At 53.0% G+C, this 112,320-nt stretch carries 130 protein-coding genes and 4 pseudogenes (2 of these 134 running past the window's edge); 40 read left to right on the top strand and 94 right to left on the bottom strand.

Annotated elements, in window-relative coordinates; all coding sequences use genetic code 11:
• The 8 genes from ORD20_RS08810 to ORD20_RS08775 form a co-directional block, all read right to left on the bottom strand.
• On the bottom strand, positions 1-190 hold the 5' portion of the coding sequence (locus tag ORD20_RS08810; RefSeq protein WP_242968166.1) for a transposase. The gene continues 545 nt to the left of window position 1, outside the view; 190 of the gene's 735 nt are visible here — the first part of the coding sequence; the start codon lies at positions 188-190; the stop codon falls past the left edge of the window.
• A 109-nt stretch (positions 191-299) separates the two neighbouring features.
• Positions 300-602, bottom strand: a complete 303-nt coding sequence (locus tag ORD20_RS08805) for an NAD(P)/FAD-dependent oxidoreductase (protein WP_430626700.1) — start codon at positions 600-602, stop codon at positions 300-302.
• An 85-nt stretch (positions 603-687) separates the two neighbouring features.
• Positions 688-1,398, bottom strand: coding sequence for an alpha/beta fold hydrolase (locus ORD20_RS08800; RefSeq protein WP_430626699.1), 711 nt, complete (start codon positions 1,396-1,398; stop codon positions 688-690).
• Positions 1,399-1,726: 328 nt separating this feature from the next.
• A complete protein-coding gene (locus tag ORD20_RS08795) occupies positions 1,727-2,665 on the bottom strand; it encodes an MFS transporter (RefSeq protein WP_430626104.1) in 939 nt (312 codons plus the stop codon).
• Positions 2,666-2,727: 62 nt separating this feature from the next.
• Complete coding sequence (locus ORD20_RS08790) at positions 2,728-2,859, bottom strand: hypothetical protein (RefSeq protein ID WP_255398080.1); 132 nt, start codon at positions 2,857-2,859, stop codon at positions 2,728-2,730.
• An 86-nt stretch (positions 2,860-2,945) separates the two neighbouring features.
• Positions 2,946-3,599 (bottom strand): ThiF family adenylyltransferase, encoded by a 654-nt coding sequence (locus ORD20_RS08785; protein WP_369825221.1) that lies wholly within the window; start codon positions 3,597-3,599, stop codon positions 2,946-2,948.
• A 292-nt stretch (positions 3,600-3,891) separates the two neighbouring features.
• Positions 3,892-4,971: an aKG-HExxH-type peptide beta-hydroxylase gene (locus ORD20_RS08780; protein WP_103373955.1), complete on the bottom strand. Its 1,080-nt coding sequence runs from the start codon at positions 4,969-4,971 to the stop codon at positions 3,892-3,894.
• 108 nt (positions 4,972-5,079) lie between these two features.
• Positions 5,080-5,238, bottom strand: a complete 159-nt coding sequence (locus ORD20_RS08775) for a hypothetical protein (protein ID WP_430626103.1) — start codon at positions 5,236-5,238, stop codon at positions 5,080-5,082.
• A 110-nt stretch (positions 5,239-5,348) separates the two neighbouring features.
• Between ORD20_RS08775 and ORD20_RS08770 the strand changes: the two genes are divergently transcribed.
• Positions 5,349-6,299, top strand: coding sequence for a helix-turn-helix domain-containing protein (locus ORD20_RS08770; RefSeq protein WP_158246106.1), 951 nt, complete (start codon positions 5,349-5,351; stop codon positions 6,297-6,299).
• Positions 6,300-6,745: 446 nt separating this feature from the next.
• On the opposite strand, the gene ORD20_RS08765 is transcribed toward ORD20_RS08770, so the two are convergent.
• From ORD20_RS08765 to ORD20_RS08750, 4 genes are all read right to left on the bottom strand, one after another.
• Complete coding sequence (locus tag ORD20_RS08765; RefSeq protein ID WP_103373953.1) at positions 6,746-7,639, bottom strand: ATP-binding protein; 894 nt, start codon at positions 7,637-7,639, stop codon at positions 6,746-6,748.
• A gap of 70 nt (positions 7,640-7,709) precedes the next feature.
• A complete protein-coding gene (locus tag ORD20_RS08760; RefSeq protein ID WP_430626102.1) occupies positions 7,710-8,606 on the bottom strand; it encodes an ATP-binding protein in 897 nt (298 codons plus the stop codon).
• Positions 8,603-9,679: a hypothetical protein gene (locus ORD20_RS08755; RefSeq protein WP_430626101.1), complete on the bottom strand. Its 1,077-nt coding sequence runs from the start codon at positions 9,677-9,679 to the stop codon at positions 8,603-8,605. Before ORD20_RS08755 ends, ORD20_RS08760 begins: the two co-directional genes overlap by 4 nt.
• 13 nt (positions 9,680-9,692) lie before the next feature.
• Positions 9,693-9,932: a hypothetical protein gene (locus tag ORD20_RS08750; RefSeq protein ID WP_430626100.1), complete on the bottom strand. Its 240-nt coding sequence runs from the start codon at positions 9,930-9,932 to the stop codon at positions 9,693-9,695.
• Here ORD20_RS08750 and ORD20_RS08745 point away from each other — a divergent pair.
• Entirely contained in the window at positions 9,924-10,982 is a 1,059-nt protein-coding gene (locus tag ORD20_RS08745) for a transposase (RefSeq protein WP_430626099.1), read from the top strand. The two genes, ORD20_RS08750 and ORD20_RS08745, sit on opposite strands and share 9 nt — an antisense overlap.
• 490 nt (positions 10,983-11,472) lie before the next feature.
• On the opposite strand, the gene ORD20_RS08740 is transcribed toward ORD20_RS08745, so the two are convergent.
• On the bottom strand, positions 11,473-12,219 hold the full coding sequence (locus tag ORD20_RS08740; protein WP_430626098.1) for a DMT family transporter: 747 nt from the start codon (positions 12,217-12,219) through the stop codon (positions 11,473-11,475).
• A gap of 73 nt (positions 12,220-12,292) precedes the next feature.
• Between ORD20_RS08740 and ORD20_RS08735 the strand changes: the two genes are divergently transcribed.
• Entirely contained in the window at positions 12,293-12,967 is a 675-nt protein-coding gene (locus tag ORD20_RS08735; protein ID WP_103374595.1) for a hypothetical protein, read from the top strand.
• Between the two features lie 84 nt (positions 12,968-13,051).
• On the opposite strand, the gene ORD20_RS08730 is transcribed toward ORD20_RS08735, so the two are convergent.
• Positions 13,052-13,255 (bottom strand): hypothetical protein, encoded by a 204-nt coding sequence (locus ORD20_RS08730; RefSeq protein ID WP_207654614.1) that lies wholly within the window; start codon positions 13,253-13,255, stop codon positions 13,052-13,054.
• 223 nt (positions 13,256-13,478) lie between these two features.
• Here ORD20_RS08730 and ORD20_RS08725 point away from each other — a divergent pair, with 223 nt between their 5' ends.
• The 4 genes from ORD20_RS08725 (at position 13,479) to ORD20_RS08710 (ending at position 15,992) form a co-directional block, all read left to right on the top strand.
• On the top strand, positions 13,479-13,967 hold the full coding sequence (locus tag ORD20_RS08725; protein ID WP_255398091.1) for a recombinase family protein: 489 nt from the start codon (positions 13,479-13,481) through the stop codon (positions 13,965-13,967).
• A gap of 177 nt (positions 13,968-14,144) precedes the next feature.
• Positions 14,145-14,927, top strand: a complete 783-nt coding sequence (locus tag ORD20_RS08720; protein WP_103374597.1) for an alpha/beta fold hydrolase — start codon at positions 14,145-14,147, stop codon at positions 14,925-14,927.
• Between the two features lie 512 nt (positions 14,928-15,439).
• Complete coding sequence (locus ORD20_RS08715) at positions 15,440-15,610, top strand: transposase (RefSeq protein WP_369825227.1); 171 nt, start codon at positions 15,440-15,442, stop codon at positions 15,608-15,610.
• A 202-nt stretch (positions 15,611-15,812) separates the two neighbouring features.
• Positions 15,813-15,992, top strand: coding sequence for an integrase core domain-containing protein (locus ORD20_RS08710; RefSeq protein WP_369825228.1), 180 nt, complete (start codon positions 15,813-15,815; stop codon positions 15,990-15,992).
• Here the strand turns inward: ORD20_RS08710 and ORD20_RS08705 are convergent.
• The 6 genes from ORD20_RS08705 to ORD20_RS08680 form a co-directional block, all read right to left on the bottom strand.
• Complete coding sequence (locus ORD20_RS08705) at positions 15,904-16,164, bottom strand: hypothetical protein (RefSeq protein WP_173677067.1); 261 nt, start codon at positions 16,162-16,164, stop codon at positions 15,904-15,906. The genes ORD20_RS08710 and ORD20_RS08705 overlap by 89 nt on opposite strands.
• A 587-nt stretch (positions 16,165-16,751) precedes the next feature.
• On the bottom strand, positions 16,752-17,816 hold the full coding sequence (locus tag ORD20_RS08700; protein WP_103374599.1) for an ArsR/SmtB family transcription factor: 1,065 nt from the start codon (positions 17,814-17,816) through the stop codon (positions 16,752-16,754).
• On the bottom strand, positions 17,807-19,003 hold the full coding sequence (locus ORD20_RS08695; RefSeq protein WP_158246176.1) for an ATP-grasp domain-containing protein: 1,197 nt from the start codon (positions 19,001-19,003) through the stop codon (positions 17,807-17,809). The genes ORD20_RS08700 and ORD20_RS08695 overlap by 10 nt, the downstream gene beginning before the upstream one ends.
• 2 nt (positions 19,004-19,005) lie before the next feature.
• Positions 19,006-20,238 (bottom strand): ATP-grasp domain-containing protein, encoded by a 1,233-nt coding sequence (locus ORD20_RS08690; protein WP_103374601.1) that lies wholly within the window; start codon positions 20,236-20,238, stop codon positions 19,006-19,008.
• Positions 20,238-21,470, bottom strand: a complete 1,233-nt coding sequence (locus tag ORD20_RS08685) for an MFS transporter (protein ID WP_146038982.1) — start codon at positions 21,468-21,470, stop codon at positions 20,238-20,240. The genes ORD20_RS08690 and ORD20_RS08685 overlap by 1 nt, the downstream gene beginning before the upstream one ends.
• On the bottom strand, positions 21,467-22,531 hold the full coding sequence (locus ORD20_RS08680) for a threonine aldolase family protein (protein ID WP_103374603.1): 1,065 nt from the start codon (positions 22,529-22,531) through the stop codon (positions 21,467-21,469). Before ORD20_RS08680 ends, ORD20_RS08685 begins: the two co-directional genes overlap by 4 nt.
• Before the next feature lie 442 nt (positions 22,532-22,973).
• Between ORD20_RS08680 and ORD20_RS08675 the strand changes: the two genes are divergently transcribed.
• A complete protein-coding gene (locus tag ORD20_RS08675) occupies positions 22,974-23,795 on the top strand; it encodes a transposase family protein (RefSeq protein WP_430626698.1) in 822 nt (273 codons plus the stop codon).
• On the opposite strand, the gene ORD20_RS08670 is transcribed toward ORD20_RS08675, so the two are convergent.
• The 11 genes from ORD20_RS08670 to ORD20_RS08620 all read right to left on the bottom strand — a co-directional run bounded on the left by ORD20_RS08670 (position 23,718) and on the right by ORD20_RS08620 (position 33,012).
• Positions 23,718-24,668: an IS3 family transposase gene (locus ORD20_RS08670; protein ID WP_103374604.1), complete on the bottom strand. Its 951-nt coding sequence runs from the start codon at positions 24,666-24,668 to the stop codon at positions 23,718-23,720. The two genes, ORD20_RS08675 and ORD20_RS08670, sit on opposite strands and share 78 nt — an antisense overlap.
• A complete protein-coding gene (locus ORD20_RS08665; RefSeq protein ID WP_173677068.1) occupies positions 24,665-24,934 on the bottom strand; it encodes a transposase in 270 nt (89 codons plus the stop codon). Before ORD20_RS08665 ends, ORD20_RS08670 begins: the two co-directional genes overlap by 4 nt.
• 34 nt (positions 24,935-24,968) lie before the next feature.
• The gene (locus ORD20_RS08660; RefSeq protein ID WP_103374606.1) at positions 24,969-25,388 is read right to left on the bottom strand and encodes an NADPH-dependent FMN reductase; all 420 of its coding nucleotides are present in this window, start codon (positions 25,386-25,388) and stop codon (positions 24,969-24,971) included.
• Positions 25,385-26,608 (bottom strand): MFS transporter, encoded by a 1,224-nt coding sequence (locus ORD20_RS08655; RefSeq protein WP_103374607.1) that lies wholly within the window; start codon positions 26,606-26,608, stop codon positions 25,385-25,387. The genes ORD20_RS08660 and ORD20_RS08655 overlap by 4 nt, the downstream gene beginning before the upstream one ends.
• 159 nt (positions 26,609-26,767) lie before the next feature.
• Positions 26,768-27,049: a hypothetical protein gene (locus tag ORD20_RS08650; RefSeq protein WP_103374608.1), complete on the bottom strand. Its 282-nt coding sequence runs from the start codon at positions 27,047-27,049 to the stop codon at positions 26,768-26,770.
• Positions 27,050-27,245: 196 nt separating this feature from the next.
• A complete protein-coding gene (locus ORD20_RS08645; RefSeq protein ID WP_103374609.1) occupies positions 27,246-27,596 on the bottom strand; it encodes a hypothetical protein in 351 nt (116 codons plus the stop codon).
• Between the two features lie 287 nt (positions 27,597-27,883).
• A complete protein-coding gene (locus tag ORD20_RS08640; protein WP_103374610.1) occupies positions 27,884-28,162 on the bottom strand; it encodes a hypothetical protein in 279 nt (92 codons plus the stop codon).
• Between the two features lie 197 nt (positions 28,163-28,359).
• The gene (locus ORD20_RS08635) at positions 28,360-29,592 is read right to left on the bottom strand and encodes an MFS transporter (RefSeq protein ID WP_158246177.1); all 1,233 of its coding nucleotides are present in this window, start codon (positions 29,590-29,592) and stop codon (positions 28,360-28,362) included.
• A 42-nt stretch (positions 29,593-29,634) separates the two neighbouring features.
• A complete protein-coding gene (locus ORD20_RS08630) occupies positions 29,635-29,967 on the bottom strand; it encodes an SUMF1/EgtB/PvdO family nonheme iron enzyme (RefSeq protein ID WP_146038983.1) in 333 nt (110 codons plus the stop codon).
• A 761-nt stretch (positions 29,968-30,728) separates the two neighbouring features.
• The gene (locus ORD20_RS08625; RefSeq protein WP_103374612.1) at positions 30,729-31,913 is read right to left on the bottom strand and encodes a hypothetical protein; all 1,185 of its coding nucleotides are present in this window, start codon (positions 31,911-31,913) and stop codon (positions 30,729-30,731) included.
• A 793-nt stretch (positions 31,914-32,706) separates the two neighbouring features.
• Complete coding sequence (locus ORD20_RS08620) at positions 32,707-33,012, bottom strand: metal-sulfur cluster assembly factor (protein WP_103374613.1); 306 nt, start codon at positions 33,010-33,012, stop codon at positions 32,707-32,709.
• 267 nt (positions 33,013-33,279) lie between these two features.
• Between ORD20_RS08620 and ORD20_RS08615 the strand changes: the two genes are divergently transcribed.
• The 5 genes from ORD20_RS08615 to ORD20_RS08595 all read left to right on the top strand — a co-directional run bounded on the left by ORD20_RS08615 (position 33,280) and on the right by ORD20_RS08595 (position 37,626).
• Positions 33,280-33,606 (top strand): cupin, encoded by a 327-nt coding sequence (locus ORD20_RS08615; protein ID WP_103374614.1) that lies wholly within the window; start codon positions 33,280-33,282, stop codon positions 33,604-33,606.
• A gap of 393 nt (positions 33,607-33,999) precedes the next feature.
• A complete protein-coding gene (locus ORD20_RS08610) occupies positions 34,000-35,328 on the top strand; it encodes a hypothetical protein (RefSeq protein ID WP_103374615.1) in 1,329 nt (442 codons plus the stop codon).
• A gap of 616 nt (positions 35,329-35,944) precedes the next feature.
• The gene (locus ORD20_RS08605; RefSeq protein ID WP_103374616.1) at positions 35,945-36,178 is read left to right on the top strand and encodes a DUF2249 domain-containing protein; all 234 of its coding nucleotides are present in this window, start codon (positions 35,945-35,947) and stop codon (positions 36,176-36,178) included.
• 393 nt (positions 36,179-36,571) lie between these two features.
• Complete coding sequence (locus ORD20_RS08600; protein ID WP_103374617.1) at positions 36,572-36,793, top strand: DUF2249 domain-containing protein; 222 nt, start codon at positions 36,572-36,574, stop codon at positions 36,791-36,793.
• Between the two features lie 650 nt (positions 36,794-37,443).
• Positions 37,444-37,626: a hypothetical protein gene (locus tag ORD20_RS08595; RefSeq protein WP_103374618.1), complete on the top strand. Its 183-nt coding sequence runs from the start codon at positions 37,444-37,446 to the stop codon at positions 37,624-37,626.
• Positions 37,627-37,877: 251 nt separating this feature from the next.
• Here ORD20_RS08595 and ORD20_RS08590 read toward each other — a convergent pair whose 3' ends face one another.
• A complete protein-coding gene (locus ORD20_RS08590) occupies positions 37,878-38,432 on the bottom strand; it encodes a cyclodeaminase/cyclohydrolase family protein (RefSeq protein ID WP_158246179.1) in 555 nt (184 codons plus the stop codon).
• A 549-nt stretch (positions 38,433-38,981) separates the two neighbouring features.
• On the opposite strand from ORD20_RS08590, the gene ORD20_RS08585 reads away from it, so the two are divergent.
• The 3 genes from ORD20_RS08585 (at position 38,982) to ORD20_RS08575 (ending at position 41,310) form a co-directional block, all read left to right on the top strand.
• Positions 38,982-39,488 carry a DUF2249 domain-containing protein gene (locus ORD20_RS08585; protein WP_242968313.1) on the top strand — a complete coding sequence of 169 codons (507 nt, stop codon included), beginning with the start codon at positions 38,982-38,984 and terminating at the stop codon, positions 39,486-39,488.
• 11 nt (positions 39,489-39,499) lie between these two features.
• On the top strand, positions 39,500-40,780 hold the full coding sequence (locus ORD20_RS08580; RefSeq protein ID WP_146038985.1) for a hypothetical protein: 1,281 nt from the start codon (positions 39,500-39,502) through the stop codon (positions 40,778-40,780).
• 155 nt (positions 40,781-40,935) lie between these two features.
• The gene (locus tag ORD20_RS08575; RefSeq protein ID WP_103374622.1) at positions 40,936-41,310 is read left to right on the top strand and encodes a DUF488 domain-containing protein; all 375 of its coding nucleotides are present in this window, start codon (positions 40,936-40,938) and stop codon (positions 41,308-41,310) included.
• Positions 41,311-42,193: 883 nt separating this feature from the next.
• Here the strand turns inward: ORD20_RS08575 and ORD20_RS08570 are convergent.
• A pseudogene (locus ORD20_RS08570) lies at positions 42,194-42,667 on the bottom strand (transposase); the annotation flags it as partial.
• A 793-nt stretch (positions 42,668-43,460) separates the two neighbouring features.
• On the opposite strand from ORD20_RS08570, the pseudogene ORD20_RS08565 reads away from it, so the two are divergent.
• Positions 43,461-43,637: pseudogene (locus ORD20_RS08565) on the top strand (IS110 family transposase); the annotation flags it as partial.
• Positions 43,638-44,081: 444 nt separating this feature from the next.
• Here the strand turns inward: ORD20_RS08565 and ORD20_RS08560 are convergent.
• From ORD20_RS08560 to ORD20_RS08465, 20 genes are all read right to left on the bottom strand, one after another.
• Positions 44,082-44,297 (bottom strand): hypothetical protein, encoded by a 216-nt coding sequence (locus ORD20_RS08560; RefSeq protein ID WP_103374623.1) that lies wholly within the window; start codon positions 44,295-44,297, stop codon positions 44,082-44,084.
• A 269-nt stretch (positions 44,298-44,566) separates the two neighbouring features.
• Positions 44,567-45,127, bottom strand: a complete 561-nt coding sequence (locus tag ORD20_RS08555; RefSeq protein WP_430626097.1) for a hypothetical protein — start codon at positions 45,125-45,127, stop codon at positions 44,567-44,569.
• Positions 45,124-45,321: a hypothetical protein gene (locus ORD20_RS08550; RefSeq protein ID WP_103374628.1), complete on the bottom strand. Its 198-nt coding sequence runs from the start codon at positions 45,319-45,321 to the stop codon at positions 45,124-45,126. Before ORD20_RS08550 ends, ORD20_RS08555 begins: the two co-directional genes overlap by 4 nt.
• A gap of 12 nt (positions 45,322-45,333) precedes the next feature.
• Positions 45,334-45,762, bottom strand: coding sequence for a hypothetical protein (locus ORD20_RS08545; RefSeq protein ID WP_103374629.1), 429 nt, complete (start codon positions 45,760-45,762; stop codon positions 45,334-45,336).
• 9 nt (positions 45,763-45,771) lie between these two features.
• Positions 45,772-46,098 (bottom strand): hypothetical protein, encoded by a 327-nt coding sequence (locus tag ORD20_RS08540; protein ID WP_103374630.1) that lies wholly within the window; start codon positions 46,096-46,098, stop codon positions 45,772-45,774.
• Complete coding sequence (locus ORD20_RS08535; RefSeq protein WP_103374631.1) at positions 46,098-46,568, bottom strand: hypothetical protein; 471 nt, start codon at positions 46,566-46,568, stop codon at positions 46,098-46,100. Before ORD20_RS08535 ends, ORD20_RS08540 begins: the two co-directional genes overlap by 1 nt.
• Positions 46,568-47,191 carry a lytic transglycosylase gene (locus ORD20_RS08530; RefSeq protein ID WP_103374632.1) on the bottom strand — a complete coding sequence of 208 codons (624 nt, stop codon included), beginning with the start codon at positions 47,189-47,191 and terminating at the stop codon, positions 46,568-46,570. The genes ORD20_RS08535 and ORD20_RS08530 overlap by 1 nt, the downstream gene beginning before the upstream one ends.
• A 12-nt stretch (positions 47,192-47,203) precedes the next feature.
• Positions 47,204-47,728, bottom strand: coding sequence for a hypothetical protein (locus ORD20_RS08525; RefSeq protein ID WP_103374633.1), 525 nt, complete (start codon positions 47,726-47,728; stop codon positions 47,204-47,206).
• Complete coding sequence (locus tag ORD20_RS08520) at positions 47,721-48,170, bottom strand: phage holin family protein (RefSeq protein ID WP_158246180.1); 450 nt, start codon at positions 48,168-48,170, stop codon at positions 47,721-47,723. Before ORD20_RS08520 ends, ORD20_RS08525 begins: the two co-directional genes overlap by 8 nt.
• Entirely contained in the window at positions 48,167-48,397 is a 231-nt protein-coding gene (locus ORD20_RS08515; protein ID WP_103374635.1) for a hypothetical protein, read from the bottom strand. The genes ORD20_RS08520 and ORD20_RS08515 overlap by 4 nt, the downstream gene beginning before the upstream one ends.
• The gene (locus ORD20_RS08510) at positions 48,394-48,771 is read right to left on the bottom strand and encodes a hypothetical protein (RefSeq protein ID WP_430626096.1); all 378 of its coding nucleotides are present in this window, start codon (positions 48,769-48,771) and stop codon (positions 48,394-48,396) included. The genes ORD20_RS08515 and ORD20_RS08510 overlap by 4 nt, the downstream gene beginning before the upstream one ends.
• 2 nt (positions 48,772-48,773) lie before the next feature.
• Positions 48,774-48,899: a hypothetical protein gene (locus ORD20_RS08505; protein ID WP_255398093.1), complete on the bottom strand. Its 126-nt coding sequence runs from the start codon at positions 48,897-48,899 to the stop codon at positions 48,774-48,776.
• A gap of 390 nt (positions 48,900-49,289) precedes the next feature.
• Complete coding sequence (locus ORD20_RS08500; RefSeq protein ID WP_103374638.1) at positions 49,290-49,490, bottom strand: hypothetical protein; 201 nt, start codon at positions 49,488-49,490, stop codon at positions 49,290-49,292.
• A gap of 5 nt (positions 49,491-49,495) precedes the next feature.
• Positions 49,496-49,951, bottom strand: a complete 456-nt coding sequence (locus tag ORD20_RS08495) for a hypothetical protein (protein WP_103374639.1) — start codon at positions 49,949-49,951, stop codon at positions 49,496-49,498.
• Positions 49,941-50,561 (bottom strand): hypothetical protein, encoded by a 621-nt coding sequence (locus ORD20_RS08490; RefSeq protein WP_103374640.1) that lies wholly within the window; start codon positions 50,559-50,561, stop codon positions 49,941-49,943. The genes ORD20_RS08495 and ORD20_RS08490 overlap by 11 nt, the downstream gene beginning before the upstream one ends.
• A 263-nt stretch (positions 50,562-50,824) precedes the next feature.
• Complete coding sequence (locus tag ORD20_RS08485) at positions 50,825-51,157, bottom strand: hypothetical protein (protein ID WP_103374642.1); 333 nt, start codon at positions 51,155-51,157, stop codon at positions 50,825-50,827.
• Positions 51,138-51,317: a hypothetical protein gene (locus tag ORD20_RS08480; protein WP_103374643.1), complete on the bottom strand. Its 180-nt coding sequence runs from the start codon at positions 51,315-51,317 to the stop codon at positions 51,138-51,140. The genes ORD20_RS08485 and ORD20_RS08480 overlap by 20 nt, the downstream gene beginning before the upstream one ends.
• Positions 51,314-52,069, bottom strand: coding sequence for a hypothetical protein (locus ORD20_RS08475; protein WP_430626095.1), 756 nt, complete (start codon positions 52,067-52,069; stop codon positions 51,314-51,316). Before ORD20_RS08475 ends, ORD20_RS08480 begins: the two co-directional genes overlap by 4 nt.
• Complete coding sequence (locus tag ORD20_RS08470; RefSeq protein ID WP_103374646.1) at positions 52,066-52,278, bottom strand: hypothetical protein; 213 nt, start codon at positions 52,276-52,278, stop codon at positions 52,066-52,068. The genes ORD20_RS08475 and ORD20_RS08470 overlap by 4 nt, the downstream gene beginning before the upstream one ends.
• Positions 52,275-52,589, bottom strand: a complete 315-nt coding sequence (locus ORD20_RS08465; RefSeq protein ID WP_103374647.1) for a hypothetical protein — start codon at positions 52,587-52,589, stop codon at positions 52,275-52,277. The genes ORD20_RS08470 and ORD20_RS08465 overlap by 4 nt, the downstream gene beginning before the upstream one ends.
• 244 nt (positions 52,590-52,833) lie before the next feature.
• Here ORD20_RS08465 and ORD20_RS08460 point away from each other — a divergent pair, with 244 nt between their 5' ends.
• The 3 genes from ORD20_RS08460 (at position 52,834) to ORD20_RS08450 (ending at position 55,541) form a co-directional block, all read left to right on the top strand.
• Complete coding sequence (locus ORD20_RS08460) at positions 52,834-53,262, top strand: hypothetical protein (RefSeq protein WP_430626094.1); 429 nt, start codon at positions 52,834-52,836, stop codon at positions 53,260-53,262.
• A gap of 1 nt (position 53,263) precedes the next feature.
• Positions 53,264-53,656 carry a hypothetical protein gene (locus tag ORD20_RS08455; protein WP_103374650.1) on the top strand — a complete coding sequence of 131 codons (393 nt, stop codon included), beginning with the start codon at positions 53,264-53,266 and terminating at the stop codon, positions 53,654-53,656.
• Positions 53,657-54,098: 442 nt separating this feature from the next.
• Positions 54,099-55,541 (top strand): APC family permease, encoded by a 1,443-nt coding sequence (locus ORD20_RS08450; protein WP_430626093.1) that lies wholly within the window; start codon positions 54,099-54,101, stop codon positions 55,539-55,541.
• Here ORD20_RS08450 and ORD20_RS08445 read toward each other — a convergent pair.
• From ORD20_RS08445 to ORD20_RS08435, 3 genes are all read right to left on the bottom strand, one after another.
• Positions 55,484-56,494 (bottom strand): MFS transporter, encoded by a 1,011-nt coding sequence (locus ORD20_RS08445; RefSeq protein WP_430626092.1) that lies wholly within the window; start codon positions 56,492-56,494, stop codon positions 55,484-55,486. The two genes, ORD20_RS08450 and ORD20_RS08445, sit on opposite strands and share 58 nt — an antisense overlap.
• An 87-nt stretch (positions 56,495-56,581) precedes the next feature.
• Positions 56,582-56,815 (bottom strand): hypothetical protein, encoded by a 234-nt coding sequence (locus ORD20_RS08440; RefSeq protein ID WP_430626091.1) that lies wholly within the window; start codon positions 56,813-56,815, stop codon positions 56,582-56,584.
• Positions 56,812-58,125: a formate--tetrahydrofolate ligase gene (locus tag ORD20_RS08435; RefSeq protein ID WP_430626090.1), complete on the bottom strand. Its 1,314-nt coding sequence runs from the start codon at positions 58,123-58,125 to the stop codon at positions 56,812-56,814. The genes ORD20_RS08440 and ORD20_RS08435 overlap by 4 nt, the downstream gene beginning before the upstream one ends.
• A 169-nt stretch (positions 58,126-58,294) precedes the next feature.
• Here ORD20_RS08435 and ORD20_RS08430 point away from each other — a divergent pair, with 169 nt between their 5' ends.
• On the top strand, positions 58,295-58,687 hold the full coding sequence (locus tag ORD20_RS08430) for a hypothetical protein (protein ID WP_103374655.1): 393 nt from the start codon (positions 58,295-58,297) through the stop codon (positions 58,685-58,687).
• On the opposite strand, the gene ORD20_RS08425 is transcribed toward ORD20_RS08430, so the two are convergent.
• Both ORD20_RS08425 and ORD20_RS08420 read right to left on the bottom strand, forming a co-directional pair.
• Positions 58,620-59,675 carry a 2-hydroxyacid dehydrogenase gene (locus tag ORD20_RS08425; protein ID WP_103374656.1) on the bottom strand — a complete coding sequence of 352 codons (1,056 nt, stop codon included), beginning with the start codon at positions 59,673-59,675 and terminating at the stop codon, positions 58,620-58,622. The genes ORD20_RS08430 and ORD20_RS08425 overlap by 68 nt on opposite strands.
• A 76-nt stretch (positions 59,676-59,751) precedes the next feature.
• Positions 59,752-59,979 (bottom strand): hypothetical protein, encoded by a 228-nt coding sequence (locus ORD20_RS08420; RefSeq protein WP_103374657.1) that lies wholly within the window; start codon positions 59,977-59,979, stop codon positions 59,752-59,754.
• 130 nt (positions 59,980-60,109) lie between these two features.
• Between ORD20_RS08420 and ORD20_RS08415 the strand changes: the two genes are divergently transcribed.
• Positions 60,110-60,907, top strand: a complete 798-nt coding sequence (locus ORD20_RS08415) for a helix-turn-helix domain-containing protein (RefSeq protein ID WP_103374658.1) — start codon at positions 60,110-60,112, stop codon at positions 60,905-60,907.
• Entirely contained in the window at positions 60,894-61,532 is a 639-nt protein-coding gene (locus ORD20_RS08410; protein ID WP_103374659.1) for a thioredoxin family protein, read from the top strand. The genes ORD20_RS08415 and ORD20_RS08410 overlap by 14 nt, the downstream gene beginning before the upstream one ends.
• Here the strand turns inward: ORD20_RS08410 and ORD20_RS08405 are convergent.
• The 4 genes from ORD20_RS08405 to ORD20_RS08390 form a co-directional block, all read right to left on the bottom strand.
• On the bottom strand, positions 61,495-62,400 hold the full coding sequence (locus ORD20_RS08405; protein ID WP_103374660.1) for a DMT family transporter: 906 nt from the start codon (positions 62,398-62,400) through the stop codon (positions 61,495-61,497). The two genes, ORD20_RS08410 and ORD20_RS08405, sit on opposite strands and share 38 nt — an antisense overlap.
• A gap of 1 nt (position 62,401) precedes the next feature.
• Entirely contained in the window at positions 62,402-62,692 is a 291-nt protein-coding gene (locus ORD20_RS08400) for a hypothetical protein (RefSeq protein WP_103374661.1), read from the bottom strand.
• Between the two features lie 48 nt (positions 62,693-62,740).
• On the bottom strand, positions 62,741-63,097 hold the full coding sequence (locus ORD20_RS08395; protein WP_103374662.1) for a rhodanese-like domain-containing protein: 357 nt from the start codon (positions 63,095-63,097) through the stop codon (positions 62,741-62,743).
• 186 nt (positions 63,098-63,283) lie between these two features.
• Positions 63,284-63,658 carry a pyridoxal-phosphate dependent enzyme gene (locus ORD20_RS08390; protein WP_430626089.1) on the bottom strand — a complete coding sequence of 125 codons (375 nt, stop codon included), beginning with the start codon at positions 63,656-63,658 and terminating at the stop codon, positions 63,284-63,286.
• Between the two features lie 202 nt (positions 63,659-63,860).
• Here ORD20_RS08390 and ORD20_RS08385 point away from each other — a divergent pair, with 202 nt between their 5' ends.
• Together ORD20_RS08385 and ORD20_RS08380 are read left to right on the top strand one after the other, a co-directional pair.
• Positions 63,861-64,133: a hypothetical protein gene (locus ORD20_RS08385; RefSeq protein ID WP_103374664.1), complete on the top strand. Its 273-nt coding sequence runs from the start codon at positions 63,861-63,863 to the stop codon at positions 64,131-64,133.
• Between the two features lie 75 nt (positions 64,134-64,208).
• Positions 64,209-65,078, top strand: coding sequence for a DHHA1 domain-containing protein (locus ORD20_RS08380; RefSeq protein ID WP_103374665.1), 870 nt, complete (start codon positions 64,209-64,211; stop codon positions 65,076-65,078).
• Here ORD20_RS08380 and ORD20_RS08375 read toward each other — a convergent pair.
• Positions 65,075-65,434, bottom strand: coding sequence for a zinc-binding dehydrogenase (locus ORD20_RS08375; protein ID WP_430626088.1), 360 nt, complete (start codon positions 65,432-65,434; stop codon positions 65,075-65,077). The two genes, ORD20_RS08380 and ORD20_RS08375, sit on opposite strands and share 4 nt — an antisense overlap.
• 136 nt (positions 65,435-65,570) lie before the next feature.
• Here ORD20_RS08375 and ORD20_RS08370 point away from each other — a divergent pair, with 136 nt between their 5' ends.
• Positions 65,571-66,749, top strand: coding sequence for an MFS transporter (locus tag ORD20_RS08370; protein ID WP_103374667.1), 1,179 nt, complete (start codon positions 65,571-65,573; stop codon positions 66,747-66,749).
• A gap of 165 nt (positions 66,750-66,914) precedes the next feature.
• Here the strand turns inward: ORD20_RS08370 and ORD20_RS08365 are convergent, their stop codons facing one another.
• Positions 66,915-67,442 carry an SOS response-associated peptidase gene (locus ORD20_RS08365; protein ID WP_430626087.1) on the bottom strand — a complete coding sequence of 176 codons (528 nt, stop codon included), beginning with the start codon at positions 67,440-67,442 and terminating at the stop codon, positions 66,915-66,917.
• 244 nt (positions 67,443-67,686) lie between these two features.
• Here ORD20_RS08365 and ORD20_RS08360 point away from each other — a divergent pair, with 244 nt between their 5' ends.
• The 3 genes from ORD20_RS08360 (at position 67,687) to ORD20_RS08350 (ending at position 70,649) form a co-directional block, all read left to right on the top strand.
• A complete protein-coding gene (locus ORD20_RS08360; protein WP_158246181.1) occupies positions 67,687-68,532 on the top strand; it encodes an ARMT1-like domain-containing protein in 846 nt (281 codons plus the stop codon).
• Between the two features lie 157 nt (positions 68,533-68,689).
• Positions 68,690-69,433 (top strand): hypothetical protein, encoded by a 744-nt coding sequence (locus ORD20_RS08355; RefSeq protein ID WP_146038987.1) that lies wholly within the window; start codon positions 68,690-68,692, stop codon positions 69,431-69,433.
• Complete coding sequence (locus ORD20_RS08350) at positions 69,426-70,649, top strand: hypothetical protein (RefSeq protein WP_103374671.1); 1,224 nt, start codon at positions 69,426-69,428, stop codon at positions 70,647-70,649. Before ORD20_RS08355 ends, ORD20_RS08350 begins: the two co-directional genes overlap by 8 nt.
• A 49-nt stretch (positions 70,650-70,698) precedes the next feature.
• Here the strand turns inward: ORD20_RS08350 and ORD20_RS08345 are convergent, their stop codons facing one another.
• Positions 70,699-71,019 (bottom strand): HesB/IscA family protein, encoded by a 321-nt coding sequence (locus ORD20_RS08345; protein ID WP_103374672.1) that lies wholly within the window; start codon positions 71,017-71,019, stop codon positions 70,699-70,701.
• The gene (locus ORD20_RS08340; protein ID WP_103374673.1) at positions 71,003-71,839 is read right to left on the bottom strand and encodes a sulfite exporter TauE/SafE family protein; all 837 of its coding nucleotides are present in this window, start codon (positions 71,837-71,839) and stop codon (positions 71,003-71,005) included. Before ORD20_RS08340 ends, ORD20_RS08345 begins: the two co-directional genes overlap by 17 nt.
• 93 nt (positions 71,840-71,932) lie before the next feature.
• On the opposite strand from ORD20_RS08340, the gene ORD20_RS08335 reads away from it, so the two are divergent.
• On the top strand, positions 71,933-72,775 hold the full coding sequence (locus tag ORD20_RS08335) for a YihY/virulence factor BrkB family protein (RefSeq protein ID WP_158246182.1): 843 nt from the start codon (positions 71,933-71,935) through the stop codon (positions 72,773-72,775).
• On the opposite strand, the gene ORD20_RS08330 is transcribed toward ORD20_RS08335, so the two are convergent.
• The gene (locus ORD20_RS08330; RefSeq protein ID WP_103374675.1) at positions 72,763-73,977 is read right to left on the bottom strand and encodes a DUF445 domain-containing protein; all 1,215 of its coding nucleotides are present in this window, start codon (positions 73,975-73,977) and stop codon (positions 72,763-72,765) included. The genes ORD20_RS08335 and ORD20_RS08330 overlap by 13 nt on opposite strands.
• A gap of 201 nt (positions 73,978-74,178) precedes the next feature.
• On the opposite strand from ORD20_RS08330, the gene ORD20_RS08325 reads away from it, so the two are divergent.
• Positions 74,179-74,664, top strand: a complete 486-nt coding sequence (locus tag ORD20_RS08325) for an inorganic diphosphatase (protein ID WP_103374676.1) — start codon at positions 74,179-74,181, stop codon at positions 74,662-74,664.
• On the opposite strand, the gene ORD20_RS08320 is transcribed toward ORD20_RS08325, so the two are convergent.
• Genes ORD20_RS08320 through ORD20_RS08310 form a run of 3 tightly spaced genes read right to left on the bottom strand, consistent with a single transcriptional unit; the run spans position 74,661 to position 76,953 of the window.
• Positions 74,661-75,794 (bottom strand): FUSC family protein, encoded by a 1,134-nt coding sequence (locus ORD20_RS08320; protein ID WP_103374677.1) that lies wholly within the window; start codon positions 75,792-75,794, stop codon positions 74,661-74,663. The two genes, ORD20_RS08325 and ORD20_RS08320, sit on opposite strands and share 4 nt — an antisense overlap.
• Before the next feature lie 29 nt (positions 75,795-75,823).
• The gene (locus tag ORD20_RS08315; protein ID WP_430626086.1) at positions 75,824-76,774 is read right to left on the bottom strand and encodes an amidase; all 951 of its coding nucleotides are present in this window, start codon (positions 76,772-76,774) and stop codon (positions 75,824-75,826) included.
• Complete coding sequence (locus ORD20_RS08310) at positions 76,771-76,953, bottom strand: hypothetical protein (RefSeq protein WP_103374679.1); 183 nt, start codon at positions 76,951-76,953, stop codon at positions 76,771-76,773. Before ORD20_RS08310 ends, ORD20_RS08315 begins: the two co-directional genes overlap by 4 nt.
• A gap of 111 nt (positions 76,954-77,064) precedes the next feature.
• Between ORD20_RS08310 and ORD20_RS08305 the strand changes: the two genes are divergently transcribed.
• Both ORD20_RS08305 and ORD20_RS08300 read left to right on the top strand, forming a co-directional pair.
• A complete protein-coding gene (locus tag ORD20_RS08305; protein WP_158246183.1) occupies positions 77,065-77,502 on the top strand; it encodes an FAS1-like dehydratase domain-containing protein in 438 nt (145 codons plus the stop codon).
• Positions 77,502-77,930: a MaoC/PaaZ C-terminal domain-containing protein gene (locus ORD20_RS08300; RefSeq protein ID WP_103374681.1), complete on the top strand. Its 429-nt coding sequence runs from the start codon at positions 77,502-77,504 to the stop codon at positions 77,928-77,930. The genes ORD20_RS08305 and ORD20_RS08300 overlap by 1 nt, the downstream gene beginning before the upstream one ends.
• Here the strand turns inward: ORD20_RS08300 and ORD20_RS08295 are convergent.
• The 3 genes from ORD20_RS08295 to ORD20_RS08285 are packed head-to-tail and all read right to left on the bottom strand — an operon-like array spanning position 77,866 to position 81,138.
• Positions 77,866-78,531, bottom strand: coding sequence for a CPBP family glutamic-type intramembrane protease (locus tag ORD20_RS08295; protein WP_430626085.1), 666 nt, complete (start codon positions 78,529-78,531; stop codon positions 77,866-77,868). The genes ORD20_RS08300 and ORD20_RS08295 overlap by 65 nt on opposite strands.
• A complete protein-coding gene (locus ORD20_RS08290) occupies positions 78,485-79,534 on the bottom strand; it encodes an aldo/keto reductase family protein (RefSeq protein ID WP_430626084.1) in 1,050 nt (349 codons plus the stop codon). Before ORD20_RS08290 ends, ORD20_RS08295 begins: the two co-directional genes overlap by 47 nt.
• Before the next feature lie 26 nt (positions 79,535-79,560).
• Positions 79,561-81,138, bottom strand: coding sequence for a peptide chain release factor 3 (locus ORD20_RS08285; RefSeq protein WP_103374684.1), 1,578 nt, complete (start codon positions 81,136-81,138; stop codon positions 79,561-79,563).
• A gap of 139 nt (positions 81,139-81,277) precedes the next feature.
• Between ORD20_RS08285 and acnA the strand changes: the two genes are divergently transcribed.
• Positions 81,278-83,980 carry an aconitate hydratase AcnA gene (gene acnA / locus ORD20_RS08280; RefSeq protein WP_103374685.1) on the top strand — a complete coding sequence of 901 codons (2,703 nt, stop codon included), beginning with the start codon at positions 81,278-81,280 and terminating at the stop codon, positions 83,978-83,980.
• Positions 83,981-84,046: 66 nt separating this feature from the next.
• Positions 84,047-84,847 carry an SDR family NAD(P)-dependent oxidoreductase gene (locus tag ORD20_RS08275; RefSeq protein ID WP_103374686.1) on the top strand — a complete coding sequence of 267 codons (801 nt, stop codon included), beginning with the start codon at positions 84,047-84,049 and terminating at the stop codon, positions 84,845-84,847.
• 370 nt (positions 84,848-85,217) lie between these two features.
• Here the strand turns inward: ORD20_RS08275 and ORD20_RS08270 are convergent, their stop codons facing one another.
• From ORD20_RS08270 to ORD20_RS08260, 3 genes are read right to left on the bottom strand one after another with little or no spacing between them, the layout of a single operon-like run.
• Positions 85,218-85,991, bottom strand: a complete 774-nt coding sequence (locus tag ORD20_RS08270; protein ID WP_103374687.1) for a hypothetical protein — start codon at positions 85,989-85,991, stop codon at positions 85,218-85,220.
• Complete coding sequence (locus tag ORD20_RS08265; protein ID WP_207654615.1) at positions 85,988-86,932, bottom strand: ABC transporter ATP-binding protein; 945 nt, start codon at positions 86,930-86,932, stop codon at positions 85,988-85,990. The genes ORD20_RS08270 and ORD20_RS08265 overlap by 4 nt, the downstream gene beginning before the upstream one ends.
• Positions 86,933-86,946: 14 nt before the next feature.
• Positions 86,947-87,738 carry a dioxygenase family protein gene (locus ORD20_RS08260; protein ID WP_158246184.1) on the bottom strand — a complete coding sequence of 264 codons (792 nt, stop codon included), beginning with the start codon at positions 87,736-87,738 and terminating at the stop codon, positions 86,947-86,949.
• Positions 87,739-88,197: 459 nt separating this feature from the next.
• Between ORD20_RS08260 and ORD20_RS08255 the strand changes: the two genes are divergently transcribed.
• Positions 88,198-89,925, top strand: a complete 1,728-nt coding sequence (locus ORD20_RS08255; RefSeq protein ID WP_103374689.1) for a peptide ABC transporter substrate-binding protein — start codon at positions 88,198-88,200, stop codon at positions 89,923-89,925.
• Positions 89,926-90,034: 109 nt separating this feature from the next.
• Here ORD20_RS08255 and ORD20_RS08250 read toward each other — a convergent pair whose 3' ends face one another.
• The 5 genes from ORD20_RS08250 to ORD20_RS08230 all read right to left on the bottom strand — a co-directional run bounded on the left by ORD20_RS08250 (position 90,035) and on the right by ORD20_RS08230 (position 94,496).
• A complete protein-coding gene (locus ORD20_RS08250; protein ID WP_103374690.1) occupies positions 90,035-90,217 on the bottom strand; it encodes a hypothetical protein in 183 nt (60 codons plus the stop codon).
• Positions 90,218-90,452: 235 nt separating this feature from the next.
• Positions 90,453-91,244 carry an enoyl-CoA hydratase/isomerase family protein gene (locus tag ORD20_RS08245; RefSeq protein WP_103374691.1) on the bottom strand — a complete coding sequence of 264 codons (792 nt, stop codon included), beginning with the start codon at positions 91,242-91,244 and terminating at the stop codon, positions 90,453-90,455.
• Between the two features lie 20 nt (positions 91,245-91,264).
• Positions 91,265-92,029: an enoyl-CoA hydratase/isomerase family protein gene (locus ORD20_RS08240; RefSeq protein WP_103374692.1), complete on the bottom strand. Its 765-nt coding sequence runs from the start codon at positions 92,027-92,029 to the stop codon at positions 91,265-91,267.
• A gap of 64 nt (positions 92,030-92,093) precedes the next feature.
• Positions 92,094-93,269 carry a dihydrolipoamide acetyltransferase family protein gene (locus ORD20_RS08235; protein WP_103374693.1) on the bottom strand — a complete coding sequence of 392 codons (1,176 nt, stop codon included), beginning with the start codon at positions 93,267-93,269 and terminating at the stop codon, positions 92,094-92,096.
• 12 nt (positions 93,270-93,281) lie between these two features.
• The gene (locus tag ORD20_RS08230) at positions 93,282-94,496 is read right to left on the bottom strand and encodes a thiamine pyrophosphate-dependent enzyme (protein WP_430626083.1); all 1,215 of its coding nucleotides are present in this window, start codon (positions 94,494-94,496) and stop codon (positions 93,282-93,284) included.
• A 93-nt stretch (positions 94,497-94,589) separates the two neighbouring features.
• Between ORD20_RS08230 and ORD20_RS08225 the strand changes: the two genes are divergently transcribed.
• A complete protein-coding gene (locus ORD20_RS08225) occupies positions 94,590-94,994 on the top strand; it encodes a thioesterase family protein (protein ID WP_103374696.1) in 405 nt (134 codons plus the stop codon).
• 24 nt (positions 94,995-95,018) lie between these two features.
• Here ORD20_RS08225 and ORD20_RS08220 read toward each other — a convergent pair whose 3' ends face one another.
• Together ORD20_RS08220 and msrA are read right to left on the bottom strand one after the other, a co-directional pair.
• Positions 95,019-95,324, bottom strand: coding sequence for an EthD family reductase (locus tag ORD20_RS08220; protein ID WP_103374697.1), 306 nt, complete (start codon positions 95,322-95,324; stop codon positions 95,019-95,021).
• Positions 95,325-95,510: 186 nt separating this feature from the next.
• Positions 95,511-96,035, bottom strand: coding sequence for a peptide-methionine (S)-S-oxide reductase MsrA (gene msrA / locus ORD20_RS08215; protein ID WP_430626082.1), 525 nt, complete (start codon positions 96,033-96,035; stop codon positions 95,511-95,513).
• Between the two features lie 259 nt (positions 96,036-96,294).
• On the opposite strand from msrA, the gene ORD20_RS08210 reads away from it, so the two are divergent.
• Positions 96,295-98,433, top strand: a complete 2,139-nt coding sequence (locus tag ORD20_RS08210) for an MMPL family transporter (RefSeq protein WP_103374699.1) — start codon at positions 96,295-96,297, stop codon at positions 98,431-98,433.
• A 48-nt stretch (positions 98,434-98,481) separates the two neighbouring features.
• On the opposite strand, the gene ORD20_RS08205 is transcribed toward ORD20_RS08210, so the two are convergent.
• From ORD20_RS08205 to ORD20_RS08180, 6 genes and pseudogenes are all read right to left on the bottom strand, one after another.
• Positions 98,482-99,630, bottom strand: coding sequence for a trans-sulfuration enzyme family protein (locus ORD20_RS08205; RefSeq protein WP_103374700.1), 1,149 nt, complete (start codon positions 99,628-99,630; stop codon positions 98,482-98,484).
• Positions 99,631-99,741: 111 nt separating this feature from the next.
• Positions 99,742-101,145, bottom strand: coding sequence for a PLP-dependent aminotransferase family protein (locus ORD20_RS08200; RefSeq protein WP_103374701.1), 1,404 nt, complete (start codon positions 101,143-101,145; stop codon positions 99,742-99,744).
• Between the two features lie 21 nt (positions 101,146-101,166).
• Positions 101,167-102,663: an ABC transporter substrate-binding protein gene (locus tag ORD20_RS08195; RefSeq protein WP_430626081.1), complete on the bottom strand. Its 1,497-nt coding sequence runs from the start codon at positions 102,661-102,663 to the stop codon at positions 101,167-101,169.
• A gap of 236 nt (positions 102,664-102,899) precedes the next feature.
• Positions 102,900-103,160: pseudogene (locus ORD20_RS08190) on the bottom strand (SDR family oxidoreductase); the annotation flags it as partial.
• 252 nt (positions 103,161-103,412) lie between these two features.
• On the bottom strand, positions 103,413-104,525 hold the full coding sequence (locus ORD20_RS08185; RefSeq protein WP_430626080.1) for an RNA-guided endonuclease InsQ/TnpB family protein: 1,113 nt from the start codon (positions 104,523-104,525) through the stop codon (positions 103,413-103,415).
• 57 nt (positions 104,526-104,582) lie between these two features.
• Positions 104,583-105,061: pseudogene (locus ORD20_RS08180) on the bottom strand (IS607 family transposase); the annotation flags it as partial.
• Positions 105,062-105,267: 206 nt separating this feature from the next.
• Between ORD20_RS08180 and ORD20_RS08175 the strand changes: the two are divergent.
• Positions 105,268-106,002 (top strand): hypothetical protein, encoded by a 735-nt coding sequence (locus tag ORD20_RS08175; protein WP_146039117.1) that lies wholly within the window; start codon positions 105,268-105,270, stop codon positions 106,000-106,002.
• Between the two features lie 266 nt (positions 106,003-106,268).
• On the opposite strand, the gene ORD20_RS08170 is transcribed toward ORD20_RS08175, so the two are convergent.
• The 4 genes from ORD20_RS08170 to ORD20_RS08155 all read right to left on the bottom strand — a co-directional run bounded on the left by ORD20_RS08170 (position 106,269) and on the right by ORD20_RS08155 (position 111,222).
• On the bottom strand, positions 106,269-107,255 hold the full coding sequence (locus ORD20_RS08170) for an AAA domain-containing protein (protein WP_255398216.1): 987 nt from the start codon (positions 107,253-107,255) through the stop codon (positions 106,269-106,271).
• Complete coding sequence (locus tag ORD20_RS08165) at positions 107,245-109,023, bottom strand: DEAD/DEAH box helicase (RefSeq protein WP_103376807.1); 1,779 nt, start codon at positions 109,021-109,023, stop codon at positions 107,245-107,247. The genes ORD20_RS08170 and ORD20_RS08165 overlap by 11 nt, the downstream gene beginning before the upstream one ends.
• A complete protein-coding gene (locus tag ORD20_RS08160) occupies positions 109,020-110,273 on the bottom strand; it encodes a DUF4011 domain-containing protein (RefSeq protein ID WP_158246398.1) in 1,254 nt (417 codons plus the stop codon). Before ORD20_RS08160 ends, ORD20_RS08165 begins: the two co-directional genes overlap by 4 nt.
• A gap of 289 nt (positions 110,274-110,562) precedes the next feature.
• Entirely contained in the window at positions 110,563-111,222 is a 660-nt protein-coding gene (locus ORD20_RS08155) for a peroxiredoxin (protein ID WP_242968653.1), read from the bottom strand.
• Between the two features lie 201 nt (positions 111,223-111,423).
• Between ORD20_RS08155 and ORD20_RS08150 the strand changes: the two genes are divergently transcribed.
• Positions 111,424-111,906, top strand: a complete 483-nt coding sequence (locus ORD20_RS08150) for a flavin reductase family protein (protein ID WP_103376809.1) — start codon at positions 111,424-111,426, stop codon at positions 111,904-111,906.
• Positions 111,907-112,030: 124 nt separating this feature from the next.
• Here ORD20_RS08150 and ORD20_RS08145 read toward each other — a convergent pair whose 3' ends face one another.
• On the bottom strand, positions 112,031-112,320 hold the final stretch of the coding sequence (locus tag ORD20_RS08145) for a MurR/RpiR family transcriptional regulator (RefSeq protein WP_242968654.1). 574 nt of this gene lie beyond the right edge of the window; the window shows 290 of its 864 coding nt (coding positions 575-864); the start codon falls outside the window, past its right edge — the gene reads right to left on this strand; the stop codon is at positions 112,031-112,033.

The following is a 112,320-nucleotide window of genomic DNA, read 5'->3' as shown; positions in this document are numbered from 1 at the left end:
CGAAGGCCTGCGGGGGGAGAGCCCGCAACGCCTCGCGGTCCGCCGCAAAGAGCGTGCGAATCGCGTTCCCCTTCTTATAGTGGGACCGGTCCCAATCGTCTTCGCTGCGCGCTCGTAACTGGTGATTGAAGGCGACCAAGTCGGGAACCACCGGCACGGGGACGAGGAGATTCCGGCGATAATAACCCACCTTATTCTCAACGCTCCCCTTTTCGTAGCCCGCATAGGGATTAGGTAGGTAGAATGCGGCCTCGAGGCTTGGCTGTTCTTAGCGAGTTTCTCTTGGGCCGCGAACCCCTTCAGAACCGGACGTGCGGGATTACCGCATCACATCCGGCTCCCCGATTATCTTGCCACCATGAGGCGGGTGCGCTGGCTTCGTCGCCGCAACACTTGAATCCACGCATAAAGCACCTGAAGGCGAATCGTTTCCAGTGCCTGATAACAGCCCGGTAACCCCCAACCGCGGACATGGATAATAACGACTCTCCAATGTGAAATCGAGGAAATTCATCTTTTTCGACAAGACACACCTTATACCCAAATTGATCCAGTAATAATGCTGATGACGCACCGCTGGGGCCGCCTCCGATAATTACCACATCGAAGTTTTCCGACACTTTGAACACTCCTTCTTCAGTTGTTATGTAGGGTGTCGACCACAGTTTCGGCCAACTCCATAACTAATTACGTATCCGAAATCTGATGACCGGAATTCATGACTTTGCAAGGGATGCCCATGGTTGAGCAATTTAATTCAATGCCGACAGAACATATGAGCCTATCATTCCTTGAGGTCACAAATAGAATCTTGTCTACATCCGGTCTCCGAAATGCCGGATTCGGAAGGCATTTCTTCAACACACGAACAGCTGGGTTGTCCGATTGGAGATCATCCGGTGACATAAATCCATTCAGTATCACAAGTGAACGAATTCTGCGTGGGAGTTTTTGCATCTGGATTGCAAACAACCATGCCAGATACCCTCCGTAACTATCCCCAACGATGTGAATCGCACTGGTTGGATAATCCTCGGTCATTTCACAAAAAGCTTGGAACAACTCGTGCAAATCTACCCTCCCATAGTCCGCAGCAAGGAACCGACTTTTACCACCGACATTGCTACCCGAGGAATTGAAAAGGATAACATGAAAACCTTGACTTGATAAAGCCTCTGCGATGGGGTTGTATGTGTTGTGCCAACAGCCGATCGGTCCACCATGAAGGAAAATAACCAAGTTTTGATTTGAACCGGGTATTACAATGCTGGGGTTGTCGGTGTAGTAGTGCGTTCGGATGGTTTTCGTCGAAACAACGTTGGCTTGCGGATAGAGTTCTGTGAGTACAGGAGGGGAAATGGCCGACGAAGCAATTCCGTACAGTCGAGACTCCGACACGGCCAATGCCGAAATTGTACCATTGTATGCAACCTCTGTTGCCCTTTTGGTTATGACGTCTATAAACACTATACTGCTATTAACTTCGTAAATTCCCGTGATGGCTAGAACGGTCTCGCTATACCAACATAGATCATTGATTATCGAGAGTGAAAGCGGCGTGTCCGTACCCGTAGTGTTGACGTGGTCTACCAGTCTGACAAATGGCACATGGTCCTTTACATAAACAAGCGCCAGAAAGTCTGGACTAGGAGCGGCTGCCAATATGTTGGCTGTACCAATTTGGCCTTGGTTCCGTCTCGAACTTGATCTCCAAATCCAAGAATCTTTATACCAAAAGCAAAGAGAGCAGCCAACCAGAAGCTATGACAAGCATCCCCAAAGATTGAATCAAAAAATTTACGGACAAGTATTTGCGATATGAGACCGCTAGGGCTTTCACTCTCGAGAGGATGGTACCCAGAATCAACGAAAAAGCCAAACAAGACATTATTACACCGTAGATATGTGAGCTCAAGTGATACTGTCGAAGCGCTAGAGGTACGCCCAACGGGAAAACTGCTTCGACTGCCTCAATAAATGGAAAAGCCAACACAAATAACAACAATGGCCTATCACTTCGCAGGTATGACAAGCCCTCTATGCTTGAAATCAAGACGCTCTTTTTCTGTGGAGCTTTTTTGCCCGGGGGCGTTTCGCGAATATTCATGCCGCGAAAAGCGATGAAAGCAGCGATGGCAGAAGCCGCGAATGAAATTGAATCAATAATCAAGATATATGGTGTTCTTAAATAGGCAACGATCCACCCGCCTAATAAAGGGGCGACGAATCTGCCTGACCCGATGGCAAAATACAAATGTGAGTTAAACGAAATCCTTTGCTTCTCATCGGACATGAGCGGGATAGACGCATTCAGCGCTGGATAATATGTCAAGCTAAAGACTGTCAGCATCGCATTCAACCCAATTAAAGCCATACTGGTATACTGAGTTGCCGCAAAAGGACTTGCTATAAGCGTAAGGAACATGCAAGTCACGTCGCTGATAATTAGTACTTTCAGTTTCGGAGTGCGATCCACGATTGTCCCCGCGAATAAACTAACCACTGCCATGGGCAGCGCTCCAATAATGCCAAACAAGACGACGTCGGTTGGACTCCGACCACTGAGAGACCAAATGGCACCAATGCTAAAAATTCCATTCCCTATTGTTGTCAGCCACAATCCCGTTAATAGCAGATAAAAGTACGTCCTGTTGGACCTTATCAAGGCGCACTGTCTCCTTTTCTAAGGTACCCGGGAAACGCTGGCGCGTCCCCCGGGCATTCTTATTACTCGACGTAGTTGTACTCCCACAGGAGTTGAGCTCCGAAGTCTTGGAGCGCTGCCTGATCGTCTTCTGTCAGTACGAAGAGATCTCGGTTGTCGGCTTCGGTCAGTTCGTTTTCCATGCGTGAATCCATGTGCCTAATCACCTCCTTTCATACGTAGGTTTCCGCACACACTACAACGAGGGTCTTTTGTGATAGGGTGTAGTTCTGACGAAGCATTAGAAAGCACAAGCTCGGCACCCATGGAACGCGGAAACTCTACTCCGGTCACAAATCTGAATATATCCCAGGACGCAGCTCCCACAGTCGACATTGGCTCCGATACAAGTGAACCTCGGACCGGCTGCGGTATTGATAGACAGGCATTTAAATCCCTCTCGTACTGAGGGTAATCTCTTTTTACTTGCGTCCATTGACACTCTATGCATGCGGTTTGACCCGGCACAACCAGCGGCCCAACCTTCGAACCCGCCACTACTACAAACGGAATATTTAGTGATATGCACGCCTCGTTGATCCAACGACGAATGTACCACAATGGCTGATCTGCACACGATACTGTTAAGTCCGGTTTCCAATAAAATTTGCCGTACCACCTCAGACGAGGTGATGTATTGGAAATGAGACTCAATCTCTAGGCTAGGATCCCATTGGTGCAATCTTTCAACGGCGACCTCTACTTTAGCCCGACCAATATCTTCTTCGCGCCAGAACAGTTGACGATTAAAGTTAGATATTTCTATTGCGTCACCGTCAATTAATATGAGTCGTCTTATTCCCAACATAACCAACGATTGAACCATCCACGTGCCTAGTCCGCCAAGCCCAACGACGCATACCCGCGTGCTTTGGAGTTTGCCGAACGAGGACATCCTATCCTGCTCTGGTTCAAACCTTGCCAAGTATGAGATAAGCCGCTCGAATCTGGGACTGATTTCTCGTGGCGGTGTTATGTGTTCGTCCAACAACCCCCTTTCCTTCAATATCCTCACCAAGATTCGGTGACCATGTGTTAATTTTTCTGTACTTATGCCGCGGCAAATGTCGCGCACCTCATCCTTCATATCGATTGGGACTTTGCATTTTCCGCGTTGATGTGCGATAAATATCCATTCCCCTATTGGGAAGACCGCCGTACTTGGCTTAAGTCTAATTTCAGTCAACTTATAATCCCTCCGTCCTAGGTGTCGCGGAGCAGCCATGTATCTCATCCAATAGCCTTCGCCCGGCATCCGTAAGGTAGTGATCGACAGTGCTTAACTGATCAATGCACTGATTGACAATATTGCATACAGCCTCATAACGTTGATCATGGTGTGGAGTAAGACTCGCCCAAAATCTGCTTATCCTGGCAAAGGTATAAGCGGCGTGGAGGACGCCGTCGACGGGGCGTGGGTCCCGTCGCAATGGTGATTTTAGTTTTATGTCGGCTGGTGCAAAGTGTAGACGTTCGCTCACCATTATGGCGTTAAGCTTAATGTGGCCAACTTCATGAATAATGCGTTCCGCTGTCAAATTGGCGCCATCAAGAGCGGCGAAATTTGCGGACAAGAAAATTACTCCGAAAAACGCCTTATCGGTAAAATTGGCGGTGTATTTGCAATCTACCACGACTATCTCCTTTAAAAACGTTAGACAGTCGTCGTAGAATGTATCGGAGGAATTTTTGATCACTACAAGAGCCCTATTGAGCGCTTGCACTGTTTCATCGTCATAGGGAATGAGGCCAATAATGTCTTTCGGGTAGGGAGGTATCGGGTCTCTTTGGTTTAGTTCACTAACATAGTCTTCCAGCCATGGATTCTGCCGCGCGCCCAAAGAAAAGGTCTTTAAGAGTCGAGTTTCCCTTTGGGCCTCAAGCACATCCTCCCTCTTTAATCCCGCGTCTTCATGAAGGCGTGTCGCAATTGTAAGGGTGGGAATGGTACTAATCTTACCCCCTTCGACCACTAAAGCGTAGAACCAGTGAGCATATGAGACCAAATTTACAACGCGTGATAAGTCTCTTTTCATTAACCCCGTGGCCATCATGCTTATCCACCGGGAAAAGTATGAAGACGACAACAGCAACCGTGCTGATATATCTTCTTCACACAGTGCGATTAATTCATCCATACGAACCATGTTTTGATTGGCAGTATATTTGGCTAAAATCCTTCGAATGCTTCTGAGTCCAGCAAGATTTCCCTGTTGAACGAGGCTGATCCAACGCTCATTGTTTTTCGCCGATAGAAATTCTGGCATGGTTATGTGTCTCGTTCACGTTGGTTGGGGACTCGCTGCCAGGAACAGTTCCGTGTTGTCCCCTTACCACTTGTGTCTTGTATCTCCATGACGTTTAGAAGTCTCGCGTTACGGGGAGCCGGGATCAGTCAAGCCTTGATGTAGTGGTGTGCTGGATGCAACGGCAACTTGTGACTGACTTGGGTTACCCATGACACCATAGTTAATCGACGAAAACATCCAGCCAAGAGCTAAAACCAATAATGCATTCCGTAAAGCCAATTTCATAAATATTCCTCCCGATTAACTAATTGTGATATTTATGATTTTTTGATATGTTATCAAACAATAGACATTCACGAGGTGAATATTTACCACAATCGAAGGAGAAAATTCACGTGAAAATAGGGGCAAAATTTCGGGCTGCTAGGTTGGCTCTCGGACTTACCCAACAGGAAGTCAGCGAAAATCTTTGTGATCGGTCATACGTTAGCCTCTTTGAACGAGACAAAGTATCGCCTCCTGTAGAACTCGTTGTTGAATTAGCAAAACGAGTAAAAATCTCTGTGAGTAAACTGTTGGAAACTGCGGATGAACCAGTTCGCAATCGCTCGCAACTGCTTTTCACAGACGATTTGGTTGGGCATGGGCAAGTAAACGTTGCTCTTCAACAACTGGAACAGTTGTGGTGGGACGCCATCTCGGGCCACGATACTGCCCTTGCCTACGAGATTTACCACCGTGTGCTTCGCCTCATTAACACTGGTATGACACAGGTAGATGTGTCATGGCTAACGTCTTCGATTATGTGGCTTCTTGGTCAAGGCAAAAATGAATGGGCACTCCATCTCGGATATCAGCTTCAACGGATCTTGTTTGAACGTGGACAATGGCAATCGGCAGTGAGTTGGGGCAAAACCCTCATGGCACTCGCTCCCCCGCTAGACATTCGTGTTCGCGCCGGCATTGGAACTGCTTCTGCTTTGTTACGCCAAGGAGATTTTTACCAAGCCGAACAGCAATATATTGACGTTTTGGAGTGCATTCCTGCTAATTTCAAGATTAAGACGCAACCCGTGGCGGCGTTCATACACCATGGGTTATCAGCTGTTTATGGAAGAACCAACGCATGGCAGAAGGCGTACACGAATGCTGACTTAGCGGTCGCTACTTACCACAAGCCATCTGCAGAGTATTGGTTGGCTATGCAAAACGTGGGGATCATCCGTGGGCAGCTTGGACATCGCCGAGAGGCATTGGTTATCTTGTCGAAGTGTGAGGAATATTGGATTCAGGCGAAAGATAGTTCTCGCGTTGCAGATTTAAAACAAGACCTAGAACTTCTATGAGACTCCATCCTGCATGCAATATTCCTAATATTGTGTTGCATCACCCCTAATTTCATGAACTTGCCGAGGGAATCCAGGTGTTAGTCACAATACTAAGCTAACAGTCCTACAAGCACCTGCATTTGTTCGGTAATGTGTGGGTCTCTCATGGCCTGCTTGACTTCCTCTCTATTACTTCGAGCCAAGACGCCCAACACCTTGAGCGGTAGGTCATTTCGTTGGAGCAATGCTAGTTTTACTATATCCTCGGGGTGGCCAGCGTCCGCAGGATGTCTGTGGTTTTAGAGGGGTTCTCGGCCACAGCTACACGTACCCCGAAGGAGTAGCTTAATAGGCTTGGGTGGTGGGTCATTGTTGCAATGTGGTGAGTAGGAAGTTTGGGCGGAATTGCGGCAGCCTTGGCTATATCCGAGTTTTTATCCCGGGTGGTGCCCTTTTTTGCGTCATTAGGAGGACCGGGCGGGGGCTGTGTCATCTGCCAACGCTGCTAACACCCGCGGAAGATCCGTTGAGAGCACCTCCCGCGGCGTCGCATACTGCGTGCCGAGGAGGGTGTTACAGAAGGCCCGCAACCCGTCGGCATTGAGACCCCGGTGTCGGGCCGCCTGCCACAAGGCTTTGACCTGATCGTCAGTCAACCGGGCCGGCGCGGGCGGGCCATCACTCAACCAGGCTTTTAAGGTCCGCGCCACCTCATCCCCAGGTTGGCGAATCACCGCTTGCGCCAGCGCCCGGCAGCGCGTCTTGGTAATCACCAGCCGATTCGTCTGATCGAGATCGCCCACCACATCAAATTCAAAGTCCAGCCCCTCGCGCTGAATCGGTTGCATGCCGACCTTGCGCACCACCGTTTTGCCCCGGTCGTCTTTTTCTTGCACATAGGCAATTTTCGACCGCAGCGTCGCAATGATATGCACCGGGGCGTGCAGAATTTCCTCAATTAACTTGTTATGCTCGGGCGAGACGGTCCGCCAGGCCGTATAGCTATTGCCGCCGCGTTCTTGGGCGGTGGCCGCATCATGCATGTCCAGGACACCACCTTTGCCCGCCCAGGCATGCGACAGCGAATCAATAATCAGCACGTCATAGCCGCCCGCCACGGCCGCCCGAATCGCCTCAATATATTCATGCGGCGCAAACGTCTCGAGTTCGAGGACATCAAAGGCAAACTCATCGGCATATTTGGAAGCCGAGCCACGTTCCGAGTCAATCACGGCCACCCGGGCCCCCAAGGCGGTGGCAATCCGCAGGCTGCTATAGGTCTTGCCGGACCCCGCGGGGCCGATCAAGGCTAAGCGGAGATAGCTGAATTGTTTGGTCGCCGGACGAAATTGTTTCATGCGCATCCACTCCTTTCGATTGTGATAAGGCGAAGCTGCCTGTCGACGCCCCCGCCGGCAGGCGGGGGGCTTAGGCCGACGCCGCGGGATCGGCCGGCGTGTCTTGGGTCAATGCCGCCATCACCCGGGCAAACTCGGGTTGGGTTAACTCCCGGGGATTCTGATAGGTCGTGTGCAAAATCCCGTTAATCCGGCGCATCAACTCCGGAACACTGACCGGATGCGCCTTCACCCAGGCGCCTAACGTCTGCATCGCGGCGTCGTCCACCAACGGATCCGCGCCGTCCTGGAGCCACGTCCGCAAGAGGGTTGCCACCTCGGCGCCCGGTTCCGGAAAGACCCCCCGCGAAAGCGCGGCGCATCGGGTTTTGGTGATCGTCAAGGTATGGTCCTCATCGAGCGTGCCGACCACATCGAGGTCAAACTCCAGCCCGTCTTGCTGAATGGGGCGCAACCCGACTTTCCGCACGGTGACTTTGCCCTGCGCGTCGGTCTCGACTACATAGTCCACGCGGGACCGCAATGTCACGAGGACATGCAACGGCGCCTGCATAATGGCCTCGATCAACGCGTTGTGTTCGGCGGTCACCGCGCGCCAGGCCAGCCGGTCGTTGCCCCATTGGTCCGGGCCCGCGGCCTTCGCTTGCCGCTCGAGGATGCCGTCCTTGCCCGCCCAGGCATGGGAGAGCGAGTCGAGAATCAGCACGTCATAGCCGTACGTGCGGGCCGCGGCAATCGCGTCCAAATACGCCTGTGGGGCAAAGCTGCCTAAGGGCAGCACATCAAAGGCGAACAAGGGCGCATACAGCGACGCCGAATCATGTTCGGTGTCGACCACCGCAATGCGCGCACCCAAGCCCTGCGCGAGCCGCAAGGCGGTATACGTTTTGCCCGTCCCGGCCGGGCCGACTAACGCCATCCGCAAAAAATGGCGGTGTTTGACGGCCGGGGTAAAGGGATTGGTCATGAGGATCGCCTCCTACGGGATTTGGTGGGAATCGGGTGTTGCACGGTCCACCGGTCATACGCGGCCCCGGTTTTTTGATACGGCTGGAGCGCCGCCTCGGACACCACGCCATCGGCCACCACGGCTTTCCAATCCGTGGTCGTGCGGCCAGGGATGACGGTCCGTTTGAGGCGGACATCGTCGGCTTGCAGCGCCGCGGCCTGATGCGCGGCCAGCACCTCGCGAAACGTGGCCTCCAGCGATTGCCGCCGCGTTTTCAGCACCTCGAGATGTGCTTCGAGCGCCTGCTGTTCGGTCCGTAAGGTGGCATATTCGGCCACATCCGCCGCGAGCGGGGGCGCGACCGCGACACAGGCCGCGGCGTCGTGCGTCGTCGTGATTTGCGATCCCCAGCACGCGTCCCAAAAGCCGCAGCGTCGCAAGCCCTGCGGGGTGTGCCACGCACACGGGTAATGGGTGGCTTGATAGTCGTCAGGAATGGGCAGCGGCGTTTTCAGCACCGTAATGGCCAATTGGACTTCCATCAATCCCACGACCAAGGTCCGCGCCAAATCAGGGTCATACACGACCGGATACGACCGGATTTCGCCCGTCTCTTTGATCCAGTAACTAATTTCCGCGGTCGCGCCGCGCGCGTTGCCATAAAAGTGAAGATATAACGTGACCTGGGCCACATGCGCCGGCAACGGTAAATCCGGGATCCGCTTTTCGGTCGTGGTTTTGCATTCGACCAGATGCGCAATCGGATCGATCCAGAGGTCAATATGCCCGACGCCAAAGTCGGTCACGACCTCCACTTCGCGTTGAATCTGGCCTGGAAACTGCGGCTCCCACAGCGCCGCAATGCGGTCTTCCGCCCAATGGCCGGTCTCAAAGATCGCGAGTTCCCGGGGCGTGGGGGGCGTTGGCACGACGCCTAAGGCCCGCAGCGTCTGCCGCCGGGCACATTGTCCGGCTTCCGAGAGGCGAATTTCGTGGGGATTAAACTTGGGGGGATCGGCCAGCGTGGCCGCCCAGTGGGCCTGTTGGAGCGCCGCCGTGGACCACGGGGCAGTAACGGGGGGCTGGGACATCAGCATGACCTCCTTATACCGCGCGATAATGATGATAGGCCGCCAATTGCAAGGTGGGACTCTGGGCAATGCCCTGACGCACTTGGCGGAGTAATCGGGTGTCCAGCGCCGCGAGCCGCGGCGCCGCTTGGGTCAGCCGCCAGGCGTTATAGGCGTGATTGCACGCCTGATGGCTCAATCGCAGGCTCAGCAGTTGTTCCAACCGAGGGGCGTGCGCCCACAGCGCCGAGGCATAGGGCACGACATGTTCCACCGACACCGTCGTCGCGGTCCATGGCTGGCCACACCAAAAGCAGCGGCCCGCCTGCACCGCCGCCAGTTGAGCGCGCAATGGCTCATTGCCCATCCCGGCATCACGGTGGTGAGCCGCGACCGGGCGAAAGGCTATGGGAAAGCGATTCGTGACGGGGCGCCGGGCGCCCGGCAGATTGCGGATCGGTGGCACCTGTTGGAGAATCTGAGCGACGCGATCCAGGACGTCGTCACGCGCGTTCCTCCGCCGATTCGGGCTCCCACCGCGCCGAACCCTCTCAGCGACTCGTCCACCTCTCTCCCTCGGGGGGTGATGCACCAACAGGAACGCTACGCCGAGATTCACGCACTCGCGAGCGCGGGTTACCGGGTCGCCGAAATCGCACGCTGTACCGGCTATGATCGCAAAACGATCCGCAAATATCTCGACGCACAGGATGCCCCGGTGACCTCCGACCGCGCTTCGTCCCCTCATATGCTGGATACGTGTACTCCACTCCTGGAACGGCTTTGGGCTGACGGCACGCGAACCGCGAAAGCGGTGGCCGCCGCTTTACATGACGCCGGTCATCCGGTGAGCCCGTCGACCGTGACCCGCTGGCTGCGCCAGCGGCGCACCCAAGATAAGACGGCAGCTTCGCCGCCTCGTCGTCGGATAACCCGGCGGACGTGGGTCGCCTGGTTTATGGTGCCCTTCCCGGCGTGGCCGCGCAGTGCGACCACTCTCTTGAGTCACCTGATGGCTGCCTCGCCCGTCTATCGCCAGGTCTGGACCTTAGTCCATCAATTTCACACGATGGTGACCCATCGGCATGGACAAGCCTTGGCGGCCTGGATTCGGGGAGCCAAGGCGAGTGCCATTCCGGAGATCGTGCGGTTTGCCAAGGGGCTCGAGGCCGATTGGGCGGCGGTGCACGCGGGTCTGACAGAATCATGGAGCCAAGGAATGACTGAGGGATTTAATACCCAGATCAAGTATCTCAAGCGCGTCATGTTTGGTCGGGCCGATTTCGATCTGTTACGGGCGCGCATTTTACACAACCAATCGTAGGACAACGCTAAACAATCCATGGGGACTCGGCGTTGCCCTGGGATAGACGGCGGCAGCGCGTGAACTTCCACCGTCATGGGCCGCACCGAGAGGGGCTGACGAGATCCTCGTCGACCTATTCGGCACCATTCGAACCACACGGCAAGGACCATGCTCCCATTCTGCCTATCTTTCAGCAAAAGTGCGGGAGAGCCATTTTTATTTGACCATATACAGGCATCCGTTAAGAGGACGTTGAGGGGACTCTGGCGCGCAATGGCATAGGCCACCGCCAGCGTGATCGGCAAGACCGTCCCGGCTAGGAAGAGGCACCAGCGCCGCGCCGATCGTCCCCAGAACGAGCAATAAGATCAGCAAGAATGTCAGGCATCTAGCATGATGGTGACTATGTTGGTGTCTAGTTCTCATGCAAGGTGGAAATCCAATATGCGCAGTGAATGAGTACAAAGAGGTAAGCAATAAACCCACGGCAGCCCACTCACAAGAACGATTAGCGACCGCCTCTACGCGGCGGATGTATATCCAAAAAAAGGACCGCTATAATAGCAGCGAACACAGGTTCTAACGTAAAGATTAATGCCACATAGGATGCGGAGGTCTTTTGCTGATAGTGCGCTTGAGCCCAATAAGCAAAAGCGGTGCCGAAAAGTCCATTTAGAACCACGGCGAATATGACCATGGGATGCAGCCAACTTGATATGGGGCTCCAAGCTTGCGTGTGTAAAAACAGTGTGGTTATTAGGCTCAAAAGGGCCACTGTGATGATTTCCACGGTGGCGAGCGCAAGAGGATCAATACCTGGAGCCCATTTGTCGACATAGATAATTTGTAAAGCGATGAACACTGCGCATCCTACGGTATAGAGGGACCCCAGAGACCAATGACTGAGAAATGCTACACCATCTAAGAGGGCTAAACCCAACAGGGCCGTGAATACGGCGAACCATGTCCGTCTGGATGCGGAAAGGCCAAGGAGCGGAATGGCCAACAAGGGAACCAACACGACGTTTAGGCCTGTCAAAAAGGCCGATATGGCGGGCTCGATGCTTTGAAGGCCCAAAGTTTGCAGGGCATAGCTCAAAAATAAAAGTACGCCGAGTGCAAAACCCACCTTCAATACGTGGAAACTGACGAGTTTGTTCCGGCCACCGGGCCGGGCCAACGCCATCATAACCATCACGGTTGCCGCGAGTAGGAACCGGACCGCTAAATAAGGAAAGAATAGTGAAATCTTCATAACGTGTGATACAACAATATTAGATTGTTGTTGACCAAAGGCATGTATTGCGTAAGCGGAAAGAGGGATGACGATGACAGCCGGATTATTTGTTCTTGCGGCCCTTTTAGCATTGATATTTGCTGGCGCGTTAGTAAAGCGTTACCAGACGCACCACGCCCCATTTTACCTGTGGTGGACGATTTCTTTTGGCCTATACACGCTGGCCTATCTAGCCGAAGCGCTGACGGTGAATAGTCACTGGAATCTTCCTATTTATGATATCTACATCGTGGCGTCTGCGGGCCTTGTGGGATCGATGTCGGTTGGCACGGCGTTTCTGGCCTTTAAGAAAGGGCTGGCGAAGGCCTATGCGTGGTTTGTGTCGTTGTTGGGCATCGCCTTAATCATCGCAACAATTGCCACCCCTCCCGCTATTCATGGCTCGTGGCTCGCTTTGAATGGCGGGAAAGGTGGCATCATTGGCTTAACGCAACTGTTCTATGTGTTGATGGCATCGCTTGGTGGGACCATTGTCGTCCTTGGTGCCCTATGGTCGTGGTGGAAAACCCGGCGCTATTACAATCTTTTAATCGCAGCAGGAGCCCTCATTGCGAGTACGGGCGGTACGATGGCTTCACAGGGTGTGGGTCTCAGCATTCTGCCGGTGATGAATATTGTGGGGCTAGTATTGATTTTCCTCGGTTATATTTATTCACGGTCGTCTGCGCAGGGGCGGTTGTCTCGGCCCATGGCAAAGGGGGCATAGCGGCTTTAAAAACAAGGAGCCGTCAGATCGTGACGGCTCCTTGTTTGGTGCGCCCGGCATGGGCGTGTGCTAAGTCGGGCTTTATTAATCTTGCCCAGGGAAGGCGGCCATGATTTTTCGAATTTCGGGGCCATAAGACAACAAATCCAGGAGTCGGGCGGTGAAAAAGAGCATGCAAGAGATTACGTTCTGAAACGGGGTCGTGCAGATGATGCTCAGTTGCAGCGCATCTTCTTGCAAGGCCAGCGTTTGCTCGGCCGTCGACACGCGGGCGTATCCGATGAACATCAAATCCCTCCCTTCTAGTGTTGCAGAACTCAGGTCTCCTGTCTATTCTGAAACACGCTATTTTGCAACAGAGTTTTGCAACACCATCTATGCGATTTTCGAGGCTTGGAGATCGCGGGGACGAGACAGTGCAAAAACGGTCGTTTGTAGCACGTCGGTGATTACCGGCTAAGTCCACCTGCGTTTCCTCATAACTGCGCCTTTCTTAAGATCCGCACAAAAGGTGGGCTGTGAAAAAATCTTTAGGGATGTGATGTCCGGCAGCACCACTGAGCGCCCCGGTCTCTCCGAGGCCCTGGGCTATGCGCGATCGGGGGATGTTCTGATCGTCTGGAAACTCGATCGGCTGGGGCGGTCCTTGGCGCATCTGATTGAAGTCGTTCAGCAACTGCACACGGAGGGCATCGGATTCCGGAGTCTCCAAGAAAACATGGACACCACGACGTCCGGCGGCCAGCTCATTTTTCACATTTTCGGGGCCCTAGCTGAGTTTGAGCGCGCGCTGATTCGGGAGCGCACGCAGGCGAGGTTATCGGCCGCACGGGCCCGCGGACGGATAGGGGGCCGGCCCCCGCGATTGTCCGCCGACCAGATTCGGATGGCGCAGCGGCAGTTGCAAGATCCCGACCTGACGATGGCAGAGGTGGCCCAGGCTTTTCATGTGTCGCGGACCACGCTCTACCGGGCATTGAAAAAAACTGCACAGGGATGATGCCGAGGCCATCCCCATCCTACCCCAATCATCGTCGGTTAATCCGCGAACGGGGCTGAGTGTCTCGTAACGTTTAGCTTCCCACTGTCGAGTCGCTCATCTTGACACTAAGAGTGAGTCTTCGAGACTCGCGGGTTTTATGTCGAGTAATACATTCAGTTTTTGGGAGGGGTCGCCTTGCGAGACTTTCTATTGAAGGGGTCAAACTCAAGAATCCGGTATCATGATTTGCCAGGAGAGGACATTCCTATCCTATTCATTCACGGGTTAGGCTGTGCTGGGTCGTTTGACTACCCCGAGGTTGCCAGTCAATCACAGCTCGCACACCACCGACGTATCCTCGTCGATCTACTGGGTTCGGGTTTCAGTGATAAACCGAATGATTTCGGCTACACCATCTCTGACCACGCAGAATATCTGGTGGACTTTGTCTCGTCTCTTGATGTGGATCGATTCGTTCTCTTTGGTCACAGCCTTGGGGGAGCCGTGGCGCTGTCGTTTGCCGATCACTATCGGGATCGCATTGCGAGGATCATTTTAAGCGAAGCCAATTTAGACAGCGGTGGCGGCTCCACGAGCAAAGCGATTGCGGCCTATGCGGAGAAAGACTTTCTCGATCGCGGTTTTCAGGAGATTCTTGCGCAAAATCGACAGACCGGGAACGAAACGTGGGCCGCCAGTTGTGTAGTAACGTTTCCCTTGGCACTTTATCGCGCCGCTCAGTCCGTGATTGCGGGCCAGAGTCCCTCGTGGCGAGACATTCTCTATGCGTTAGACTGTCCTAAAACATTTATTTTTGGTGAAGACTCGTTGCCAGACCCAGACATGGAGGTGTTAAAGGACCACGGCATTCACATTGAAGTCGTGCCCAAGGCGGGTCATTCCATGGCGTGGGAGAATCCGAAAGGTTTGGCAGCCGCCATAAAGAATGGGATTGAGCTGGACTTACGAGAACCTTAAGTGTGCCCTAACTCGCTGTAGTAGGGAGGGGCAAGATCTGCCGCCCAGCATCCTCGAACGGGAAGCCGCATGGCACTGTGTAAAGGCTCTGGAAATGCGCGATCCGATCCCCGGCGCATTCCAAATGCTTCGATGAGTCGATCACTCTCGGGGGCATTAATTCCTCAGCTGAAGGGCAAGTGTGAGACAGATCGTCGTACGGCAGGGCACGTTGTCCTGACAGACTCTGTCTCCTTTTCTCCTGCCTCTGTTGCGACGGAGCCCGGAAGCACTTTCCAGAGGCACACACCGATAGAGCGCGAGCTGTATCGGTATGAACCGCCACTCCTGAGCTTAGTCGTCAACCGACTAATATTGAGCAGGAAATTCTTGGATGTTAGTCTAAATTGTGGACACCTCGCATGGAGACATGATGATACAATCATTCTCCATTGAGGTGAATCCGATGGCCAATCCATAGGATCGCGCGTTTAAAGAACAAGCGGTTCCACGCGTGTTGACCCAACAAAAAAGTGGCGCGTGAACTGGGCATTCCCCCTAAGACCTTATATGGTTGGGTTGCCGCGTATAAGGGCGATCCGGTGGAACCCTTTGTCGGGAGGGGGCCTCGGAAAGCGGAAGACCAAGCCCTGCGCGATTGGCCACGACGCATTCGGGATCTCGAAGAGGAGAATGCGATCTGAAAAACAGCGATGCGCCTCGTCACCCACGATCGGAAGTCATCGTTCCGGTCATTCATGAACACCGCTTCCCCGTCTCGATCAGAAGATGTGCCCGATTCTCGACATCTCGCGAAGCGGGTCTTAGGCCTGGTGCCATCGTCCACCCAGTCCCCGGGCGCAAGCCCGGGCCCGGCGGGAAGGGAATTGCTATGATAATGCCCTGATGGAATCCTGGCATAGCCTCCTGAAAAAGGAGCTCATTGACCTGACGAAATTTCGAAGCCGAGAGGAAGCCGAACGAGCAATCTTTGCCGCTATCGAGATTTTCTATAATCGGCAGCGCGTCCATAGCGCCCTAGATTATCAGACTCCACCCGAGGCTGAGGCGGCATATCCAGCGTGATCGGGATAATGTCTCCATTTTGGGTGTCCATTTTATTGACATAGGTCCAACCTTGATCCGCCGTGGGGAGCGGATTGAGCCCAGGAACATACTGGGAATGCGGGAGAACGCTATAGGCTTGATGCCGACGTCCGACGAGGGAGCCAGCGTGGTAGTCGTGACGATATGCCATGAACTCGCGGCCGCGTATTTCCCGGGAACGAGAAAGTCGGCGGCGATCCCCACAATGTGGAGCCACCGCCATTTTCGCTTTGGTGATGGCTTGTGAGGATTTTCTATGCGCCGTAATCCTCCACGGTTCGGAGAAAATGATGCCCCAACCGGTCACAGATCGTACACGGTTGCGTCAATAGCGATCAGACGAGCACAACCCAAGCTTTCCCCATGACCGGTCTAGCGTTTGGAATCCCGTCATGGTCATAGGGCGATCCCACGTGGCCTATTCCGGACCGTTCATATCTTCGCGCCCTTGCCTCTCTGGCTCTATGTAATCCCATCAAATTCTTCAACTATAGTGGAGAAAAAATCCAGAAAAAGTTCGTTGTGGGTTTAGTATAAAGAACCCAATTGTCCGGACGATTTTTCTACGGATTTTTAGGTCCGCTGCCGCGGATGTCGATGGCCAACGCCGAGTCGTTGTGAGCGGTATGGAGAGATCAAGGGCTTACCAGTTGCCCTCCCTATACTCCACACGAGGGGAATCAGCGTTGTGGCCGTGAGGTCTACGACCCGAAGTGCCCCCGACGACGGTTTTCCTGTTTACCAGGACGCGCCTCGTCCCGTGCTATGAATCCAACGCAGCAGGTCCGATGATAGGCTTTGCACTCCCTCTTCGGCAAGCGCAAACGTCACACCGAGATCGCGCCGCTGTTCGCGGATCAATCCCGCGTCCTTCAAGATGGCAAGATGGCGGGAGACCGTAGCTTGGGTTACATTGAGGGTGTGGGCCAGGTCGACCGCGCGCAAGTTAGGGTCCTGATGAATCAGCGCGAGAATCGCTAATCGCGTGTGTTCGCTCAGCGCACTGGTTCTTTTTAATATCCCGGTAAGAGAAGGCGTCGCCATCACGAGAGGGCCGTCAGAGTCCAAGAGTTGGGGTTGGGCATCAAAGACGACGGTCGCCGCGCCGAGTCCCCAGATAATAAAATATTTCAAGGACATATGGACGGAAGGAATTAAGGTGAGACGTCGAAGAATTGTCCCTGGCGGGAATTGAGGAGGCAACCGACGCCCTTTCAATAAATGCTCCACGACGATCTCCCAGTCAGTGGTTTCCAGATCCTTTTGCACCTGGGCCATGGCACGTTCCCACAGACTGGCCGCGGTGGTTAAATGAGGGCCGATCCACTCCCAATGTGCGCGCCATAACTGCACCAATTGTTCGCGGTACCGAAGGGGGTCGGCCGTGATTTGCTGCAATTCCTCCGTGAGATGGCCCCCCTGTTGCTCAAGACGGCGGCGGAGCTGTTCAATATCATATGCACCGAGCTGGGTGTGAAGGGATTCGACTTCGTCCACCGAAAGATAGCGTCCGAGAAGGTAATACAGAAACTTGGTGGGGGGCAGGTTGTGAATATACTCAAGAAATCCCTCAAAAGAATCATGGGTGGGGTAATCGATAGCCAATTCGGCGAGCTGTGCACCATAATCGAAGTGGGAATAAAAAAAGTCCAAGTGCTCATGGAGTGTGGAATCCTGAAGGTACGGCGGTTGTTCCGCGCTTGTCCCCAGGTAGACACTCCGCGCGCTCGCCATAACCTCAAACACGGTCGAGGTGGTGATGGTGATCTGAGGACTTTCCGTGGGTTGGGTGATTACGGCCATAAGGGCAGCTCCTTTACATCAAAATGCAGCGAATCTGTGAGGGTCTGCGACACGTGTTGGGCTTGGGCAACCGTGGTTCCGGTGCACAAGACATAGCCAACGCGGGAAAATGAATCCTGCAAAGGCCGGATGCGCTCCCCTATCATAACATCTATTTGCACGCGCACGGGCTTTTCCCCCGCGGACGGATGGCTCAAGAGCCCGTGCAAATATCCGGGGGGCAGCGTGAAGTACGTAATGACCGCGGCCTGCCGGTAATGCGGTGGGTGCCACGGCGGCCATTCCGCTAAACAGCTGGCAATGGCCAGGGCATATTGATCGTATCCGCTCGCTAATTGCACCAACTCGGGAATGTGATCGCCGCCGGGGCGGGTATGCGTTTCCACCACCACGGGACCGCGTTGGCGGTCCCAAATCACTTCGGTATGGCTAGCCCCCATGGTGACGTGGAGCTCCGACAAGGCTTCGCGCACCACCCCTTCGATAGCCGCTTGCTGGGAGGGGGTGATGGGCGCAGGGAACGCATGACCGACTTCAACGAAATGGCTATTCACCTGTTTCGCCGTCACTCCTAAGATGTAGTGAGAACCCTGATGGGTCACGGCCTCTACACTATACTCCGGACCATCGAGCAAGGGTTCGACGATCCACGCGGTATCCGGAGGCGCTTCCTGAGACCACTGATCAAATTGGTCTGACGACGTAATCGGATGAATCTGCTGGCTGCCAAATCCTTCGAGGGGTTTGATAAGGCTAGAGCCTATCCAGGCCCTCTGGCCGTACTGGGCCACAATGGCGCGGCGGGTCCCGGCCAGGTAAGGCAGCGCCAACCGCTTATTGCGCCGCAATTGTTCGCGCATCTGGGCTTTATTCCGGGTTGCCGCAATGACAGCTGGCGTATTGGTGGGGAGATGCCGGGCGAAAGAAATTGCGGCGGCGGGCCACAATCCTAATTCCGTAAAACTGACAATCGCCCGGGGGGAGCCCAGCACGTCTATCAATGCTTTCACTGCCGCGTGGATGGATTCCACGGTATGATCCACAGACGGCGCGATGATCTGGGTATTCTCCACCAGCTCTGCCGACAGGGTGTTCCCCGGCAACGTGACTAGGCCACACGCATACCCCAAGGTGCGGATGGCCCGAATTCCTTGCTCACTGGCTCCAATTAAGGCGATCCATTGCATCCCTATGCCTCCCATTCAAAGTGCAGTGCCGCCATCTGGTTTTCCGCGCTCAGTTCCGCGTCATAAAGGCTCTCCCCGCAGGTGATGACGTAACCGAGACGTTCATAGCTGTTGGTCGCGAGTCCCACAGTCAGGGGGAGCGCTCGGATGACCACGTCTGTCGGGTTGTGCGGGGTCCGCGCCGTGTTGTGGATAGCTCGGATGACTCCGGGGCGCGGGGGGACAATAAAGCGGATCGCGCAGGCACCGTGATAGACGACGGGATCCCCACACCGAGGCGTCTCCTCTCCCATGGCCCAACGCAGTTGTTGTTGCACCAGGTCGATACCGATCACACGGTGAATAAGGTCCGGGATGAGATCGCCACCTAACCGGGGATTAATCTCCATCAACATCGGTTCCTCGCCCCTCATGCGGAATTCCACATGGGCCGCACCTCCGCGCAAGCCGATCCCCGCAAGCCACGCGTCTAATTGCTGCACCACGCGCGTATGCAGCGCATCCGCGAAGACGTACGGGAATCCATGTCCCAATTCCACGAAATAGGGCGGACGCGATACGCGTTTCTGGGTAAGGCCCAGAAGATGCCATGCGCCTTGGTCCCAGATAAATTCTGCACTGTACTCGGGCCCCTCAATATACTCTTCCACAAGCCACTGAGCCGCCAGGTGATATCCCCGGACATTCACGGCTCGCTGGCGCAGTCGTTCGAGGGCCTGGCGAAATTCGACGGAAGTCCGGCACAGCGTGACGCCGACACTGCCGCTGTCGTCGACCGGTTTGACCACGCAAGGATAGCCGAAGGGAGACTCGTGGGGCATCGGCTGCGTCGAGGTCAATACCACATAGTGGGGCTGGTGGTGTCCTGCCTCCTGCAACCGTTTCCGCGTCAGATATTTATTGCGACACCGCTCTAATCCCGCGCGATTGACATGCGGCAGGCCGCGTTGAGCCGCCAATTCCGCCGCCTGCAGAAGATGGTAGTCGTCAAAGGCGATAATGCCCTGCACCGGCTCTCGCTGCCGCAAACAATGGTCCATAGCGGCGACATCGTACGTGTCGATGCGGATGATGTCGGCGGCGTAGCGGGCGATGTCATCCCATGCCTCGCCATAAAACGACGGGTCGCGTGTCAGAAAGAGGGGATGATATCCCAAGGAGTGGGCGACCTTTAGCGCGTAGACGCCATGACCGGTCGCATTCGTTTCAATTACGGCTAAGTGTTTCACATTCATTAAGCCTCCTCGTTGTTGTGTGGCGGAACAAAGGGATGCGCCATACTGCGGCGGCCTAGGATCCCCAGCACTCCTGCCGCGCCTAAAGCGCCGAGTCCTCCCAGGATCATAGGCGACGGACCCTGCGGGACGGACATCACCGCCAAGCCCGTCCCCGCGCCGAGGGACTCGGCAAGGCCCCAAAAAAGTCCCGAGTACGCAAAGGCTCCGGAGGTGGTAAGGGATTCCCGCAGCGTCACCACCAGCACATCGTAATAGGGACTCCAAATCATCTCCGCCCCGGTGAACAGCACAATACCCGTAATGGCCCCGTACGCGCCCCATATCGGGGTCAGGTTCAAACTCATGAGTCCGGCGCCTAGAAGACATTGGGAGGCTATGAGCAGTCCCCACGGCGGGCCTGCGGTGAGACTGCCGCGCCCCTGCACATAATGTGCCACGACTCGTTGCAATCCGATCACTCCCAGAGCATTGACAGCAAACAAGAGGCCGACGAAACGCTCGGAAAGATGACCGTGGATATAGGTGGGGAATACGATAAATAGTTGGGCATACGCAAACCACGTGAGAGACCCTGCGAGGAGAAATAAGACGAACCGCACAGGAAGGCGGCGCGGGAAACCCGTCATGGACGGGGACGGTCGCTGCGAATCGGCGACGTGGGGCCCGTCGCTCGAATGGGGCATGAATGCCGCGAGGGCGACGGTGATAAGCAGACTTCCGGCGGCGCACATGATTAACAGACGGGAACGCCCAATAATTAACCATCCGCCGACCAGCGGCCCAAAGAAGGCCCCGAAGTTGGCCGCCCAATTTAGCGCCGCGTAGGCCCGAGGCAGTAGTGCGTCGACCACCGCGTTCGCCAGCCATGTCTTCATGGACAGCGTGCCCGCGGCAAACGCGATGCCGAGTATGGCCGCAGCGATAAGCCATTCAATAAAAAATGGAAACAGAAACCAATCAATCGCCAACAAACACATGGCGCCTACGATATAAGCGGCCATGAGGACCCCTTTTCCCCCCCACCGCTGGATGGGTGCGAGCATCACAATTGCTCCGGACCGCGTAAAGAACACGGCTACCCCGACAATAATCCCAATCTTCCAGGCATTCGTGGTCGTGAACTGTTCGCTGAAAAAAAGACCCAAATACGGGAACACCATATAATAGGCAACACTGCTCATGCTGCGAATACCGATAAACCCCCGCGGTGGAACCGACGGTGCTCTCACGTGGCTAACACCTGCCTGGTTCCAAATTGACGGCCGACCCGGGAGAGCACGTCGGCCGCTACATCCACATCCTGCCGCCCAATACCGAGATGGGTGACCGCGCGCACCACCGACTTCGACCACGGAAACAATAAGATCCCTTGTTTTTTGGATTCCTCGACGAAGGCCGTGGCAGGGAGCCCGAGTTTCTGCGTATCAAACATCACAATGTTCGTGGCGGGTAGCCCGTAGGGCAAGTCAAGTCCGGGAATATTCTGGATCTTTGTGGCGAGGATTTTTGCCTGATCGTGATCTTCCGCTAACCGGTCAACATGATGATCTAAGGCATACAGCGCGGCAGCCGCGAAGATTCCCGATTGGTGTAGGGCACCCCCGTACCATTTCCGGAATGTCTTAGCGCGTTCCGCAAAGACGCGATCTCCCATGAGTATCGAACCGGTTGGAGCGCCCAACCCTTTTGAGAAGCACACGGTAAGAGAATCCGCAACCGATCCATAGGCCTGTGATGATAGATACGTCGCGATCATGGCATTAAATAATCTGGCACCATCTACGTGTACGCGGAGATGATGCTCGTGAGAAAAAGCCCGAATGGTTTTTAAGTTTGCGTAGGGGAAGATCATGCCGGAGTAAGCGTTGATGGTGTTTTCCATTGCGATAAGCGTAGGCTTAGCATAAGAGGAGCCACGCGGTTTGGCCTCGAGTGCCTCTTGAATATCAACCACTGTCAACAGGCCGTTAGTAGTATAATGCGGGTTCAAGACGACCTTGGCCAGATCTGCCGTTTGTGCACTTTCGAAAAAAGCGATGGGGTAATTCGGATGAAGGATGACTTCATCCCCCGGTTGTGTGGATGCTCTCAAAGCGATTTGATTACTCATCGTGCCGGAAGGCATGAAGACCGCTTCGTCTTGCGCAAACAGGTTTGCACATCGGCGTTTCAGTAATGTCACGGTCCGATCTTCGCCGTAGCAGTCGTCTCCCACCTCAGCATTCCACATGGCGTGACGCATATCCCGGGTGGGGTGGGTTAAGGTGTCGCTCCGCCGATCGATGACCATTTCTATCCCTCCCGTGATGTATGTTATATACGTAATTAGCTAATTTCAATATACGGTATGCAATGATGCCGCGTCAAGACATCCCCTCCGGCCCGGTGACCGGGACCTTGACCCGACATATCAAACGCTAGCAGCAGTTTTTACAGGGACAAATCCAGCGGATACCAGGCTCGAATCAGCGCTGAGAGGGAGAGCGCTAGATCGCGATGGGGTGCACAATATTAAGAACCCGATCAAACGCGGACCCGATGAGGACACTACTCACGGTGCCCTTGCCGTGCTCGAAAGCGTTGCCATGCCTGTTAGTCCCCGCGGAAAGCGACATCCGCTGTTGTGGATGTATATGGCCAAATAAAAACGGCTCTTACAGCGTTGGTCGAACCATGGTGTACTTTGTCACGCGGTACCTACTGCGTGATGGTGTTTGTTTGTTGTCACCCCGATGCCGCCGTATTCGGCGGCGGGCCCGACGGGGACCGTACAAAAGGCCAGGCCCTACCCGCCCTCCGCCATGTGCTCCGACGGAGGAGGGGGTGATGCGCTAGGACGCCGCGTTTGTATATGGCCAAATAGAAATGGCTCTCCGGCACTTTTGCTGATCAGGAGGAATTTGGCGGTTGATGGTCGAAGAAGAGGACATGCTTCCAACCCCCTTGACAAGGAGAGAACATGTCCCATGCATATTTTACCAAAAATTCCGGGTGCACGGTGTACCGAGATTACCGACGAGGGGCCGACAATCATACTGCATTTTACCCGGACGACACCGACCGGTCTCTGCCCTGGGTGCGGACAGGCTGCCGATCAGATCCAGAGCCACTATCGGCGCACCGTCAGCGATCGACCGTGGCGCGGATTCCCCGTGCGTGTGGAACTCAAGGTCCGCCGCTTTTGCTGTCGCAATCCGTCCTGCGACTGCGAGATTTTTTGCGAACGGTTGGATCCCTGGGTGCCGGCCTACGGCCGGCGATCCATGGATCTGACAGATCGGATAGAGGACTGGGGCTGGCACCTCAGCGCGGAAGCCTTAGCCCGATCGATTCCGCCCCCCAAATTTGGACATTTGCGATCTCTTTCACGCGGATACGCATTGGGACATCCTATCAGCCCTACGGGCTGGGACTGGGGGACAGGGGCCAGGGCGTCACCTCGCCCCTGTCCCCCAGTGCAAAAGTCGCTAGCTTTTCTACACTTTGACGGGCATCCAGGTCGCTTGCCCTCCCGCGACTCGTTGTCGCATCGTCGCCGGGGACCAAAATTCTAGGCTCCCATGCAGCCGATCTTGGTTATAAAAGGCAATCCATCGTGTTATCGCCGCATAGGCCTCGCCATATGTGGCAAATTCTTGAGTGAGACACTCGCGCTCCAACTGAGCATGCCACGACTCAATAAAGGCGTTTTTATTCGGCGTGGCCACCGGAATGCGTTCATGTTCCAGACCATAGGTGGCACAAGCCGTTTCGAATGCCTCGGCGATAAACTGGGGGCCATTGTCGGTCCGCAGAACGGGAGGCGTCTGCCATTCCGATTGACGCTGGATCACCGCGTGTTTTAGGGTTCGCACAACATCCGTCGCCTGACAATGGAGTCCCATGTGGTAGGCAATAATCATGCGGTCACACACATCGATAATGGCTTGGAGATATAAAAACCGATCCTCACCCGCAATATACACATAGGTAATGTCCGTTTGCCAGAGCTGATTGGGAGCCGTAATGATGCGGTTCCGCGCCAGCCGGCGCGGATGCCGGATGCGGCGTTTTCGCTGAGGCCATAATAAGCGCCACTGTCGAAGGAGGCGATACACCTTTTTGAAACTAATCTGTAGATGATAGCGTCGTCGCAAGACCCATGTGATTTTATGATACCCATAGGCCGCATTTTCCGTCGTCAGAATATCGGTAATCCAGTCCATAATCTGGCCATCGGCGATTTTCTGGCCATTTTGTGTGACGCTGTATCCTCGCGGAGGTCGACCCGGCGCCTGATGGCGCCGATCCGGTTCCCGATGGCGTTGGCGATGACGCCACGCATAAAAGGTAGCCCGTGAAAGGCGAACCGTCGCACACCATCGGCGAAGGGGCACCTGAGGAGCGCGGTGATGCCAATCCATCACGTGTTCACACAATTCTGTCACGGACGGATCCCCCTTTTTTGCAGCAGATCTTGAAGCATAGCAATCTGCAGATCTTTTTCCCCAAGTAATTTTTTTAACCGTTCATTTTCGTCTACTAGACTCATGAGATCGTGGGGATGGTGGGCCGCCTTCACCGCCTCACGCACCCAGCGACGCACCATGGATGGACTCAGCTGATGACGACGAGCGACTAATGTCGCATTTTGCGTGTCTTGAGCTTCTTGAACAATCTGTTGCTTGAATTCCGGTGAATAGGTTTGACTCATCGTGCACACTCTCTCCTCTGAACTGATCATGATCCTACCAGGAGAGATCGCGATTGTCTCGTCTTCTTAAGGGGCTTAAAAGGTCGGCGGCTTGCGTGCTCATAATACCTCCGCTATGTGTCACAAGGCCGATTGGCTTTTGCTCAAAATAGTCATAATTCAAGGTGTCGAGAGCATTTTTCAGGCGTGCGGAATACGAATTATGATAATTGGGCGATCCCCAAACGAACGCGTGGGCTTGCATAGCTTCCCGCACAAATCGTTGTGTTTGCGGATGAGTGATGGCATCCGGAGCCCGATGAAAATCCGCCAAAGCCTCCGGTAACGGGTCGCTTGCCAAGTCCCACGTCACGGTGTTCCCTCCCAACCGCCCCAATTCGGCAGCCACCGCGTCGAGAAGGGAGCGGGTATGGGATGGGAACCGCGCACTGCCCGACAACAGCAACACTTTCATTCTACGTGCCCCCTTTTCGGTGAGTGGATTACAGCATGTCTAGACCATAACATCCAAAAGGTGAGGGCCGACAGGCCGGCTAACGTCGCGCACAACCACAATACCCGGTCGAGCGACAAGACTTCGAGGAAGCCCCCTATAAGTAAATAAGATACCCCATCGGATAAGTTGCCGATGGTGGAGCGAATGGCCATCACTTTGCCCATCAACGGAGGGGGCGTCGCCATTTGCAGCGCCGTGGTCAGAGGAGGCCCGCTCATCGGCATCCCGATGCCCTGCACGATCAGCGCGCCGATGAGCAAAGGCAGACTCTCGAGGTCTAAAGCGAGGGCCAACAAGGCCAAGCCTCCCGCGCGAACGGCATAGCCGCCGAAGATCCATGGGGGTACTCGACTCCCCGGCCGCGTGCCCCATAAAAAGGACATCCCCACTTCTGCGGCGGCCATCAACCCTATCGCAAACCCGTAAGAGACGTTGTGGTTCAGCTGCATGGCGCTCAATATCTTCGGCAACGCGATTTTTATCACCCCAGCCTCTGCCATAATGGCCGTGGCAAAGGCGGCGACAAGGTACGGCAGGGCAGACCCGTGCGAGAAGACCACGCCAAGCCCCTGCTGTAAATCGTTTAACGGTGTAGCGCCAAGGGTTGGCCGCGACTCGGGCACACGGAGGAGATAGACCGCCAGTGCCGATCCCAATAACGTAGTGACGGGGATCCAGAAGAGATCGGGCACAGCATGAGTCCACAGCAGCATGACACTCCCCAACGCGGGCAGGATGATACTCCCCACGCTTTCGAGGCCATTGAGCGAAAGATTCAGCTGACTCAATGACACATCGTCCGCAACCAAATCCGGCGTGATTCCCTTACGGGCGGGGAAATAAAAGGCGCGGGCGGTCGTCGATACGACCAAGAGTCCTATGAGGACGGGAACCGTCAAGCAATGGAAGGCCGCCAATAAGGGAATGAAGGCCAGCACCGTGGCCCGGGCCAGGTCGCACCCCATCATCAGGCGGCGTTTATCAACACGGTCTGCAACCACGCCCCCCACTAGGCCAAAGAGCAGGTAGGGAATCGACGCCGAAAAGAGGATGAGTCCCGACTGGACGCTACTGCGGCCGAGATCGACGGCAAGCAGCGCAGTGGCCATGGAACTGACCACGTCTGACCCATAGGCCAAAGTGTCTGTGAAAACATATAGGACCACATTCTTAGTCATCGGGGTTGGGCCTCCTTAGAATGCGCTCCATCCCACATCTGACGCTAGCGCTCTCGCTAGAGTACCAGGCCGAAGAGGGGGTGGGGGGGAACCCAACGGTGTAAGAAGACTCCGCCGTTGAGCGTATATCGTTCCAATTTTATCATTCGGTTAACTCCTTTACGGGACCAAAGCGATTGGTATTAGGGGGCCTTCTCGAACAATGCGAAGAGCTTGCTGAAGGTCTACGGCGCGGTCGTCGGGCGACATATGGTAAAATGCCGCGCGGTCTGTGTCACGTAATAATTGAGTCACCGAGGTGTGTGCTGACAGGTCAAAGGGAACCCAGTGCTGGGTAAACCACGTGGTTGTCTCCTGTTCGTAGTGGTCTAACTCGTGTAGCCATTCCCCAATTATTTGCTTCAGAAAAATTGGAGGCGCAGCGGTGACACACCCCCACATAAAAATCGTGTGTCTCCCAGGTCCCCCATGTTCTGGGTTAGACCATAAGAAATACCACGGCTACGCATCATTGCAACTAGAGAAGAAAATGGAGCACTAGCGGCAAAAGCTAACTCGCGCAGACCGATCATCGATAACGTGTCTATCGCGACCTCATTACCAACGACCGCCGCATGAATAAACCTTGATCCTGGTCCTATCCTAACCTTTTTTGTGGATTGAACTTTAGATTAGTATCTTTGCGCGGATGCCATACATCTAAAAATTGACGAACTTGCAGTGTTGGGGTGACCCGGTCGATTAATACCGTGGCTCCAACCCACTTGAGTTTAGGTTTTATGGCTTTTGATGTCGGAGTGAGCGTCTGGATGCTCGCCTCTTTAATGAGGTCATCAAGGGATAACGCCCGCCCAATTTGATCGGGTAATAAAGAAACTTCGATAGTGTCCAGGTTTTTAGCAAATCGGACGATCGCGTTCTCTAAATCCGATGCGTGAGGACTACTTACATGGAGCAACCAATGCCAGCCATTGTAACGGAATCCCATAACGGATAGCCCCATGGACCGAAGAACCGATTCAACTAGTAATCTGGCAGATCCAATATACCGCGGATCGCGGGATGCGAGAATATTAAGTGCGTTTATCCTAATCTTGGCATAAGGCATTTGTGCGAGGGGAGATGTCACGTAATTAATGTAGCAATCCCTATCGCCGTTGTAGTAAGTCTTATGGCAAGGCAGGAATTCCCATTACGATACCGATATGGATACCAAGTCATTCCCAACCGTTCAGAAGCCTTTCTGTATAAGGGAAAAACCAGGGTTCGGAACGATTACGAGAGTGCCTGACTTCCACAAACCGGTAAAAGGCGGATAGCGTGGCCAATATGCGGTTGAGCGTCGCCGGGGCTTTGGGGCCCCACCCTTGGTGATCCGCGAACACCATGAAGCGGGGGATCCCGCAGATACATCACTACGGTATTGGGGGAGGCTTGTTTGGTGCCACAGAGAAAGTTGGCGAATATGAAAATTTCCGGGATAATGCGCATGTCCGCATCCACAACAACGGGATACTGGTCCCCATTATCCGCTAAGGCCGTTTCTAACCGCATGGAATGCCCCCACGGAGTGACAGATTTGTTTTTATTTATTTGGGTATCCGGATTCCTTGATTGGTCCGCGGCCCATCCCTGTCCGGCAATATGGAAGCGTTTTGTGTTGAGCGAGTCATTGCCGGAACTTGGATGCTGGTCGCATATGGGAGCAAACGATAATCGTCGGCCAGTTGATCTGGCCATCGACACTGTAACTACCGAGACATGTTTGCAGTCGGTAAACGGGCCCATGGCGCACGGAGCGACACCACGACCAGTCCAAGGAGCACCGTGGCGGCTCCCCCCATTGCAATCGTCGCTCCGGCACCGGCCGCGCTGACAACCAGTCCGCCAATGAGTTGTCCGACCGGAAGTCCCGCGCTGGTCACCGACTGTATCGTGCCAAAGACCGTACCGCGCATATGATCGGGAATCAATCGCTGTTGCCACGTCGCAGCCACAATGTTGTAGGGCGCGTACGTGATCCCCCCGCAAAACATCATGGCCATCGCCTGCCAAGGATGATTTGTCAGACCCACCAGGCCGCTGAAAAGGCCCCAGCCGACGATTACCCCCGTGATGACAAAACGCAGATTCCACTGTGGCCGAAGCCGCTCCCACACCAACGTCCCCAGCAACGACCCGACCGCGAAGCTACTCCAGATTAGCCCTAACGTAGAGGCTCCTGCATGAAAGACCCGCAATACCATCACCGGTAGTGCTGGCTCTAAGGGACCGTAGGTGATGTTAAAGAACAGCGTGACCACGCCAATGATCAAGAGCACCTGGCTGTTCCGAAGAAACTGCCAGGGATTTATCCGTGGAGACCTATCAGCTGAAAACCGGTCATCCTGCACCGCATGGTATTTCCCCGCTGGAATCGCCAGCAAGGATCCGACATACGCTACATAGCAACCAGCAGTGATCATCAACGTCCCTGGTGCCCCGAGGAACGCCACCAATATCCCGCCCAGTGCGGGCCCAAGTAAGTACACCATGCTGCTGCGTAATTGAGATAGTCCGTTGGCAGGCTCTAAATCTTCATCGGGAACAATGTTCGGTAAGAGGACGCCACGTCCTATCATGGATAGCGGTGACAACGCCGCGGCGGCCCCCACCACGGCGAGCAACATCGGAAAGGTTAGGACATGCATCCACGTCATCACGGGCACGGACGCATAGAGAATCATTTGCCCCGTGTTGTCGAGGATCATTAATGCCCGGCGTGGGAGGCGATCGATGAGGTAACCGATAAACGGGCTGGTAGCCATGCGCGCAACGGAAATGACCGCCAATACGAAAGCGACGCGAATGGAGGACCCGGTAGTCTTGAGCACAAACCAGGCGAGTGCAATGGTGACGAACTGTAAGGCCAACTGCACAAGGGTCGACCCACCCCAATAGATAACGAAGACGCGATTGGCGATCAGCCGCCGATAGGCATTCACGATGTCTTCTCCTTAGCCAGGACTGGTTAATAAGCTCGAAACTTATTCAGACTCCACGACGCAGCGGAATCCAACGTCTAGCGAGCGATGCAACAGAAAGCGCCGTCCAGTGAACCGAGGATGCAGGAGTTCACCCACACTCGTCCATGCCCCACCTTTCATGGCGATCCACGCCGTCCAGTCCCATATAATACTGTTAGAGTCTAGATGACGATACATTGGTACGACATCTTCGCCATCAAGAAACCGACTCCGTGTCAGCTCCCACACGTTGCCTATGAGCCCTCGGACACCCTCTTTGGTGACAGGATTCACGGGATCTGAAACGGGAACCGTCGTAGTTAAAGGATAACTGTTCGTTAGGGAGCAGTGCATATGAAAAAGATCGGGATTGTGGGAATAATGATCGTCGCGATACTCTCAGGCGGTGGGTCTAAGCCCACGTGGATCGGGATTTAGAGTGGTGCAGGACACCCTACAACGTATTTCATTGTGGAAAATGTAACGGTTCCGGCCAAAGATATTGGTCGAGAATACCGCGTGCTCAACATAACCAATCACGCAGCTCCAGAGACATCCAACCGCTTACCGTCAGGCACAAGAATATATACGGTTCGAGGGAAAAATCTGTCTAAAGAGTTCGCGGTCGAGATTGGTCCGGGCAAATTTCTTAAAGCAACCTATTCGGGAACAAATAAACCTTAACAACCGGACGCTAAGTACCGTTCCTACCGCACATCTACCGCTATTTACCAAAAATTCGGTTCCAAAAAAGGTATTACAACCCGGTATGTCGAACTTACAGCAGGTGAGGCTGCCAGACTTTCGTCTATGCCTATGGTCAGGTAGATCCTCGCTAGACGTGGGATTACAACTCGGGTCGGACTGTGTATTGTCTAGCAGCCGAAGCCCCACGGGCACCAACACAGTCGGTTAATCCAGAATATTCATAGGATATCTGTCGACATGGACAGCGCTGCTTAATTCCGACAATATTCACGCAGCCACGTCATTAATATTCGCGGCATCCGTGGCCGGTGCATGAGAACGTGTTGAATCAAACGTTTACCGCGGATCGCGTGTGAGAGGTCGGGGGCGAGACGCCCCCTCCTGCTCGATTGATATTCCCTCCGATCTTAGTCTGGTAGAGCGTTGGCTACATCCCAATCAACCGTATCAGACTCATAATATTGCCATATATTGGGGAGAATTCCGCCAAATGCTTGTGGACCAACATAGGGGCTGGGACATGGCGCATAGGGTTGCGGAATGAAGTGCGAGGGACAAGCGGGGGCCGCGGCGTAGGAAAATTCGGCGGTCCAGGTCACCGTGCCACATGGAAGCATCATTGATGCGGTAATCTCTTGCCAAAAACACGGAGAAGAATAAACTCCGGGCTCGTGGCCACGTTGCTTAATTTGCGCTAAGAAACCGAGAATCACGGCTTGGTTTAAGCTAGTATTAGTGGACCAACTGCCGGGTTCTACATCGGTAAAGATGGTGCGACGATTAATTTCTGGAAACTGCGCTAGCGCAGACACGGCAGCATTGGCTTGCTGCATGCCCCATTGGTAGGCTTCCTCTTGCGAACTGGCGCCTACACAGCCGTTGTAGAATGCCGGCCCCAACAAAAACCACTCTCCATACACCGCGCCTTTATTGTTCAACGCTGCTTGAGCTGCTAGAGTCGAGAAATTGCCGAAAACGGTGTACCCACACGTTGTTGATGTTCCAGCGTTCAGTCCGCCCCCCATTTGCCCAATGTAAAACGTCATGCCGCACGCGTTAATCGGGGGAAATTGATTGGTCCCGAGGTCGGCACCATAATAAAGTCCGGTAGGCGGCAGCGGCGTCATGAGGGAGCAGACGCAAGAAATATTCGAGGATCCACCGCAGATATACATCGGACTAATCGCGGGGGGCGGGGTAATTCCTGAAGGTAGGCTGGCATGCACGGCGAAATAGGTGAAGCAAGTCGCCAATTCCAAGGTTTGATACGCTTGGTTACCACTGGCATTGACGTACCAATTTGCACCTGGTAACGTGTCGCGTGGCGCTGGGGCAATGTCAAAAGGCGTAGTGCCTTGGGGTTCTTGATCAGGGTTAGGCCAGCCGCAAGGATTATAATAGAGAGCGTTATTGGCTGGCCCTCCCACGGCAATTACGAGGTATTCTCCACTTGACGTATAGATCCATGCGTCAAAAAAATTTCCTGTGACTTGACACGCAGGAATACCTGACACCGCGGCAGCCGCTAGGGCAATGGAAAAATCATTATCATCTGCGGCATAGAGAATAATTTGGTGGGATGAAAGCGCCATGTGAACATCCGACTCCTTCCTTTTTTACCAATGTTTTCCTCTACACCGTATGCAAGTTGCGCTCAAGTGGACCTATTTGGAAGAAAGTCCAGATTTGAAGACCTATGCACTAAGGATTTGCAAGATCAGATTGTCCATATTGAGGTGGTCGATTAATCAGGGATTCCATGACATGACCGCATCCGTAAGGCGTGCGCTAAGGTCATGAAGAATGTTATTGAGCGACATGAACGAGAACGTTGATGCGGATTATGGGCTAGCCAGTGGAGTTCGTGTTCTCATGATTTCATCGCTTCAGACAGTGTCGCTTTCGTATAGCACTGCATACAGGAAGAGCTGATGGCTCTATGATGTGCCAAGATTCAATGATGGCGTTATCGTAATAAATTCCCTTGTAACCGATGTAAGCGGTCACCGTAGTGGCCTATGGCTCCCTCTGTCCGAGTAATGGAGGACACCAGCGGGTGGCCAATTCACATTAGCGCCTTTCAGCGTCTCTTTGCCATTTGGTTAATTACTATATTTTTTGTCCTTGCTGGAGGTCAAGATGGCGCACATCGTGGTCGAGGTTGGTGCGGCTTTTAGCATTTTTTCCGTAGGTGAGATGCTGATATCACCAGCGGAATATACGCTTTCGGAAAGCATTACGGATGGGACGTTTTGTGGGCACGACAACCACTGTGGCACAAGCCTTTCGGGCCGTGTTGGTGGGATAAACCGCTGTTCCACCGGAGGATGTTTAATGAGCTCAGCATTCCTGTTGGGGTGACGGCGGTCATTTCTTCTCCTTATGCTAAGCCAAGCCGAAGTACCGCTTGGCGTCATCGGACATCATAGCCGGATCCCATGCGGGAGACCAAACCACCGTTACGTGGGCATCCTTCACTCCATCGATGTCGAGTAATCGGTGCTGTGTGCCTTCCTGAATGTAATTGCTGGCCGGGCATCCCGGAGTCGTCATAGTCATGACCACGTCAACTTGGCCATTTTGAATAGTAATGCCGTAGATAAGTCCTAAATCAACAATATTGTACCCCAGTTCAGGGTCGATAACATCTCTCAGAGCGTCTGTAACCATTTCTTCCGTTAACTCTGGCATAATCGAAAGACTCCTTCCGGTGTTGTTCTTTTAACCTTGCCCACGTTTATTATCTCTTAGCCCAACCGGATTCAGTGTGATCTAGATCACGCTTAACCGCGTGTTGGCATTTTAGGAATGCGTTACAGAAGGAGTTGCACGATAGAAACCAACTGTGATGATGGTCACACTGGACTGTGGGTCTATCAGCTACGCTAGACATGAACGTGATAGGGTTTGGATGGATTCGGGCAGGGTGGTAGCCATTTCCGTCGGGGAGGTGTACTGATGATCAGGAGCATTGACGATCGCGACCTATATGATAGGGGCCATGTGGTCGTGAAGCATATCTATGATGAAGACCACGCAGCTATTGTATGGTTTGGATTTACGCAGGGCCAAATGCTAAAGGGCCATGTCACAACCAGTATTGCCATCATCGAAGTATTGAGAGGACGTATTCACCTAAACGCGGCAAACCAACAAATATTGATGCGTGGTCAGATGGTGAAGCTCCCACCGAATGAACATCATGCTATAACCGCATTGGAAGAGTCGCTAGTCCCACCCGTTTTGATTCCGCATCCACGGTATCACAGCTTAGCAAACGTCTAGGCACGGATAACCGCATGAAGGGGAGCATTCTAAGGAGAGATGATCATGGCTCATGTGTCATTACCCGCCGATGTGTTGCGGTAAAAGACCAAAGTTGCGTTGAAGTGTATCCGGTGGATTGCATTGATCCGAGTTCCGAGTTGGATGGCCGAGAAGCCTACGACGCCGCACCTCAGCTTTATATTGATCGCGGGTGTGTATTGACTACGGGGCATGCGTCTGACGTATGACCGGCGGAAGCAATATTTTATCTCGATGATATGCCAGACGAGTATCGAGAGGATATCGAGGCGAATCGGCAATTTTACTTAACTTGGACGCCAAAATAAGGCCTCAGAGGACTTGAGAAGCGTGTATCCCTTTAGCGTAGAGTGATTGGAAAGGAGAAAGGCAGTGCGTGGCGTACGATTATCTCGTTGGAGTATGACTTACTTTACCGTGGCTGTGATCTGTTTGATCTTGGCGCAAGGGGTATGGGCTTCGGGTGATGCCCAACCTCTTCAAAATATCGGGTCGGCTTGGGTGTTGGTGAGTGTGCACCTTACGACAATCGGATTTTTAACCATTCTGATGATAGGCGCGTTGCATCAATTTGTGCCGGTGTTGACGGAAACCGAACTAGTGAGCCAGACGTGGTCTGGGATTACACTGGCGTTTCTCACACTAGGACTGGTAGGGATGGTGGCAGGATTTCTCGCGATACCCGGTCAAGTACCGGGAGGGGTATTGCCGAACCTTCCATGGCTCTTGCCGAGTGGCGGCACATTGGTGGTATTAGGTGTCATCGTCGCTCTTTTGAACTTAGGCCTCACCCTAAAGCGGGCGTGGCCGTGGACACTGCCAGCATGGCTCGTGGCAACGGGCTTGGGGTATCTTCTGCTTACGGTGTTAGCGGGGTTAACGTTTGCGGTGTCATTTGCGGATCCGAAATTATTTCCCGCTTCATGGCTAGTGGTTATGGGAGGACGCGGCCTTGCGGCCCATGTCATCGGCGGCGTCGGAGGTTGGCTTACGCTTACAGCAATGGGCGTATCCTATAAACTCCTATCCATGTTCACTCTTTCCAACGAGCACCGCGGTGCGGCGGGTTGGATCGGGTATATCGCAACAGCATTAGGCATTTTAGGGGTATGGTGGGGACGCTGGATGGGTGCCAATCAATGGCCTACTGTTGCTTGGATTGTCATGTTGATGGGACTCTCATTTTATCTTTGGGATATGCGCGTGCTGTATCAACAACGTAAGCGGCGCCAGTTGGAACTCAATAGTCGTTATGTAACGATCGCGTTGACCTATTTAGGTGTCGTAATCATTGCAGCTACTGTTGTGCAGGTCAGCGGCTCGTTAAGGCGTATTGACATCGCGCTGACGTATTTGGCTCTTTATGGATGGTTGGGGGGCCTAGCACTCACGCAACTGTATAAAATTATTCCTTTTCTAACATGGCTCAATCATTACGGAACCCACATGGGGAAAGGACGGGTCCCTCGAGTACAGGACTTAGTTAATGAACGGCGTGACCGCTATGGATATGTCATTTACTTTATGGCGGTATTATTGGGCAGTGTGTGGTTGGCAGTTGGATGGTTTAATGGGTTTAGAGTGGTCGCCGCCATAACTTGTCTTGCATCTCTTGATATCGCTCGCGCCTTATATCATGCCGCCCACCCCAAGATGGAAACTGGAAACGACGCTCAAAGTCCGATACCACAACGGCGATGACTATAAATTCTGCGGTCGAGATGATAATCGGGACATAGGAGGGCAATGGATGGCTTACGTGGTGCGACTGCCGAGTAAATCAAATAAGTGAGCTTATTATCACAGAGCTCAACGAGTCACAAGGAGATGCGCGGGTCCATGAAGCAGATAGGGATGATTGGACGATCGCGGGGCGTTGGTTGTCAGACCAGGGCGTAAGCACGCGGCCCACGAGGCGAAGGGTCACCAACTTTTACACAAGCAAGATGCAGACCTAGCTTCGAATTTGGTAGCCCGAGCCTATCTTTGGCGACGTCGATATGATTGACCGTTACAGCGATTTACAGGTGTAACCCACCGACGCGCCGTGTGGGCTCACTCATCGCATTGGCGAGACGCGATGGTCATGCAACAATTTGCACCAATGAGCACCCTTTAGGTTTGGGAAAAGGGTGCTCATTGGTGCATTCCTCGAAAATTAAGCTGTGGCTGCAGAGATCTACTAGCAGGGTTTCATCGATAAGTTACCTTGGTCTAGAAAAATGGCTCGGACTGTGACCGTTATCACATCAAGTCGTCACAAAGGCTAATAAAATGTTTGATGATACAAGATTAACATTATATAGGAGGGAATATAATGCTTGAACCCGTCATCATTATTAATGCACCACTTTTGCCGCCGCCCGTTAGACATCAAACAATTCTCGCAGCGTTCGATGCCCTGCCGCAAGGATTTTCCGCGTTGTTGATTAATGACCACGATCCCAAGCCACTGCTTTATCAGTTGGAAGCGGAGCAACCAGGAGCTTTCGAAGCGGATTATCAGGAATCAGGGCCAATACGGTTCTCGATTCTCTTAACTCGAAAGTAAAATATTTGAGGCTAGCCTGGTCGATTATGGTCGATCGACTTATCAATCGACGCGTATCCTCCATTCATGGCGGTTGGGACTTGAGATTTGCCATTCATGAGGGCGTGTATCATTGTGACCAATCTCGTACGTATTTCACATTTAGCATGGTCGAGTACAAATAGCCCTTGCAACCGTGGCCAGATCACTGCTAGATGGGCATATGCGACGCGGTTCTTTGTCTCCGCGCGCTTCTCGGATTTGTGAGGGAGGGCCTGCAGAGGCGATACAGGCTTGTCGCGTAATTGAAGGGGCATCCTTAATGGAATGTAGTGGCAACGTGTCCAACCATTTTTAATTCGGACAATGGGTGGCTTGTTACGACGTTGACTATTCACACTGTAGGAGGGTGAGATGAAAGAATTGGATGTACGGCCGATGCTGAACGCCGGTGTTGACCCTTTTGATGACATTATGGCGTTTGTGGCAGAATTGCGGGCGGGCGAAGGCTTTCGGCTTTGGGCGACTTTTCGACCGAACCCGTTGTTAAATGTACTCGCCCATAGGGGTTACGAGGGGCAAGCTAGGGAGATAAGTGATGGTAATTGGGCCATCGACTTTACGCCGACAACTTGAAGACCTTTGGCCTTTGCCCCTGTCATCATGATTAATTGGTGGTATCAAGAGTAATGAGACGTTAATGGCTGCCGCGATGGACTGAGAAGGTTCCCTTGGTTTTTGCCTATCTGTGGTTATGGTGGTGCCTGATGTGGTTGACGTATATTTTTTTACAGTACGGTCCACGACCAGGCCCGTTAGGACCGAGTAAAGGTTTTTACCATAAACACATTATGGAATTCGTCGTTCAGGTCACCGCCGAACGGTCATAGGTAGCGTGCGGTGAAGGGGAACCACCCATTTTGCCCAATAGTGCACTCCTGACAAAAGGTGCAAAAGCAGGCGGCACGAGTTTTCGTCGACGTATCGATCGACAATCCTCGTAATAATGCGGAAAGTTTGGTGCTTATGGACCTTCCCACACTAAACGAGCATTGCAACGGCGTAAATACGTCCAAGCATCAATGGTCCAAACCATGAAAGTATAATAGATTGACATGGACTGTGGTATTGTGTCCTTTAAAAAGAGTGGCCGAAGACTAAAGACACCCTACTCAACACACCGTCATAAACATCAGGCACTTCATGGCGACGTCCCGAGTCTGCGAACAGGATTCGTAGCGATATGTTAAGTTCATCTAGAGACCAATGGGAAAGGAGTAGACACCGTGGCAATCCAAGTAGGAGACCACGTCACTGATCCTCGGCAACCTACCGGGCGTCGCAATGGGCGTGTGATCCGCATTCGTCGAAATCCGGCCTGTCTCATGCGGGCCGTGGTCGTTAAATGGGATGACACCGGTACTGAAGAAGAACTCGAAGAAATTGAATTCGGTCCACTAGAAGATTAGGAAGGAATTAGATATTCGCTGAGCAACTAAATTCTCTGGTCAAAAGGGGTATTCGGGGTGAGATGGTAGTTTTTCCTGGATGGATCGACAAACCGCATACGTCTTGCTCGACGGACGCTATCGATCGGTTACGACTGCCATCCACCGCGCCGTTCTCGCCTTATATTCCTGATGCCGTCAAAACTTGAGAAAGCTTCTCTCGGCAATGGAATGGGCCAGACCGGTGGTTATTCAGCGCGCGAGCACGGCAACTAAATAGATTCACGGAGGGTGCATTGTTGGACCCATGTATCAATAGAGCAACGCAGCCGCTCTAGCTGATTTTCTTGTTGGGCTACAATATCGGGGATAGCCGATCCCACGGCACCTAAATTAGATTGCATATTGATCCATGCGCTAAATGCCCCAGAGTAATAGAGTTGAGCCGCAACCAATAAGTCGGGCCGCATCACAGGCTTCACACGTGGTAATAAATCACCGACCACATAAGCTCCTTCAATGCACAGCGTAAGAATGGCCGATGATACCGCTAAGGACGCCTTAAGACTTTTTGGCAAGGCTTGCGGGTTGGCACGGTCATTTTGCAACTGGCGGTAGCCTTGCATGTCCCGTTCAGCAAGAATCAGGAATTGTTCAGGGTCATCCAGTGTATCGGGATAGTCGAGCTGTGAAATTGCCGCTATTTTGCTCGTTAAAGCTGTGGCCACGGCAGCAGCCACGGCTCCGGCACTGCCACCAGCCCATGCAGGGCTAGGAAATGCGGTTCGCTGGAGGAATTCCTCGACAGTCCAATCTTTTAATGCCACCAGTTAGGCCCCCCACACTCAAATCCAGTCTTTTCTTTTTTCGTAGTAACGCCCGCCTCAAAGGTTGGTAATGTGATAATGTACGCCAGTGGGTGGGAGGCTCCATTCCCGGCCCTCGGCTCCCTCCGATTAACAATGTTATTGTACTACGAACCAGTGCGTCACAATGTGAGCCTTATCACACTCGGCATGACAAGCCGTTAAGCTGGAATGCGCATCGACTCACCATACATTGCTGGACAAATGCAATCGTGATTCCCGAAAAATGTCAAGATGTGAAGGCGTAAAGGTGGTGGGAAATCAAGGGGTTGTCAAAAGCAACCCTTACAACAGATTTGAGATCGATTACCGCGAGTTGGGCCAGGATGTGGTCTCGTCGTGCGCAGTGAGCTTTGCGCAGTCATCACCTTATCCGGAGATATTCGTGTATTTCAGTGAATGAGGGCCCTTAGTGTTATCCCCTCTGTGATCAATATCACGATAACAGGCAGGGAAAACTCTAAACTAGTCTTAATGGCAGTGCGAAAGTCATAATAAGCAAGGAGGTCCATGATGGAACCTGTGGTGGTGGAAGTGAAAAGCATCCTCAAACAGGGTTTATCCTTGTTTAGTCATATGATGCAGACGGTGAATGCACTCAAACCAGGACAGACGCTCATTGTCAAATCAACTTTTCAGCCCCGTCCTCTTATTTCACAGATGCGGCGACGAGGCTATACAGTCACTCAGGAGAAGATCGGAAGGATGCTAGTGACCACATTTACGGCCGGGCAAGACGTTGGTCAGAACCCATCCCAAGAAGGTCGGTCCTCATCCGAGCCTGTGGTTATTCAAGGTGCTGAGACATTTCTTGATAACCGGGAGTTGGTGCCGCCCGAGCCAATGCAGCGGACACTGGCAAAACTAGAAGAGTTGCCCGACGGATCGGTGCTGGTGATCCACAACGATCGTGTTCCTGTGTTTTTGCTGTCGGAGCTGGATGATCAAGGGTACCCATATGAAACCCAGGCTCTAGACGATGGCTCGGCCATTGTGCGTATTTTAAAGACCCACTAAAGGCGGGCTCGATGATGTTTACTCACCATGCACGACTGACAGTGGGCCGTGTCTATACCGATAGGACAACCGCCTTAGGGGTTCCTTTACTGTTCTGGGGAACCGGAGTCTTGGGAATTCTCGTAGGCCTGTGGCGTTTGGCTCGAGAGAGCAGACGTCTTGTTCACGGTCAGGTAGGGACTGGTTCGGTTATTGCCGTCGTACATCTCTTTACGCTTGCTGGCTTTACGATGGTAATGATGGGGGCGCTGTACCAATTGACGTCGGTGTTGTTGAACTGTGACCCGGTACCCGCTTGGCGCGCTTGGGTCCAATGGGCTTTCTATGTGGCCGGGGTTGCGTGTTTTGTGACGGGCATGGCCGGTAATCACTTTATCTGGATTGTTGCAGGCGGTGTCGGATTGGTCGTCGGTATTGGAGCTTTTCTGGCGAACATGGCGGGACGATTTCGCCGGCGGACGACATGGAACATTACCACCCTCTATGTGACGAGTGGAGAGGTCTATTTAGCTCTGGTGGTTATTTGGGGGGCGCTTTTGGTGTGGGGGTATGTGGGGGGACCGGATATGGATGCCCAGATCCCTGTGCACCTGACCTTGGCCTTGGGGGGATGGTTTGGTTTTATTGTTGCCGGGGCGAGTCTTCGGTTGTGGGCGATGTTTGGCCCAAGACATCGCGAACCACGCTATTGGCTGGTAACATGGCTTAGTGGTAATATTGCCATCTTTGGCTTGATTCTTGGGCATCTCGTGAACAACCGTGTTCTGGTGGGAATCGGATGGGTGGTGCAGATCGGTGCGGTCGGCGGATACATTGCTGATGTCGTGCGTGCTGGGCTTTTTGATCGGAAACTGGTGAAGCAACCCGTCCTATTCACGGCAGTTCCGGCTATGGCCTTTCTCGTGATTTTTGAAGGTATGGGAACAGTGGCGGTGATAACGGGCAACAACTTTTGGTGGATTGGGGCATTACTAGCATACAGTCTAGGCTGGGTGGGCCTGAACTTTATCATGTTTAGTCAGAAACTCATCCCGTTTCTCGTCTGGCTCCATCGCTACGCCCATGTTCACAATCGCGGCAAAATGCCTCGACTCGATGATATTTGGCGACCGTGGTGGGCTTATCCGCTGGGGATTATGGCGACATTGGGTGTAGGCGGAGTGGTGTTGGGCGCTTTGCTCGGAGTAAGCCGCGTGATTAACTGGGGCTCATGGGCCGAGGCACTGGCTTGGATCGGGTGGATCGTTGCTGGTGTCCTTGCGGTAGCAGGCCCTCATCGACGTCCGCAATAAGGGGAAAAGGAAGGGGAAGCAGTCTCAGTCGGATTCCCTGGTCCCGGTCGTGGCAGTTATTCGCATCCGTCGGACGCTGTGGTTTGGAGGTCTTTCTCGCTCAGGAGGCCCGACGCTAGTAAACTTTCTGGTACGAGGATAAGGGAGGGGCGTGTGTGAATTCGATAGGTGTGGCAAGGATTGGAACAGTCGAGGCCGGTAAGGGTCACCGCATCTTAGTAGACCGGTTGTGGCCGCGGGGGATCCGCAAAACCGATGTCCTTTGGGAAACCTGGCTCAAGGATCTTGCGCCGAGTACTCGCCTGCGACAAGGGTACGGGCACAATCCTGCGCGCTATGCGGCTTTTCGGGAACAGTATTGGAAAGAACTGACAGAACTCATAGGATCTCCCGGCTGGGAGACATTACTGACGCTGTGGCAGACGAACCCCATTGTCCTTGTCACGGCGAGCCGCGATGTGGACCACAGTCAGGCACCCATTCTCCGTGACTTCCTTCAAACCATGGGAGATAGATCGAGGGTCGACTGATGAAGAAAAGAATGTTAATCTCAATTAAGATCCCAGCGAATTGAGATACTCTTTTCTAAGAGGCCAATATGATGGTCGATTGGTATTTGGATTGACATAAAACTACCTATCGCTCACATGCTACGCCTAAAGCTCGAATGCTTCGTGGGCGACCTCCTTTGTGATCCGAAGCCCCATAATTCCAAGCAGCGTATGATGATCTGGTCATAGGTAAAAATCAAATGGCTCTCGTTATGTCGGAGAACGATAATCCCGGGTTGGTGCTTGAGCAGGCATCACGAGGCACTAAAAGCCGACTGTAGTGCCGTTTTAATGATTTTCACCATCCATGTCTTGCTGGTTCACCCGTGTCGCAATAACACTTGACGAGGATCCAGGCACGCATGCTGCTACTAGTCCACCGAACCAAGCCCAAGTAGTGAAAAGCGTATAAAGTTTGTCACGGTTATCGTGCTCCTTTGGTGTTATGCGACAAACTCAACTGCGTTTCAACGCCATAGGCCGTATTATTTGACCACCAATCACTGGGCCTACCGACATCCAAAGCTGCATACCTTCATGGCGGTTCTGGTGCGTGCGAAGAAATAACAGCAACCCTCTAGTGTTTCGGGCTTGGGCTCCTAAATCTATAAGTCTTACAACACTATAATACGCATCTTATAGGTCTGCGGTATCTATCATCCGCGGACGATAGCCTCCATTTAGTTTTTTTCAAGCCTTGGAGAAAGAATTAGCGTCGTAGGTAAAGGCTGCGTTTATTATCCTAAGTAGCAACAAAAGTTCTGTTACAACGTGTGACTAGTAGAGTTATTAAGGTGTAGACGGGGAAATATCGGTCAAGTCCTAATTTGTGTGTAAAAACGTTCCCTTGGTTTGGGAGTCGTTATGCGACGGACGTATCTCCCGCGGGTGGCACCTCTGCCGCCGCTTGCGACTGGTTTGCGTGCCAATACGGTTCGAGGTTCAGGTACCGCGGGCCCGTGGTCCATGCTTCATGCTGCTCGAGCAACAGCGCGCCTAAGAGGCGGATCGCCGACTCCCGGTGTGGAAAAATCCGAATCACCCGTTCGCGGCGCCGGATCTCGGCGTTGAGCCGCTCGACGCCATTCGTGGTGCGTAACCGCTGGCGCAGCGCCTCGGGGAGTTGCAAGACCGCCAGCGCCTCCTCGAGTCCGTCCTCCCCAATCGCCACCGCGCGGGGCGCGCGCTCGGCAAAGTCCTGGAGGAGTTTGGTCCCCAAGGTGTCGACGGTGGCCCGGTCGGGGGCTTCGAAGAGCGTACGGAGACGTCTATGGAGTTCGCTCTGCACCGCCTTCGGCGCGGCGTCCAGGACGTTGCGGGTCAGGTGCGTTTGACAGCCGAGCCTTGTGGAATCGAAGTTGGCCTTCAAGAACCGTTAAACGGCTCGTCACGCAGGAGTTTTGTGAAGGGGGGCGTCCATGATTATCGATATTGGCTCCGATGGTAATTCTACCGCCGAAGCTAAGGGATTGTTGCTAGATAGTCGTTATATCAGAAAAGATGATAGACTTTTCACTTCTGTCCCGCAGCGGAGTTTATAAAGCCGAATTTAACGGTATCGGAAATTGGGGTGGGTACATTCCATCCGTGTATTTTCTGGGAACAAAAAGTACAAAGGTTTATGCAGTAGACCTGGATGAACGTATAGTCCCGTTGCTTAGTACTCAACCTACAATTATCCCCTTATAGTGGCCAACTTTGCTGACCTTGCACGTTGGATCTGTGAGCCCTTAGATGCTGCATATTGTATTTCAGCGGTCGAGCATATGGACGTCACCGATATTATTTCTGGATTTAATGCTTTGCGGCACCTTCTTCGTCCGGGAGCTCTATTCATTTTGACGCTACGGCAGCCTTGAGGAGCGTCATTGCGGCCGTATGCCTGAGTACGTGCGGTGTCACCTGTTTGCTTTTTAGGGAAGGTTAGGGAAGGAGCCTGTTCTATCGCGTGTTGCATGAGTGCCACGCCACATTCCACGGCATCGGAACTGAGCCGGGGCTGTCCCAAAAGGCACAAATTAACGAGGTCAATCGCGTCGACAAAACGTTGCCGGATCAACAAAAACCGTCTTTTTGGTAAGATCTTCTAAAGGAGACGCCTATTCCCCGACTTCGGGGCATCCAAGGAGAAGCCCGTGCTCAACTTGTTGGAGGCGTATCCCTTTGAGGCCGTGATGGTCGTCAATCCCCAGCACATTGAGGGCATGCCCGGGCGGAAGACCGACGTGCAGGACTCGCGGAGAATTGCCGGGTTGCTCCGGATTGGCGCGTTGAAGGCCGGCTATATTCCGCCGCGTCCGCAGCGGGTGTATATGGCCAAATAGAAAATGGCTCTTCCGTACTTTTGCTGGACGGCAGGAATTTGCTATTTTATGGAGAATAAGGGACATGCCTCAACCCGGAAAGCGTCCTGTAGAAATGTGATTTCGGCGGACATCAACAGCTTCTATTGTAACTAGTTAACATAATATCTCTTATCGGACACAGCCCTTGCCTAATATTATACAGTTTTTCTCCGAACCATGGCGAATATTGGACGGCATTCCATTCATAACCGTTTAGAATGCTTAATATTCCTTTTAGTTATTTGCCTTCGATCTTCGGACTGTGTACCATAATTTTGAAATTTGTTAGGAGGTTGATTGTATGACCCGCACAGTGGGGCTGATTCTTGGCGGCGTGGGTGTCATTGTCGTCGGCGCGTGGACGCTATCGAGTTTACGTCCGGCATCCCGACCAGTGTCGTCGGCTTATTCCCGTCCTACTCCGGCTCGGCGTCCGTCCTCTTCCATGCCGTCGTTGCCATCCTTTCCGTCGTCTTCCAGTCCGTCTTCGGCGTCGCCGTCTCCATCGCCTAGCGCCTCTGGAACTTCTTCGGTTTCGTCGGGTTCTTCGCCTTCTAGTGCCGTTCCTGTAGCGTCCTCGGTGTCTGCCTCCACGCCGATGGAGACCGTCGATATGGGCACATTTGGTACTGTTTCTCTGCCTGCTTCATGGAATCCGACACCCAATGTCTCCACCAGCCCAGACGGTAGCGTGGGCTATTTTTGGAGTTCCGGATCTGATGCCTTTACGTTTCGCTACTTCGAACCGTATGGCGCGAATCATAATGCGACCCTCCAAAGCGACCCATTTGACCCATCCCTATCTCTTCCGACCGGCACGGCGGTGACCAGTCATCCTGCTGCCGATGAATGGAACTTTCAAGGCAACGGGCTAACCGGCGCTATCTTTACTACGCGGTGTAATTTGACGGAATGCTGGACGCTTGATTCCGAATACCGGTTTCGACTTCTTCGAGTAAGTGATCGCTCCCGTTCCCCATGGACGGCATCGTGGTGCTCGTGGTTCCATTCCCGGTATAACTGCCGGTTGTGTTCTTCTCCTGTGCATCAATTGCCGCGAACTGGTCGACCATGAACTGGGGAACCTTCGTGACCGGCGTTCCATCGGCGGCCACGGTATCTATGCGCACTGTGGCCCCGTTGCTGGCCTGATACGTCGCCACGCCATTTGAAACTTTTTTGGGATAGGCATACTGGCTGGACGTGACGATTTTCTGGTATGGGTCTTGCGGCTTGGACGTGAGTTGGGACGTACTTCCCGTTTGCGTGGACGTGGCGACGGTGCTATTGGCCGCCAGTGCTCCCGTGGTATCGGGCGTGCTGGTTTCGCTGGCCGTGCTGTTCACACTGGACAGAAAGGTTGGGACGGCATTCGTTGCTCCCTTCGCGGCCATGCTTCGCCAAATGAGGAAAAGCACAAGGGCGATCAGAATCCATCCTATGGTTGTCATCGCTTTTTTCCCCTTTTCCGCTTGCGGGCGCGTTCTGCCTTCCGTTCCATGCCGCGGACGCCGTATTTGCGATCTCCGACTTTGGCCGCGGTTTCCCGGCCTATTTTGAGGGCTTCGCTCGCGCTGTAGCCCTTCGCCCGGTACTCGGCAGCTATCTTCATAGCTAGCCGCTTAAATGCGCTGGTTTCGGCCATTTTGTTGCCCCCTTATGAGAACAATTCCACGACTGCCACCGTCAGATCTCCCGACGTGGGCGCAGTAGCCCCTATTGCCACTTCCACAATTAGCGAATCAAAATGGGCGGCTAATACCTGGGCGTCTGTCATCTCCGATGTGTATTGTCCGTAGCCGCTGGCCGCTATACCGCCGCTGTCTTCGTAACTTTGGCCGCCTGCTGTGTTGTTGAGAGCGTCATACGTGCTGTCAAACGGGATAAACGTCACGCTCTCAAAAGCCTCATTGGTGGAGTTTTCCACAATAAAGCTTCTGGCACGTGCCGACCTGTTTAATACTCCTACCATGACCAGTTGATAGGTTGAGGACGCCGTGAGGTCGGTATACGACGCACTCCCAATTTGTTTCGGCGGCGATGCCACCGCTTGGGACCCAACTGGGAACAACGTTATGTCGCTCATACTCTCCTCCTATATGGCCGTGTTATCTTCGCGAATCCCGCCGATGTAACAATTCACCGCGTCGGCGCTATACACACTGACCTGCATGAAGTTCAATCCGGCTGTCATGCCGGTATGCGGCGGCAATACAATATCGTAGTTGGTGGCACTTGCGTCTTGACCGCCAAATTTGACGTTCATCGGGACGGTCCCTTCGTTATAGATCACTATGCGGTTCACCGGCGCGGTAAATGTTAGCGTGGTGGCCTCTCCTGCGGTGGTCGTGAAATAGGAGTTGTTCGGGTCCATGGTATTGTACCCGCGCCACATCATCGCGGGTTCAAGGATACCTGCCATTAGGTTGTCACCCCTTCATTCGGATTGGCCGGATACGAATTTGCCGCCGCGACCGCCTTTTTCCATGCCTTCGATTCGCCCTGATAGTTCGGGTTCACCAGCAACGTATACCATTCGGTCGTCAGTTCGATATACCGAAACGCGACCGCAAGACTGGAACTCGTGTTGTTGTTGATCACCGCCCGAAATGCCGCGGTGTCCGTGGCCAAAAAAGCGCCCGCAATGGGTCCATTTTGCGCCCGTAATGTGACGCCGCTCCCGATGTTGGGACCGTAGATCTGAATCGAGTTGTTCACGTCCGCAGGTTCCATATCCACTTCATACACAATCCAGACGTAGTTCGCGGGCGCTTCCAGTTCGACGGTCTGCGTGTTCGCGGTCGGATAGTTGCTTGAAATAGGCACAAACGCATCAGTCTCATAAATCCGCGCGTGCCCTTTGAGCACTAATTCCTGAATAAAGGGACCCACTAGACGTTCACCTCCTCCCCGGGATAGATGAGATTCGGATTCCGCAGTTGTGGGTTGAGTTTTTCGATTTGCGCCAAGGTCAGACCGTGACTGAGGGCAATATCGTACAGGTTATTGCCTTCCTGCACGCGGTACTTTGCGCTACTGCTACTACTTTTTGTCCCGGCTTTCCGGTAGTACTGTCCCGTCGACGGATTCGTCGCGTAGTCTCCGTTATTGCTGGTTTTCGGGGCGCTGGTGGTCACACTGTGGCCGCTGGGAATGGTGATCTGCTGGCCCACGTCAATCAGATTGGGATTGCTAATTTGCGGGTTGGCCGCTTCGAGTGCGGCTAGTGAGACGCCCGTGGCCGCCGCAATCCCGGATAGGGTATCCCCGCTTTGCACGGTGTACGTACTGCCGCCACTATACGTTTTCGTTTTGGTTGTTGCGGTGGTTGTTGCGGGCGCATTGTTTGCGGTCCCGGTGTAGTTCGTGGCGCTGGCGGTGTTCGTTGTCGCTGGGGTCCCCGTAATGTCGCCGATCCACTTGGTCAAGCTGCCGTTCTTCCAGAGCTCATACAGAAGGATTGCCGCCGCAATGAGAATAATCCCTCCGATGAGGTTGTTTTGATTCTTTGCCACGTCAAACCCTCCCTATAAGCCGAGCCATTTGGCGAGTCCTGAAACTTTTTTGCCCACCCATTTCCCGGCATCTTCAATATCGTGGGTCACCGGCAATTTCAAGACGGCTTCCGTGCCGGTCGCAATGCCTTGCAACGCACTCCCGGCCAAGTCTTCCGGGGCACTTCCCGCGGCGGCTCCTAGGATGCCTTCCCACGTCGTCGGGATGGTAACGCCGCCTTTAATTCCTGCCGTCAGGTCGTTGGCATTGGCATTGGCTAAGTCTTTTCCGCTAATTTTCGTCGTACTGTGAGACCGCGACACGTCGTAGGCTCCTTGAGCCGCATTTTTGGCGACGGTGACGGATAGCTTCCCGATTTGCTTGCTCGTGGAATCGGCCAGTGACGCGATCTGCCCTTCGACGTTTTTCAGCGCGGTCCCTACATCCGTGATAAGTGAGGACGTATAGGGCGCGGTCGTGCTCGCTGAGGACGACAGTCCGCGCCAGAGAAAAAAGAGAACGACCGCCGCAATGAGCACCACAATGAGATCATCCATGGGTCTCCCCTTCTTTCGTGTCGCTCGTGGTGTCTGTCGGTGTGGTCGACGCGTTCGGGATGTGGAGAACGCGTTCCAGATTGGCCAGCGTGGGCAGATAGTCCTTAATTAGCTCCACGAGTGTTTCCGTCGTGCTCCCCGTCTTCCCGCGGACATGCTCCAGTACGCTCGTCGCCTCCGTGATGATGCCTAGCCAGAGGGCAATGGGCACGACCACGCGCAAAGACGGCTCCACAATGCTGAGCAATGCCACGAGCACGGGTAACCCGATTTCATCCAATGTCTTCGAGAGGGTCCGGCGAAATGCCGCGCTGGAAAAGCGCTTCGTCAGCAACGCTTTCCCCGTTCCTACCACAAAATCAAGCGCAATCAAGCCTAGTAACGTCCAAAATTCTGCCGCGTCTGCCTTCACCACCGCCAACACCTGCCCGAGATAGTTCACAGTTTCATCACCACCCAGACGGCGACGACCAATAGCACGAGACCCACGAGTGGGCTGTCAAAGGCATTCGTGCTTTTGGCCTGAGCCGCCTTTTTCACGCTCTTTTCGCTATCCAATGGTGAGACGGCGGGCGGCAGGGAAAGCAGGCTGGCCAGCGTGACGTTTTTCCCTCCGGCTAGGGATAACGTTTGTGCGGCTTCTGCGCCATACAGCGCTTCGAGATTCATCCTGCTTCCCCCCTTAGCTTAGTGGTGATAAGGTTTCGATGATCGATCGACCGTGTTGGCTCCTGCGGTGCCCTCGCTCCCATCCCCATCTGGCTGTTATCCGCATAGCCCGGACGCATAATCCGGCCCATGAGTTCTGCCGAATAGCCGTCTTCTGAGAGCGGAAACAGGTTCCCATTCACATTTAACCGGGCATTCCGAATGAGCGACCAGGGCGCGCGCCATCCTTGGGTCCCGGCGGTTGTCCCGGAGTTCGTGAGCGTCCCATAAAACCTGATCCAGATTCGTGAAAGATAGCCGGTGCGTGGAATGAGCACGTTCGTCTGTCCTTCCGCATAGGAAAAGGACTGGACCTGCCGCATGACTTGCCGCATGGTTAGACCCCCTCCACCGCGCTCGAAATGCCGGGAATATTGATCATCTTGAAAATCCACTTCATCAGCCAGATAAATACGAACGCAATCAAGCCGACCTTTACCATGTCGCCTACCGTGAATTTCATCTGCTGTCTCTCCTTCGTTTTGGACGTTCTGCCCGGCCCAGTTTCAATATTTGTGCCGTGCCTTCGCCCTTACGATAGAACAGCCACGTAAATTTCGGCCACGTCTGACTGCTGAACTCGTCATATCCCCGGACAAAGCCCACGCTTCGCCCAGAATGTTTCCCGCATCTACTGGGTCCATGTCGCCCGGCGACCGCCAGATTACGCGGGCGAATCGGAGTAAATCCCGCGGATTTTCTGTGATGTGGAAGTTCGGCAGCTGGACTTCGTGTTTCGGGTCATGAATGATTGCGCTGGGCATGTTCTTCACATAGCCCAGCGCCAAGGTACTTTTCCCGCTCCCGTTCTCACCGATGATTGTCACTTTTTCATACGGTGAAATTTTGGGCCTCATACTTCAAACACGTCCTGCAATGTTTTCACAATCCGACGCACGACGGCTTTCACTTTATGGGCCTCGGCATCCGGCACGCTTTTTAACTGCGGTATCACCACGTTTTTGAGGACGGCATCCACCATGGGATGCATGGATTCACCTTCGAGTTCTTTTTCCAGTCGGTCGAATTTTTCCTTGAGCGTGTTGTTTTTCATCTTTTTTATCCCCCTAGTTTGTTTTCTCCGTATATCCAGTCTCCGGACTGTTTCGGGTCCCTTTTGTTCTCTGCAACCTCGGCCGGTTTCTCAATGTGGGCTTTCCGCGCTTCCGCAAGTTGTTTATCCCATGCCAGCCGCTTGCTGATCATAGCGCCATGTCCCAGCACCACGGTCACAATCGCCACATGCTGGGGCGCCACGTCTTTCAACACCGGCGTCATGTTGAACACGTCCGCCGTGGGTCCCACCAGTGGTCCGCCCTCTGTCTCGTTCCATGCCCAATGGGGACCTTTGAGGCTGGCCATCATGCCATACAGCCCTTTCAGAAGAACCTCCATCACCTCCGGGGTCCAGCCGCCCGCGCTGGGAACCGTTCCCGTCGCGGCAACCGGCTCGGTTTCCTCCATCAGCACGGGCGTTCCGGCCTCCACTTCCAACACCGGCATCTCAGAATCCAATGTTATCGCCACCCTCCCACAAGAGTGCTAAGATGATACCCCCCATGACAGCTAAGCCCACGGCCTGTTTGGTGGTGGTGATTTTGCCCGGCGCAAAGTCTTTCAAGTCAAAGAGGTTCGCGAGTTCTGAGAGGCCGTTCGAGAGCGAGAGACCAGACGCGGCAGACGCCTGCAACTCGGATGCCGGAACCGGGGCGAGTTCGTGATAAATCTGCTCTATGGTGGACGCGTAGGACGGCGAACCGCCCGACCACACTGAGAGTTCTTGTCGCCCTTCTTGCGAAAAGAACTGCCCGGCATCGCCGTTCCGCAGGGCGGCGACCAGGGTTCCATAGCTTGGGGATGTTTGGGTCAGCGTATTTATGGTTGCTTGCGCTCCGGTTGCCCAGTCCGGATAGCACTGGACCCCGACGTTGTTGATTGCTTTGCTTCCCGGCATCTTCCACGTCGTGTTCATCGGGTTGTGGCATTGAAAGGTTGCGTTCCATCCATTTTCGAGTCCCATCCATGCTACGAGCAGGTTGATGTTCGTGGCCGTGGGCGTGGCATTGAGCCCATTCAAAATCGCTTTGGCCGCGGTGTAATAAGCCGGTGACGGCGTGATACTCATGCTTTTCCCCCCTTAAAACTCCCACTCCCAGATCTTTTTTTTGTGCTCCGGCGCGGTTTCGGCGTTTGTTTCGGGTTTCTCCGCTACCTTTTTTCGTGTGCGTCCGGGCGTTAGGTTCTGGGCACGTCCCGGAAACTTATCTAGCGGGTATTTTTTTCCTTGCGTGCCTTCGCCGGTTGCGGTCCATCTGTAGCCGCATCCGTAGCACACCGCGACCAGGGCGGTTGGCTTCTGGTAGTGAGTACGTCCACATTGTGGGCACGCTACATTTGGCACTGCGGTTTCTCCTTCCGTCTATTTTTTCTTGTCGCCCAGTTAGCGATTTCTTGAAACTCTTCCCATGTGAGGTCGGGGACTTCTAACCTAGCCACTTTATACGCATTTAACTGGATTTCCTGTAAGACCGATTCCTTAGACTTGCCGTCTTTTCCTCCCGCATAGGATATCTTCAGAGCTTGCCAAAAGGACTTCCACCCTACTTTGGTCAACCACCACGGGCGAAGAAGTAGCATACGGGCATGAGAAACATACGGTTTCTGAGTGAATTGCTCATCGGTTATCACTGTCGTAGCGGCATCAATTTTTTTCTTCTCCATTCATGTCCTCACTTTCTACATTTTCGAGTTCGACATAGTGAAGAGACCCGTCTAACAGTTCGGTGAGCACTTCATGAGACCAGCCCTTCAGATACGCCTCCACGAAACCGCCACGCGCTTTCCACTCACACACGCGGCATTTGGCTAAGGTTTTGGTCATTTGGCCTCCTTTTCGGGCGGTTTCAACCGCAGACGGCACGGTTCGCAATTCAAGTCGAAATGGTCCGCGGTCCCGTGTTCGGTCTGCGTCACGTAGCGTCCTTTCTCCCAGCCGGCGACCGGCGCGGCAATCGCCGATAGCACGCCTACCAAAAGCCACTCCCACGCATATTCTACCGGCGACTGTGCCCAGTATCTGCGGAACTTGGCTTTGGTCTCGGACACAATCACATTGCGCCATCGTTGTTCCTCGGACTGGGGACGGCCATGCGTTCGGCCTATGTCCTTGCGGTCTAGAGCATTGTTCCGGTACTTTTGCGTCGTGATTTCACCGTCCAGTGTGACTACCCGTTGGCGTGCGGCTATTCCTTTAACGGGTCCGAAGGTTTGCGAATCGCCTAATATTTCGTAGTCCCATTGGTTCGTTTTGGGGTTCCACGTGCGACGCACGTGTCGCCCTTCGGTGGGTTCGTGTTTCATATATGCGCGAGCACGGACACACCCTCTTTCCCTTTCGACGCGTGTTACTTCCAGTCCGTACAGACCCAGGGAGTGCTCGACCAGTCGCACATTGACGACACGCACGTCGCCTACGCCTCTCAGCAGGTCTTCGGCCACGTCTCCCCGCGCAAAAACGACAAGTGGATCATGGTGCGCGCGGACCAGTGTCCCGGTCCACGTATCATCGATCCTGAACCCGTCCAATAGATGCCAGCCTTGCGCTCCGATTTTCACCTTCCACATTTGTTTCATCGTTCTTCTCCGTCCAAGTTTAGTGCTTTGTTTAGCTGGGCCTGACTTGCGTCAATGACTGACCGGACAAGTGTATTGAACGGTATTACGAACTGTTGGTAGGCTACCCGCGTATAGTAGGGGTCGACAATTTCTATTGTCACGGTCGCCTGTTGCCCAATTTCTCCCTCAATCGACATGTTGTTGACTGTTATGCGTGCTTGGTTCACTGTCCGTCCTCCTCTCGAATGGTTACTTCTCGACGCTTTGCATAAACCGCTGCGATCGACCGACCGAATAACATCTCGGTCTGTCCCGTTGTTAGTGTGTGCGGCGTCCAATGACGCAAAATCAAGAGTTCTTTCGTGGTCCATGCCCGATGCCGTCGAACGCCCAGTCGCGTTAAGCGGCACTGAACCGCGACCGCGGTCCTACGCAAGTTCTTTCCGATTTCGTGAGCGGTGTGGCCGCGTTCGTACCACTCGGCGGCTAGCTGGTCCTCGATCGGTGTCCAGCGTCGGCGGTGTCGTGTGATGATCATATTGGTTCCCCCCTGACACGAGATCCACGGGCTTATGCATCACGGCTTGTTGCATCCCGGCCACGAATACGCGAGCGATAAACACGGCTTCGAAATAGCAATCCCAGCACAACTCCCCCGGCATCCCGATCCCGTGACATTCGGCTCCACAAACCACACAGTGATACGGTGAGTAGTTGCTCCTTCTGTTTCGTCGTCTGTGCCTTCTCCATCGCCGTCTGTGACCGCTTCGGGCGTCCAGTGGGTGAATGTCCCGTTAATGCTGGATGGCACTGCGTTCGGGTCGGCCTCGTTGCCCTCCTCATGGAACGCAACACCGCGAGTGATCGATGGCGGAGGGTCCGGCGCGACGCTCGTTTGGTCTTCGCCGTCCGGGGCTAATTCGCTTAATGTGCAGGTTTCTTCCGCATATGGCTCTAATCATAATGTCCTGAACGGCGGTAACGCATTTGATCCGGCCTTGGCCTTACCTCAGTCAGGGTGCTCCATTAGCGCAAACGAAGGTGCTGTGTATCCCTTTACGTGTTCAGGCTTTCAAGGTTTTGTGGACACCAACCCCGCGGTTAGCGGGGCGGTGACGGTATGGACGGTTGGCCCCAATGGATCTGAGCTTTCGTATATTCTCAATTCGATCCAATTGTCCTCATCCGCTCTTGCTTCGGAGGGCCAATAGCATGCGGCGATTATGGTGGGTCCCGTTTGTGGTTATCGGCGCGGTATGGTGGCTATGGCCCGTTCCTCACTCAGATCAGCAACCGCGTTCCAAGGTTTCACTTGCCTCCTTAGTGGCCCGTGAACAGTTTATTATGCGGTATGCATCACCGGAAGACCAACGTCTGTGGGTGCAGTCTGGGCGGCCGCCCATTCGTTTCTCTCCCAGCGATGATATTTTGTACTTTACGCCGCGTCCTTCTGGTCCTAATGGTAATATTCCTCTCATCCTGCGGTGGCCGCGTTCCGCAGCCGATCAGCACATTTTGACTCGGTTGGTCGGATCTCCGGCTTTGGTTACGGCTAACGGCCACGTGATCCCCGTGGATTGGGATTTTCATGCTGTGACGCCATAGCCATTGGCGTTGTCGTGTGCTATGCAGTCGAAATCACGAACCGTTATATGATCTGTCAAGTGTGTTCTTTTGGATTTGCATTGAGGATGTTACCGTGTCTCGTTCACGGTCGCGAGACGCTCATGCCTGACCCCAATTAACCGTTGAGCCCAGTCTTTTCAGAAACGTTCACCTAATAGGCAAGACACTTCGCGTTCTTCTAGCGGCGTAATGCATGTAAGCTAAGGAGACGATCTGCTTTGATGCTCCATACGCGTCTTCACTCGCTTGCTGCGCGCACGACCTAGCTATTTCAAAATCTACATCCTGTGGTATTGGTCTCACGATGGATAACTAGCGCCGTAAAACCACAGCCTAAATGGGACGACAACTCTGTTTCTTGCGAAGATATGTTGTAAGATAGCATTAGCAAGTTTGTTGCATTCGGTTAGGAGGATTTATCGTGGCTCAAGAAGACAGTGGACTGCACACCAATGTCGTAGGTTTTTGGGGCCTTGTCAGTCAGAGTTTAGCGGGAATGGCGCCAAGCTGTGATGTTGTCGCCTTCATGACAGCGGGCGCCGCGTTTGCGCTTGTTGCGTTGCCGTTGTCTTATTTGTTGGCTTTTGGCTTGATGTTTATTGAAGTGAATACGCTTTACCATTTATCGAAAGATCGCGCGTCGGCGGGCGGATATTACAGTTATGTCTCGGCAGGCCTTGGGACAAAGGCATCGCTAATCACGGGATTTATGGTAATTTTTTACCAAACTCTCAGCGTCGCAGCTATTCCTGTATACATTGGCGGTGTGTTTTTGCCAGGATTAGCCGCGCGTCTACATATGACCTTACCTCCGCTATTTTGGATTTTTGCTGTGCTTTTCTTTATTGGCGTGCCGTGGCTACTATCCGTCATGGGAATTCGTCCGAGCATTAAAGTGCTGGCTACCACGAGTTTAATTGAGATTTCATTTTTAATTGTGGCCTCGATCATCATCATGATAAAAGTCCACCCCGGGCATCCTTTGATACCCTTCGAAGTGGGCCGTGTGGGCATTAAAGGCGTTTCTTTAGGCATGGTCTTTGCTATCACGAGTTTCATCGGCATTGGCAGTCATGCTTCGTTGGGAGAAGAAGCAAAAGGCGGCGTACAAACGCAACGTGGACGCTTAATCGGGAAAGCGGCGTTAGTGTCTTTGACTTTAACGGGCGCGGCCTTAACCCTGTCAGCGTATGCGCTTACCGTCGGCTGGGGTATGTTTCGTATGGGCACGTTCTCGGGGGCTAATGCACCAGGCGTTACCGTATTTTTACGCTACTTAGGCCCTGTGGGTGCAGCGGCTTTAGTCATTTTAGCGTTAAACAGCGCCATGGCTGACAGCATTGCCTTGCTGACTAGCTCATCACGCGTGCTCTATGCGATTGGCCGCGACGAACTCATTAATACTGGATTTGCCCAGGTCAATGGGCGACGCGCCCCTGCGCGAAGTGTCAGCGTGCTCGCAGGATTAGCGGTCATTGTTGGCGTTTTAATTGGCTCCCTATTAGGACCTGCTCAGGCTTTTAACGTCATGACCACCGCTGTCCTCTTTGGGTTGGTATCAGCCCACACGCTAATGAATATCTCGTTGATGAAACTCTTCCGTGAGGAGCATAAGCGGTCGCATTTTGTGCAACACATCATCCTCCCGATTTTAGCCATTGTCTTATTTTGGTGGGTCTTATATGAGTCGGTTTGGCCCATTGCGTATCCCTTAAGCCTTTCCGGCGTCATATGGTTGATCGTGCTAGTTCCTGTGGTATGGTATGTCTCTCGGGTCTCACGGAAAGTGCCTGTAGCGCATACGCATCAATTAGGTGCGGTAATGACCGTCGTTTTATCCGGACCCAAAGCGCCAAAGCCATAGGTGATAACTAAGAGCAGCCATGCGCTGTATTGCCACAAAGGGTATTGCCTAAGTGGTCCAGGCTCACATATCAGCAAAGTTCCTAACCCTATTAACCCCAATGCGCGCCCTAAAAAACCCCAAATTTGTAATGGACGCCGTCCCCAGCGATCAATCAAGGCCACTGTCACAAGCGCGGCGGGAATGGTAATAGCCTTGACCAAGACGCTGTGCCACGCGGCACCCGAAGCGGTTGTGCCAAAAACTGTGACGAGCATTAAGGGAAGAAATAACGTAAGGCCTTGGTCGCTCACTTGATAGCTGAGCCACGTAACGGAAGAGAGCAACACGCTTTTACGATACTGCGTATGGTGCACGATGTTTTTGATATCCCACCAGGAGGCGGCATGATGGGCTCTCCACGCTGCCGATTCGGGAATCTTATGCCTGACCCATAGCACAGGAACAACCAACAACGCACCGACAAAAAGCGGGACACGCCACCCGCCTGGATAGCGCAACGCCAGAGCACCTACTCCATACGCGACCAGCATGCCAAAGTTTGCGGCCCACATCGCCCAGGCCATGACACGCCCCCTCAGCTGTCCTGCGTATTCCACCAAGTAAGGAAATGCCACCGCAAAATCCGCTCCGACCCCTATCCCCACCACCACGCGCATTGCTGCTAACCATAAAAAGTTGGGGCTGAATGCGCTCATCATTGCCGCTATCCCGTACGCTACAAAGTCCAAAAGAAGGATAATGCGCCGCCCCCATTTGTCTGCGAGGAGTCCCGAGATAAGGCTGCCGATAATCATGCCGATAAAGGTTGAGGTCCCTAACATGGTGATGGCCGCGGTGGCAATGTGCCATTGTTTGACGATGTCTGGCAGAACCACCGACAGCGCTCCCATGTCGTAGGTCCCTATGAAAATCCCTGCCCCGACTGCCACTATCACCTGTGGTTTCCTCACAATACCCCTCCTGCATGCGCGTCTTTACAAGGATTATAAATGATAATGAGAGCCATTATCATTTATAAGAAAAATAAAAGCGGAACGTCATCGTTCCGCTTCTAACCATTGCTGTAGCACATTGCAGTCTACGACCACATTGTCTTGTCCTTTTGGAATAAGCACGCGTGCGGGTGCTCCAGGCTCCCCCAAATTGTCTAGAACAGCCAAAGCGCCCGTAAAATCGTGATCATATGTCCACTCATTCATGGTGATCACGGTTGGAATTTGGGCTTGACGTGCTGCTAGAAGACCGGGCGAGGAATCCTCAAAGGCTATCACGTCACCTGTAGTGGCACGCTCTCATCATATAAGGGCTGAAAGGCTCCCCTTGATGTTTCTAGCTCTTTGGCCACTAATGCGGCTAATTCTTCGCCACCAGCCCCGCCTTGGCCAAAGACATCCGCGGAGGCTGCGGCAATGCCACGGTGGGCTAGCGCAGAAATAAGCCACTGAAGTTCCTCTTGGGTATCGGTACCGAACTGGTTAATCGCAACCACGACTGGTAATCCATAAGACTGGAGATTTTCAATATGTTTCAGAAGATTGGCCATGCCGCGTTGCAACGCCACCAAATTCGGTTGTGCCATCTCACTTAAAGGTTGTCCGCCGTGGTAGCGAAGGGCCCGCAAAGTGACCACCACAACGGCTAGAGAAGGCTGTAAATGCGCTATTGGTGCTTTGATATCTAGGAATTTTTCTGCTCCCAAATCGGCGCCAAAGCCCGCTTCTGTTACAACCACATCGGACATACGCAGTCCTGCTTCTGTGGCCACAATGCTGTTACAGCCATGAGCAATATTGGCAAACGGGCCGCCATGCATAATCACGGGCGTATGCTCTGAAGTTTGCACTAAGTTAGGCATCATGGCGTCGCGTAGAATAGCCGCCATCGCTTCTTCTGCGCCAATGTCTCCTGCGGTAACCATTTGGTTACCCTGACTTGCGATAACCATGCGCGCCAAACGCTGTTTTAAATCGTTCATGTCCTGAGATAGCGTGAGAACCGCCATCACTTCCGATGCCGCCGTGATATCAAATCCGGTTTCGCGAGGGATACCTTGAGAGGGTCCTCCAAGGCCTATGACAACATGGCGCAGGGCTCGGTCGTTGACATCTAAGACTCGCTTCCACAACACACGCTGGGGATCGACGTCCAGACGACTGCCGTGGAACAGTTCATTATCAATTAGCGCGGCCAGCAAGTTGTGAGCTGCCGTGATGGCGTGAAAATCTCCGGTGAAGTGAAGATTAATCGCGGTCGAGGGTTCAGCTTGTGAAGCGCCTCCTCCGGTTGCGCCTCCTTTCATGCCAAATGTGGGCCCCATGGACGGTTCTCGCAAGACGGCCGTAGCCGCGATCCCCAGCCGACGCATCGCTTGGGATAGACCAATCGACATGGTCGTTTTGCCTTCTCCTGGGGGCGTGGGATTGATCGAGGTCATCAAGACAAGTTTGGCCCGCCTCGGCCGTTGGTAAATGATATCTAAAGGAATCTTGGCTTTGTCATTGCTAAACGGAATAATATCGGATTTCGTCAGGTCTAGTTGTTGTGCGATGTCTCCGATGGGGTGCAGAGTTGCATGGGGCATATTGGTCTCCTCCGGTACTGTTGGTGTCGTATGTCGCTCCTTATGCTGTGCGAAAGACACAGTCTATGACTTCCGACTCTGTCTGAACGAACTATGGGAATAATACCAAGAGTAGTGCATGTAGCACCAGCAGTCCGTCAAAATTTTGCATCTGACTGGAGGTCATTCCGTGAACGCTGTGCTCTGGGCATCCGTCAGTCTGGCTGCCTTAGTCGGAACGATTGGGCACGAAGCTGCCCATATCGTAGTCGCCCGCCATTACGGGGCACGGTGGCACGGCATGCGGTGGCATAAGGGGCGGTTAACCACAGTTATCGATATGACAGGCTTATCCCGAATGGCTTATCGCTGGGTTGCCGCGGCAGGCCTCGCCGTGGACGGTCTGTTATCCGTTCTCGCGTTGCTGTCCGTGATGCTGATGCGGTGCACGTGCCTTTGGTTAGAGGGCCCTTTGATTTGGGGCCTCGCCAGCTTACTGGTGAATGGCTGTCCTTTCATCCCTCATTCGGATGGGTGGCAAATGATTTTTGGCGTCCGTCGTTTTGCCATTGCCAAAGATTGACGCCCGGCCGTGGGACTAGAACATGATGCGCTGAATGCTGGGCGAAAAAACATTGCACGTTTTCTAAGGCATGGGTTGCCATGGCCGTTAGGGCTTGCTGTGTGACCCCGGAAATATGTGGAGAAAATAACGTGCGTTCTTGGACGGACGGCGGCAAGCTCCGTAAGGGACTACTCTCAGACAGTGGCTCGGTCTCAAAGACGTCAAGAGCTGCACCGTATAGCCGTTCTTCGATAAGAGCTTGGGCTAAAGCTTGTTCATCCACGACGGGTCCTCGGCCAACATTAATCAATACGCTACCAGGTTTCATGCATGCCAATTGGTCTTTTCCCACCAAGTGAAACGTTGCATCCGTGAGAGGTACGGTTAATACCACAATATCTGCGAGCTTCCAGAGGTCGTCAGGTGCCACATAACGAACAGCGTATTCTTGCTCCACCTGGGGGTGACGGTGTCGCTGGTAATAAATCAGGTTCATGCCAAAGGGCGTGGCGAGCTGGGCTAAGTGTTGCCCAATTTGTCCCATTCCGTAGAGGGCCAAGGTCAGCCCACGCAGATCTCTGATCATTCCCGCCAATTGTTGCCGCTTCATAAATTGCCCATTTAAGACCATGGTATGAGCCGCACCCATGTGCCGCATAAGATAGATGGCTGACATTAGGGCGTGTTCCGCGACGGCGTACGCGTTTTGACCGGGGTTGTGGGCCGCGACAATGTGACGGTCCTCCAGAGCTGACAGGTCGACATTGTTATAGCCCGATCCCAAAGTTTGAACAAATTCCAGAGTGGTCCACGGCTCAAGAGTATGAGCATTAACGGCATTGCCTGCAACAATCATAGCGCGTGCCTGATTAAAGATACTGATCCGTGTTGGTGCGGCAATGTCATCGACGAAGCGCACGTCCAATGCGGGAAATGTCGCGGCGATTTGTCGCATCAGCGGCTGTTGTGCGTAAGAAACGACTAAAGGCCTTGTGCTGCTGGGCATTTTGTTACCACCGCCCTTATCTTTTTTGGTGGGTCGATTGTACCATGATTTGCCCAGGTATCTTGCACAATGCTAATTACAACGATTTGCCTATCAATTGATTCATGGCTTCCGTACGCTTCGGCTCTTGGTGGGCCTTGACCGTTTCCTTGATCAGTGACTTCAATTGTTTTTCATCAAGAGTGCCGACATATTCTAAGTTGCCAATATCAATCTCGTGGGTTTTCTCTTGCCCATCGTCCAAAATGGTATGCACTTCATAGTTGGGAAATTTGCCGACAAACCGGAAATCTTTAATCTTCATAGTGACCTCCTTGCGGATTGTTTGAATTTAGCATGTCTTTTTGAACACGCTCTATGCATCGAAGTGGCATGACCTGGCTTAGCGATGGTACACTCATGGTATCCTGAAAAAAGGCGGCCCCCCTAACGCTATGATTATTGATGAATCGATTGGGCTGGCGATTCGCTCCCATCGCTTGTCTCAACATTGGTCGCAAGCTCAACTGGCGCGCAAAGTCGCTTTATCACAGAAACAATTGTCGCGCATAGAACAGTCTCAGGTTTTGGAGATATCTCGAGACCTGCTGATTACGATTGCCCAAGCGCTCAGAGTCCCGGTGTTAAGCGGCGAGGTTAACCAATGGCTCTATAAATGTGGATACCGTCCGTATGTGGCGCCTCAATTGGAACTGCCGGACGAATACGTTCAGTGGATTGTGCGGTTCAATCCCTTTCCCGCCATTTTATTGGACATCGGATGGTATTTACGGTTTTGGAATCAGACGATCGAGCGCCTTTTTCAAATTCCCTTTGGTTCCCTTAAAGGTCTCAATCAAAATTTGGCGGTCTTGTTATACGCGCCCGACTCTCCTTTAGCGGGGTGGTGGTCTCCTGAATTGCTTGCGCACATGTTGAACCGGCTGTTAGTCGAATGGCAACCCTATGTGACAGAACCATGGGTGTCTTCCTTAAAGAGCGCGCTGAGCGAACGCATTGGAATTCCGTGGGATGAATTGCCCATTCCTTCAACATCAGAAATTTTATCGGTGAGCGCTGACCATGGCATTCGCAAATTACGATTTCGGTCCAATCAAGTCCCAATCCCCAATCGACCGGACCTGATGATTATCCATTACTATCCGTTGGATGATTACACGGAGCGGTGGTGCTGGAAGACGATAACAAATGCCGAGAACATAGAAAAGGAGACGCCTCATGATACTCAATGACGCCGACGAACGGCGCATCGGTCAGGCGCTTCAAGGCTTGACCGATGCGCTAACCTTAAGAGTCCATTCCAACCAACCAGACTCGACCTTAACCAAGGCGACTCTTGACCTTGTTGATTATACGGTGAGCCTGGCTCCGCAAAAGCTAAATCGAGAGGCGGTGCCCCTAGGTGCGGATATGCTTGATCCTACGACCCTCATCGTGAGTTCTCACGGAGCATTTGGCGTCCGTTTTATCGGCACGCCCAGTGGAACGGAATACACAACGTTTATTCAGGCCTTGATGACTTACGGAAATCCATTGCCCCACCAACAACCCCCGTGGGCAGAGTGGCTTCAACAGATTGCGAATCCTGTGACGGCCGATATTTTTGTTTCCACGACGTGTACCCGTTGTCCTCAGGTCGTAGATCAAGGGATTCACTTTGCACGCATACAGCCAATGATTGCGGTTAACATCATTCAAGCCGAACAATTTCCCGATATCAGCCAGACGCACCAAGTCATGGGTGTTCCTACCATTTGGTGTCGACCTGGTCCTTATAAATTAACAGGAATGCCCGCGCCTGAATATTTTGCCGCCTATCTTATTCAAGCATCGACTCAACCGGGGCCTGATCACTAAGCGTAGCGGGAGAGCGCATAAATCCAGAGCCCGCTGCCCCGGCAATCACAATCAAGCCCCCCTCGATTTGAATTGTGGACAATGACTCGTGCAGCAGAAGCATCGCGAGAACCGCGGTAAACACCGGCAGCAAGTTCAAAAACGGGGCCGCTGTTCCGCTTCCTAACCGGTTTACCCCAGTACTCCACATCATAAACGCCACCACAGAGGCCAGGGTACTGACATAGGCGAGGGCTAATCCACTTTCCACCGTTAGATGAATTGGATGCGTCGTGAGGTTCCACAGTCCCAAAAGAACTGAGGGAATCGCTCCGCCCACTGCGGCCCCGGCAGTCAAAACTAAAGGAGAGAAACGATGGCGATAACGCCGTCCCAAGGCCGTATAAATGCCCCAGGCCAAGGCCGCGACAATGAGTAAGCTAGCCCCCCAAAGACTGCCGGATGCCGAGGCACCACCGCCAAGCAACAAAATCTCGCCCACGATGGATAGCGCGACCATGGCCCATTGCCCTATGCGCACCTTATCCCCTGCAATGAAAAATCCTGCCACCAAAACGGCTAAGGGCGTAAATCCGGATAGCAAGCCCGCCTCACCCGCGGGCACCATGGTCAAGCCCCAGTATGTCAAACTGGAAAAAAGGAACATGCCCATAAAGCCTAAGAGCAAAAATGCCTTCCATTCGTAACGAAAGGGAATGCGCTCACGACGTTGGTGGACTATCACGAGTAAAATCGCCGCCGACACGACCCAGCGAATGCCGTTGAGGGTAAAAGGCCCCATGCTTACACGAAGAATGCGTCCCGCCAAAAAATTCCCGGCCCAAAGCATATTCGCTAGGACTAACAACAAGATGTATTTAAAACGCATTTTATCGGACCTTCTGATGTTGGACGTAGATGCGCCGAATCCCTCGATGCCATACTTCTACGGGGGGGCCTCCAGGGTTGGCATACACCTCTCCTGTGGGGGCATACCCTGGAGGCGCCTGCTCATAAACCCGCTGGTACCGCTGCGTCCACCCTATTGAGAAGATTAACAAGATAAGCCCCGCGGCGATCAAATAATACATCACCGCGGAAATGCCATAGAAGCCAAAAATCGCCCCACCAATCAGTGCGGCAATCGCAGCGCCACGAACAAGAATCTTATCGACAAACATACTCAGATCTCTCCTTCCGTTCTCCGACGAAAGGCGCAACGAATCTCATTACTTAACAACCCGTCCGGTCCACTTCGTCATGCCGCCTACCATATTGCGTGCTACAAAGCCTTGGGCTCTTAAGAGCCTCGCTGCCTGAGCGCTCCGCCGGCCGGTATGGCACACGGTAACAATCGTGGCGTTATTACGCAATTCATGAGTGCGCTTAGGGAGCTCAGAGAGCGGAATCAGTTGCGCCCCCTTGATATGTCCCTGGCGATATTCATGTTGCATCCGCACGTCCAAAATGACGATCTTTTCACCCTGGGCCAGTAATTCCAAGACTTCGGAAGGCGTTATATGAACCGGGACCTTCTGTTCCGTTGTTGTGTTGGTACGCCGCTTTCCTATCAACCACTCAAGCATCGCTATCCTCCACCCACATTCTTGCGTGTTCCATCTTTATGCCTACTAAAATTTTAACACGGACCGCTGCCATGAGAAAGATGGAGCCATTGGGGCCGTGAGGATTGGCCTATAATCTGTCGTGATAGCTGCCGACACGCGTAAAAACCGATACGGCGTTGCTCTTCCCCTCGACGTGTGGCTATTTTAAAAAGGCCCATAAAGGATTAGAGGATTTCTCATGAAAGCTTTCAAAATGGCAATCTTGTCGGGGCTCATCTTATCAGGTACCACAAAAAGAGCATGGTAGCCCTTAACCGCCGCTGCCATCGCTAAAGCAATGCCGGTATTACCTGCGGTCGCTTCAACAATGGTCCCTCCTGCTTGCAAACGTCCGTCTTGTTCAGCGCTTTCAATCAATGCTGTTGCAATGCGGTCTTTAATACTTCCTCCGGGATTTACGCTTTCTAATTTGATAGCAATGTCTACACCATTGTCTGGTCTAATACGCTGCAACGCAATAAGCGGTGTATGCCCTACCGCATACAGGACGTTGGGTAAAATGTGATCCGACACTGACATTTTCGGCTCCCTTCTCGAGCACGGTGAGAATCTTGTACAGATACGGATCAATTATACAAAACTTTAAAGACATCCCCTGCCTCCTATGGTGTTTTGTGTTCGGACCACATTCAACCAATCTTCAGGTTTCCAGGAAGGGATTTGCGCATGCATCGCGAATTATTGTTCCCATGGGAATATGGGCGGAAGGAGTGTCTCTTTAATGCCTGCTAAAACCAATTCACGACCCCTCGTGCTTTTCATGCTGACGGCCACGCTATTGACTTCCGCGCACGCTCTGGTTCAAGGGAAATCCCGTCCTTTTCAGCGATTTCTCGTCTATAATGCCCAAAGTCAACCCAGTCTATATACGGTGGAAGTTCTGGACACCACAACCCTAAAAAATGTGGGCCCATTAAAAGCGGGAACCACGGTGCGATTGGCCGGCACACTCAAAGGGCGGACGATTCGCGCAAGCTACATTGACATCGTGTAATCCCTAAGGACATATTTCCTATCTTGCGGCGTCATGCTATGCTTCGAGGCATGTACCCATGAAGAGGAGGAACGTATGGAAACAACGGGATGGCTCATTACCCATAAAAATTGTTTGGATGGAGCCGCTGCCGCGGTCGTGGGCCAAAAATGCGGGCTGACCCCGGTTTTTGTGGAACCCGATCAAGTGGCTTCGGCTTTTGCCCTCATTACGGATGATAAACCCCTGTATTTGGCTGATGTGTCGCTAAAGCCTGAACAATATGAGGTCTTAGGCGCTCGCATTCACTGGTTACTGGACCATCACCAAACGGCGTTGCCATTAAAGACTTGGCCTGGGGTAACAATTGACCTTAGTAAATCCGGATCGCATTTGCTGTACGACTACATGGTCGGGCATGGAATGCTCGCGCCCTCCCCGCAATGGAGCCGTCTGATTCGCGCAGTGGAACGCTATGATTTGTGGCAGCCATGTCATGGAGCAGGGCAGAATCTTAACCGGTTATTTCATGATGGCGGTTATGCATGGTTTTATGAGCATTTCCATGACGGATGGACACCGTATAATAGAGCTGATCAAGATCGGCTTGCCGAGTTAATTGCCCAAGAAACCACGTTTATTCACGCTCAGCTCCAAATAGCGGTGCGGACCAACACCCCTTTACCCATGGTCGCCATCCCGTTAAGTGATGAGGGGCCCGTCAACGAAATAGCGCACCGTTTGTTGGAATCAGGGGCTGCTTTGGTGGTATTTATTAAACCAGATGGACGCCTATCGGCTCGAAGCGACCCACGCGTGGATGTCGCTGCACTTATGGAAGACAGATTTCACGGAGGTGGACACGCGCGTGCAGCGGGTGGACGACTCGAGAAGCCAGGGCCATATACACCGGCCGACGCGCGTGCTGTATTGGAACAAATAGGTGACTATGTGCTGTCGCACTAGTCGACGGTTAAAATGACTTTGCCAATGGTCTGGTTTGTCACTAGATAGCGATGCGCTTCAGCTGCTTGGGCTAAAGGAAACGTCCGGTCAATGATGGCTCCCAGCCGTCCCGACGCAAAAAACGCGTGGGTGCGCTCTTGGAAGGTTTGAATTAAACGCATTTTTTCGTATTTCGGCCGCGAACGCAAAGCGGTGCCGCGAACTGTCAGTCGCCGGCCCAAAAGTTGACCTAAGTGGATACTGGCATCTGTACCGCTGAGCGTTCCGATCACGACGATGGTTCCTGTTGTCTTGAGACTGGCCATATTAGCTGTCAAATACTGTTGACCGACGAAATCCAAAATTGCTCCATGCAAACCCTCCTAATCAGTCGCAACTTAGGGCGAAGTCGGACACTGAAACTATTGTAAACTTCTTCGTAGGCAAGGCAAGTATCCTAGAGCGAAGCGAAATCTTTACACTAGGGCCTCAGCAAATTCTTAGGAGGGACTCATGACCTTTTCGTGGCTCGTTATCTTTATGGCTATTGCAACGGGTGCCAGCGTAGCTAACTTGTACTACAATCAACCGCTACTGACATTAATGGCGCATTCGTTTCATGTGGGGTCCGCCGCCGTGGGGGCGGTGACCATGTTAACCCAAATCGGGTACGCCGCAGGACTTTTGCTCTTTGTCCCATTGGCCGATCTCTGGGAACGCAAGCGGTTGATCATCGGTTTGTTTCTCTTAACGGCAATGGCATTGGAACTGGTGGCGGTCATTCCCGCTTTTATTCCCTTTCTCGCCATGAATTTTGCACTCGGTTTGGCGACGGTCGTGCCACAAGTTATTGTTCCTGTAGCCGCTGATCTCGCACCAGATTCTTCGCGTGGAAGAGTGGTGGGGGTAGTCATGAGCGGGTTATTAATTGGTATTTTGGGAGCGCGAACGGTAAGCGGCTTCGTGGGTGATTGGTTAGGATGGCCTCGCGTTTATGAATTGGCGGGTCTTCTTATGCTGATTTTCGCGGGAGCCACTGCACGGATTTTTCCGCGATCTGAACCGCACCATCATGGGTTACGATACGCGGGACTTCTCCGCTCTTTAGGTCCTCTCATTCGTCAAGAACCCGAATTAGTTCGAGCGTCTTTAACGGGAGCTGCCTTATTTGGCGCCTTTAGCGCCTTTTGGACAACGTTGACCTTTCGGCTCGGGCTGGCGCCATACCATTACTCAGCATCCATCATTGGTCTCTTTGGTCTCTTGGGCATTGCAGGGGCCAGCGCAGCACCTGTGGCTGGACGTTTGGCCGACAAACGCGACCCCAGAATTACGGTCACCGCCTCCATTGGTCTGGTCGCATTAGCCTATTTATGGATGGGACCACTGTCCGGTCATTTGTGGGCCTTAATTGTGGGCATTATTGTTTTAGACCTCGGAGTACAATCGGGGCAAATTTCCAATCAGTCCAGAATTTATGCGTTACGTCCTAATGCCCGTGCTCGTGTCAACACGGTCTATATGGTGACTTACTTCCTGGGGGGCTCCTTGGGGTCGGGGGTGGCTAGTTGGGCATGGGGCATCGCTGGCTGGACCGGCGTCACAGTAGCGGGTCTGGGTATGACTGTGGCAGCGGCCATCGTTCACATCGTGAGTCTAGTGCGCCAGCCCATCATTGGGCGTTCTTTGTGAACGGGTAACGATTCATGGTACAATGAGGCGCGAAAAAATGTGACAACGGAGTGATTATTGCGATGACATTGCGCCACACACTGACGATTCCCGCCCTCTTCCTCGTGGCCGCAGGCATGTTGGCCGGTTGTGGGCAGCAAGCAGCGCCAAGCCATAAGTCTACCCCTAAACTCGCAAGCGGGCGTAATTTGCGGTGGAAAACGGCACCACCGGGACTTGTTCGGGCGTTAAGAGCCAAGGCATCCGGTCGTGGATATCGCCTACCCAGCGATTGGCGGGGCACGTAATCAACACGACCCGCCAAATCGGCTCTTGGCGCGAGCGAAGCAGAAGACCAGCAATACTCAAGGGGACTTGAGCCGTAAAGCGAAATGCGCGCCTATCTGGGGCCCACTCATAGAATCCGTCCGCCGGAATGACCGTACGTTGAGATTTCATAGCCTCATGAAATAGCGGCTTAGTGGTCAAACTTTCGCAGCGGGCGTTAATCAAGAGGCGATTTCCTAAAGGATATCCCCACCTTACCCATGCAGCCTTTGTTTCGCCTTCTTTTGACGGGCCTAACGCAAGAATGTCCTGTCCCGGAGCAATATTCCAGCGCGGTGTCCAATGCGGTTCCACGGGCCATGACGCCAAATGCCACGACTCTACCAGTTGTTCCCATGATAAGCCAAGAGAATAACGTCCGCACATTGAATGACTCCTCCTTCGTGCGTATCACACGGCAGGTTGTGCCGTGGTACACTAAAAATATAGTGTCCGTTAAATGCGTACAGGTCAACCATCTTCAACAAAGGCCTAGAGGATGCCAAAATTCGGCGAGACGTCACACCATCTCGCCTGGTCAGCACCTACTGAGAGGAGGAACGGGAGCTCGGATAGAACCTCGACGCTATCCATGTCCGGGAGAACACGGAAGCTTACCGAATCAAACGCTATGCAGATTGCACCAGAATGCGCGCCTTGTGTATATCTTCAATTAACGAGGACTCTTGAACATCGCGGTGTCACGGATTATCTTCCGATTCAACGCGACGTCATGTTGGCCCTGGGAACGAATTGGGACCGGTACGAGACGCCCGCTATCGCGATTGATGAAATGTATCGTGTTGCCAATCGCGCGACTCATCAAACGGATGCTTATACGGCAGAAAAGACGCGTGCCAACGAATTGGCAGAACATTTTTGGGCAGACCATGTGGTGCCTGTCGAAAATTTGTCGCAGCGTTTGGTTTATGCGTGTGCGGCAAACATTATTGATGCAGGATTGGATGCGAACCCCGAGTATTTATTCACGCAGTTAGAAGGTGCTATTGAGCAAGGGTTAGGGGTCGACCATTCCCCCATCTTTTGGTCTCGTCTTCCAAACAAAGCCCGTCTTTTATATATTACAGACAACGCGGGAGAAGTGGTCTTTGACCGCGAGTTGATGCGTTCATTACGCTATCATGGCTACCACCTCAGCGTCTTGGTGCGGCACCATGCTTTTTTGAATGATGTGACACGAGACGATGTACATCAAGTCGGACTGAGCCAGGTCGCCAATAAAATTCTTGATTTAGGCGATCATTTTACCCTTTGGGCGATGCGTGACGATATGTTGGACATGTGGGCTAAGGAATATGACGGATTTATTATTAAAGGCATTGCCAATCTCGAATCCTTATCGCATAGGTTGTTGCCGCGTCCTGCGCTCTTTTTATACCGGGCTAAATGCCCGCCTGCCGCTCGCGTAGCGGCCGCCCAGTGGAACGACAATGTCGCCTGGTACCAAAACCGTTAACGGGTCGTAAATGGGTATACTGACAGAGGATGCTTCGCGGTTGTTGTGTTTTTCCAGCCGATTTTTTGAAGGAACATGATACAATATAGTGTCTTTGATGTGCGGAGCAGACGATGAACACCCTGCCGATATGGCTGACAAAGGATTGAGAGAACGGATGAATAATAAACAAGACCTGCCAGGCATAGGCTTTACCACACGACAGCGGTGGGTCAGCGGTCTTATCGCCGGTCTCGGCGCTATCTTTGTTGGGATCTCGGTGATGCTCCATGCGCGCATTCATAGCCGCATTAGTACGATTGCTATCAATGAAAAGCAGCCGGTTAATGTACTGGTAGGCATTCGAGGGACAAGCCAAGCCCCGGCCTTTATCGGCTTTTTAGCGGTCGTACGGCCCAATAGTCAAGTCCTCACCGTGATTCCTGTCAACGGCACCACTCTTGTCTCCACTGTCAATGGCACCGAGCAGCCGCTGTATGAAGTCATTGCGGGTGAGACACCGGTGGCTGCCACAAAATCCGTCTCGCAGGCCATGGGCGTGCCCATCACCCATTATTTCTACTTCACAACCAAGGACCTGCTTATGGTGATGAATGCGTTATACTATCATACCAATCATTTGTGGCCGCAAACCGAAACGCCTACCGCGATGTTGGCGACCCTAGGCTATCCGGATGGGGCGGCGAATCCGGCAGGACAAGTGCAGTTGCTCGGCAAAATCGTTCAAATGCTTCCCGAAGTCACGCCCATCGCCGCAGGGGAATTATTAGGGATGACGAAGAATTCGACAACCAATTTAACCGCGTACCAAGTATTTGCCCTAGCGAACTATATTCGCGGCGACGCATTGAAACTGGGCTCTCTTCGTCAGCTGCGTCCTATAAGGAGGTCGCATGGCTAAAGATCTGACAACCGACACGCCGGTTCTCTTTCCTGTTCAGACGACAGCGCCGTCACCTCAGGTCAAATGGCCCACGGTCAAGACCTTACTATGGCTCTTTGTAATATCCCGGGCTTTCTTTATGGAATTGGGGGGGCTGGCTTACATCTATTTGCCCCATGCTTGGGTCGAGTCTCCACCGAATACGTTGCCTCCATCGGGGCGCCTTCTCTATCACGTGACATTTGGTTTGTGGGCGCATTGGGACGGTTTGTGGTACCTTTCTATCGCTAATATGGGCTATGCCAATCGCCCTACAGCCACAGCCTTCTTTCCTCTCTATCCATGGGTCATTCATATACTGGGAGGTGGCGTGGTAGCCGGCGTTCTCTTTAGCCTTGTGGCGTTTGCGGTGACGTTGTGGTTTCTCTTTCGTTTGACGCAATATGAATTTGGGGACCACGTCGCGTGGAACGCCGTGTTGGCACTCTCCTTTTTTCCTACCTCGTTTTACGCCAATGCCCTATACTCCGAATCGTTATTTATGGCGGTCGCCATTGGTTCTTTGTATTTTGCCCGCACGAGGCGGTACTTCGTGGCGGGGCCTTTAGCCTTAGCCGCTACCCTCGTAAGCATGTATGGTCTTCTCCTAGCCCTTCCCCTGCTCTATCTCACGTGGACGCAAGAAGGGCACCGTATTCGCCCTTTATTCCACAGTTTATGGGCGCCTGCCGGGCTCGCTCTCTACATGGGGTTTCTGTTGGCGCGCTTTGGAGATCCATTAGTATTTGAGCATGCCCAGAGCAATTGGGGGCGACATTTTGAGTGGGCCGGTGGCACGTTATGGGCTGCTACGGTAAAAGCATGGAATGTCGCAGGACAAGCCTTCAATCTCCATACCTTATTTGCGACAGGGATGCCTCAATTAACGGCTAGCAACTTTTACAATTGGATATTTGCCTTGTTTTTGTTAGGGATTCTTGTACTATCGATTAGGCGGCTGCCTCCGTATTTGTGGATGTACGAGGTGTTAGCCCTGCTCGTACCGTTTTCCTATCCCGCTTCCGGCAATCCCTTAATGTCATTACCACGGCTGGTCTTAGAAGCGTTCCCAACGTTTATTACGCTGGGATTGTTATTGCGTAAACCCTTGTATAAAGTCTGGTATTTTGTGCTGGCGATGCCGCTATCCATTTTGTTTGTGGCCCTATACGCCACCGCGCATTGGGTGGCTTAAAGCGCGGTGTACGCGCTTTAAGCCGATCTCCTGTGCGAAAGGAAAAATCTTAATGGCTACCGCAACTGCAGCCAGACTGTGCATGGGGATTCGTGAGAATAAAGCCTTCTTGCATTGGGTCAATTTTGTAGTCTAAAGTGCCGCCTTCGACATAGGGCCGGCTTGCAGCATTAACGACTAACGTAAGCCCTGCCGCGTTGATTTGCTCATCTTCGGATGTAAGTTCGTTTTCCCAGAACATACGGTATCCAATGCGTCCACAGCCACAGGCTTGTTCGGCACTCACCCGCACGTAGTCGGCTTGTTTCTCGGTGCCTAATTCCGCCAGCTTGGCAATAGCCTGAGGGGTGACTTCAATTTGTAAACTCATAGTCAAAACCTCCTTTTAGCCCATCATAAAGGGCTAGAGAGGGTCTGTAAAGACTGGACCAATTATGCTGCAGTAAATAAAGCCCGCCAAGAAGCATTAAGCCGCTTGCAATCCATTGCATGGACAGCCGGGAACGGCGAGCCTGTTGGCGTTTGCCGAACCATATTCCGCTACTCATCCCAGCAAGGGCACTGATGAGATAGAGCGGAATGATGTGCCAGTCGATAGCACAACGACCCAAGTTATGAATTGTAGCTACCCCAGAGAACACCGTGACAGACAACAAGCTACTCCCTGTGGCCGAGGCCGCTGGCAGCCCTGACCAGAGCAATGCAGGAAAGGTCAAAAAGCCACCTCCCCCACCAAATAGCCCGGCAATAAGGCCCACAATACTTCCCGCTACCGTCGTGCGTAGGGTTAACCTTTTGGCGGGGCGAAGGGCTTTTGGTAAAATCATTGTGAAAAGGACATTGAGTAACATGAGAAGGCCTAATAACGCCATACGGACGTGGCTGGATAAACCGTGTTGCAACGCGTGGCCGGCTGCCATGGCAAGAATGCCGGGCATAGTAAACCACAAGGCAGGTCTCCACAGCGGGCGGAGAGACTGCCGGCGCACAAACAGCAGGGTAAAGGCCATAGCTGTCGTCACGGCTGCTGATGTCGCAAACAGATGGCCCACATTGCGCAGCCTAAGGAGATAGCGCATAACAAGGACTGACATCGCTAGTGTTCCGCCGCCAACCGTTGCGACCAAAAAGCCAAGTCCCGTAGCCGAAACGACCACGAGGACGGTTGAGACCCAAAGACTAGAGAACATGGGCAATCCTCCTCAGGATCGTGTAATGCGTACGACTAGGATGCGTAAGATGCTGTTACACTATGTATGGAGGCCATGATAGGAGCGGTGCGGTTGAAACAATGGATCCGGTTTGGGAAGGAATTGTTACGCCGTCTCGCACGCGATGATATGCCCGCTTATGCTGCAGCTTTGGCGTACAAATTCTTATTCGCCTTATTTCCTTTAGTGCTGTTTCTTACAGCACTCCTCGGGTTTTTGCACATAGCCGGGGGTGTGACAAAAGTCGTGCGTCCGCTCGATGCCGTGATTCCCCCGGCGGTATTGCATTTGTTGCAACGTAGCATTGTCGAGGCGGTGCATCACGAAAATCCTACCGTGTTGTCGCTAGGCATTGTGGGCTTTTTGTGGGGCATGTCAGGCGCGTTTTTAGGCTTGATGGATGCGTTTAATCATGCCTATGAACTGCCCTACCCTTATCATCGATCTCTATGGCATCGCTATAGCGTAGCCATAGGCACAGGAGTCATCGTAGGGATGCTATTTATTGCGGTATTAGTCGTTGGTACGGGCGGATCCGAGGCGACTCGTTGGGCGCTTGCACATCTGTTGCATTGGCCAGTGGACCAACAGGTTTCCATAGCGATTCACTGGATCCTCCTTCTGGTCCTTCTCGTCCTTAGTTTGGACATTCTTTATACAGTTTTGCCGGACGTGGGATTACGCTTTATGATACTTAGACCCGGCACGATATTGGCCACCGTGGTGTTTTTGGTCATGTCCTCGTTGTTTTCTTTGTATACCAGCCATTTTAATACCTACAATAAGATGTATGGGAGTTTGGGTACGGTAATTTTGCTACTCCTCTATCTCTATTTTTTTGCGCTTGCGATCTTATTAGGGGCAGAACTTAACGCGATGACCGGCCATCATCTGCATAAACCTCATAAAAAGTGAATCACGACTGCCAACAAGAGCCCTACAAGTCCGCCGACTAAGGCGCCATTCACCCGAATCCACTGCAAATCCCGCCCCACATACCATTCCAATTTATCAATCCACTCATGTTCGTCCATGTGGCGTAAATTATCACGGACAAGCCGACCGATAACCGGATGATATCGGCGCAGCAAGGACACGGTGGTCCGCTTAATCAATCCCTCCAGCATCTCTTGTTGCTCAGGATGGGTGCGCAAGCTGTCCGCCATATCTGTCATGACATCGCTTATCCCACCCCAAAGGCTTTCACGGTTCAGCTGGGTACGCAGTTCGACCATGACACGCGCCACCGCCCGCTCCCAAGGGATATGGCTCACTAAATCATCTTTTGCTGCCTCAATGCGGTCCCTTAAGCCCGTATCATCCCGAACTGTCATCATAATGCGCACTAAAGCCAATTCAAATTGCTCAAACGCTTTATCCGATTGTAACCAGTCAATCAGTTGGGTTTTGACCGTGACACTGAGATCTTTATAATCCACTGTACCCAAGGATTCCAAGAGCCCTAGGACAAGCTTTTGGGTGGTGGTTTTCGTGTATTTTTCCAGCATGTCCTTCAAGCGATTTTCCATGTCTTCAGTAAATTCCACGCTATTGAGCACCTGAACCACGTGATGCGCGAGGAACTTGAAAAAGGCGCGATCATTCTCCGACTGGATGAGCCATTTGACGAGGCTGACAATGTAGTCAGAAAGATTGACGGTGTGGGCTCGTTCCGTCGTAAAGTGTTCTAACGACGATGCAATTTTTTCTTCGGGAATGAGGTCAAGCAGTTGATTGGCCGCATCCGTTAAAACCCGCTGAATTTCAGGAGAGGGAGAGGATTGTAAGAGGTGTACTAATTGCTGGCTGATCTGCAATTTCTCGATGTTGGATTCTATGAAGCCAACCGACAGCAATTCTGTTTCTACCAACGTTGCCAAGGCATCAATGATGCGGTCGCGATTGGCGGAGATAATCGATGTGTGCGGTAGCCATTTAATGCCTAAAGGATGACGAAACAAGGCAGTTACCGCATACCAGTCCGCCACCCCTCCTGCTAGTCCCGCTAACGCCATCGATTCGAGATAAGGGGCCCACACGTGTCGATGGAAAACTAGCGCTGTTAAAAACAGCACCAGCGCAATCCCTAAAGTCATGTTGGCCCAACGTCGTTGCACAGCATTCCCTCCACCTGCTATCTTACCCAACTCCCGAGATTCCGCAAAGGGCTGGGCCGTCATTACCGCTATCATACGCCTAAGGCCCATCGTGGGACATTGATTTTTGTTAGAACATCTCGCACAATACAAAGTAGATGGGTAATTAGCGAGGGTCAGAGCGTCATTTGTCTGCCATTCGCGATGAGGAGGAATTTTTTAGTGGTCATTGATGTCGTAGTGGAAATCCCCCGTGGAAGTCAAAACAAATATGAAGTGGATCATGAAACGGGACGGATTAGGCTCGACCGGGTGCTCTTTTCGCCCTTTCACTATCCGACCGAGTACGGCTTTGTGGAAAACACCTTAGGCGAAGATGGTGACCCCATCGATGTGATGGTACTCATGTCGCAGCCGACCTTTCCGGGCTGCATTGTACGCAGCCGTCTAGTCGGGGTATTAGAGATGAGTGATGAAAACGGCGTAGACAATAAAATTTTAGCAGTCGCCGTCGATGACCCCCGGATGAATGGCATTGAGACCATTCATGATGTTTCTCAACATACGCTCAAAGAAATTGCTCACTTTTTCGCGACATATAAAGAGTTAGAGGGCAAAGAGTCGCATGTGGGCGGGTGGCAGGATCACGAGAGCGCGGAGCGCATTCTCAAAGAAAGCCAAGAGCGTTTTGCCAAAGGCCAACATTAAGGGCGTTCGAGTTCTTGCTCAGCGGGAATCACCAACGGAATTAATAGGCGTGACGAAACAAGCAGGTCTTGCGTCATTTTTTCCACATCCGCTAACACGGCGGCTAGGTCTAACCAGTCGACCTCAGCATATTGTACGTTCTGTGCCAACAGGTGTCGCAGATGCGACGCCTGTTTTAATGTCCGCTCCATCTGCCATGCCGCGTGTGGATCCCGCCTAATTATGATGCGGGAATAGGTTTTAAGGGCCTGACTCATTAGTGCTAAGAGGTCTCCTAATCCTGTCGCGATGGCTTTCGGTAAGGAGGCGTAAGGATGGTCAACGTTACGCTCTACGGTGACAAACAAGCTGCGGGCAATGCCGCGCACTTGCGTCAACGCGTGCTCCAATACGGTTGCCGCCTGACGCAAGGTTTTCAGACGTTGCCTACGGCGTTTGGCCATGACATTCCACTTCAAGCTTTTCTCTGCTTGCCGGATCGCTTGTTTGACATCCTCGAGGGCTTGATCCAGCCGACGAGCGTGGCTTAAATGATGGCGGGCATGCGTAGAGTCTAGCCCCGAAATAAGGTCTTGGCGAATCGCCGACAGCACATCACACACGTCCTGGTTTAAGATCGTTAGAGCGTGCTCAGCGGCCGGTGTCGCATCCGGGGGCCAAATTAAGGCATTAATCCCAATGGCGACGATAACACCGACAGCCGTATCCAGGGCGCGAATCCACGCATATTGCGGGGCCATTCGTCCAACGGTCATCACTAATAATGCTGTGATAGCGACTTGCGGAATCCCTTGTGCACCCATGTGCAGACGGCTGGCCAAAAAGACGGCACCGTAGACAACCAGCCCGACCGACCATGCCGTCAAGTGAAAGAAATATCCGGCGCCCACAGCGACCAAAATACCGGCGGCTACCCCAACCACCCGCTGCACACCGCGCGCGATGGATTCCGCGACGGTCACTTGTAAGGACAGGATTGCGGCTAAAGGGGCAAAATAAGGGCGCGGCGTGCCAAAAACGCTTTGAGCCACAAACCACGACATGCCTGCCGCAAGCCCGGTTTTGAAGACTTGGGAATTAGTGCCTTGTTCAAGAATTGCGCGGATCGTGCGCCACTGTATCGGTATCATGAGCGTAGCATGATACGCTGCCGCGTCCGCTATCCCTCTTCGACTAGACGCTGCCACCGGTGAGCTAGGGCTAAGATGGCAAGGTCTTGGCCGTAGTCGCCGACCACTTGGACATTGACCGCAAGTCCTTCGGCATTAAGCGCGGTCGGAATCGTCACCGCAGGTAAGATCGCGACCTCCATGCCGGGCGCGTATTGCTCCATTCTTGTTAAGGGCCCTTGTGGCCAAAAAATGCGTCTTGGAGGAATCAGCGATTTCGCCCGCAGTTGATCGATATTCCCTGTTCGAGGATGACTTATGGCCTCAAGGACCAGGACGATGTCCTCAACAGACCGGGCTAAAGGACCGACATGGTCGAGTGTCCATGCTAAGGGGATCACCCCTTCCCGGCTGACGACGTCGTAGGTGGGTTTAAAGCCCGCAATGCCACACAACGCGGCAGGAATCCTAATCGAGCCCCCGGTATCCGTGCCCAAGGCTGCCGGCAATAATTCAGCCCCTACAACAACAGCAGATCCCCCGCTCGATCCCCCGGCCATGCGATCAGGCTTAGCAAAATGCCGTACGGGGCCAAAATATGAACTGGTACTGGTCGGGCCAAACGCAAATTCGTGGAGATTTAATTTGCCAATATCCACATTGGCACCGGCTGCCCGTAAGCGCTCGACCACGGCCGCATCGCGTTGGGGACGGTAATCACGCAAGATGCGCGATCCGGCTGTGGTCAACACGCCTTGGGTTTCAAATAAATCTTTGAGTCCAACGGGGATCCCGTCCAGAGGGCCCAATGGCTGGCCTTGGCGAAACCTTTTCCACGCAGCCTGGGCTGTGTTGCGCGCACGCTCAAAGTCTACCGAGATAAAGGCATTTGTTTGGGCTTGGACAAGCGGCTGTTTTTCTTGAATGCGCTCAACTAAGGAAACCGGATCATCGCGGCCTTCCAAGAAGTTCCGGTGCAACGCCAAAATCTGACTACTCATCGCGTACCCTCCCACGTTGCTTTGGGCAAAGGCGACACCGGTTCATAGCAATTCATGGCCTGGGGTGTTAAGGTTTTCACAATGAAGGACATGCCTGCTTGTGTCCACAAATCCTGCGCGTCTGTTTGCACGCCAAGGATTTGAGAGATCATCGCAGACGCATTAGGCCCATTATCCATAAAAAATCCCCTCTCTTGTCTGCTTTCTGGATGTATTATACAATGCCTCTGGCCTAATGCCGCTTTTAACGGACCGGCAACACCAAGTCATGATGCGAATGAGGGATGAAGATGCCCTGGACCGATGATCTCATCGGACGCCAATCACCACAAACACACCATCACATCGATCGGTGCACTATTCAACAATTTGCACGCGCCTTACGTCTAACGTATGCACCTTACTTTGACCCCGAAGCGGCCCGTCAGATGGGATATTCTGATGTCATTGCTCCCCCCACGTTTCCTTTTACTTTAACAGCTGCTCCCATTGAAGGATTGGATTTACCACCAAACGGTATCATTCATGGCGAGCAACAGTTTGCATATGGCGCACCTATAACCGCAGGCGATGACATTACCGTCACCAGCATGGTTCAAGGCATTAAACGGCGGGCCAACATGGTGTTTCTCACCATCCGGACCCAAGGGATTAACCAACAAGGCAAGATGGCCTTTACGGCCGAAAGTCTCTTTATTATTACGGTGTCTAGCCAGGAGGTGGGTTAATGTCGCTCCCCAAATCGCTTGGTCCCATCGAGGTGGACGTGACGCGTGCCCAGCTGGTGCAGTATGCGGCCGCATCGCAAGACTTCAATGCCATCCATTACGACACGCAAGTGGCACAATCCTTTGGACTGCCTGGTGTGATCGTCCATGGCATGCTGACAATGGGCGTATGGGATGCACTTTTCGTCCCCCTCTATACCCAAGGTTACCAGCTCACGGCCTTACAAGCACGGTTTCGGCAGGTACTGCAACCGTCTCAGACCATCATCTTGTCTGGAGTGATTGAATCAGCGGACCAAGGGGTGCGCGTCAAGCTGACGGCAACCGCACAAGGCCAGGACAAGCCCGCGGTGACCGGTGAGGCTAGGTTTTCGCAGACCGCATCCACCAATCACGAATCACCGATGCCGTCAAGCCCAGCACAATGAGCATGGTCATTCCGACTAGCCAAAAGTCATGAACGGCAAAGCTTCGGGAAGGGCCAAAGGTCAACACCATCGCCATTGTATCCATAAGGATATGAGCTAGGAGCGGTACAACAACGTCTCCTGTGGCCATCATAAACAAGACCCAAGGCAAAACACTAAGGCCTATGGTCCACATCGTCCAAGGCCCCCAAAAGGGTACATGCCACAGTCCAAATAAGGCCGCCGTCAGCATGGCAACGCCCCCGCGTTGCCATGCGGTAGTTGGCCGGAGAAACTTCCACACCGTGGCCATGGCACCAATTAATAAAGCATTTTCGACCGGCAACACTAACGGAAACTGCCAGAGCATTCGCACCGCCGTCTGCCAATTCATACGACTGAGACCCGGTTGTTGGGGGTTGAAACCCAATATTTTTTGAGCGAACGCGCCCAAGGCCATGCTGGCAACCAATAATAAGAGACTTTCTGCCACCGTCGCGTCTCGCCATCGCGCTGTTTTGACGATCTGCGGAACAAAGGGCCAACTGATCAGCGTAAATAGCAAAAAGCCATAACTATAGCCGGCAAGGCTGCTTTTGGACCAGTGTGACAAAACTAACACCGCTATTGACCCCAAAGCCGTCGCGAGAAATAATCGCCATAAGGGCAAAGGTCTGACGAATTTGCTCAATACGGTCCAAAGTCTCTGGAGCCAATTGCACCCCGACGGCCTTAACATTTTCCGTGATTTGTTCGGGGCGCGAAGCCCCAATGAGGGCACTGGAAATGCCGGGCTGTCGTAATACCCACGCGAGAGCCAACTGGCTTAACGTCAACCCTAGTTCTTGGGCTACGCCCATCAACGCTTCGATCTTGGTTAAATGCTCTTCGGTCAGGTAGCGCGTAATAAAATGGCTAACTTCTTTCGTGGCGGCCCGAGAACCTTCCGGTGTCGCTTGGCCCAACCGATATTTCCCGGTCAATAACCCTTGCGCTAACGGCGAGAAGACGACAACTCCAATGCCGTTTTGCTCACATATCGGTAAGACGGCTTGTTCAATATACCGCGAAAACATATTGTAGACCGGCTGGCTAGCGCGAAGGGGATGCAGGCCCATCGCATTTTGTACACTGACTGCTTCGGCAATACGCTCAGCGGGCCACTCGCTGATTCCCCCGTAGCGAATTTTGCCAGCCCTGACTTGATCGTCAATGGTCGAGAGAATTTCTTCCATTTCGGTATCCGGGTCATACCGGTGACAATAAAAGATATCGACGTAATCCGTCCCTAATGCCGTAAGACTTTGGTCTAGCTGCGCGATTAAGTGCTTGCGGCTCAATCCTCGATCATTCACGCCTGGTCCCACCGGCCAAAAGGCTTTGGTGGTTAACACATAGGAATCCCGCGCATATGGTGCTAAGGCTTGGGCAAGAAACCTTTCGGCTTCATGAGGAGCGCTGCCGTAGACATTGGCGCAATCAAAATGGTTAATCCCTAGGTCATAAGCGTGATGGATGCATGCTTCCGCAGTTTTTTGTTCGGTCACGGTCCCATAGGTCAACCAACTTCCAAGGGCAATCTCTGACACCTTGATTCCTGCTTTGCCTAGACGACGATAGTTCATGATAAATCCTCCTATGTTGTGGATAGTTAAGGGGTGTGAATCGCTTCGGGAATGTGGTCCGACGATTCGTATAAATGCATCGACGGTACTTTCTCTTGAAGGCGCGCTAACGTATAGGGATCTTCGACTAACAGCACCGGACGATTTTCCGTATCTAACAAGATTGTGGCTCTGTCAAAGCGTCCAAGTTCTGGCCACGGGCCATCAATCCACCGCGCCATGGTATAAGGTAAAGGCCGAATATTTACGTCGACCCCGTATTCATTTTTCATACGGTACTCCAAGACTTCAAACTGTAACGGTCCGACCACGCCTAAAAACACTTGGGGGCCGTTATCTGTAGGGTGAAAAACCTGAATTAACCCCTCTTCCGTCAATTCTTTCAGACCACGTTGGTACTGCTTATGTTTCAGCGCATATTTCAGTTCGACTTCAGCAAAATGCTCCGGACTAAAACGGGGGAACCCCGTGAATTCAAATGCGGACCCTTCGGTCAACGTATCGCCTATATGAAAGAGACCTGCATCGTGCAAACCAATTACGTCGCCCGCATAGGCTTCCTCGACAATAAAACGGTCCTGGGCCAGAAATTGCTGCGGTTGATTCAGGCGAATCACGCGTTGCGTGCGCACATGCGTCACGGCCATGCCGCGTTCAAAGCGTCCCGAAGCAATCCGCACAAAGGCAATCCGATCTCGGTGCTGCGGATTCATATTGGCCTGAATTTTGAATACAAATCCGCTGAAATGAGGAGATTCTGGAGGCACTGGTCCTTGTTGGCTCATCCGGGGTGTGGGCGGCGGCGCCAGTTCCAAGAAGGTATCCAAAAAGTTTTGAACTCCAAAATTGGCAATGGCGCTACCAAAAAACACCGGACTTAGTTGACCCTCATTAACCCGTTCGGCCGCAAAGGTTTCGCCGGCCTCTGCCATCAATTCCAAGGCGTCACGGAGCTCCTGCCTTTGGTCTTCAGGTACCTTGTCACCCAATGCGTTGAAATCCATGCGCTCATACGCTTGGTGTTCTCGATCAAAGTACTCAAAATATCCTTGGCGTACATCGTAAATCCCCCGAAAGTCTAAGCCCATTCCGACCGGCCAGTTCATCGGAAACGTCTGAATGCCAAGAACCCGCTCAATTTCTTGAAGAAGGTCCCATGGGTCTTTTCCTTCCCGGTCTAGTTTGTTGATAAACGTGAAGACCGGGATATGTCGCTTGGCGGCCACCTCAAAGAGCTTGATGGTTTGAGGTTCTACCCCTTTTGCGGCGTCAATAACCATAACCGCACTATCGGCGGCCAATAAGGTGCGGTAAGTATCTTCGCTAAAATCTTGGTGGCCAGGTGTGTCCAATAAGTTGACACGGTAGCCATTATAGAAGAATTGTAGGACCGTGGATGTTACCGAAATCCCGCGTTGCTGTTCAATCGCCATCCAGTCGGACCGTGCATGGGCTTGTTGTCGGCGCGCCTTAACGGCCCCTGCTTCGCGAATGGCTCCTCCAAACAGCAATAATTTTTCGGTTAACGTCGTTTTTCCCGCATCGGGATGGGAAATGATGGCAAACGTCCGTCCTTGTTTAATTTTTTGTTCCAGACTCGTCACGCAATCCGCCCCTTCAATTGGCCTAACCCCTTAAATTATATCATTGTGCAGAAAAAGCTACACGTCGCACGACGCGCAAAGTGGTTTACAATAGTCGTGGTCAATTCTGTCTAGACAGTCAAAGTTGAGGTGGCAGACATTGGAACATACAGCATATGATCCATTTAATGCGCGTGTCGTGACGACGTTCGAAGGACAACGTGTCGTCTATTATCGATTGAGTGCTCTCCAGGGATTGCGTTCGTCTCCCCTAGACCGCTTACCTTATGCGATCAAAATTTTACTCGAGTCGGTTTTGCGGCAGGTCGATGGCCACCAAATCACGGTCGACGATGTGGGCCGGTTAGCTAACTGGAATCCGCAGAATCCAGAATCCCTTGGCGAGATCCCCTTTAAGCCGGCGCGGGTGGTGCTTCAAGACTTTACCGGGGTTCCCGCTGTGGTAGACTTGGCCACCATGCGGGATTACGTGGCTCAAGCGGGCCATGACCCGAGCCAGATTAATCCCCTAATTCCGGTTGATTTGGTGATTGACCATTCGGTGCAAGTGGATGCCTTTGGCACCCCGTCCGCAATGACCGTCAATATTGACAAGGAGTTTGAGCGCAACAATGAGCGTTATCGTTTGTTGAAATGGGCTCAAGGCGCTTTCCGCAACTTCCGTGCCATCCCACCTGATACCGGCATTGTGCACCAAGTCAATTTAGAATATTTAGCGTCTGTGGTGGCTTCCGTGGAGGGACCCGACGGGCGTGTGCTATTTCCGGACTCCGTGGTCGGTACGGATTCCCACACCACGATGATTAATGGATTAGGGGTTTTGGGTTGGGGTGTCGGCGGAATTGAAGCGGAAGCCAACATGCTAGGACAACCCCTCTACTTCGTTACGCCGGCCGTGGTCGGATTCAAGATGACGGGAACTCTGAAAGAGGGCGTCACCGCCACAGACCTCGCGCTGACGGTGACCAATATACTTCGCGCCCACGGAGTCGTGGGGAAATTTGTGGAGTTTTTTGGTCCTGGTGTTGCCCAAATGGGACTAGCTGACCGTGCCACCGTGGCCAATATGGCACCGGAGTATGGAGCGACCATGGGCTATTTCCCGGTTGATGAGGAGACGCTGCTCTACTTAAAGCAAACAGGCCGCGATCCCCAGCATGTCCGGCTAGTCGAGTGGTATTTGAAAGAACAAGGATTATTCCGCACGGCGCAAAGCGCTGACCCCGAATACTCTGAAGTGATTGAACTCGACTTAAGCACTGTCGACGCCAGCTTAGCCGGACCGAAACGGCCTCAAGACCGCGTGAACCTCAGCGCGATGCCCAAAGCTTTTGAAGACGCATTAGCCGCTGATACTGCTCAACGAGGGTTTGGCCTATCCGCAGCCGACAGGCAAAAACAAGTCTCCGTACAGTGGGAAGATGGATCCCAAGAAATACTTAGCCAAGGTGCCGTGGTGATTGCTGCTATTACCAGTTGTACCAATACGTCCAATCCCCACGTTATGATCGGAGCGGGTTTGCTCGCCAAAAAGGCTGTCCAGCGTGGGCTCAAGGTGCCGCGGTACGTCAAGACTAGTTTGGCGCCGGGATCACGCGTGGTGACTGAATACTTACGGGCAGCTGGGCTCTTGTCCTATTTGTCATCGTTGGGATTTGAAGTGGTTGGCTATGGTTGCACTACGTGTATTGGAAATAGTGGGCCCTTGCCTAATCCCGTAGCGCAAGCGATTTCCTCTAACGATATGACCGTGGCGGCTGTTCTTAGCGGCAACCGTAACTTCGAAGGTCGGGTTCATCCTCTCGTCAAGGCCAACTATCTCGCCTCTCCCCCGCTGGTTGTGGCCTACGCCCTCGCGGGTACGATGCGAATCGACTGGAGCCGGGATCCCCTTGGCCAAGATCGGGAAGGTCGTGACGTCTTTTTGAAGGACATTTGGCCTTCTAATACTGAAATTCACGAGGCGCTGACGCAAGCTCTCAAACCGGAGTTATTCGCGCAACAGTACGCACAAATTTACCAAGCCAACCCCTTGTGGAACCAATTGCCTGAAATGCAAGGTGACATTTACCAATGGGATGCGGCGTCGACGTATATTCAAAAACCGCCGTTCTTTGAGAACACGCAATCGCCCGGATCTGTGATTGAAAACGCCCGAATTCTGGCCCTTTTTGGAGATTCCGTGACAACCGACCACATTTCTCCTGCGGGCAACATTGCCCTTAACAGTCCGGCGGGCCGCTACTTACAAGAACACGGGGTAGAGCCCAAGGACTTTAATTCCTATGGGTCACGACGTGGCAATCATGAAGTGATGATGCGGGGGACGTTTGCCAACATTCGTATTCGCAATGCCATGGTTCCGGGTACGGAAGGCGGCTTTACGCAGTTTATTCCGACCGGCGACGTTTTGCCCATTTATGATGCGGCTATGCGGTATCAAGAGGCCCAAACGCCCCTCGTGGTCTTTGCCGGTAAGGAATATGGAACAGGCAGTTCCCGGGACTGGGCCGCTAAAGGCACGAAACTGCTCGGCGTCAAAGCGGTTATTGCGCAAAGTTTTGAGCGTATCCACCGCAGTAACCTGGTCGGCATGGGTGTCTTGCCGTTGCAATTTGCTCCGGGCGAATCATGGCAGTCTTTAGGCATTAAGGGAGACGAACAGGTCACCATTACTCTGCCCCACGACCTTGCTCCGGGAGCTGCCGTGACGGTTCAACTGACAAGCCCTGATGGGACGGTGAAGACGTTCACTACAACGGCTCGCCTCGATACCCCAGTCGACGTGGAATACTACTATAACAACGGAATTTTGCAGACCGTACTCAATCAAATTCAATAAAACGGCGGGGCATCATGGCTTATCCGGCCATGGTGCCCATGCGCGTAGAAAAAAGCAGAAAGGACAATGATGCGCTCTCTCAAAGGACAGCGGGTCCTTATCACTGGAGCCTCTGGCGGTCTCGGACAAGCTTTGGCATGGGTTTTAGCGGAACAAGGGGCTCATGTGGCCCTGGCCGCAAGGCGACTAGAGCGACTTCAAGAGCTGCAGGAGGCGTTGCAGCGCTCAGGCTATAAGGCCGTAGCTATTTCCCTAGATGTGACGGACGCAGATGCTGTAACCTACGGTCTGCACCGTACCGTGGAAGCCCTAGGGGGATTGGATATCTTGGTGAATAATGCCGGTCTAGCTTACTTTGGTAGTGTATCGACCATGGCCCCCCAAGCGATGGCCACGCTGGTGGCCACCAACATCTACGGAGCACTCTACACGAGCCAAGCCGCCGTACCCTATCTCGAGACGTCTCGGGGCATGATTGTCAATATTTCCTCTCCCCTGGCCAAGCGCGCCTTTCCCTATGTGTCTTTCTATGCGGGAACCAAAAGTTTTCTTAATGCGGTGTCCGATGGCATGCGTTTAGAACTGAAAGCGCGTGGGATTCATGTCTTAACCTATATGGCTCCCGAAACCGCTACGGATTTAGCTCAGCATACACTTCATGCACCGGGTGTCACCCTTCCTCCAATCCGCCGACGCTTAGCTGACCCCCGTCATGTTGCCTTGCAGATCAGCCGTGCCATTCGCCACGAACGGCGTGAAGTTATGGCCAGTCGTTTCTTTGTGGCATTAGGGCTTATGATGCCGGGGTTGGTCGATTGGCTACTGTATCATGCCATGGTAAGGCGTTATCGCCACGAAAATTTTTAGGCTTCCTCGAAATCATAAGCTAATTCCATTCCAATGCGGGTACAGGCTAAGAAAACCCTATTTCTTCGCGAAGGTTAGCGCTTCGCCGCCGCGTTGGATAGGGCGAATTATGCACGAAGCCGCTACCTCCTTCGGTCCCGGGAGGACGCGAACGGATCACGCAGCCAGTGCGCCGATGGAGAGAACCCCGGCGACTGGGACGCGTCTTTACGCCCCCGTCTAGGAGTGGGACATTCTGGACGCGTGAACCGAGCAGCACGAAAAGCGTGATCGCTACTTGTAAACCTTAATGCTCCTTGGGACGCCCGACCATCACACCGGTGGGGTCCCATGGTTTCTGATCGCAAAGGCCCCGATAAAATGAGAGGCTTTAATAATGGCCGAGCGTGCCGCGGCGCCTGACGAAGCGCTCCGCGCCAATAAATCCCATAACACCGGTTAACATCCATATGACCATATTAAATCCCGCACTGAGCCATAACGAGGGAGGCACGGGCGCGGTCGTTTGCAGCACATGGCGAAGCAATGCCACTTGGGCAGTAAAAGGCAGCAATACCGCTAGGATATGCCACAGCCACCCCGGGTCGTGGCCGAGCGGGATCATTATCACGAACAATAACAAAAATTGTACAATATTGAGCACTTGGCCGATCCGCTTAAAGATTAACGCAATGCCGGCAACCAAGAGCCCTAACCCCCAAGCTGTGATGAGCGTCATCAAAAATGGTTCAAGAGCTTCGAGGCGCCACACAAAACCAACGCCAGTCAAGGCAATCATGGCGCACACCACCATGACAAGCGGTATCAAAAACACTACAATGGCCATCAAGGCGCGCACAAGAAAGACCCACACGGCCCCTCGCGGCACCATCATCACCTGTTCCAAGGTGCCGTTTTGGGCTTCATTCTGCACCGACCATCCCATGTCGCCGGTTGCGCTCATCATAGTCATCCAGACTGCATAACCCACGACAATGGTCGACAAGCGGCCCGCACCGATAGGGGAATCCGTGATATACGACGCCCCATAAAAAAGACCCGCGAACACTAAGAACATCGTGAGAATGGACGAAAGCGTTTCCATGGGATAGCGTGCTGCTAAAATTAATGATCGCCGCCATTCCGCCTGCACAATGCTTCTCATGCCGTGGCCCCTTCAGTCAGAACTTTTTGCACGACTTCCGACAAATCCGCTTGATGGCGCTGGATTCGCGCAATGGGATGTGGACTTAAAGCAGCTATCAAATCATAAATACCGGCCATATCGGCGGCCTCGGGGACAAAGAGCAACGTGAGCGGATCGATCATTTGAATGCTACCTGGCACACCGCGTACCCGTTCAAGAATTTCCAGCGGCCATGGTTCTGCCCCCTCAATCGCGAAAAGAGGCTGGGAATATTGCTGCAATACCTCCGATGTTGTTCCTTGTAGGACCAATTGTCCCTGTCGAATGATCGCGATGCGATCACTGAGCTCTTGGGCGATATCGAGTTGATGCGTGGTTAATAAAATAGCGGTACCCTGTTGGGCTAACTCCCGTACCAGGCTTTTAATGGATGCCGCCGCCTCATAATCAAGGCCTAAGGTTGGCTCATCTAATAACAAGACCTGAGGGCTTGTCATCAGTGCTTGGCATAAGGCGGCTTTTTGCTGCATCCCGCGGGAAAGGGATTGCACTAGGCTCCGGGCACGATCGCCTAATCCCACGCGGTCTAACAATTCTTCAGCTCGGCTTTTGGCTGCTTTGCCGGTAATGCCTCGCATCGCTCCCCAGTATAAAAGATTTTCCATCACGGTCATTCGCCAGTACAAATTGCGGCTGCCTTCCAAAACAGCGCCCATTTGTTGAACCGCCGGGTCATGGTGTTGCCACAAATCGATGCCACCAATACGCACCTTTCCCGCATCCGGACGGATGAGACCGGCACTCATTTTAATCGTCGTGGTTTTTCCCGCCCCATTGGGGCCTAAAAATGCCAACACTTCCCCACGTGCAATCGAAAAAGTCACGTCTTGTACGGCCCTTCTCAGTCCCATTCGTGTCGGAAAAGTTTTGCTAAGATTGAGCACGTCTAAAATGGCCACCGCCTCCTCAGCTGTTAGACATCGACAAAACGCACAGTAGTTAAGGACACCGCATCAAATTCATCCTCTTCCGCCACAATCTCAGCGCGAAATTGGGGAAATGCCCCGGCCATTACGCGCAGCGGCAACTCGCCTCCTTCTGGCGCCGCAGCTTGTTTCCAAGGCTCTGGCGCATTCCATAAAGCATCCCATGTACCTTGTGCAAAGCTCATACGAGCCCGTGCAAGATATTGTTGCGCCGCCTTGGGCAAGGCATTTGTGGGCTGCGCCCACAAATCCAGACGGTGGATGAGGGAGCCCGTGGCGATGAGGACGAGCGTGCGCTGCTCACTCAAACGCCGCAGGATGCGTCCTAAGTGTTCATGGGCTGCCTCTCCGAGTTCTGGCGCAATAGAAACCGGAACGATTGGCACATTGGCCTGCGGAAATAGGTGTAATAGCGGGGACCACGCCCCGTGATCGAGTCCCCATTCTGTCGTGATCGCGGCCGGCAGATGTTCTTGGACGCATAAACGGGCCAGTTCTTCGGCAATATCTATGGCTCCTGGCGCTTGATAGGTGACCTGATAGAATTCCTGGGGAAATCCGCTAAAGTCGTATATTTGGCGCAATGGTGTCTGCGATACAATACCAAATCCCCCGCGTGTCATGAAGTGCGGAGAAATTGCGACGACCGCATCAATGGAACGCACGCTGGATAAAATGTTTTGACCGATTTGTTTTAAAGCTTCTTCCGTGGATTGATGGGTCACCCCCAAGTTTCCAATCAATGTGGGAGTATTGGGTGCATAGATTCCCATGAGCATTCTGGGCGCCTCCTCTAAGACTAATTCCGTGTGACTCCTCTTAGTGTACCAACAAATACCGTTGTCCGGCACGGCTTGCATAAGGCCGTCTTTTGTAGGCGACGGCATTCACTGCTGTTGAGCTGACCTTTTTCTCACGCAGGTGCGTGGAAGAGGTTGAGCACGGGACCCTTTATCGGCGTGTATCCTTCTTCGCTTAATGACACATTAATCGGTAGGTAGTGGCGACGAATTGATTTGCCATTCTGATATAAACTTGTTAAAAATCCCTCGCCCCACCAGCCGTTGTCATCCAGATAAAATATTGTGTCAAAATTCGAAGAGAATAGCAGGAATTCGACACGTGAAGTGCGAATGAATATTTATGCTTACTGTCTAGGAGTTTCTCTCCTCGAGCTATAGCATCTTGGCGCGGACATGGCCTATTTGTGTGACATCATTCACTGCGGGAGGTTTCTTATGCGACTCCGTCATTGGCGAAAAAAACTTCTATGGACCACGTCCTTAACACTAGCGACTGCTGTGACGGGATGCGGCACAACCAGCACCGCATCATCCAGCGCCCCCACTACGGCCGTTATTGCGCTACCCGTTCAAACCTCGCCCAGCTGGTGGTTTCCTGTGATTTCGAGCGCAGATTATGGCGACTCCAACTTCCAGATGAATGTGATGATGTATGTGCCGCTGATTCATATTTCACGCACAGACGGCATCGATTATAAACGGTCGTTGGCCCAGTCAGTCACCTATAATGCTCAAGGCACCCGTTACGTGATTACCTTGAATAAGAAATGGCATTGGAGTAATGGGCATCCAGTAACCGCTCAAGATGTTGTCTTTACCTGGAATGTTTTAAAAGCAGCAAGCACCGGGGCCTCCAATTTGCCATGGGGATACGGGGGGGCCGGTTCGGGAGGTGTGCCCACGCGGTGGACGTCAGTGACGGCCGCCGGTCCAGATACAGTCATCGTCACCCTTAATACGCCGTCGAACCCGAATTGGTTTATTCACAACGGCTTAGCGCAAATTGTGCCCGTGCCTGCTTCCGTGTGGGACAAACATCCTCATAATATGTTAAACGAGTTAAAGTATATCCTCTCCGTGGCGAATTCGCCATCCAATCCCGTGTATCATGTCGTGGATGGTCCCTATCAGTTTGATCAAATGAAGCCTAATGATTTTTGGTCGTTCACGCCTAATCCGTCGTATGATGGCCATAAATCAAGTCTTCAAAAGGTCATCTTTCAATACGAAAGCTCCGCGGCGACTGAGTTTCTGGGTTTGCGCAAGGGCACGATTCAGGTGGGCTATTTGCCGACCTCGGAGTGGAATGCGCGCCATGAATTAACGGCGGACAAGATGACGACCCCCTACCAATTTGGCTTTACGTTTTTGCAACCCAATTACAACGTCCAAGCTCCAGGAAAGCTAGGCCCCGTCTTTCAAAAGCTGTATGTACGCCAAGCTTTGGAAATGGGCATCGACCAACCCGCCATGATTCAGGCATTTTTCCATAATCAAGGCGTATTGGAAAATGATCCGATTCCTTCGCAGCCCAAAACCGTATTTTATGACGCCCAACTGTCTCATTTAATCTATCCGTTTAATCCTCAGCGTGGCAAAGCCTTGTTGGAACAACATGGATGGCATTTGCACAACGGCGTCATGGAAAAACATGGCGTTAAACTCGCGTTCACTCTGTTATATGTCTCGGGCAGCAACAGCGCAGCCAATATTGTGCAATTGGTCAAACAAGATTGGGCCCAAGAAGGCATTCAAGTGTCTCTCCAATCGGGACCCTTTGATCAAGTTTTGAGTACCGCCCAGCAATCCGATCCGCAAAAGTGGAATATGGCGTTTTGGGGTACGAGTAGCTGGACATATGAGCCAGACTACTATCCAACCGGAGGCAGCTTTTATCTAACTGGAGCGGGTGCTAACCAAGGTGGGTATAATGATCGCAATATGGATCGTTTAATTCTACGGTCCTATGCGCCTGGTACCCCGCAACAAATTCGCCAAGCCTTAGATGCTTATCTTAGCTATACGGCACACCAGCTGCCCGTACTATTTTTACCCTATACCCCGTCCTTCAACGAGCATGCCACCGATATTCATGGAGTGGTCGCGACCTATAACCCCATTACCACCTTCATGTATCCCAATCACTGGACCATTTCGGGTTAATTAGGACAAGCTGCCCCCTAACGGGGCAGCTTGTTATTTCGGTGCTCAAATGGATGAATTGCCGCGCAAACAGGATGTTACCAACCATATAGCGATCTTAAGCTCGCCCTTATGCGAGTTCCACAGAGGGCACCACCATCCGCCCCGCGACGATGCGCTGATACCAGCGCCATAACACTCGTTGTTTAATGGTTACAAGATGACTAGAAAAGTTCCGGGAGGCTAATTGTAGTAGCCGCCGTTCCAAGACCCGAATGATTTTATAAAAATCGCCTCGGTAAGACGTAAGCATTCCCCTCGTCTCGTCGAACATATGTCAATTCGGTCTATGACCGTTCTCTTGTTTATTATGCCATAGTTCGACGGCGAGGAAATGCCTAAAATTGATGACATTATTGTCCGACAGTAAATCGTCAGCCGTCAACGAAAGGGAGCGGACGCGTTTTAGTCGTCGCACGCCAACCCGCCCCGAGGCTAAACTCGCAGCGGCTAAAACGCGGCACGTCCCACGTTATGGACGTTAATGCTTAGCGCCCTACAAATCGTGGCGTTTCTTTATTTAAGAAGGCTTGCACCCCAATGTGGTGGTCTTCAGTAGCGGCTGCCGCTCGTTGCAGATGCAACTCAAACAACAGTTGATCAGAGAGCGAAGCATCAGTGCCCCGGTGCAAGGCTCGTTTAATCATCCCGACTGCGACTGGCGGCATGGCAGCCAAACGGTCGGCCAGCGCCTTGGTATCTGCTTCCAAATGATCCGCTTCCGTCATTTTTGACAAAATGCCCCATTGCAAGGCGGACGATGCGTCAATCACGTCTCCTAATAGCGCTAGTTCTAAGGCTTTGGCCATTCCCACGAGACGCGGCAAAAAGTAGGTGGAACCTGAATCGGGCACTAACCCAATTTTCACAAAGGCCTGCGAAAATTTGGCCTGAGGTGAGCCAATGCGGAAATCACATGCCAGTGCCAAAGACATGCCAGCCCCGGCACAGGCTCCTTGAATGCGACAAATAGTCGGTTTGTTGAGGTGATATAGCCGCATGATAAGGGGATTATAATAGCGGGCCACGTGCTCGCCAATGTCGACACTCTCATCGCGTCCCGCCACCTCTTTCAAATTTTGACCGGAGCAGAATCCTCGTCCACTGCCCGCCAGAATCACCACGCGCACAGCAGAATTGCGCTCGGCTTGTCCGAGTGCGTGATGTAGTTCGGTTAACATCTCATTGGTTAAGGCATTAATGGTCTCTGGTCGATTCAACATGATTTCTTGGATCGGACCGTCCGTCGTGACTACAATACTGTTATAAGTGTTGTCCATCCCTGACTCTCCCTTTTTCCTTAATGCCCCTCAAAATGTGGTGCACGCTTTTCCAAAAATGCTTGCATACCTTCGCGTTGGTCGTCCGTACTAAAAAGTAACGCAAACAGCCGTCGCTCGTGCTGCAAGCCTGCCTCTAGGGGTAAATCTGGCGCCGACAAAATGGCTTCTTTTGCTAACCGCACGGCAATCGGCGGCATCTTGGCTATTTTGGCTGCCAGACTTTTAGCCGCGGGTAAGACATCTTCAGCCGGAACCACTTGGTTCACAAGACCCATCCGGTAGGCTTCGTCGGCATCAATCGGGTCTCCTGTTAAAATCATTTCCATCGCACGCATTTTGCCAACGAGTTGCGTTAACCGCTGCGTGCCGCCTCCCCCAGGAATCACCCCAATTTTAATTTCCGGTTGGCCGAAGTGCGCGTTATCCCCGGCAATGACCATATCGCATGCCATCACCAGCTCCAAACCCCCACCTAACGCCCATCCGGAAACGGCTGCGATAACCGGTTTAGGGAATTGGCGCAAGGCATCGAAGCGATTAATGAGAGGAGAACGTAAGACATCGGCGGCCGATTGATGCGACAATTCAGCAATGTCAGCGCCCGCCGCAAATGCTTTGGGACTGCCGGTAAGAATGACCACGCGCACCGCGTCGTCATGCGCGAGCGCGGCCAAACGATCTGTGAGATCTTGCATGAGCGCAGAACTGAGGGCGTTGAGCACGTCCGGTCGGTTTAGTTGTAATATGGCAATGCCGCCCTCGCGACTCTCTAAAATATTCATATATCTCGTCCCTTCTTATTTCTTTTAAATAACTGCTCGTGTCACGCACGGCTTTATTGTGCCATTAGTGCATATACCGTAAAAGTTGATACGGTTCCTGCATGAGCGTCTTCAAAAATGCCAAACTTTTTGAAGCACGCACCCCGTCCATCACACGATGATCAAATGTGAGACTCAGGTACATGATGGGGCGGTCTTCATACCCGTGGTCGGTTTTGCGAGGTTCATAAACAATCGGATACATGCCCACGATACCGACCTCCGGGGCATTAATAATGGGCGTCGCAAACAACCCGCCTAGTTGGCCGCCACCGGTCACGGTAATCGTCGATCCCTGCATTTTGTCCGCACTTAACCGTTTATGGCGCGCATCATCGGCCAGACGGTGAATGTGTTCCGCCAGTTCGGTTAGCCGCAAGGTCTGCGCTTCTTTTACGACCGGAACGATGAGACCCATTTCGGTATCCACCGCGACGCCCAAATGCACGGATGGATAAAGATACAGGGTCTCTTGCTCCCAGCGTGCGTTAAGTTCGGGAAATTCTTGAACCATGATGCAGACCGCCTTAGCACACATCGCCAGGTAGCTGATTTTGGACTCACCCTGCCCCTCCAGGCTTCGGTTGAGTTGGGTGCGCATGGCCATGAGTTCGGTCGCATCGATACGGTCAACTACCGTAACCTGCGGGATATTGCGCACGGAGTCGAGCAAGTGGGCCGCGATACGTTGGCGCATGCTGCTCATGACCAGGGGGCGCCGTCTTTCATCCGCGTGCGGTAGGGACGTTGGCTCCTCGATTGTCTTCGGCGCAGGAATATCCGCAGGGACAATACGTCCGCGCGGCCCGGTTCCCTTAAGGGTGGTTAAGTCAACACCCGCTTCTTTGGCTAAACGGCGGGTAAAGGGGGCTGCGCGCACACCGCCTTCACGGTTGTCCATAAGAAGGGGCCTTCCTTGGGGCGTCTGCTGTGACGCTTCAGGGGGCACCTCATTCCCGTCTTGACCATCGTCAATCCAGACCAACGGCGTTCCCACAAGAACGCGTTCCCCCGGCGCCCCGACGCACTGCATCACGCGTCCGGCCACCGGGGCAGGCAGCTCGACGACCGCCTTGTCGGTTTCTACTTCAACTAAAGGTTGGTCCAAAGCGACGATATCGCCAACGTGCACAAGCCACCGGATAATTTCCCCTTCCGTGGTGCCTTCGCCGACATCAGGCAGCTTAAACGCATACGCCACAGTGCTCCCCTCCTATTCCTCTGCCATGACCTGGCCTATAGCATGCGCAATCCGTGACACGTTTGGGACATACCAATCTTCCCAAGCATAGGGGGGAAACGGTACGTCCGGCCCGGTGACCCGGACAATAGGCGCCTTGAGCCACCAAAAGGCTTGCTCCGTGACGGTGGCTAGAATTTCCGCCCCAAAACCTCCTGTTAATGGAGCCTCATGGACAATCACAGCCCGGCCGGTTTTTCGTACCGATTGCCCTAACGTCTCTTCATCTAATGGGGACAAACTGCGGACATCCACAATCTCTACATCCCAGCCATAACGTTGTTGAAGTTGGGTTGCTGCCGCGCGAGCAAGAGGGACCATTGCACCCTCCGTTAACAGGCCTTGCTGGATTAAGAACTCCCCTAATCGGCGGATAGGGTCTTGCGCCGTATGGATATTGACCTCGTTAGATGTGCGGTAGCGGGTCGGGTCATCGGCCGTGGTATGAGGTCCTGCACGGTAGGTCACGGCTTCAATCAGGGTTGGTCCGTGGCCTTGGATCGCTTTTTCGCGCGCCTGGCGCACCACCTCATACACCGCTAACGCATCATTCCCATCAACACGCACTCCTGCGATACCATACGCTTCTGCCTTTTGCGCCAGTGTTTCACTATGCGTTTGCCGATGGACTGGTGTCGATATGGCCCATCCGTTATTTTGACAAAAGAAAAGGACAGGCACTTGCCAGACGCCCGCAAAGTTTAATGCTTCATGAAAATCTCCTTCGGATGTCGCCCCATCACCGAAATACGCCATGGCAATCGCCGGCTCTGCTTGCTGCTTCAAGGCATAGGCGAGTCCCACGGCGTGAAGCAAATGAGTCGCAATAGGAATCGAACTGGGCAATGCGCGCACTCCTGCGGCATAGCTACCCGAACGTCCCATCGCAAACAAAATGACGTGATCGAGGGGCAGTCCATGGACGTAAAGAGCTCCATGGTCGCGGTAAGAGGGAACCATCCAATCTTGACGGTCTAACGCATAAGCTGAGGCAATTTCCGCTGCTTCTTGTCCTAAGGACGGTGCAAACGTTCCCACTCGGCCTTGACGCTGGAGTGTTAACGTCTTTTCGTCAAAGGCTCGTAATAGTATCATATCCTGATAAATGTGAAGCGCTGTCTCAAGGGAACTGCTGAACGGCAACGTGCCTTCGATGTCCATGACGCGAACGACCGGATATTGGTTCATACGCCACCCCCTATAAGAATATTGCCAACATGACGGTTCTATGGTAGGTGTGATATGATTTTCGCAATGACCCTTCGAAAGGATGACCGTGCGATGCGTGACGGGTTAATGCCAGGGACAGTTGCTCGGGTCGAAACGGTGGTAACACCCGCCATGACAGCGACGTTAGGAGGGCAACCGATTCACCCCGTGTTGGCCACAGCGCGAATGATTGAGTGGATGGAATGGGCCGGACGCTCTCTCATTCTACCCTATTTGGAAGAGACCGAGGATGCCGTCGGCTACCAGGTGGATATTGTGCATACCCGGTCCACGCAAGTTGGCGATACCCTCGTAGCTTATGCACAATTCCAGAAACGCGACGGTAACCGTATCATCACGAAAGTTTGGGCCGAAAACAGCCACGGCATGGTTGGTTCCGGCACCTTTGTACAGGTTGTGCTCACAAAAGAGCGGCTGGCGCTACTGCTCCAAAGCCCGCCTTCTCCGCCACGATGAGGACAGAAAGAACAGCCCCGTCGGTTACGCCTCGCGGTGTCCCACAAGCAATGTGACGATGCCTTTTGCAAACGTCATTAAGTCCCGCCCTGCAGCGCGTCCCTGCTCTGATTCTAGGGCCGTTTGCAGCTGTTTTTCATCCGCAAACTGCATTTCCGCCATCATCAGATAAGGGGAATGCGCTCCGTCGGCTTGATGGTCAAAACGGGTCAATTGGATTCCCAAAAGGCCCGGCATGGCCTTGGCTAACGGAAGATGCACCGTTTCGTAATGATGGTTAAACGCCTCAATATCTTCGGGATGGCGATACAGCGCTATTAATGTAACCATTTTGGATAAATCCTCCTCTGAGCGTTTCAAACGACCTCGCGTGCGCCATTTTGGTATACACGACTTCTGCGAGTTCACCTTATCACGCACCGAATTGCGCAGTCAATAATGACCTGTATATCTCTTCACGAATCTCCCCATTATGGGAAGATTCTGTCGTATGGCCTTTTTAAAAATTTTCGAAGATCAAAAGAGTGAGAACTGCGGGGTTCCAAGGTGCTGGGAAATCCAGAGAAATGCATCGGATAGTCCTGCAGTTGATTTGCTGAAGAATTTTGTCGTATGTCGGAGCTCGGGGTTTTTCGGATCTGCCCCAGGTGATTGTGGGCCAAAATGTTGCTGTGCGTTAAAACGGCCACTGGCGTCCAATGCGTCGCGAGATTGCTCAGCCAATCGCTTTTGTTCTGGCGAATGGTAAAAAATTGCCGGCTTATACGATGGTCCCCGGTCGTAAAACTGACCTCCGCTGTCGGTGGGGTCTATTTGTTGCCAATAGATGTCTAACAGTTGCGCATACGTAATCTGGGCGGGATCAAAGGTGATATTGACCGCTTCGTAATGCCCGGTATGGCCCGCACACACGTCTTCATAGGTTGGATTCACGCTATGTCCGCCCGTGTAACCCGACACGACTTTGAGAACCCCTGGCCATTGATCGAAGGGATGCACCATGCACCAAAAGCATCCGCCTGCAAATGTCGCCTGTTCCACACTCTCCCTCCTTGGTTACAGGATACCACGGGAGCTCTCTGGCGGCGAATCCATTCTAAGCTCCGTGGTGTGAACCCCGAGCACCATCACCGGTCTTTATAGGCGGTCACGGCATACGACAAGTGGGCTTCGACAAGCAAGACCCAGCGCGCTGGGTCTAGCCACGGCTGAATTGACAGGCTTTGGAAATGAAGTAGACTAAACAGATGGATGCCGATGTAATGAGGCTCCGTTTAATAAATCGTGATTGAGGTCTTTCATGACGAGAAAACACCTAACCCAATGGATTGTCAAACATCCTTGGCACGTTATTGTCCTATGGACCGTGATTTTCATCGGCGCTTTGCCATTCATGCTCAATTTATCCCATCAATTTAAAACCGACGGCTTAGGCGTACCAGGCAGTCCTTCCGAACATGTTCAGCACATCGTGCAACGGAATTTTGGCGTCCTTGCTAATTCTACTGCGACCGTCGTCTTTTCGTCTTCTCAATCTATCAATCAACCCCAGTATCGCCGCGCTATCGCCAAGATTCTCCAGCAGATGAGAAAGGTGCCGGCCGTGGCCAAGGTTCCTTCACTCACGGATATGACCTTGTCGCATGATGAGCATGTCATGTACGGCACGCTCTTTTTCCGGCAGACGACAAACCATTCTCTGGCCGATACCCAGGCGGTTATCCCCTTGCGCCATCTCTTATCTTTAACACCAAAGGGTTTGCGTGGTGGGCTAACCGGCCTTGTCCCCCTCGAACGGTCTTTCACCAACCAAGTCGATAAAGATTTAAAAACCGCCGAGTTTTGGAGTTTTCCCTTAACCTTGATTGCTCTGGTGTGGATATTCCGCAGCGCAATTGCGCCCATTGGCCCCCTTGCGATTGGGTTTGGCGGCATCACCGTGGGGCTTGCCGGCATTGACCTTATCGCCCGGGTTGTGGCCATTGCACCGGAAGTCGAGGATGCCGCGGCCATGATCGGACTTGGCGTCGGGATCGACTATGCTTTGTTGATGGTGCACCGCTACCGGTTGGCGCGGCAGACGCAGTCCGCAAAAGACGCAGCCAATATTGCGGCACTCACGGCGGGACGGGCTGTGTTATTTTCAGGCAGCATTGTCGCGGCCGCTTTTGCAGTGGTTCTCTTAGTCAATCAGCCCCTGATGCGATCGATGGCTCTGGGCTCCTTAGCGGCAGTATTAGCGACGGTCATCGCTGCTCTGACCTTGTTACCTGCGGTCTTAGTCGTGCTCGATCCTTGGTTGGAATGGCCCTACATCGCCTCAAAAAACACACCTAGTCGTTGGTGGCAAGCATGGGCTAGGCGGGTTATGCAGCGCCCTGTATGGGCACTTATTGGGTCCAGTGCTCTATTGCTGGCTCTAGCCTATCCTGTGACGTCCATGCATTTTTGGAATCCCGGAGTCGATACCTTACCCGCGTCGTCCCAAACGCGAAAAACGTATGATATTTGGGTAAAGCATACCTTTCCCGGCGTGGGCAGCCCGTTATGGGTGGTGTTGCGCAGCTCCTCGTCTCTTTATACCGCGCAGAGTTACCGAGAAGTGCAAGAGGTGCGAACCCAGATTCTTCACCAACCGGATGTTCATGCGGTCCTTCCCCTTCTTCCCTCACTGCCCCCAACCACCTTTACCAAGCAGCCACCCCTCTTATTCCGCGGTGCCTTAGCGCCTTCTCGGCATACATTTTTGCTAACGGTGTTTCCCCAATCGCACGGGGAATCGCAAGCAACCCAACAACTGGTCAGGCATTTACGGTCTTTACATTACGCCTTTAACGGCCGCGTACTGATTGGCGGAGGTGTGGCTTATACCGTCGATGTCATTGCTTTAATCTTGCACTGGCTACCGATTGTGGCGGCCCTGATTGCCGTGACGACGATTATCTTGTTGTTTCGCCTGTTTCGCTCAGTCGCATTAGCCATCAAGGCAGTGGTCATGAATTTGCTGTCTGTTTCAGCCGCGTCGGGCCTTTTAGTCCTTATCTTTCAAGATGGTATCACCCGGCCGTGGACCGGTATAGGAGGAGCGGGCGCTATTGATTGGACCACGCCGTTAATTTTGTTTTCGGTCCTCTTTGGTCTCTCCACAGACTATGAAGTGTTTTTATTGACTCGGGTCATGGACTATCATCGGCTCCACGTACCCGATGCTGATGCGGTCGCGCAAGGATTAGCGGATACCGGACGGATAATCACAGGAGCTGCGCTGATTATGGTCACGGTCTTCATTGCGTTTGGCATTATTGGACTCGAGTTTATGCAAGAACTTGGTATTGGTCTTGGCATCGCGATTCTTCTCGATGCGACGGTAGTCCGTTTAATTCTCGTACCGTCGATTATGCGCTTATTGGGATCTTGGAACTGGTGGCCCAGCAATTAAAAAAGCCCCAGACTCATCAGAACCTGGGGCTGAGACAAGGTAGCCGATTTAGGACAAAGATGTGACGTAGGTCAAGGCAGCTTCAAAATCGAGAATCAAGTCGTTAATGCTTTCAATTCCCACAGAAATCCGCAATAAGTTGTCATCAACCCCTCGGCGTTGTCGTTCTGGGGCTGGCATGGCCGCATGGGACATCGTTGCAGGGTGACTCACAATAGTTTCAACTCCACCCAAACTCACTGCAAAAATGGCATACTGCAGATGTTCCACAAAGGCCTGCCAATTCAGAGAATCCTCTAACACAACGGACAACACGGCACCTGCGCCCATGGCTTGGGCCATATGCGTTTGAAGACCCGGATGATGAGCAAGCCCTGGGTAATAGACCTGCTTGATGCCTTGTCGGCCCACGAACCAGTTCGCTAAATATAAGGCATTTTGTTGCGCACGGTCCATCCGCACGCCCAATGTCTTGATACCCCGTAAGACCAGCCAACTGTCATCGGGTCCTAAAATGCCGCCCCAGGTTTTTTGATTCTTGCCAATGCGTGCCGCAAGCTCCGGATCCGTCGCCACGGCAAGCCCCGCAATCACGTCACTATGGCCCCCTAAAAACTTCGTAGCGGAATGGACAACGATATCAATTCCCATGGTAAGCGGGCGCTGCAGGTAGGGAGACATAAAGGTATTGTCGGCAATGGTTATGAGACCATGCCGATGGGCCAAGTCGGCGACACCCCGCAAGTCGGTAATTTTGAGAGTAGGGTTAGACGGGGTCTCGATATAGATCCCCCGGGTACGGGGCGTAATATGCGCTTCGACCTCCGCCAAATTTGACAGGTCGACATACGTGGCCTGTAGACCATAGCGAGCAACCAGTTGAGCCATCAGGTCAAAGGTTCCGCCATAGATATCGCGTGGCAGAATCACGTGATCGCCTTGCTCAAACAGCATCATGACGGCGGCGATGGCCGCCATGCCTGAAGCAAAAGCAAAGCCATACGATCCTTGCTCTAAATCCGCAATAGTGGCTTCCAGTGCTTGGCGCGTGGGATTGCCCGCGCGGCTATATACCCAGGCTCCCGTCTCACTAGGATGCTGATGAAACGTTGACGCATGGTAGACCGCTGTACTGCTGGCTCCTGTTGCGGTGTCAATTAATGATGCATTATGAATCAATTTCGTTAACATATCCATGTCGCCACGCCTACCCTTCATCTCGTCTTTGAAGGGAGTGTAACGAGAAACCCTTAATGGCACAAGGACCAGGCAAGCCCGTTGGTACTTCGTAAGGAACCAGGCAAACCACTAGGGGCTGAAGGTATCCAGCATGCGAAAAAAGCGGGCCATGCCATTTTGAATCGCCGTCGTTCCTAAGGCACTGACGCACAGCCGGATCCATCCACGGTATCGATCGCCTATGCCAAAAGCCTCGCCGGGTGCAAATAACACGTCACGTTGAGCGGCATAATCATGCAGGGCATATGCATTGATATGTTTCGGCAGCTGGACAAACAAATAGAAGCCTCCGGTGGGATGACCAAAAAGGAAGAGGCCCCGGCGCCGAATCAACTCGGATGCTATGCGCATGCGACTCGCATAGATGGTCTGAGCTCGCGCGATGTGCTGCGTCACGTTGCCACTGCGCAGCCACCCTTCGACTAGTAGCTGAGTGACCGTGCCGGTATGCAAATCCCCGAGTTGTTTGCGTTGGCTTAAGTATTGAATAATGTCACGCGGAGCCACCACCATGCCCACACGCAAACCGGGCGCGAGCAATTTGGACAATGTGTTGAGATAAATGACGGGAGCATCCCCTGGGGCCAGTGCGTACAATGGCTGGGGATTGGCTGTGGCTAAAAAGCCATAGGCGTCGTCTTCAACAATCGGCACTTGATACTTCTGAGACAGGGCAAGCACAGCTTGGCGCCTAGCGAGACTCATCACCGTACTGGTGGGATTGTGGAAGAAGGTTTGGACGTAAATCATGCGCACGGGATGCTGGGCAAGGGCTTGGGCCAACGGTTCCACCCGGATTCCCTCTTCGTCCATGGGCACCGCGAGAACCTGGGCACCGTGGGAGGCAAAAATTTGCAGAGCCCCTGCAAACGTAGGTGATTCGGTGACGATGTAATCGCCCGCTCGGGATAATAGACTGGTGACATAATCAAGGCCTTGCAAGGATCCCGACGTAATGAGAATATTGTCAGGATCCGCGGCGACTCCGCGTCGGCTTAAGTATTCTTCACTTAGCGCTTGCCGAACGCGGGCAATTCCTTGCGTTGGAGAATATGAGAAGACTTCGCGCACATGCTGACTTAAGAGATCACGAACAATCTCTTGCAACTCATGTATTGGCAATAAATCGGGATCAGGCATACCAATTTCAAAATTATAGCGTGCACTACTACTCGCGGCAGACATCAGGTCACTGAGAAATGTCGAACTGGGACGATACGGCAGGTCTTTTCCGATCAATGACGGGTTGATGGGAACAGGACGCAAGGGAATATTGACGACAATGGGCGCGGAGGCGGCGGTCCAGTGAACATAACCTAAAGACTGCAGCTCTTCCCATGCCCGGCGGACGGTGGAGCGACTGACACCAAATTCTTCTGCCGTTTTGCGTTCCGAGGGTAATGCCTCGCCTACATGCCAACGTCCTTGTTCAATGGCTCTACGGATTTCGTCCGCCACCCGTTGAAATTGCATCACAGTCCCAACCTGCCCCTTCTATCTCATACCGTGGCCGCACTGTCCGCAGAACTTATCTCCTGCGTCAACAAGGGCTCCACAGGAGGGACACGGCGTGCGCGAGACGGGGTCTTCATCCCGTAAGGCTTGCTGCGCCGATTGAAGACGTTGGCGCAGTATGTCAATGTGAGCCACTGCGGGTGCTACGCCCACAAATTGAGGATCAAGGGATTGTCCCTGGCTTAAAGACGGGTACACCGCCTGACCCAATTGTTGATATGCCTTATCAAGCTCTGCTTGCGCTTGCGTCACCTGACTGCGCAAATTGGTCAAGGTTAATTGGTGGTCAACTTCTTGGGCTGCGCTATTGACGGCAGCCATAGCCTTAGGATACGGAGGATTGGACCACGTTATCTTCAAAGCGGGGTCATAAAACTCGGTTGGGGGTTCTGAAGGCACCGGACTATCTTCGACAACCCCTTGACCATGGTAGAAGCTATCGATAATGCCTTGCTGATTAATCCCCATTTCGAGGGCCGCACGCACATACCGCTGACTGAAGACAGGACCCAATCCGCCTTCAGCCAGGGGACTTTGGTTGACGCGGGCCATGTTAAAGCCAAAAGGATAGGCACTCCAAAAACGGTCGCCGGTCAATGCACTGCGCGAATTCCACAGAGACGGCGGAAGATATCCGACATCCACAATTCCAGTTTTCAAGCCTGCAAACTCGTTCGACGTAGATGTTTCATACTGAAATTCCAGCTTCTTAATCGTGGCGCGATGTCCCCCATACGCCGGATTGGGCACAAAGGTCCAGTAATCGTTGGGGGCCATTTGCGAAAATTTAAACGGACCATCCACGACGCTATAGGGCTTTGCTGTCGGTATATTCGCAATGCTCTTAATGTAATTCAGCTCAGCCGTCATATTCGTGGGATATTTGTCCCACACACTCGCGGGGACCGGGATAATTTGGGCCAAGCCGTTGTGAATAAACCATGTCTGGTTTTCAGGATGAACCAACGTGACAATGACTTTATCTGGGCCGTCAGCGGTGACGCTTTGAAAATCGGCCGGGACACCGCCCCCTCCCGCGCCCCCATAAGACCAGACCGCGTTATTTTGACTGGCTGCATCCATAATGTTCCACGTGAACACCACGTCTTGGCTCGTCACCGGTTGTCCGTTGGACCACTTATACTTATGGCTTAACGTAATAACATACCGCGTCCCACTCGCGTTATACGTAATCGATTGGGCGAGTGATTTCTGATAGTCAACCCCATCCGTTTTGCTGATGTACACCAAAGGTTTGTACATCAGAAAGTTCATTTGGCTATTGACATCAATAAACGCCGTAGATGCCAGCACCGGAAAGAACCAATCGGGGGATGTTTGCACTGGCAGAGCCATGACGACTGTGGTGGGGGCTTTAGTAGCCACAGCCGCACTACTAGGGGCTTGAGTCCCGCACCCAGCTAACGTCATTCCCAGCCCCGCAGCGGTAAGAGCGAGTGTACGAATTTTTGCCACGAACAAGGCCTCCTAACCAATTAAAATCACGAAGTACCGCATTCAGGGGTTCACATTACGAAGATATAAGCGTTAACTCGCTAATTTTCGACAATATTCGTGAAGATATGTGATATTATACAGGACGAAGCAGGCCAAGCAATACTTGGCCTATAAAAAATTACGGAGACCGAATGCCCTGGTATCGTGCACAAAATTCGCCAACGCTCACCCCATTGGCCTATGTCGCCCTTTGGCTAGCTTTGCTCACGATTACGACGCGGAATCAATGCAGCAATTCGCTGCCAATCCTCTGGGGTGAGCTGAGTCAACATATTAAATTCGCCGGCGCCCTTAAGCCATTCCCCGCCGTCAATCGTTACCACTTCGCCGTTGATAAAGGCGGCGTAATCTGAAAGTAAGAAGGCTGCAAGGTTGGCCAATTCTTCAGGTTGGCCGCTGCGCCCTAAAGGAACACGTGCCGCCATGGCCTGCTCAATTTCTGGGGTGGGTGCTAACCGGGACCACGCCCCTTCCGTAGGAAAATGCTAGTGTACGATGACTGTGCAGACGGATTTCCCACCGACCTAGGGAGCCTCGGCGGAGGGGACCGTCATCAGTACACTACGTCCAGTTCTGGCGTGGAAAATCCGTCTACTCTGCTTATGACGAGGTGATACCCATGCCCCGCAAACACATCCATTCCCATACGGCTAGCGTCTACAAACCAGCAGACCTCACACCGTTCTATCAGACCTACTCGAACCTGCTCAAACAGGTTCAAAGCTGATTTCCTGCTTCGCTGAGGCCGGTTTCACTCCAGTCTTACGACTAGAGCCAGAGCCGTCCTCTCCACAGGCTTCACATCCGGCGGAACTCGCCGTAGAGCCGCTTAGGGCGGCCAAGCCATACGCCAGAAGATTCCTGGCCGCATTCTCATCCCGGTCGTGGATGGTTCCACAATCCGGGCACGTCCACTGGCGTACCGCCAGAGGCATTTTGTCCTGTTTTACGGCACACACTGAGCAAATCTTGCTGCTGGCAAACCATCTGTCCGCCACCACAACGATGCCGCCGCGCCGTTCGGCCTTGTATTCCAGTTGCCGCCGGAACTCGAAGAAACTCATATCGGCGATGGAGCGTGCCAAGCGATGGTTCTTCAGCATCCCGCGCACATTCAGGTCCTCGATGCCGATGGTATGAAACCGGCGAGTGAGGTCGGACGTGAGCTTGTGCAAAGCGTCGGCCCGGATATTGGCGACACGGGCATGGAGCCTGGACAGTTTAGCCCTGGATTTTTTCGCATTCTCCGACACCGGCAGCCTTACGCCCTTTGGTATAGGCGCCTTGGCTGCCAAGCCGAGCTGGGCTTTAGCGGCTCGGTGCTTACGCGACAGACTGCGGGACAACCGCCGCAACCGCTTGCGCAACGCCCTATGGGGCTTGGGGCCTATGACCTTTTCTCCCGTGGAGAGCGTTGCCAACGCCGATACCCCCCAATCCACCCCAACCGCGCCTTGGTTTTCAGCGCGGCGTTGGGGTGGTTCTTCGGGATCCACGGCGATACTGACAAACCAACGGTCGGCCACACGGGAGATGGTGGCGGACAGGAGCTTGCCAGTGAAACGCAACGACTCCCGCATCCGTACCCAGCCCAGATTAGGGATGCGGATGCGGCGGCCGTTGAGAGAAAACTGGTCGTTGGTCAGGGTGAAGCGGTCGTGTACGCCTTTCTTGCGGAACTTCGGATACTTCGCCCGTCCCGCCCAGAAATTCTTGAAGGCTTCGCCTAGCTGGATGATGGCCATCTGTGGTGCGTTTTTGGTGACTTCCAGCATCCACGGGAACTGATCGCGCTTGAGGGCGTTCAACTGGCGGCGCAACGATTGTTGCGAGGGCTTGGGTAGGCTCCAGGGGTTGGCTTTCCATCACGCCTCGTACTGCCCTTGGTTGAGAATCACGACTTCCACCTGCTTCGCCTCGCAAATGGCGAAAACCAGTTCCGCGCCGAACCGCAGCAGGCGGTCCTTGTGGGTGATCACCAACCGTCCGACCTCACCCCCGATGATGGCATCCAGAAGCCGTTTCAGGCCCTTCTTGGGGTAATTCATGCCGGAACCCAGGTCGGCAATAACCTCAAATGTCCAGCCTTGCCGCGCGCAGAACAATGCCAAAACCTGCTTTTGCCGTTCCAGATCATCCTTCTGGTCGTGGCTGGAGACTCGCGCATAGGCAACGGTGCGCCGGTTTGCCGTATCAGCACCATGAAACCACTCAGGGCGCAGCTTCGCCAATAGCGCCGGTGGCCGCCGGGCGTATGTTCGGCCATGAGCCGGCCTTCCGCCTCCCAGCGTCGCAGAGTGGTCATGGATACGCCCAAGGCTTTGGCCGCCTCCCTTATGCTAACTAATCTCTCCATTTTGGATAGTATAAGTTAGCTTTGGTTAGTTATCAACCGAACTGTTAAAGCCCTTGTCGCCGACGTCGTCCACTCCCCCCACAGCCCCCCCAGAGTTATTGCCTTCATATGCTTCGGCCCATCCTCCAGAACCTCTCGAATTTCTTGAAGAATTGCAACGCCCTACCATATCGCCACAGCGGAAATGGCGGTGGGTCCATATTGGGGTGATCGCCGCCGGGCTTCTTGTGGTCGGAAAATATGCCGCGGCCAGTTCATGGCATATTGTCACGACCACAACGCCAGCTCCATCATCCGACACCGGCGTCAAACCATATAGCATGCTCGTTAATTACCATTATACCCCAGGGGTAAATCCGCTTCCGACCGTAGATCAAGGACTGCCCCCGACGACGAATGGGTCGGGCGTTACGACTTACTCTGCCGCGATGCAACCGACGGTATTTTTAGGGGCATGGACATGGCAAACTTTTGCTACATTGTCGGCCCAGACCGGCGTCCCCATAACTTCACGCACGTGGCAGGAAACGGGATTACCGCTGTTATGGATTCAAACACCGACGGTAATTGAAAACGCGATGCCCCTGCATTCGAGTCCGCCAACGTACATTCCGGAAGCCTTTCCGGCTTTTAACACGATCCTTCATGCGTCGTGGCAAATTGTTACCCCTACGACGGAGGTTATTGTCGAGCAAACTACTGGTCATCCGGGAGACCTCCGGGTAGGGATTGCCTGGAGTCAAAATGGGTTTAGTGCGGGGGGTGTCATGAACGCCGGCATTCAAGCGCGATATATGATTGATGTGCCACGGCAAGACAAATGGGCTGCCTTAGCAGCCATGACCACAATAACCCCCAACGGTCCCAATATTACAAATGCCCAAGAAGGCCAGAACTACCCCGATACCAGTTCTATTCCGGTCACACCGCCGTTATGGTAACAGACCATGATGAGCTCCTCATCGGGTAGGATATTCCAAGCGCTGTGCTAGACACCCGTGGGTGCGAAAGAATGTGAAAGGACTCCATAGCTTGCATGCGCATTCCGCTAAATTCGTTAACTGCGTATTCGGCTGCCATCCTACAATAGTAATAATCTCTAAGGACCCACGTGCTGACTTGTTTGGCGAAAGGTCTAACATCCTTTTGTACTTGCCTGAGTCAACGGGTCCGCCCCTTAGGGCCGGACCGTTGACAGCTTTGTGCCCTATGCGCCTGATGGCGGGGTCATTGATACTCTGTCACGCCATTGATTAATGGCGCCGTGCAGCCGGGTTTCAATGCGCGGCCCCCGCCGTTTATAACCTAAAAGCGACATCAGTTCCTTAACAAGCTCTTCATTTGTACGCAAACGACCATCTGATTCGAGCCAGGCGATCAATTGGACTAATTCCTCATCGCCTCGTTGGTCAATGGAAAGACCTGGCGTCACCTTGGGCGGTGGCCCCTGTGGGGTCATCGCCTTCACCGGCATTTGTACACTTTTTTCGATGATAGGGCCAAGATGAGACGTACTTGTGTCCGCCGCCGTGATAGCCGCTTGGTACGCCCTGAGGACGCGTTCGACTTCTCCCCCGGGGTTTCTAAACCACTCGGTCGACCAAATCCGATGAAATCGCCAGCCTAAGGCTTCAAGTTGCTGTTGGCGCAACCGGTCCCGGTCGCGAGCGGTGGGGGCCGCGTGGTAGGACGCGCCGTCACACTCAATGGCCAAAACAAATTCTCCCGGCCTCTTAGGATGCTTCACGGCAAAATCCAGCCGATATCGCGAGACACCCCACTGGGGGACCAGCGCTAATCCTTTCGCCGTCAACGCATCGCGGACCGCCAATTCAAACGGGTTCAAAGGCACGTCATCGTGGTTGTCTTCCCGTTCTAAACGGTCCCCGTGAGATTCTGCATACTCGAGGAACGCGCGCAACAACTCCACACCACGAGACATTTTGCGTTCAGGGTCCATATCGCGAGAATCAAACGAGGACACGACCGTCAGGGTTTTTCGGGCCCGGGTGATGGCGACATTAAGTCGCCTTTCCCCTCCATTATGTAATAGTGGGCCAAAACGGTAAGGAAGCGTACCACTACGATCCTTGCCGTATCCAATAGATAAGATGACCGCATCACGCTCGTCACCTTGTACCCGTTCCAAGTTTTTGACGAAAAAATGTTCGGGTTTATGCGCGTCAAAAAAAATCGGCTAAGTCTGAGTGAGAGCGCAGGGCTGCATCTAAAGCCATTTGAATGCGTTCCGCATGCTTAATGCCCATGGTGATGACGCCTAGGGAATCCTGGGGGCGCTCCTTGGCATGTGAAAGGATCAATTGCACCACGCGTTCTGCTTCTGCCGCGACACTTTGAGCATCTTGGTCAGTGCCCGCAGTTTGGGGTACTAAAACATGACGCACTGGCCGATCGTGACCACGGCCAGGAAAGGTAATGAGGCTGTTGCCATAGATATGGTGGTTGGAAAAAGCAATCAGCCGTTCGTCGCGGCTACGGTAGTGCCAACGTAGCCACCAGGGAGACGTCATTCCCGACATCAGATCTAAAACACTTTCATATCCCTCAAAAGGTAACGCTTCGTCATCCTCGATGTCCTCTGGGGTCGAAGCAAAAAATGGCGTCGGTGGCAGCTGATGATTGTCCCCTGCGATGACCGTCTGCTTCCCGCGCGCAATAGCGGCAATGGCATCTTCAGGCAGCACCTGGCTGCCTTCATCGAACAAGACCAAATCAAACAAGGTTTGCGCGGGCAGCAATTGACTAACACTCAGCGGACTCCCTACCCAGCAAGGACGGAGCGCCAATAAAGCATGGGGCGCCCGTTGCAAAAACTTTCGAAGCGATAAATGTCGCGACTTTTTCTGCGATTCTTGGCGTACCAATTGCTCTTCTTGTCCGAACGCATTAAGCATGGTGATAGCAGCAGATGCGTGGTGCCGTGATACGCGTAAGCGTGCAATATGCAGGCGGTCTTGGTCATCCGATCGAAACTCTTCAATGACACGCTCGTGATTTTCTCGCGTAAACGCGCCCAACTCCGGGTCCCCAGACAAAATGTGGTCGACCGCTGAGGAATAGACCGCATAGCGAAACGCCTGACGCCACTCCTCAGCAGGAATTTGGCGGTTCTCCAACTCGTCAAGCAAGGGCCCCATATTCGCCCCTTGCAGGGCTTCGCGCAACTGGTGGGCACGCACCATGCGGTGCGGTGTAACCCGGTCATCGGCCAGGGCGTGTAACATCGATTCCCATCCATGCCAATCATGATCCCAAATCGGCAACCCCAGCCGTGTCAAGTGATTCAGAGCATCTCTCACCTCAGCCCATAGGGCGAGGTGGACTTGGTGGTCGTCAGGGACTCGAGGGATGCCTTGGCTCCCCCGCTCGAGCCACTGCGCTTGTTGGTCGACCAAACGCTCGACATCGTCAGGCTGAACCGCACCCGCAATCCGGTATTGTGCCAATGTTTTAAGAGCGTCTTTAAAGCGCGTATCAGTAAGGCGGTGCACAAAAGCGGAGAATACCCCGCGTCTAGCGGGTTCCAAAGCACTGGCCATTTCTTGCAAATCCAGCGCATACACCTCAGAGCGATAGAGGGTTTGCAATTCCGCAATTTGAGGAAAAAGCGTCAGCATGCGGTCGATATCCTGCAACGTCCTCACCTGCCCGTATTCCCCATTCTCAATCCATATGGCCCGACTGCGAAATTCTGGCCACAGCCGGTCGCGAAGATTTTGCACGATGGCCAAGGTCGTAGCTACTTCCTCTACGGTGACGAATCTTGCCTGGGCCCATGACGATGTGGTAATGGATTGCAGTCCAGCCAACTCTTTTAACTGCTCTTCGGCATGGGCTTTCGATTCGGGTGTCCAGCGTTCTAAGGCGGAAGCCGTCCAACGGGTCCCCACCCGGGGTCCGCTATTCATCAATAACTCGCCTTGCAAACGATATAAACTCATTTGAAAGGGTTCCCGTGCGCGATGAAGCTTTTCGACGTAGCGATTGAGTCGATTGCGACGCTCGACCAATCGCTGATGAAGACCATGAGTCGATTGCGACGCTCGACCAATCGCTGATGAAGACCATTGGACTCAACCGGCTCGGCATTCCGAATTCGGTTCAAACTGGATCCGAGTTGGTTCGCAATCATTTTCTTCGATTGTTCAGCCGCCTGCAAATCCAATGCCAGATAATCCAGACCCACATCCTTTAAGCGGCCTAGCACCACATCAAGAGCCGCACGCTTTTCGGCCACAAATAGAACACTTTTGCCGCGCGCCGCATATTCGGCAATGATATTGACAATGGTTTGACTTTTTCCAGTTCCTGGCGGGCCCAAAATAACGCCTGAACGCCCTTGAATGACGGTTCGAATCACTTGTTGTTGACTAGAGTCCGCATCGAGTAACGTAAACTCATCATCCGGTGGGATTTGATCAAGCTCGGCGATGTCTGCGGGGGATCCGCCGGCAAATAAGCGGGTGATGGCGTCCGGATCGCCAGCAAGGGCCGCAACGAGGTCATTTTCGATCAATGCCTCGCCTAGCTCGTTGAGATCTTCCACCATGGCCATTTTTTGAAAAGAAAAGTTGCCCAAAATCGCGATATCCTGAACGGTAAATCCAGGCACTTCATGGGCCTGTTGTTGAATCGCCTGACCCTGGCGCTTCAATGCTTCCCAATTGGCGGGAAGGTCTTCATCGTTGAGAACAACGCCAAAATCCTTCCGTAATACGTGAAGCAGAATCGGATTAACCCGGATCTCTCCTGTACGCATGATGCGGTATTTCATGTGGAGAAGGCCATCGGACTCCAACTGAATGGGCACCAGCCAGATTGGAGCCACGGGATCACGCCCACTATCACTGGTTCGCCATGTGGCCAATCCCGCTGCCAGGTATGCCGTGGTCATCCCTTTTTCCTCAAAATTGCTCTGCGCCTTATCAGAAATCGTGCGCAATTTTTTGAGATCGTCTTCTCGGTTCGCCAAGTATTCCGTTAGATCGAAGGCCTCGTCTCCAAAGAGCTGGTCGATAAATTGCGCATTGACCGGATCGAAACGCAGCGATCCCGTTTTGAGATCCCGGTAATATAACAGGTTGTTGCGCCTGCCTAAGTCAAAGAGTTTTTCTTGCCATTTTTGACGCGCTTCTGTGACGACCTGGCGGCGTAGTGTGGTCGTGTTTTGCTCCGGTATAATCGTATTCACCTGTGTTATCCCTTTCGACGAGTTTTCATGGGTTCTTCTCTTACCATATTGACGATACGCTGTCATTAATCCTATGCGACCAAGACGACGTTGCCGCATGTTTCCGGTCTTTCCTTAAGGAAAATATCTCTATACAATACTACCGCACAATGAATGTCGCTCAGAACCGCTTTTCTAAAGTTCCCATTTTAAGAATCATAGTCTTTGCCGCCGCCCCAGAGCTGGTGAGAACCCTACGATGTAAAAACGGCCTGCCGCTTGGCAGACCGTAGGGACAATCTAGAAGTTGTTAAAGCTTCTTGGTGCAAAAGTACCACGCTTTGCAATCGACATCTTTTTGCGCCGACCGTTCATCAAGCGATTTGACCGTGTTAGGCGGAGAGACGATGACGGGATCTCCGGGCTGCCAGTTGGCGCCTGTATTCACCTTGTATTGGTCGACCGTCTGCAAAGACTTCAATACACGGATGACTTCATCAATATTTCTTCCGGTGGTCATCGGATAATAAATCATGAGGCGCAAAATACCCTCGGGGTCGATGATAAAGAGCGCGCGCACCGCTTGCGTCGTGGCGGCCTTCGGATGAATCATCCCGTAGAGTTTCGACACGTGCATGTCCAAGTCGGCAATAATCGGAAATGGCGTGTGTTGTCCGAAGTCCTTTTGAATCGAATTGACCCATGCTAAATGGGAAAACACCGAGTCAATGCTTAATCCCAATAGCTGCACATTCATTTCATCGAATTCTTTCTTGCGCGCAGAAAATCCCATAAACTCCGTGGTGCACACCGGCGTAAAGTCGGCGGGGTGGGAATACATCACGACCCACTTACCGCGAAAGTCCGATAAGCGGATGTGGCCAAAGGTGGTATCCGCTTCGAATTCTGGAGCGGGCTCATTCAGCCGAGGCATCGGTTGGATATCATAATTCTGCATGGTGTCCATCATTATTCCTCCTCAATATGTTCTAGGACTTTGTCCTATTGGATACAAGATACACTTAAACCTCATCCCTTGTCAAGCATTCCCTCCAGACATGCAGAGCATGCAGGCGGCGTGGCCAATAAAGTTCCGCATCCGAAAATAGTCAAGCACGGTGAAATGTGCTATGAATGATAGAGAACGTCGTGACCACTCAGGAGGGATCTTATGGACCAAGAAGCCAAGAAACGCAGCTTACGGATGATTACATATGGGTTATACATTCTCACCGCCAAAGACGGCGACGATGTGAGTGCCGGTACCGTAAACTGGCTGTCACAAGCGTCTTTTGCACCGCCCCTGATTATGGTGGGCGTCAAAAAAGACAGCCATTTGCATGAAATCGTCGAGAAAACAGGCCATATGGCTCTCAGTATCTTGGGTTCTGCCCAAAAAGACATTGCCGCGGACTTTTTTCGTCCGACAAATGTGGAAGGCAGTCAACTCAATGGCCACGAGTTCGAATTTTCCCCTGAATATGGCTTGCCGTTATTAACCGAGACCCCGGCGTGGTTTGAAGCTCGCGTGACGGATGCCGTTATGCGCGGCGACCATACGATTTTTGTGGCGGAAGTGACCGGTGCAGGGGTTCGCCAACCCGACGCAGTGCCTTTGGTTATGCGGGAAACTGGCTGGTTTTACGGAGGCTAGCCTTAAGGCCCGGGGGAGTCTCCCGGGCCTTTTCCTTTGATTCGAAGGCACACGACGCTAAACCTACCCTAATTCTCAAAATCGCCTGAGCCAAAAAAACTTGTCAACGCAGACCTTCTTATCCCTACCGCTGTCGCGTCCAAAATGCATGGTTCGCCTGATCGCGAGCTTCCAATGCCTCTAGTCGCTGGCTTAAGCCGGGACGCAAAGCGGCCACTTGGCGGATAATATAGTTAATCAACACGAAAGGCGCGGCATAGGAATCGAAGAGGGAAGCGCTCGCGACAGGTACTACAACCACAGGATCAGCGAGTTGCACCGCGGGGGACACCCACCTGTCCGTAAACGCCGCAATGGGAATATTGTCTTGCCGTAAACGTTCGAGCCATGTAATTAAAGGCTGCGGATAGCGTG

The organism is Sulfobacillus thermotolerans, from assembly GCF_039623705.1.
Taxonomy (GTDB): Bacteria; Bacillota; Sulfobacillia; order Sulfobacillales; family Sulfobacillaceae; genus Sulfobacillus; species Sulfobacillus thermotolerans.
The sequence above is the reverse complement of the archived record's forward strand: the minus strand, read 5'-3'. Positions and strand labels throughout refer to the sequence as shown.

Coding starts and splice junctions, on each gene's coding strand:
- ORD20_RS08155 (WP_242968653.1), bottom strand. CDS start 111,222: ATGATGGACACCATGCAGAATTATGATATCCAACCGATGCCTCGGCTG.
- ORD20_RS08515 (WP_103374635.1), bottom strand. CDS start 48,397: ATGAATCTCGAAGCGCTGTATGGCGCAGAAGCCGCACAAACGTTATCC.
- ORD20_RS08665 (WP_173677068.1), bottom strand. CDS start 24,934: ATGAGTCAAACCTATTCACCGGAATTCAAGCAACAGATTGTTCAAGAA.
- ORD20_RS08290 (WP_430626084.1), bottom strand. CDS start 79,534: ATGAACTATCGTCGTCTAGGCAAAGCAGGAATCAAGGTGTCAGAGATT.
- ORD20_RS08380 (WP_103374665.1), top strand. CDS start 64,209: ATGGAAACAACGGGATGGCTCATTACCCATAAAAATTGTTTGGATGGA.
- ORD20_RS08540 (WP_103374630.1), bottom strand. CDS start 46,098: ATGGCAGGTATCCTTGAACCCGCGATGATGTGGCGCGGGTACAATACC.
- ORD20_RS08765 (WP_103373953.1), bottom strand. CDS start 7,639: ATGAAACAATTTCGTCCGGCGACCAAACAATTCAGCTATCTCCGCTTA.
- ORD20_RS08245 (WP_103374691.1), bottom strand. CDS start 91,244: ATGGACAACACTTATAACAGTATTGTAGTCACGACGGACGGTCCGATC.
- ORD20_RS08360 (WP_158246181.1), top strand. CDS start 67,687: ATGCAGATTGCACCAGAATGCGCGCCTTGTGTATATCTTCAATTAACG.
- ORD20_RS08200 (WP_103374701.1), bottom strand. CDS start 101,145: ATGCAATTTCAACGGGTGGCGGACGAAATCCGTAGAGCCATTGAACAA.
- ORD20_RS08425 (WP_103374656.1), bottom strand. CDS start 59,675: ATGCCCAGCAGCACAAGGCCTTTAGTCGTTTCTTACGCACAACAGCCG.
- ORD20_RS08210 (WP_103374699.1), top strand. CDS start 96,295: ATGACGAGAAAACACCTAACCCAATGGATTGTCAAACATCCTTGGCAC.
- ORD20_RS08600 (WP_103374617.1), top strand. CDS start 36,572: ATGAAAGAATTGGATGTACGGCCGATGCTGAACGCCGGTGTTGACCCT.
- ORD20_RS08355 (WP_146038987.1), top strand. CDS start 68,690: ATGAATAATAAACAAGACCTGCCAGGCATAGGCTTTACCACACGACAG.
- ORD20_RS08220 (WP_103374697.1), bottom strand. CDS start 95,324: ATGGTTACATTAATAGCGCTGTATCGCCATCCCGAAGATATTGAGGCG.
- ORD20_RS08455 (WP_103374650.1), top strand. CDS start 53,264: ATGCGGCGATTATGGTGGGTCCCGTTTGTGGTTATCGGCGCGGTATGG.
- ORD20_RS08370 (WP_103374667.1), top strand. CDS start 65,571: ATGACCTTTTCGTGGCTCGTTATCTTTATGGCTATTGCAACGGGTGCC.
- ORD20_RS08480 (WP_103374643.1), bottom strand. CDS start 51,317: ATGACCAAAACCTTAGCCAAATGCCGCGTGTGTGAGTGGAAAGCGCGT.
- ORD20_RS08695 (WP_158246176.1), bottom strand. CDS start 19,003: ATGCAATGGATCGCCTTAATTGGAGCCAGTGAGCAAGGAATTCGGGCC.
- ORD20_RS08625 (WP_103374612.1), bottom strand. CDS start 31,913: ATGGCGCTTTCATCCCACCAAATTATTCTCTATGCCGCAGATGATAAT.
- ORD20_RS08545 (WP_103374629.1), bottom strand. CDS start 45,762: ATGAGCGACATAACGTTGTTCCCAGTTGGGTCCCAAGCGGTGGCATCG.
- ORD20_RS08775 (WP_430626103.1), bottom strand. CDS start 5,238: ATGAAATTGGCTTTACGGAATGCATTATTGGTTTTAGCTCTTGGCTGG.
- ORD20_RS08340 (WP_103374673.1), bottom strand. CDS start 71,839: ATGTTCTCTAGTCTTTGGGTCTCAACCGTCCTCGTGGTCGTTTCGGCT.
- ORD20_RS08705 (WP_173677067.1), bottom strand. CDS start 16,164: ATGGCATATCGTCACGACTACCACGCTGGCTCCCTCGTCGGACGTCGG.
- ORD20_RS08315 (WP_430626086.1), bottom strand. CDS start 76,774: ATGAGTAGTCAGATTTTGGCGTTGCACCGGAACTTCTTGGAAGGCCGC.
- ORD20_RS08420 (WP_103374657.1), bottom strand. CDS start 59,979: ATGAAGATTAAAGATTTCCGGTTTGTCGGCAAATTTCCCAACTATGAA.
- ORD20_RS08465 (WP_103374647.1), bottom strand. CDS start 52,589: ATGATCATCACACGACACCGCCGACGCTGGACACCGATCGAGGACCAG.
- ORD20_RS08760 (WP_430626102.1), bottom strand. CDS start 8,606: ATGACCAATCCCTTTACCCCGGCCGTCAAACACCGCCATTTTTTGCGG.
- ORD20_RS08365 (WP_430626087.1), bottom strand. CDS start 67,442: ATGTGCGGACGTTATTCTCTTGGCTTATCATGGGAACAACTGGTAGAG.
- ORD20_RS08270 (WP_103374687.1), bottom strand. CDS start 85,991: ATGAGAAGCATTGTGCAGGCGGAATGGCGGCGATCATTAATTTTAGCA.
- ORD20_RS08510 (WP_430626096.1), bottom strand. CDS start 48,771: ATGCGGCAAGTCATGCGGCAGGTCCAGTCCTTTTCCTATGCGGAAGGA.
- ORD20_RS08630 (WP_146038983.1), bottom strand. CDS start 29,967: ATGCACTGCTCCCTAACGAACAGTTATCCTTTAACTACGACGGTTCCC.
- ORD20_RS08310 (WP_103374679.1), bottom strand. CDS start 76,953: ATGGATAATGGGCCTAATGCGTCTGCGATGATCTCTCAAATCCTTGGC.
- ORD20_RS08780 (WP_103373955.1), bottom strand. CDS start 4,971: ATGCCAGAATTTCTATCGGCGAAAAACAATGAGCGTTGGATCAGCCTC.
- ORD20_RS08645 (WP_103374609.1), bottom strand. CDS start 27,596: ATGGGATTCCGTTACAATGGCTGGCATTGGTTGCTCCATGTAAGTAGT.
- ORD20_RS08675 (WP_430626698.1), top strand. CDS start 22,974: ATGCCGCCGTATTCGGCGGCGGGCCCGACGGGGACCGTACAAAAGGCC.
- ORD20_RS08385 (WP_103374664.1), top strand. CDS start 63,861: ATGCCTGCTAAAACCAATTCACGACCCCTCGTGCTTTTCATGCTGACG.
- ORD20_RS08500 (WP_103374638.1), bottom strand. CDS start 49,490: ATGAAAAACAACACGCTCAAGGAAAAATTCGACCGACTGGAAAAAGAA.
- ORD20_RS08250 (WP_103374690.1), bottom strand. CDS start 90,217: ATGCTTACGTCTTACCGAGGCGATTTTTATAAAATCATTCGGGTCTTG.
- ORD20_RS08615 (WP_103374614.1), top strand. CDS start 33,280: ATGATCAGGAGCATTGACGATCGCGACCTATATGATAGGGGCCATGTG.
- ORD20_RS08735 (WP_103374595.1), top strand. CDS start 12,293: ATGACAGCCGGATTATTTGTTCTTGCGGCCCTTTTAGCATTGATATTT.
- ORD20_RS08790 (WP_255398080.1), bottom strand. CDS start 2,859: ATGGATTCACGCATGGAAAACGAACTGACCGAAGCCGACAACCGAGAT.
- ORD20_RS08150 (WP_103376809.1), top strand. CDS start 111,424: ATGGACCAAGAAGCCAAGAAACGCAGCTTACGGATGATTACATATGGG.
- ORD20_RS08435 (WP_430626090.1), bottom strand. CDS start 58,125: ATGCCCCATGCAACTCTGCACCCCATCGGAGACATCGCACAACAACTA.
- ORD20_RS08655 (WP_103374607.1), bottom strand. CDS start 26,608: ATGACTAAGAATGTGGTCCTATATGTTTTCACAGACACTTTGGCCTAT.
- ORD20_RS08650 (WP_103374608.1), bottom strand. CDS start 27,049: ATGTGGGGGTGTGTCACCGCTGCGCCTCCAATTTTTCTGAAGCAAATA.
- ORD20_RS08585 (WP_242968313.1), top strand. CDS start 38,982: ATGATGGAACCTGTGGTGGTGGAAGTGAAAAGCATCCTCAAACAGGGT.
- ORD20_RS08690 (WP_103374601.1), bottom strand. CDS start 20,238: ATGAATGTGAAACACTTAGCCGTAATTGAAACGAATGCGACCGGTCAT.
- ORD20_RS08205 (WP_103374700.1), bottom strand. CDS start 99,630: ATGGATATGTTAACGAAATTGATTCATAATGCATCATTAATTGACACC.
- ORD20_RS08505 (WP_255398093.1), bottom strand. CDS start 48,899: ATGAAATTCACGGTAGGCGACATGGTAAAGGTCGGCTTGATTGCGTTC.
- ORD20_RS08475 (WP_430626095.1), bottom strand. CDS start 52,069: ATGAAACAAATGTGGAAGGTGAAAATCGGAGCGCAAGGCTGGCATCTA.
- ORD20_RS08550 (WP_103374628.1), bottom strand. CDS start 45,321: ATGGCCGAAACCAGCGCATTTAAGCGGCTAGCTATGAAGATAGCTGCC.
- ORD20_RS08700 (WP_103374599.1), bottom strand. CDS start 17,816: ATGGCCGTAATCACCCAACCCACGGAAAGTCCTCAGATCACCATCACC.
- ORD20_RS08525 (WP_103374633.1), bottom strand. CDS start 47,728: ATGGATGATCTCATTGTGGTGCTCATTGCGGCGGTCGTTCTCTTTTTT.
- ORD20_RS08255 (WP_103374689.1), top strand. CDS start 88,198: ATGCGACTCCGTCATTGGCGAAAAAAACTTCTATGGACCACGTCCTTA.
- ORD20_RS08300 (WP_103374681.1), top strand. CDS start 77,502: ATGTCGCTCCCCAAATCGCTTGGTCCCATCGAGGTGGACGTGACGCGT.
- ORD20_RS08350 (WP_103374671.1), top strand. CDS start 69,426: ATGGCTAAAGATCTGACAACCGACACGCCGGTTCTCTTTCCTGTTCAG.
- ORD20_RS08745 (WP_430626099.1), top strand. CDS start 9,924: ATGTTCCACCGACACCGTCGTCGCGGTCCATGGCTGGCCACACCAAAA.
- ORD20_RS08305 (WP_158246183.1), top strand. CDS start 77,065: ATGCCCTGGACCGATGATCTCATCGGACGCCAATCACCACAAACACAC.
- ORD20_RS08485 (WP_103374642.1), bottom strand. CDS start 51,157: ATGGAGAAGAAAAAAATTGATGCCGCTACGACAGTGATAACCGATGAG.
- ORD20_RS08395 (WP_103374662.1), bottom strand. CDS start 63,097: ATGCTTGAGTGGTTGATAGGAAAGCGGCGTACCAACACAACAACGGAA.
- ORD20_RS08580 (WP_146038985.1), top strand. CDS start 39,500: ATGATGTTTACTCACCATGCACGACTGACAGTGGGCCGTGTCTATACC.
- ORD20_RS08410 (WP_103374659.1), top strand. CDS start 60,894: ATGATACTCAATGACGCCGACGAACGGCGCATCGGTCAGGCGCTTCAA.
- ORD20_RS08415 (WP_103374658.1), top strand. CDS start 60,110: ATGATTATTGATGAATCGATTGGGCTGGCGATTCGCTCCCATCGCTTG.
- ORD20_RS08405 (WP_103374660.1), bottom strand. CDS start 62,400: ATGCGTTTTAAATACATCTTGTTGTTAGTCCTAGCGAATATGCTTTGG.
- ORD20_RS08680 (WP_103374603.1), bottom strand. CDS start 22,531: ATGGTCATCGATCGGCGGAGCGACACCTTAACCCACCCCACCCGGGAT.
- ORD20_RS08740 (WP_430626098.1), bottom strand. CDS start 12,219: ATGAAGATTTCACTATTCTTTCCTTATTTAGCGGTCCGGTTCCTACTC.
- ORD20_RS08620 (WP_103374613.1), bottom strand. CDS start 33,012: ATGCCAGAGTTAACGGAAGAAATGGTTACAGACGCTCTGAGAGATGTT.
- ORD20_RS08730 (WP_207654614.1), bottom strand. CDS start 13,255: ATGTTCATCGGATACGCCCGCGTGTCGACGGCCGAGCAAACGCTGGCC.
- ORD20_RS08230 (WP_430626083.1), bottom strand. CDS start 94,496: ATGAACCAATATCCGGTCGTTCGCGTCATGGACATCGAAGGCACGTTG.
- ORD20_RS08275 (WP_103374686.1), top strand. CDS start 84,047: ATGATGCGCTCTCTCAAAGGACAGCGGGTCCTTATCACTGGAGCCTCT.
- ORD20_RS08165 (WP_103376807.1), bottom strand. CDS start 109,023: ATGAGTTTATATCGTTTGCAAGGCGAGTTATTGATGAATAGCGGACCC.
- ORD20_RS08605 (WP_103374616.1), top strand. CDS start 35,945: ATGCTTGAACCCGTCATCATTATTAATGCACCACTTTTGCCGCCGCCC.
- ORD20_RS08320 (WP_103374677.1), bottom strand. CDS start 75,794: ATGATACCGATACAGTGGCGCACGATCCGCGCAATTCTTGAACAAGGC.
- ORD20_RS08345 (WP_103374672.1), bottom strand. CDS start 71,019: ATGAGTTTACAAATTGAAGTCACCCCTCAGGCTATTGCCAAGCTGGCG.
- ORD20_RS08400 (WP_103374661.1), bottom strand. CDS start 62,692: ATGTTTGTCGATAAGATTCTTGTTCGTGGCGCTGCGATTGCCGCACTG.
- ORD20_RS08785 (WP_369825221.1), bottom strand. CDS start 3,599: ATGTCCTCGTTCGGCAAACTCCAAAGCACGCGGGTATGCGTCGTTGGG.
- ORD20_RS08390 (WP_430626089.1), bottom strand. CDS start 63,658: ATGTCAGTGTCGGATCACATTTTACCCAACGTCCTGTATGCGGTAGGG.
- ORD20_RS08555 (WP_430626097.1), bottom strand. CDS start 45,127: ATGACAACCATAGGATGGATTCTGATCGCCCTTGTGCTTTTCCTCATT.
- ORD20_RS08640 (WP_103374610.1), bottom strand. CDS start 28,162: ATGCGGTTAGAAACGGCCTTAGCGGATAATGGGGACCAGTATCCCGTT.
- ORD20_RS08260 (WP_158246184.1), bottom strand. CDS start 87,738: ATGCTCATGGGAATCTATGCACCCAATACTCCCACATTGATTGGAAAC.
- ORD20_RS08490 (WP_103374640.1), bottom strand. CDS start 50,561: ATGAGTATCACGCCGTCACCGGCTTATTACACCGCGGCCAAAGCGATT.
- ORD20_RS08710 (WP_369825228.1), top strand. CDS start 15,813: ATGGAATCCTGGCATAGCCTCCTGAAAAAGGAGCTCATTGACCTGACG.
- ORD20_RS08225 (WP_103374696.1), top strand. CDS start 94,590: ATGCGTGACGGGTTAATGCCAGGGACAGTTGCTCGGGTCGAAACGGTG.
- ORD20_RS08660 (WP_103374606.1), bottom strand. CDS start 25,388: ATGAAAGTGTTGCTGTTGTCGGGCAGTGCGCGGTTCCCATCCCATACC.
- ORD20_RS08755 (WP_430626101.1), bottom strand. CDS start 9,679: ATGTCCCAGCCCCCCGTTACTGCCCCGTGGTCCACGGCGGCGCTCCAA.
- ORD20_RS08240 (WP_103374692.1), bottom strand. CDS start 92,029: ATGAATATTTTAGAGAGTCGCGAGGGCGGCATTGCCATATTACAACTA.